Origin of the sequence: Rheinheimera riviphila, from assembly GCF_004005945.1 — a bacterium.
Lineage (GTDB): Bacteria > Pseudomonadota > Gammaproteobacteria > Enterobacterales > Alteromonadaceae > Pararheinheimera > Pararheinheimera riviphila.
On the sequence record NZ_SACS01000004.1, the window covers coordinates 1 to 115,343 of the forward strand.

Consider the following 115,343-nt stretch of genomic DNA (forward strand, 5'->3'; position numbering starts at 1 on the left):
ACAATAAATGAAACCTATACCAAGCGTAGGGCGCGACTCAGCCGCAGGCTAGTCCGCCATGAAGCCGACCCGGATCAAATCACCATCCGGCGTACTGCCGCTGCCGCGGCGAGTAGCGCCCTACGGTTTTTTTAAAACAATAAATTAAACCTATACCAAGCGTAGGGCGCGACTCAGCCGCAGGCTAGTCCGCCGTAAAGCCGACCCGTATCAAATCACCAGGTTCGTGATGGATCGATTAGAATCACATGGCGTAAGGGACGTAATGTTGATGAGTAAGAAGTTACTGTAATCGCTATGCGCAAAATTTTGCTTCTAAGCCAAATATAGGCTTTATCTGCCACGCCGTAGGGTGGATAAGCGAAGCGCCGCCAGCACAGGAGTTGTAATGCACCCAGACACCATTTTCTACAATGAGACTGTGCCGTTGCCTGAACAACGCATCTGTAACCTGCTGGCTCATGAGATAGACAAGGCGCTTCCAGAGGCACAAAACAAGATATGGCATGCGCATCCGGTGTGGTTCCTCGACGGAAATCCGGTAGTCGGGTATTCAAAGCTGAAGACCTGTGTGCGTTTGCTATTCTGGAGCGGACAGTCGTTTGACGAACCATCGCTTAATGCCGAAGGAAGTTTCAAGGCGGCCGAGTTTCGGATCACGGATCCCGGCCAAATCCACATCGAGGATCTTGCACGCTGGCTCAATAAGTCGCGAGATATACAATGGGATTACAAAAACATCGTCAAACGCAAAGGCAAGCTTGAACGCCTGAAATAAAGGCAGTTCAACTTCTGCTAACCAACGGCAATAACAGCGTTACCTGATAACTCTGACCGGCGTGAAAATCACGGATCATGAAGTCCGGTAGTAACGCCCTATCGAGCCATAATTGCGGTGCAGCAATACCTTCTTCACGACGGAACTGGATATCAAAGCGAGCGCCGCGAAACAACCTGACAATACTGGCTGCTGGCCATTGCGAAGGTAATTGTGGTTCGACACGTAGACCATCGGCACAACCTTTGACCCCAAACATGCCTTCGACCAAAGCGCGATAGACCCAAGCGACAGTGCCGGTATTAAATAGCTGACTGGAGCGACCAGCGGTGCCGGGTAGGGTTTGATAAGCGCCGCGATAATAATTCGGGATAAATACCGGTAATTGCCCACGTTGTTTTTGCTCAGCGACATCGTCAGAAGGCAACATTTGTTTTAACAGCGTGCAGGCTAAATCCGGCTCGCCAATCTGATACAGCGCATACAAATAAAACGCCACTGCATGGTTGTATACCGAACCATTTTCGGCCGAGCCTGGAAACTTTTGCGTTAGCCGGCCAATATCCTGCACCATCCGGGTATAGGCTGGTGCCAGCATTTGTACGCCATAAGGCGTTTGTAAGTGCTGCTGAATTGCATTGAGTAGCAACGGGATTTTACTGGCATCCGCTGCGCCCGACAACATGGCCCAACTTTGTGGATTGAGGTAGATCCGACCTTCGGTTTCAGCGCTCACGCCAAACACCCGGCCATCATCGGTGATACCACGGCCATACCAGTTGCCATCCCAAAGCTGGCTATTCACAGCCAGATTAAACTGCGCCGCTTGTTGCTGATAGTGTGTGGCCAGTTCTGGTAAATCTCGTTGCTGGCAGATCTCGGCAAAACAGTTCAGCGCATAGGCACTGGCGAGCGACAACCAGCCCGACACACCGCGGCCTTGAAAGCCAACCATATTCATCGGATCGCACCAGTCGCCTTGTTCGATATAATTTAAACCGCGCGGGTCTTTTTTCAGCACCAGCCAGGTCATCGCGCGTTTTAGATGCTCAAAAACCGTCTGTGTACTGGCTTCGTTAGAAAAGGGGAGCAGTTCATCGAGCAGCGCATAATCATCGGTTTCAGCCAGATAAGCGCTCAGACACACTGGCAACCAGACACATTGGTCGGTATGCGGCACCTGATTAATGTATTTCAGCGTGGCATCGTGGTGCAGCAAAATACCATCCGGCATTTCGCCGCTGGCATGTTGCTGCGACAAGGCTTTTCGCAGAGCCTCGCGAAAAGAAGCGGGCTTTAAATAACACATCCCCATATGATCCTGCAGATAATTGCGGGTCTGCGGATCGGTGGTAAAGCGGTTGCTGTCACCATGATAAAACTGCTGGCGTGGCAGCCAATGGTTGACGAAATTATTCAGCGTTTCATCAGGCGTATTGATTTGCAGGCAAGGATTCAGTTCGTTCAGACGAGCGGCGGCTTGTTGTTGCGCTGCAGTAAAACCGTCGGTATTCGAAGCTGCTTGAGCCGCAGAATCCCCAAAATAGCGTTGCCGCACCGCCGCAATCTCACACTTGTCATAAGCCGGACCAAACACAAAACGAAAGACCCGACTTTCACCAGGCGCTAAGATCAGCCTATATTGCATGGCGCAGACTGGCGTTTGGTAGTGTGCCGGTTGATTGGCTAAAGTCGCGCCCAGTAGCGCATCCGGTTTTTGCAAACCACCTTCACCTTCAAACAGGCTTTGATTAGCGCACCAGGCGATGGGCGGTTGTTCGGCCAGTAAAAAAGTCTGATCTTTAAAAAACTGTTGTTTATAAAAATCCGGATATTTCTGATAAGGGGTGACGCTTTGGCAAACCACCGCATTAAGCTCTGCGTCAAAGTCGCCGGATTGATTCATCCACGACATATAACCGACTGGAAAATAAGGGTAAATGCTGATCTCACGCAATTGTGCGCCGGTGTTCTGTACGGTCAGTTGCCACAGCTCATGCGGTGCATCCGGGCTCACCGAGACTTGCCAGTTCAACGCTAACCCAGCTTGCTGTACCTGCCATTGCACATCACTTTTACCCACCGAAAAGCAAAACTGTTCGGCTTGCTGCCGTGCTGGTTCGTAGGGCAGTGAAAAAATACTGCCGTTCTGCTCGTCCTTGAAATAAACAAAGCGTCCCGGATGATGGGCGAAATACGGCTGCTCCGGCTGCATAAAGGTTTTGGCTTCCAGCACTGGTGCATGCGCGTATTTGGCCGGTTCTGGCTGCATAAATTGCGCAGTGGCAAAACCACGACAATTCAGTTGCAGCAAAAGCTGTGGGTTCCATAAAAAGCTGCAGGCGGCTGGCATCGCCGTTGGACTAAATAGCTGATAACGCTGTCCATCCGCTGTTGGTTGCATGACTTGTTGTGTGACTTGTTGCATGAGAGGCGACTGCGCATTTTTTTCAAGCAAAGACATGTTCAGACCGCTCCAGCAGATGAGTGTGATGCTACGGCCGCCGCTTTTTGCGCCTGCAATTGTCGCTGGATTTCCGAAAGCCTTGTTTCGGTCAGCGGATAAAACCGCATTACCCAGGCCGCCAGTAACGCAATCACCCCAGGAATAATGGTCATCAGCCACAAAATCCCTTGTTGTGAGCCAGCGCTTTGTGCAGCGTTGGCAACATAACCAATGGCGGCCAGCAGCCAGCCAATCATCGCCGAAGCCAGTGCGCCACCAAGTTTTTGCGAAAAAGTCGCGGCAGCGAAGGTCATAGCGGTGGCGCGCCGACCGGTGCGAAATTCGTTATCGTCAGCCGTGTCGGCGTACATCGAAAATGCCAGCGGCGATTTTGGCCCCAGCAAAAAGCCAATCAATAAATTCAGGCCAAAAATCAGACTCACCGCATCAGGCGGCACAAAATACAGGCTGATTGATAACAAGCCGACCAAAGTCATCAGCAGCATTAATAGAGGTTTTTTATCCAGAAATTTAGTCATCAATGGTGTGCAAGCGGCACCGAGTGCCAGCGCCAGCATATAGGAGGATAAAAACTCGCCGACTAAATCCGGCCGCTGCAGATAATATTTCAGGTAATACACCGCGCTGCTGGCGCGCATGGTGATGGTCACCATAATGATCAGCGCCAGCGCAAATAACACCAACCAGGCTTTGTTGTGTAATAAGTCTTTCAGATCCTGTGACACCGCAGCTGGCTTGGCGGCAATGGGTTGTACCCGTTCACGACAATTGGCAAAGGTGATCAAAAACATCAAAGCGGCAGCGATACCAAAGCAGCCCATCGTCAGTTGCCAACCGAGCGCTTCGTTGCCTTGTCCAAGCCACACCACCAGTTTTGGCGTGAGATAAGTGACGACAATGCCGCCGCTAAAACCGCCGATAAACCGTAAGCTCACCAGCTGCGTGCGCTGCTGACTGTCGCCGGTCATCACGCCGGAGAGCGCCGAATAAGGAATATTAATCGCGGTGTAACAGAGCATCAACAGCGAATAAGTGCCATAGGCCCACAGCAGTTTGCCGTTTTCAGACAAATCCGGCGTCGAGTAAGTCAGCACGCCAGCGCCCGCCAGCGGTAACGCCATCCATAACAAATAAGGCCGGAATTTGCCAAACCGGCTGTGGGTGCGATCGGCAATTGCGCCCATCAGTGGATCGGTAATGGCATCAATGATTTTGGTGATCAGCATCATGGTGCCGGCTGCTGCGGCGGAAATGCCAAACACATCGGTGTAATAAATCAGCAAAAAGGCCGAGATATTGGCCCAATAGAAGTTAAAACCCATATCGCCCAGGCCATAACTGATTTTTTCGCGCCAGCGTAGCGGGGCAGTGGAAGATTCAATCACCTGTTCTGACATGTTCGTGCCCTTTGTTATGGTTTTAAGTCTGGATGGACTTGTTGGGTCATGGGTTGTCGCTGGGGAGGTCGGCGGCAAAGGTTAACCAGAGCAAAATTTGCTGGATTAATAACTTTACCGGTTGGTCAATTGAAAACGGTTGTACATCGGTTTCGCCGCTGCTGCTTTGCATACTGTCGAGCTGACTTTGCAGCAAGCTTGCCGGCATATAATGACCGCTGCGCTCTGCCAGTCGCATTGCCAGCACTTCAGCCGGACCTTGCAGATAAATAAAGCGGATGTGCTGACCAGCTTGGCGTAATTGCTGGCGTTGGCTGGCAATTAAACCGGAATAACTCAGCACACAAGGTTGGCCCTGCGCTGTCGTATCTGCCAGCATCGCCGCCAGCCGATCAACCCATTGTTGGCGCAAGGTGCTGGTCAGCGGTGTACCGGAAGCCATCAGGGCTTTGGCTTCAATGCTATGAAAATCATCACCCTCCACAAAAGGGTAACCCAGTTTAGTTGCCAGCAATTGGCCGACTGTGGATTTACCACTGCCGGCCACGCCCATGATGATCAGGGTTAGCCTTGCGGACATTGCAGTTTCACCGCATCCGCTGTGCCTTGTGGCAACAACTTCAGCTCGGCAAAGCTCAGCTGCAACTTGCTACTACTGCTGATGGCCAGCGGCACGGCAATTTGCGCTAAATCAACGCCTTTGCTGGTAAAGCAGCTGACGTCCACTTGCAGCTCAGTCCAGACACCTGCGGTGAATTGCTGCAGCTGTGGACTGACATCCAGGCTGGCACTGCATTGTTCGTTACAAAGCATCGACAGTTCCACCGGTGCGGTCACCGGAGAATCTACTTTCAGCATTAAACTCAGCACTGCTTCTTTATTGCCAAAGGCACGTAAATCGCGTGGGAAATTACTGCGAAGGGCAACAGAAGCTTTGGCCGAACCATCAAAGCTGATTAAGCGTGCATCTTCCTGTACTTTGCGATCAAAACTTTGCAGTTTCACCGAGCCCAACGTCTGCTGATTACTGCTGACGCTGGCGGATTGCTCTGCACTTTGCAGCACAAACTGCCACGGCGCTTTGATATCTCGCTCGAACAACGGCAATGCGCTGACGCTGGTATGGCTGGTGCTGGTTTCCGTCAAAGGCGCACGAAACAGGCTGGCCGCTTGCTCCGGTGCATCGGCGTACCTTAAACCATAACCGTAGGCAAACAGTGGTTGGTAGTCGGCATCGGCTTGATTTACTTTGGTTTGATCCGGACCATTCGGCCAGGAAAACGATAACTTACCGCGAAAATCCTGTTGTACCTTGCTGTCTTTATCGCTGAATAACACCGGCGCTATGGCATGGCCTTCGCTGCCTGGTAACCAGATGGCGACAAAAGCATTGGACGCATTTAGCTCGGCATTGACCCACAACGGTCGGCCGCTGATAAACAACGACACCACTTTAATACCATCGGCCTGCAGCTTTTTCAGCAGCGCCAAATCGGTTTTGTTGCCACGCTGATATTCGACGTTATCAATATCGCCGTTGCCTTCGGCGTAAGGTTGCTCGCCAAATACCACAATCGCCACATCAGGTTTTTGCTGGTAACTGCCGTCGTTGCTCAGTTGCACCTGGCCACCGGCGGTTTCGACCTGAGTTTTAATACCGGCATAAATTGAGCTGCCGCCAGGGAAGTCGGTATTATTATTGCCGGTGCCTTGCCAGGTGATGGTCCAGCCGCCACTTTGCATGCCGATATTGTCCGCCCCCTGGCCTGTCACCAGAATTTTTTGGGTTGGGTTTAGTGGCAATAAAGCCTGTTGGTTTTTCAGCAATACCAAGGATTGTTGCACCGCAGCAGCTGCCACAGCGCGATGTTCAGCTGAGCCAATAATGTCGGTTTTGCCGGATAATGGCCGCTGTGCCGGGCTTGGTTTTTCAAATAAACCAGCACGAACTTTCACCCGTAAAATCCGGGTCACCGCGTCGTCAATCCGGCTTTGTGGGATTTCACCGCTTTTCGCTTGCGCCACTAAGTTTTCATACAAAGGTTTCCAGGCCGGTGTCGGCACCATGTACACGTCTAAACCAGCGTTGGCGGCGGCGGCGCAGTTGTCGTTGCTGCAACCTTTAATTTGGCCATGACCATTCCAGTCACCGACCACCAATCCGTCAAAACCCATCCGGGTTTTCAGCACGTCAGTCAGTAAGTACTTGCTGCCATGAATTTTTTCGCCATGCCAGCTATTAAAGGATGCCATCACCGTCTGAGCGCCGGCCTGCAAACCGCCGACATAACCCTGGGCATGAATATCAAACAGTTGTTGTTCGGTCGAAATATTGTCGCCCTGATCAATCCCACCTTCAGTACCGCCATCGCCAAGGAAATGTTTCACGGTACTAATCACCCGTTCATTGCCTAAAAAGTCAGCATCGGGGGCGCCTTGTAAACCTTTGACAATAGAGGCTGCGTAATTACGGACGATTTCCGGATCTTCGGAATAACCTTCGTAAGTGCGACCCCAGCGATCGTCTCGTACTACGGCGACTGTGGGGGCAAACACCCAGTCAATGCCGGTGACCATCACTTCGCGGGCAGTGGCTTTGGCAATTTGTTCGATTAATTCAGGATTGTTAGCAGCACCAAGACCGATATTGTGCGGGAATAACGTCGCGCCAATCACATTGTTATGGCCGTGTACAGCGTCGGTGCCCCAGATGGTGGGAATGGTGGAACCGTCTTGCGAGGCATCAATCGAAGCTTGATACATAGCTTCGGCCAGTTTGATCCAATCCGCTGGCGTGGCGTGTTTATTCCCGGCCGGGAACGAACCACCGCCATTGAGATAAGAGCCAAAACCATATTTGCGCATATCTTCGACCGTGATATCGCGGATTTCCGGTTGCACCATCTGGGCAATTTTTTGCTCCAGCGTCATCGCTGCCAGTAGCTTAGCGACTTTGGCTTCTTCTTCGGCATTGCCCTGACGGGGGATCGCAAGTTTTGGCCAGATAGCCGCCGGATCTCTAGTAGCTGCAGCTTCTTTAGCAGCAGTTGCAGGTACTGCTATGGATGTGGTTTCCGGAGTAGCTGATTTTGGCTGGCAACCCGTCAGCGCCAGCAATAAAGCTGCGGCAACGGGAGTCAGGCCGCCAGCTAAAAAGCGGTGTGGTAAAGATGGCATCATTTAGTCAAGTCCTTGTTTCAGCGATTATTTTTAAAGGTAGCTTTGCAATACTCAACCTCATGCTGATGATGTGGTGTCGTGATCCAAAGCGGCAGAGCCAAGAGGAAACGACGCAAAATCAGCACAGATGCCACCTGATTGTTATGGAAGATGCTGCTGTAAGCGCTTTCATTTATATCATATTGGTTGCTGATGGCAACGTTTTTCTGCCGAATAAGCAACGGCGCGCTTGCAGTTGCCGGTGGGCTTTGTCATGCTGGCAATGGATGGCCGACTTTCGATGTAAATCAGCAGCAAAACCGCCGCAATGTTTTGTTTAAAGCCGAAAATTCAAGCAAGCTGGACGCATGAGAGTTATCTAATTCAAACCATTCGCTTCAAACCATTAGCGGAGACTGCCACTCAGGATGAAGTTGTTGTCGTATTTGTCATTGCCTGTCACGTGCCTGTTGCTGGGCACTTGTTTACTGTCTCCGTTGGCCGGTCAGGCTGTCGCCGCAGAACGTCAGGCGCGGCTGATTTTTACCGCCGAATTACCCCGTATTCTCGAAACTGAACAAGGCGATTACGCCGAGCTTGCCAGTATCGTCAAAACCCAACGTCAACAGCCAATTCCGACATTTTTTCTGTTTGGTGGCGATAGCTTAGGCCCCAGCACGCTGGCGTCCTTTGACCGTGGTTCACACATTATCGATATTCTGAATTTGCTGGAACCCGATGCAATGGGCGTGGCGAAACGTGAATTCAGCTTTTTTGAAGACGAATTGTCCTTGCGTAGCTATGAAGCGTCCTTTCCGGTGGTGGCCAGCAATCTGTTTGATCCTATTACCGGAGGTAATCTGGATGGCCTCGAATCGTCAGTGATTGTGCAACAAGCTGATGTTCGGTTAGGTGTTTTAGCGGTGTTTTCGCCGGCAGCGGCCGAGCAATACCCCCTTAATCGGGTGATGATTACATCGCCGGAAGAAGCTGTCCGTGAGCAATCGGTGTTATTGCGCCAAGCCGGTGCTGAGCTGATTGTGTTGTTATATTCCGCCAATTTTGACTTTGTCGACAGCCTGATCCAGCAGCGGGTGATCGACGTTGCACTGCGCAAAAACGAACTGTTCCGGCTGACCAAAACCGAATTACCCAAAACGCTGCCAGCCAATATTAATTTAAGTGCGCCAGGTGAAGTGGCGGTGGTCGATTTACGCTGGACCGCCGGTGCGCCGGAAACCTTGCAACTCGAACCAAGCTTTCAGCAGTTAAAAGCACAGCAGCCAGATCCTACGGTATTAAAAGTGGTGAAAAGCCATTCCGCCCGACTGGAACAATTATTAGGTGAAACCATTGGCACCACCACGGTCGAACTGGATACCAACCGCCGCCTGGTGCGCAGTCAGGAAAATGCGCTGGCCAATCTGGTGGTGGACGCGATGGTCTGGCATACCGGCGCGGACATCGCGCTGGTCAATGCCGGTAATATTCGCGGTGAAAAGCACTATCCGGCGGGCACCAGTTTAACCCGGCGTGATATTGCGATGGAGTTACCTTACCGCAATCAGGTGGTACTGGTGCAGGTGACTGGCAAACAACTGCTGGCGGCACTTGAAAACGGCTTAAGCGAGTTTGAATTATTGCGTGGGCGTTTTGCACATCTGAGTGGCATGAAAATGCAGTTTGATCCGAGCCAACCGGTTGGAAAAAGAGTGATTTCGGTACAGATCAATGGTCAGCCTTTAGTGCCGAAACAGCAGTATAAACTGGCGACTTTTGATTATCTGGCGGAAGGTGGTGATGGCTACAAAGCACTGGTCGATTTGCCGCAACTTAATTACAGCAATCAGATGAATAAGCTGATTGCTGAAGTGGTGGTGGATTACATCAAATTGCAGAAAAATATTGCGCCTGTACTGCAACAACGGCTGGTCAATACCGCGCGGAGTCAGCCATGAACAACTCCGGCTTCGACAAAACCAGCTTTGACAAAGCCAGTCAGGACAAAGCAAGTCACGGCAAAAGTAGCAGCCACAAGCCGCTAAAGCTGCCGGTGGCTGAATTGCGGGGCATGGTGCCGATTAAACGTCGTTATTCGATTACCACCATGCTGACGTTAACTTCGTTGCTGGTGCTACTGTTGTTGATCTGCATGGCCGCGATGATGCAAAGCCGGTTGTTGCGGTTGCAGGGTAACATCGGCGATATCGCCACCAACGCCATTCCATCCGTGGTGCATTCCAGTAAAGTATACAGTAAAATCAATCAGTTACTCTATCTGACTGAAGCGATGGGACAGGCGCCAAGCCAGGCGGTGCGGCACAATCTTTATCTGGATATCCAGCAAAATTTGCTAGGTTTAGAGCAACTGACCGCCGATCGGCAAAGTGTGTTGTATCAGGAAGCGCAATTGGTCGCGCTGACCGAAGAGCTGCACAGCCTGAACGAACTGACCAGCCAGCGGCTGGAGTTACAGCAGCAGGTGCAAACTCGGCTGACCCAGGTGTATCAGCTGTATGAACAATTACAGCGCGCCGCTAAAACAGAAACTACCGCCAGCGGCCAGCAAGCCGTTGGTTTGCTCGATGTCGCCGAAGTGGTCGCGCAATCCGGTAAAGCCTTGACCATCAATCGTTTGCTGATGCTGCGGCAATTACAGCAGCAGGTGAGCAAGCAACTTGCACAAGTTACGCCTGGCAAGCCGCAGGCTGTCGCCAGCAAAACTAATTTGTTGCAACAACAACTACAACAGTTGTTGCTGGCCGATGACGGTGTGTTTCCACTGCGGATTGAGCAATTAGTGGTGACCGGCCGCGCCAATGGCCGCAGTAATTTTGTGCGCAATTTGGTGCTGGATTATGCGAGGCTGGCGGAAAATAGCGCTTATGATGTCAGCGTCACCGTATTGGCCGATGCTGAGCTCAGTAATAAACAAATCCGTCAGTACAGTCAGCAAATATTAGTGGTATCGGCGCTGGCGCTGTTGTTTCTGGCAGCTGGTATTTACCTGGTGCATTTGCGGGTCGTGCGCCGGCTGGAGCAACTGAACACCAATGTGCTGAAACAGATGCAGGGCAAACCGGCCGCCCATCAAATTTCCGGTCATGATGAAATCGCCGCTATTGCGCGGTCGTTTCAGTTTTTTGCCGCGACCGTCAAACAGCAACAACAAGAGCTGGAACTGCTGTCCTATACCGACAGTCTGACCGGGCTGGCCAACCGCCGATCGCTGGAATTGCGGCTGGCCGAACAACTGGCGCAGGCACAGCGGCAACAGTGGCCGTTGTCGATACTGATGATTGATGTTGATTGTTTTAAAGCGTTTAACGACCACTACGGCCACCAGGCCGGTGATCGGACTTTGCAGCAAATTGCCGGGCTATTGCTGCAAGGTTTTAACCGCGCCACCGACAGTGTGGCGCGATATGGGGGGGAGGAATTTGTGGTGATCCTGCCTAACACCAACAAAACCGGTGCATTGGCCTTAGCCCATCAGTTACAGGAACTGGTGGGGCAGGCGGCCATTGCGCATGAACACAATCTGGCAGCACCTTATGTCACGGTCAGTATTGGGGTGTCGTCGTTGGAACGTGCCGGCCCATCTGACTATGACATGATTTTACGCCAGGCTGACAATGCGCTTTATCAAGCCAAAGATGCTGGCCGCAATACTGTGGCCTGAACAGGTGCAAATTTTAGTGGCGGCAGCCAACATCCCCGTATCTTCAAGGATGACGGGTATAAAACTTGTACGACACAAGCAGCAACTGCTAATGTGTATAAAAAAACCGCTCGGAGTGGCGATGAAATCTGTAGTAATTTCGGTTTTAACCTTGTTGCCATGGATGCCAGTGCCGGGGTTAGCCAAACCTGCTATTGACTGGTTGAGTATACACTGGCCACCGTCTCGGATCGCTGACGGTGTCGACAAAGGCCAGGGACACCTTGATCAAATGCAACAGTTGTTGATGGCAGAATTGGTGCAATACCGTCATCAAGTGCATTACAGCAATTTTGCCAGAGTCGAACAGACCCTGGCTGCTCCAACCGCCCAAACCTGTATGTTCGCGCTGATCTACAATGAAACCCGTGGCAAAACGATGTTTTTCAGCATTCCGGCGGTGACCTCGGTTAATGTGATGTTGCATATGCGCGCCGACCATCCGTTAGCGCGGCAATGGCGATCTGGTACAGGAGTTGCGTTATCGGAAGTCACGCTTGATCCGACGATGAATGGGCTGGTTGAGCGCAACCGGGGTTACCCGGCGGAGGTGAAAAAATATCTTGATATTGCAGGTCGTAATTTGACCGGTCAGTCGTTGCAAAGTGTGAATCCGGTGGATTTATTAACCGCCAGTCGTTTTGATTATCTGATTGAATTTCCTGATCGGGTTCGTTATTTCCAGTCGATCTCGCTCCAAAAAAGTCAATTGGTTGATATACCGATCCGCGGTTTAGATCCTTTGATATATTCGTATGTCGCTTGCCAGAATAGTGCCGAAGGAAAGTTACGGATCCGTGATATTAATCAGGCGTTGCAAAAATTACGGGGGAATAAAGCATATCTGGATGCGATGATGCGCTGGTTAAGTCCACATCGCCAACAGCAAGTGCAAAAAATACTGCCGCAGTTTGCCGACGATGTGAATTCTCCCTCTTTGTAGCTGAACGATGGTTTGAACGTTAGGCGCATATTCACTGATTTCAAACCGGCAACTGCTGCGGCAACAAATAACGGAGTCGCCGTCAACAGCAGGGTTAAGTAACAGGTTGAATAAAATTCATCCACCAAACGTCAACACGCTCTAAAGACAGCCTGGTATTTTTCTTAGTCGCAATCCTTTGCTGCTGAGCATGTCGGGTTATTTTACCCGCATATCATTTTTCACTGAAGTGACGCCTTTGACCTGACGCGCGACTTCAACGGCTTTGTCGATATCACCACGGGAATTTACAAACCCACTCAGTTGCACCACGCCTTTGAAGGTTTCGACGTTAATTTCGGCAACTTTTAACGATTCTTCGGCGAAGATTGCGGTTTTCACTTTGCTTGTGATGACGCTGTCATCAAAGTATTCGCCGGTGCTTTCTTTGTTGGCTGAAGCGCCGCAGCCAACAATCGAAACCAGTGCCAGGGTCAGAAAAAACGCGGTAATAATTTTGAAACTTTTCATATAAATCCTTCATTTCAGTTAGTTAGATAATGTTTGGCATTTGCGACAGTAAAATGGTGCTTATTCGGTCACTTCAGTGCTATCAAGCCTGATTATTTCAGTGATTCAGTCTAAAGCGCCGTGCAAGGGCCGTCCGTGCGCTGGCGCACCAAAATGTGAATTTAACTGTCAGGGTGCACATTTTATGGCTGTGGTATGTCGGAACCGGCAGGCGACAGATCTGTCGCCGACAGCGACCGTACCGGCGTTTGGTTGCCACTGTGAACTCGCGCAGGCACCAACCATGACCCCACGGCGGTCCTTACGGATTCAATCGAGTTGACGAAGAATGACCGTGATACCTATGGCATGTACAAAAATCCCGGAGCTTCCAGAGCTGCATTTAGAAAGCGAGCGCCGCACAGTACCGCAGCTTCCTTCGGACGGGGCTAAAAGCCCTTGATGCCGCGTTAGTGCTTGTCGCTTTGGAACAACCAAAGCTTCCAAATGCTGCCTTGCCTCAAGTTCTTTTATCTCCCGCTGAAACTCGCATTTTCAAGTTGTTTGGGTGTATACCCAAAATCATTGAAGATTCGGGTAGGCGGCAACTGAACGAATCCCCAGGAGCTTAGCAGTTCTAAGTGACTGGGGTGAGTGAAGGCGGCCAACAACCCCGAATCTTCAAGGATGACGGGTATATAACTTAACCGGCGAAGAACTCGGCGATATTAGGAAATTAAGCCGGACGTTAATATGGAGGATGTCGTTGATCGCTTTTTAATAGTTTTTGCCGAGCCACATCACGAAACAGTGTTGAATACCATACCTGCTCTGCCAGCCACCAGATGCCTTGTGTCAATAGAGGCAGGCTCAGTAGCTTGCTCCAGAACGATGCTGGTTCAGTGCACTGATGGGCAGCGATTTGTTCTGGCGTCAACCCGCTCGAAGTTGATGCCGTCGTTGCTCGGGTGGGAGCCTGGCTTGCTGGATCAACAGCGTTCCCTTGACGTCTGATTTGATTTAACAAGAGGCCCGTCGCTACTGCACCCAATAATACCGGCCAACTGGTCAGGCGTTCTATCAGCAGCTCCCGTACTTTAAGTCGTTGTTGTTGCTGTAAAACAAGGTCGTCTGCCATCTGCTGTTGCAGTTGCCGGATTTGTTGATTGAGTGAAGCAGACGGTTTGGACCTATTCATTTGAGTCATTTGAGTCATTGGAGTCATTTGAGGGTGATCCGCTATCAGGCACTTTGGGTTTTAATAACGCCATGCTGGCTGGATAACATAAATAACAGCTTTGGCGCCGGATCAGGTTCAGGCAAGTCAATAACGCCAACAAATTCAGTAGCAGCACACAACTCAGCGCTGCCAGCGTCGACAAACCTGCACTTTTGAGCAGCAGCACGCCGACACCGAGCAAACCAAGCCAGCAGCTAATCAACAGCAAGGCGGCAAATAACGCCAGGATCAACATATTGACCAGGCTTTGTGCCGCTCGCTGTGTTTCCAACATCAGCAGTTGTAGTTGTGAATGCAGCCGTTGCCGGGATCCCAGCCATAAGGTGACCACGGCACTGAGCAGACTACTGTCTTGCCCTGTGAGCGGAACAGCCGCAGCCGCCTTAGCCACGGCATCGGCAGGCGGCGCAGCGGTAAGATCAGCTGCTGCAACCATGTCTGGCGCAGCCTGATTATCGGTAACCTGGGTGCTGGTATGAACCATCGTAATAATTACTTACGTGATTTCAGTAACCAACTCAGCACAATACCTGAAGCGACTGCGACGCCAATGGTCGTCAACGGGCGCGCCTTAATTTGGCCACGAACTTTTTCGGTCAGACGCACGCGGGCGGCATTTAACTGTGCTGATTTTAATTCCATATTTTCAGCTGCATGGCCAGCAGCCCCCGCTAAACGATCCACAGTGTCATGGGCGGTATTGGTCATGCTATCGATTGCCGGGTGGATCGCTTCCGATACATAGTGAATTGCGCTGTTTACGCTGTGACGGACTTGTTCGATTTTTTGATCTTTAGAGTTTTGAATAGCTTCAATAGGACTCGTCATGTAAACCTCAGTGATAAACCTGATTCGCCAGTTGGCGAGTGAGCAGGGGACATATGCAATCAGTATGGCCGTTGTCGACCTGGTTGTCGGTGCGCTAGCGCACGCACGAAATGAGAATAAATTTTTTATTAAAAACCAATTAAATCAATTGAATATCAATTATCTGGGGGTCTGTTGTCATTGCTGTAAATACTAAAACAGCTGCCACCACGGCGTTTCGACTGGTACATGGCATCATCTGCCGCCTGGATTAAAGTCTGCGCCTCGGTACCGTGCGCCGGATAAAAAGCGATGCCAAGACTGGCTCGGATCTGCACGGGGTTATCGCCAAACTGGTGCGGGTCAGCTCGCCAACATGGCTTTTCACTTGTTCCAGTTCTTGTTCGGTTTGGATCGATGACAACACCAATTGCTGATTGGCAGCGATTAAATCGCCGTGATGGTTTTGGCTGAACTCCGCTTGCAACAAATCCAGACTTTGTCGCAGCCGCAGTAGTTCGATTTTGAACTGTGCGGCTTGTTGGTGGAGACTGTTTAACGTGACATGCGCGGCAGTAAATCCGGGGTGTACATAAGGTTCAGCCATGTTGATAACTGCTCTGCTCAGCCGCGACCTGATGCAGCAAACGGCGGCTTAACGACAATCCAAGCAGCTTGGTCAGCAGCTGGCAACCCCGAAACCATAAGGATTGTCGGGCGAAAGCAGCAGAATGCGGTAACTGCTGCAAGGTATTTTGCACCGTTGCCAGTTGTTCTGGCCAGCTAGGCGGTGGACTCAGAGTCTGCAGTGCCGGATATTGAACGCCAAGCTGACCGATGCTATGAAATAAAATCGCCGCACTGCCTTCATTGCCCACCAGCAGGCTCAATTGTATTAACAACAGGCGCCAACTTTCGATGGATCCGACCGCGTTGTGATCTTCAGTCGCGGTGTGAATTGCGATTAGCTTGCTTGCCACACCATCACGAGCGAGCAGTCGAACAGGCGATGCAGGTAATGAACCACCTAACCGCGAGCGGTCTGACCAAAAGCTACCGGGCAACGATCGGCCTCTACTGACCTGCGGCTGAGTTGGGGGCGGTAGTGATTGTTTTAACATGTCGTTGGTTCCTGTAATGCCCGCTGATGCGGGCTGATGTTCAGTTTGCTTGTTGTACAACTTGCTGTCTGTCTGCAATCGCACACAAGTGGTGATTTTTTGTCCATGAAAGGTGCTGGAAAGGGACTAAAACGGTGTTAAATAAGCGGTTCTGAAAGCCGGATCAGCACGTGTTGATGCTGAGTCCGGTCTATTTTGTGTGGTATTAAAGCCTTTGGTTGAGCATCCATGCCCAGTCCAGGGGATTAATTCGATGCGGTCACGGCATCGGTAATAATCACTTCGCCCCGGCGGTTTTGCTGGCGACCAGAAGCATTGTCGTTACCGGCAACCGGCAACGATTCGCCTTTACCAGCAGTCGTAATACGGCTGGCGGCAATGCCCTGACCAAGCAAGTAACCTTGCACACTGTCAGCACGGCGTTGTGACAAACCAAAGTTGTAATCTTCATCGCCGACACTGTCGGAGTGACCTTCGATAATCACACCGCGCTCAGGGTAAGACTTTAAAAATGCCGCTAAGTTAGCTAAATGGCTGCTGGAGCTGGCTTTGAGGTTCGATTGGGCGGTATCAAACAGCACATCCCCTAAAGTCACCACCAGACCACGTTCGGTTGTTTTGGCATTCAGCGCCGCGATTTGCGCCTGTAAAGCAGCCGCTTTGGCGTTTGCACTCTCTGCTTCCTGCTGCGAAAGTGCTGCTGCATTCCGCGCTTGCTCAGCAGCAAGACGGTCCTGCTCAGCGCCACTTCGGGCTTGTTCTGCTGCCATTCTTTCCTGCTCTGCCGCAGTTCTGGCCGCGACGGCTTCATCGCGGGCGCGCTCGGCATCATTGCGGGCCACACTGGCATCAGAACGGGCTAAATCGGCTTCGCGGGTTCGTGAATCAAGACGAGCAGCGTCGCGGGCATCGGTCAGTAATTTGCGTTGATCCTGCGCATGTTTGTCTTGCGCCTGAGCCCAGGCAATATTCACTTTGCGATCGGCAATAAACACCAGATGGTCGGATAAGGCTTGGTCTTTGGTTGGTTTTTCTGCTTCCTGCACTGCGGCGTCTGCCTGGCGGATTGCCACTGGCGCTAGTACCGCTAAATCAGCACTTGCCTGCAGTTTATTCAGTTGTTGCCGGGCGTTGATGACGCCTTCAGGCGTGGCCGGTTTGCTGGCACAAGCGCCCAGCAGCATCAGGCTCATCGCTGCGGCCACAGCCGTTGGAGCCGACCTTTTTAAATAGTTCATGGTTTGACTCCGGTTTGATTACGTAACATTTCCTGTTGCAGGATTTCGGTACTTTTTTTCATTTCGTCATTGACGGCCAACGCTTCAGCGGCACCCGCGCGGGCTAAAGCTAATTCAGCGTCTAGCTTGGATTGTTGTGCCAGACGGCTGGCTTGCAGCATGTCTTTTTGCACCACAGCTGCACGGGCATCTTGAAGTTTTTGCCGCGCCTGGGCCAGTTCGGATGCCGCATAGGTGTTCACCCGAGCCTGCTCGGCGGTTAGAATTGCCTGTTCGGCGGCGGCTAATTCAGCGACCGGTGCCGGTACCGAACTACAGGCCATCACACTAAGCAGCACCGTGGTCACGAGCAGCCAGTGGCTGGCGGCTGCCATCGTCCATTGCTCTGGTTGTAAAAAAGATTTCATAAATATTTTCCTTGAAGGACGGCGGAGATGGCCACCGTTTGCCAGTAAATCAGTCACAGCTAAAAGTTGTTGTGGTTGTTCAACATCAGAACGTCAGTGCTTTTGCGTTGGCGCTGTTCACATCACGGGCATTTTGCGCCAGCTCAATCGCTAAGGACTGCTCGGCGCCGCTGTCGACTTTACCGGTCAGTACCGCTTTGCCATTTTGCAGCACCACTTTTAAATCGTTGGCGCGCAGGTATGGGTTTAAGGCGTAAGTGGTCCAGATCTGGGTTTCCTACCGGGCGTATTAATTGGCGATAGTCTTTGTTCATTCTAATGCTCCATGATCGAAACAATCTTGCCATAAGGGTCTACAGCGGCGAGACCACAAAGTAAGTGCAAACGGCCACTGTGTCAGTGCGGCAGCGCGCATAGCCTGTTATTTATCGTACAAAGTCAAATAGCGGGAAATCAAAAGCTGTTGATTTCGGCTTATATGGGATCGCGCACAATCTGGCAGTGCTGCTCTGTGCATAATGTCGGATCAATTGAAGGGAGCCGGATCCGGAGAGAAACCATGTTCACTGTTATAAGGGGGCTATGTTCGAATCAGCTGATCTCACAATTCTCGCCGGTTTACTCAGCCGTTACCTGGTGGTACTGCAGGCGCAACAGGCGCTATTGAATAGCTGTACCCATTTTTACCAGTTGGAACCGCGACTGGCGCGTTGGCTATTGATGACGGCAGATCGCGCGTATAGTGCAGATTTGTATCTACCCCTCATTCTGTCTGTGCAACAACGAACATATAACACGGCAGATCTGTATATACTCAGATCACTGCAAGTCGCAGGATGCTCGGTTCACTGGCAAGCCGCTAATGATAAAAGAAAATTTTTTTGAGCAAAATCATTTGCTTCGTGAATTCCCACAGGATGTGCAGCAACGGTTATTTCCGTTACTGGAGCTGATCAGTTTACCGCTGGGCAAAGTGTTGTATGAAAGTGGTGACCCTTCAAATTTTGTCTATTTTCCAACGGATGCCATTGTGTCCTTGTTGTATGTGATGGAAAGCGGCGCTTCGGCACAAATCTCAATGGTGGGCAATGATGGGGTTGTTGGTGTGTCGTTGTTTATGGGGGGCGAAAGTACCACCAGCCGTGCAGTGGTGCAGTGCGCCGGCAGTGCCTATCGGTTAAATGGTCAGCGTTTAAAAGACGAATTTAATCGCCACGGTATGTTGTTGTTTCTGATGTTACGTTACACCCAGTCGCTGATTACCCAGATGGCGCAAACTGCGGTGTGTAACCGGCATCATAGTATTGACCAGCAACTATGTCGTTGGTTGTTGTTGTCCAATGACCGGATGCCCGGCAATGATCTGCATATTACGCAGGAGCTGATTGCCAATATGCTTGGGGTACGTCGTGAGGGGGTCACTGATGCTGCCGGTCGTTTACAGCGCGACGGTGTGATTGAGTATAGCCGTGGCAAGATCAGCATTCTGAACCGTCCACAACTTGAAGTGTTATGTTGTGAATGTTACGCCGTGGTCAGGACTGAAACTGAACGTTTGTTGCCTTGGGTCTTTCAAAAAGGCTGTACTGTCAAAACCACCGAAGCCAGCATGTCTGCAGCTAAGGCGGATTAGGTCTACAGGATGGCGGTGCCGGTTGTTGATCTGGCGAATGATCACGATCAAAGCTGGCTGCAGCAGATTACAGCCAGCTTTAAAATTTCAGAAGATTTCCAGCAGACGTTCAAACCACGAACGCTGTCCCAGCGGCGCTGACTTGGTCAGACTTTTTTCCTTGGCAAAATCCTGTCGCCTGGTATTACTGAAATGGCTCGATACCTGAAGAGTGCATTCAGGGACCGGGCTATTAAATCCTGCAGTGAGGATTTTACGTGGCCTGATAGTGCTTAAAGATTCTGGTTGCTGTGGAAGGGTGGACGCCATAACTACCTCGGTTGATGTTCAGTAAAAAAACAAAACAGCGCTGTTCAGTCAATGCGGTCGGCAGTTAAAGAATAGCCTGATTTGTAAATCTGCAGCAGCGACCGGCAGCTGCAGTTTTTGTTTTGGCAAATTCTTTAGTCGGCTGATTGTATCGGCGCTTTGTGTCAGCTTTGTGATCGCCAACCCGCGCCAATTCTGGGCGGCTGGAGTCCATGACGATTGCCACATCCAGTAGCTGTTCCTGTTTTTCGTAAAAAATTGTAAATAGTTGTGTACGTCAGTGCCGGGCTGCAGCGCGACTTTGCATTGTGGCAGGACAAAAAAAACGGCTGCATCCTTGAGTTCCTCTGCGCTGACGACGATAGCGTTTGAATTGGCTGCATCATCGCTACTTTGTGTTGGATCGTCAGTGCGCTGTAGCACTTATGCAGTATTTTTAGTCATCAACTGATTTCTGGCTTTTGACAGTGCTGCCGACAGGGCGCAAACTTGAAGCCAATAGGTTGTATTAGGAAGCTTTATGCGACTGTGCAGATTTGGCAGCATGCTGTTGTTGTTGCTAAAGATATACGGGGTCGAAGCGTTCGGGCTGACCGCCATCAGCAGCGAAAAAAGACCCTATAACTTTATGCTGGATGGCCAGGTCGTTGGCATGTCGGTCGATATTGTGCATGCAATTTTGCCGCAGCAGCCGCCCTTGCCGGTCGAACTAATGCCCTGGCCACGAGCCTTTGACACGGCCTTAAAAACCCCTGAAGTGCTGATATTTACCATGGGCAAAACCAAACAGCGCCAACAACAGGGATTTGTATTTATTGGGCCACTGTCGACCCGCAATCATGCGCTTTATGCTTTTGATCCCAAGTTAAAATCTCTGCAGAGCCTGGCCGATGTGCAGCGCCGCCGCTTAGTGGTGGTCGGGCTGCGTGGTGGCTGGCTGAGTGCCGAAATCCGCCGGCAGGGAGTTGATGTGCAGGAAGTTGGCGATTATCAACAGGCGTTACAGATGTTATTGCATGGTCGCGCTCATTTGTGGCTGAGCAACGATCTGGAAGTGGGCGTCCATTTAAAGCAGGCTGGCCACCAGCAGCCATTAACACTGGCGCTACCGCTGCGCTGTTCAGAGAACTTCCTGGCATTATCGCCGGGGACGGCGAAGACCACCGTGACGAAATTACAACAAGCTTACGTCAACTGGAGTCAGGGCAAAGCCCCGGCGAAACTGGCGCAGTATTGGCAGCAGCAACTGGCACTACCGATCAGGTTTTATCCGCAACATGGCTTTGTGGCCGGGGCGGCTCCGGCACAAAAGTGTCCTGATCAAGGGTAACGAAAGGGTACAGTGGGCAGTTGGAACCAAATTGGGGGCTGGGTTTGGCTCCTTCCGGCACTTGCTCAGTACTGCCGCCGTTACGTCAGATAAAACCGCTCCCGATAGGCCTTTGGTGTCAGGCTGGTGTATTGCTGAAATAGTTTTCGAAACGATGATAAATCTTCATACCCGACCACATTCAGCAGCTGCTCAATCGGCAACTGGCTGCTTTCCAGCAATTGTTTGGCTTTTTCAATCCGCTGTTTTTGTAAATAGGCCATCGGTGTATCGCCGGTGCTTTGTTTAAAGCGGCGGATCAAGGTGCGCTGGGTCATTGCAAAATGGTCGGCCACTTGGGCCAGTTCGATATTTTCCGCCAGATGGTCGTGTAAATACTGCTGAATTTGCAGGATTTTATCATCGCGCTGCGGCGCCATTTGCGACAAGGTTAAATACGGGGTTTGTGAACTGCAGTTAGGATCGGTCAGCATAATTTTTGCCATTTGCTGACTAAAGCGCACGCCCTGGTGCAGCTGAGTTAAGGCTAAACAAAGCTGAATATAAGCGTTGGTGGCGCCTGCGGTGTAGAGACCGGTTTGCTCCGACACTTTGTGATCCACCTGCAATTGTACTTGTGGAAAATAATATCGAAAAAATTCAGCTAAAAACCAACAGGTGGTGGCGATTTTACCGTCCAATAAACCGGTGGCGGCGAGCGCGAAACTGCCGTTACAACTGGCGGCAATCGGGATCTGGCGTTGATGGGCTTCGGTAAAGTGCTGCCGCGCCTCACTAAACTGCTTGATCACTGCCGTTAATTCCACATTGTTATGGGCGTAACTGCCCGGGATCACAATTAACTGGCTCTGTTGAAAATCCAGCGGCTGGCACTCGAATTTCATCATGCCAGCCTGATGTTGTGGCTGGTTGCCGATATCCATCAATTGCACCTGATACAGCGGCTCTTGTAAATCCGGCTGCTGAAACTGGGCTAAATCATTACAAAAGCGAAAATAATCGGCAATGCCACAGACCTGACCGCTGGCAACACCCGGATAAAGCACAATGCTGACCTGAATCATAATGTCAATTATCACCTTTTAAATGTCAATATTGACACTTTAGGTGAATTCTTGCGCGCTGTAAAGTGGCGGCAGATGTGAGAGAACAGTCAAAGCAGATATACAGGGGACGTAAAAATGAAACTATTCCATATCCAACTGATGGCGTTAGCGTTGCAATGGGGCTTAATCTTGTGGCTGAATCTGCGCATTGAAGCAGATCCGTTTATTCAGCTGGTGGTGACGCCATTATTGCTGCTGTTAAGCCTGGCGTTGTTACCAGGCAAAACGCAACCGCAGTCGATGCGCAGCTAGTCGTAGACATAAAAACAGGTCATTGCTCTTTATGCTTGAGCATCCCGTGCATGGTGAGCCAGCTTGTGAAAGCACGATACCAGCCGGTACTGGTGGTTTCCTTGGGGTACATGCCAAAGCCGTGGCCACCTTGTTCGTAAAAATGAAACTCGACTGGCTTTTTCGCGGCATGCCAACTCTCGATCAGACCAAATTTGCCATGGGCGAAAAACGGATCGTCGGCGGCAAGTGCGACAAACAGCGGTGGTGCATCGGCTGGAACGGCCACTGCATCCAAGGGGCCATAGATGTTGGCAATAAAGGCTGGTTTGGCGTCTTTGCCAACCAAAGTCGTCGCCATGGTCAGCATGGCACCGGCCGAAAAGCCAATCATGCCGATACGCTCCGGATCGATTTGCCATTCGCTCGCGCGGCTGCGCACCAGCGCAAAGGCGGCGTGCGAGTCTTCAAGCTGTGGCGCCAGCTGAACCAACATCTGCGCTGGATCCGGTCGTGGTGGCCGGCGCGAAAACATGTCCTGCATCGCGCGTTGAAAACCAGCCATGTCGGCCGGTGTTTGATTTAACCGGTATTTCAGCACAAAGGCGGCGATGCCCTGGTCGGCCAGCGCACGGGCGACATCCCAGCCTTCGTTGTCCATCGACAAGGTCCGAAAACCACCACCGGGCGCGACGATCACCGCGGCGCCGCTGGCTTTTTTTGGATCAGGCAGGAATGGGGTCAGTGTCGCAACCGTGACGTTCCGTACAAAGCGGCTGCCATACTGCGTATGCCATGATTCTGGCGCTATCGCGCCGGGCAGTGGCGGGGTACCAAGCACGATCGTTTGGGTCTGATCAGGGGGCGAGATCGGTGTCATTTGGTCGGCGGGTTGTGCAAATACCTGTGCCGTAAAGATGTAAAAGGCGGCCAGCAAACTCTGTTGCATCACTTGAAACCTCGTTGATTTGGGTGCGGTAGACCGAAGCCAATTTTTTCCTTTGTTGATGTCTTTCATCTCATCGGTATCCTTTTTGTGTCATCTGAGTAGCGCTGTAATTTGCTATTGCTTCGAGGTCCTGATTACTTTTTGAATGGTGCCATCCGGATTGAAATACACCCGGTCCAGACTGACGGCTCTGCGGTAATTGCCGCCTCCCTGCAAGTCGGCGCTGTGATAAGCGAGATAGGTATTGCCGTTAAAATCAAACATCGCCGGGTGGATGGTGGTGGTGTTCGGCAGTGGAGCCATGATGATGCCCTGATACTGCCAGGGGCCGGTGGCGGATTTGCTGGTGGCATACGCCAGACTTTCCGGAAATCCCGCTGCATACACCAAATAATAAATGCCGTTATGTTTTGAAACATAAGGGCCTTCTTCAAAATTCGGCAGGCTATCAACAGCATGGATTTTGACTTTGCTGCTATCGCGGTTTTGCATCCGGCCTTGTGCGTCCAGGCTGTAGCTTTCGCCTTTGAGATGGACTAAATCCGCTTCAAGCTCGACCCACCAAAGCTGCTTATTGCCCCAATACAGATAAGCCCGGCCGTCATCATCAATAAAGACGGCGGGGTCGATATTGCGCCAGCTGTGGTCTTTATCTTTGGCGGTATCTTCCAGCAAAATCAGCGGCATGCCGCGTGGATCAGTAAATGGCCCTTCTGGACTGTCCGATACCGCCACGCCAATCGAAAAGCCAAAGGCGTCGGCGGTTTGGCCGCCTTCGACTGCGGCGTAAAAATAATAACGAGACTTGCCGGACGCATCTTGGCGCTGGATGACATGATGGGCATAAGCGTTGCCGGTTTTTTCGTTGCCGCGAGCCCAGCCAAAGTTTGAGTATCGAAACACCGTGCCTTTATTTTGCCAATGAACCAGATCCTTGCTGCTCCAGAGCCGATAGTCGTACATGCGGTAATCTTTGCCGTCCAGTGCCTGTTCGTCGTGCGTCGAGTAGAGATACACAGTGTCATCGACCACCATGACGGCTGGATCTGCGGTGTAGATCAACGCGCCCACTTGGCGGGTCGGGTCTGTGGTGTCGTATTTAATGATAGGATTGTCAAAGATCGTGTGCGTGGTAGGGGCGGCGGTAATTTGGCTTTCAGAAGGTTGCTCTGGTTCAACACTGCAAGCGGCTAGTGTGAAAAGTGATAGTGTCAAAAATGATCGCCACCGAAATAACTTCGCCACCGGTTTTCTGATGTAGCTGATACTGTTTGCTGCTGGCATAAAAGCTGTCCCAAGACCACCAAAATTCATTGAGCCACAGTGTGTTGAAATTTGAGCGATAACGAAACGGCTAGCCCATTACGAATCCGTTTAACAGCCTTATCTTATTTGCGGGTTGCTGTTTAATGACCGGCGTTTTGATTGCTGCCGTTTATAGGGAGTTGTTGCCATGGGTGGGACATGAACGGCAATTCAGCAGGGAAGAAAAAAAGCCACTGTCAAACGACAGTGGCCGAGCAAACTGGCTCAATACAGGACAGATACAGGGGTAATTCACACACAACTACTTCACACAGAGCTACTTCACTTTACATACAACAACAGATCCGGTTAAAAGGTATAACTCACACCGATCCGGGCGTAACGGCCAGGTTCACTAAAACGTTCGATACCATTGCCGAGTACGCCACCTAACACCGCGCCAGGGCTTTGATTAATAAAACGAATACGCTCCCAGCGATAATATTGTTTATCCAGTAGATTAAACACGCCAGCGGTCAATTCCAGTTGTGGGCTGATGTCCCATTGCAGCGACAAATCCAGCACGGCCGCGCTGTTACTTAAGAAAGTGCTACCCGGAACCACAGCGCCACTCGCTTGCGTCACAGTCGCGTCTTCACGGCGTTTACCTTGTTGAAATCTGGAGTTCAGCTGCAGCGAAACGGCGTCCAACTGATGACTGACGCCCAGCACCGCTGACCAGGGGCTGATGCTTAAATACGGATCGCCATTGGCTTTTTCACCACTCTGATAAGCGCCCGACCAATGCAGTTGCCAGGCATTGGCGCTCTGCCAGTGTCCGGAAACTTCCGCACCTTGCACCTCAACTTCGCCGATATTTTGCATTTGGCTATACACTGTGCCCATCGATTCGGTGCAGGCGCCGCGGAAACAGCTCTGGTAGCGGGTGCCCGGGTTTTGCACTTGTTGCACCGATTCAATCAGGTCACTGTACTCGTCACGAAACAGCGCAAATTTATGCTGGCTTTGCGCCGTTTCCAGCTGATAGGCCAGTTCCAGATTCAGACTGCGCTCGCTTTTCAGCGCCGGGTTGGCGATAGCGCTGAGCACCGTCACCGTTTGTTTGCTAACTGCTTCCACTGCGGTGGTAGTTGCCGTTTGCAGATATAAATCTTCGACCGTCGGCGCGCGAAAGCCACGTCCGAGCTGCGCTGAAACCGTATGGCCAGGCATCAGTTCATAACGCAGTTGCGACTGCCAGCTCAGCGCCGCAAAGTCGACATCCTGCACCGTGCCGGTTTTGTCCTGGTAACGCGGGCCTGTGGTTGGTTGATAGTCGAGCTTGTCGTAACGCGCACCCAGTACCAATGTGGTTTGCTCATCGTTAAATTTAATCTGATCCCGCGCAAACAATGCATATTCATTGACTTGTGTCTCCGGCACCAACGCCGGATCTAACTCGATACTGGTCAGGGTGCGGCTTTGACCGAGATACCGCCGGTCGACAAAATCCGATGCGACATTTTTTTGCTGGGTGCTGACGCCATACAGCCATTGCTGATTAAATCCGCTGCCGGTCAGTTCTTTATCCAGCGACAGGCGCAATTGCTCGGCTTTTTGGCGGAAGCTGCGATCTTCAGCCCGCAAACAAGGCGTGACATTTTGCGCGCAAGGCGAAGTCACGAGCATGGTGCTGAGACCTTTATTCAGACTGTTCTGATGGTCGTAATTGAGCGTCAGCAAGTCATAAGCAGGGGTGGCACCGCTATGTTCATACTGCAGGCCATAACGGAAACGTTCACTTTGATCATCACCAAAGCGGGCTAAATAGGTCGCATCCTGCCGGGACAGATTCGACAACAAACTCTCCGATCGCTGCAAATCTGCAGTCAGGCCAAGCTGATGATCCGGCAGCAGTTGATACTGTAATTTCGCCAACAGATTATCGCTGCTGCTTGTAAATGGATCGGCGCTGGTGCGCGCCGGGCCGACGTTCTGATCGTTTTTGCGATAAGCTTGCTGCTGATGGCCATCGCGTTTGGTGAATACCAGCAAAGCTTCGAGGCCTTGCTCACGACCAGCGACGATCATACTTTGCATCCATTCCCGGTTGGAACCGCTGTATTGTGCGCTGAGCCTTGCATAAGCGCCATTGCCTTCCTGCGGCAAAAAGTCGGCGGCATCTTTAGTTTGAAATTGCACCGCGCCGCCTAAAGAACCGCTACCACTGCTGATCGCATCAGCACCTTTGAGCACAGTCACCTGCTTTAACGCCGCCGGATCCAGCCCACCACGACCGACCCGGAAAAAATCATAAGTGGCGAAACTGGCCGGATCCAGGCTTTCACCCAGCGCCATGCCATCGACGGTCATCGAAATTTGATCACTTTCCAAACCGCGGATATTGATACCTGAGGATCCAAAACGGCCAATATCGGTCACGGCGACACCAGGCACATAACGCAGCATATCGGTCAGATTCGTTGCTTGCTGAAGTTCCAGCTGTTTGCTGTTGATGCTGGTTTGATTGAGTACCGGGCTTGGTGACTGCTCAATGGCGGCAGCGGTTACTTCCACAGCGGCTAAAGTGCCGGTGTTAGCGGGTGACGCTGGAGCCGTTTTTTTACCGATGGTCGCAGCTTCGGTTGGGGCAGCGGCAGCTTGCGCAGCAGCGTTGCTCACATAGCTACAGCTGATGGCCAGGGCCAGGATCGACAGCGAAAATTTCATGATGGTTTACCTTTATTGGTGCAGTGGTTGATGCCGTTGTTGGTGCAGATCTTGACGAGTGCTCAGGGCTGCAGAATGGCGCACACTCTAGATCAAATGAGAATCATTCGCAACAATAAAAAATAAAATAAATCCAATTAAAACAATTAGATAGTTTTTTTAAGTACGAAAACCCCACCCAAGTTGGCTCGGGTAGGGGGCGGTGATCCAGATTGCAGTTTTACCCGGATGGGTTACTGCGATGGTGGCTTAGTTGGGTACCCTGTGTTGATTGGATCTGCCATTGAATGGCACCTAGCTCCAGGTGCCCTGTGGTGTTGCCTTTGTTACCGGCTTGAAACTGCAGCGGTAAACTTAGCTTTTCGTGCTCACCATGTTCACGCGCTATTTCCAGATGCAGTACATAGTCACCTGGCGGCACCGGCTTGCCCTGCTCGTCGCGGCCATCCCATGCCAACTGGTAAGAGCCGGCTTTGCGGGTCGCGCCTGCCAGACTATCAAGCGGTAACTGCGCTGGTTTGCCAATGCGCCGCCACCATTGACGCAGCTCCTGATACCAGCGGGCTTGTTGGCCTTGCAGGCTCAATTGCCTTACCAGCTGTTGATCCTTGGTGCTGACCCAAATCGCCAGATAAGGCCGTTTGGCGGCGGCAGCTTGCGGTCGGATCTGGTAATTCAGCTGCATGGCCGCCTGCGGTTGCCACTGCTGTTGATCGGTTAACCAGTTGTACCAATGCGCTGATGGTTGCAGCAGCGTGCTGGTGGTCGTGGTGATTTTCAATAAAGCGGCTGCTGGCGCCACCGATGAAGAATGGCCTGTTGTACCCGCCAGCAGCGGCGGATGTTGCTCCTTTGGCAACACCGCCAGACTTTGCGCCAGCAACCAGGCGTCGACTGCAGTGCTCGCCACCACCGCCACTTGCGGGCCATATTCAACCGGCCAGCCTTCGCTTGGGTGTAACAGCGGACTGTAGCTGCGGTAACTCAGCTGATAACCGCCTTGTTGTTTGCTATAAGCCAGTGCCGCTTGTTGCAAATGAAGATCCAGCAATGGCGCAGTTTGGCTGTTGTCGATTTGCCACGGCAAGGTCAAAGCGCCTGCGACACCATCGATGACCGTCACATCACCGAGCTGTAGTTTCAGTTGGGTACTTTGTGGAAACAACTGTCGACACCATAACCGTAGTTCGTCGACTAAAAATGCTTGCTCTAAGCCACTGAAATCCCATTGGATCTGCCGGTTTTGCAGTGTTTCAGCTTGCTTTGACTGCTGCAACTGTCTGGTTTGTTGGCGCAATGCCACCCGATCCGGCAATTGGTTTTGCAATTGCGCGCGCTGCCACTGCTGGCGGATACTGCCAAGGCGACAACTAAAACCGCTAGTTTGTAGATACCAGTGTTCGCAGCGGTGTAACAGTTGCAATAGTGCCGAATCTGCCGCTGGCATGATGCCTTGTTGATTCAGTTGTGATAGCGCCGAGCTATTGTTGTTGGAGTCTAACTGCTGCAGTAACATCAGCAGTTTTTGTTGCAGTTTGGGTTGCAGCGCTGCAAATTCAGTCGCGCTGATCCCCTGCAACTCTAGTTGCAAAGATCCACCAAGCGCCGGTTGTTGCCATTGCACTGCAGAAGCAGCGCTCACCGGGTGAGTGAGCGTCAGCAAACCAAACACGCCACTCCACAGCAGCGCAAGCTGCAGGTTAATTGGGTTTAACTGCAACATCTTGGCTGCTCTGGTCGCTAGTCACTGCTCTGCTTTTCGCGTTGTAAGCGTTGCCTGCTTTGTCTGTCGCTGCTGTTTTTTCTGCAGTTTGGGGCGCGGCTTCAGCCTTTGGCAATACTTCAGCCATCGTCACTGTTGCATCGCCGGACGTATCCCAACGTTTAAACATTCGCGCACCCGAGGCATCGTATTCAGCCTGACTCAGCCAGCTGTTTTCGTCTTTATCCAAAGCTTTAAACCTGACCAATGCTTGTTTTAGCTGGCTGGTGCGCACTGAAGCGACTTGCCGGTCTAACCGGTCGACAAATTCATTTAAATATTCATCTGCTGACAAAACGCCATCGCTATTGACATCGGTGCGGTTAAACGCGGTTTGCCGCTGTTCAAGATATTCTGCTTTGCTGACCAATCCATCCTGGTTTTGGTCGTACATTTCCAGCATGCCAGTCAGATTGTGGCTGGTGGGCATTTTTAACACACTGTTTGGCCTTACCGTCGTTCGAGCGGTGGCTTGTTCCGGCTTTGCTGATGTGGATTTCGCTGCGCTAGTATTTGCAGCAGCAGGGCGCTCAGTACGTTGTGTTGGCGCCGGATCTTGTTTATTGATCTGTAAGTCTTTATTGGTATCTAAAAAGGCAAAAGCCCGTTCACCGCTGGCCTGATATTCCGCCAGACTGATGGCGCCATCCTGGTCTTTATCCAGCGCTTTGACCCTGGTATGGGTTTGCTGGATCTGGCCATCACGTTCTTGCTTTAACTTGCGATCCAGGCGATCGGCATATTCAGTCTGATAATCGACGGCCGTCACTTGTTGGTTTTTGTGTTGATCCATTTGCTGATACCGTTGCTGGCGGATCAGGTTAAATTCGGCCTGACTGACGTTGTCATCACTATTCTGGTCAAACTCGGTGATAAAGCTGGCTTTGGCGGCCAAACTTGGCTGATGGCCGCTATTGGCAGGCTGCTTTTTCGCGACCGTGTCGGCGGTGGCCGTTTGTAAATACACACTGCTCAGCGCCAGAAATAACGCCACGGAGATTTTATGATTTTGCATCATGAGTCCTTATAAATTATTGATTAGTCGGTAATTTCAACCACGGCGCTATAGCTGTAACTGTACGTTGGCGCCTTCGCACCGGCTGGGGCAGCGGCGCGGTGTTTTGCTAGCAGTAAATAAGTGGCGGCATCTTTGACTTCAAAGCTGATTTCACCAGCAGCGTTACTGGCAACTTTACTGGTTACCGGCTCGGCATTACCCATAGCGCGGTGGATCTTCACCTCGCTGTTGGCCAGCGGTTTACCTTCAAACCACAACCGCGCTTTAACCGGCTGATTGATATACAAATCATTCGGATGCGAGATAAATTCCAGCTCAAGGCCTTTACCCCAGGGTTTCAGCGCAGCAGCTGTTGGTTTGCCTTTACTGACATAAGTTTCGGCCAGGGTGATCGACTGAAAATGCGCGGTCAACGGCACACCGGCGGGTGGTTGTTGCTTCGGATCGCGGCTGTTGATGGTTTTGCCGTCCTGTAACCAGCTTCGAAACACTGCACCTTCACGCACGCCGCTGCTAAAACGATAACTACCGTCGTTGGTCAGTTGATGTTCCAGCACAATCCGACTACGAACTGCTTGTTGTTCGGCTGGTTTTTCCAGCGCGCCTGACGGTGTGCGCACTTTAAATTCACTGTGATCAAATTTGGCTTCGGGCAGGAAAAACTTGTCGGCAAATGACGCTTCCAGACTGACCCAACCGCGGATCGGCTCAAAACTTTCCGGTGCCAGATAAGGCACGTGTGCCGTGGCGCCGCCGGCACTCAGCAAAGTGCCTGCGACCAGCAGGCTTTGCCATGAGCATATGTTGAGTAATAAAGATTTCCGGCGAACGGCAGGGTGACGGGGGGCAGTCATAACATCTCCAGTTGATAGTAATTCGCATTTGCATTGATGCGAACGATAACTGAAAATAACTCTATTTGCAAATGAGAATTGATATCATTTGGTCTGATCGTCAATGCAGATAATTCAGCGTGGCCGATGTCAGGCCAGAAGGATGTTTATTACCAGTAAAACCAAAGGTAGCGGTGTTGTTGGTTTCGCCGTGATGGCTAAATCGTTGTTCCGATAGCGCCAGTAATTGCCGTTGTTCCATCAGCTGACTGACCAACAGCAATTTACTTTGATGCATCAACACCGCCACGGTCGCCGGGTGTTCGCTGTCACAGCCGTCAAGCATTTGCGCAAACCAATACAAACCTTGTTTCAGCGTGCGACGACAACGCCGCCAGCGCTGTTGACTGGCATAACTTTCGGCCAAATTTAATAAAGTCACCGCCAGACAATGTGTTGGCAGCGCCGCTTCGTCGGTATTGAGTTCAACCGGGCATTCTACAAAGGCACAGTGATACCAAACCGGCCACACATCGGCCAGCGCTTGCTGATAATACTGCTGCGCCAGTTGCTGCTGATGCAGTGAAAATGCCTGATTGCCAAGGGTGATCCAATGCTGCCATTGTTGCATTGATAGACTCTCAATTGATAATAGTTATCATTTAATCTAGCGAAAGGCTGGCGTGCATACAAGAGCTGCGTTAAATTAAATGCGATTAATTCCTATTTACTGTGATGTTTGAGGGTGTCCATGAAAGAAATTGTGTTGCAGCAACTCCGTAAAAAGCGCTGGCCGTTGCTGATTGTTGGGGCGATGTCGGCTTTTTTGTATCTGCAACATCAGTGGCAATGGTTCAGCTAATTTGTGTAATACCCGAATCTTCAATGATTTTGGGTCCAGATCAATACCTACTTTTTACCGTTGATCCACGCCGCTCTAATGAACGTAATTTTATAAAATGTCGCTTCGGATTTAACTGTGATGTCGTTGTCAGATCCCTCAGTTCCCAAATACCACACCGCAAATTTCACCCCGGCCGAACTTTCCCGTATTATCGAAATGGCATGGGAAGATCGCACGCCTTTTGAAGCCATTCAGCGTATTTTTGGTTTAAATGAAAGTGCAGTGGTGCAGCTGATGCGCCGTGAACTCAAGAGTTCAAGCTTTCGAATGTGGCGCCAGCGGATGGCCGGTCGGGTTACTAAGCATCAACAATTGCGATCGCCGGAGATTAGCCGGGCTTATTGTCCCAGCCAATATAAGCGTTAATCGGTAAATGAGGAGTCTTTGGCATGCGGGATACGCTACTGATCACCGGCGCTGCACAGCGGGTTGGTCTTTTTTGTGCGCTGGCGCTGCAACAGCAGGGTTATCAGGTCATTATCAGCTACCGCACGCGCCACGCCGCAGTGGCTGAACTGGAGGCCGCTGGCGTTATGTGTCTGCAGGCTGATTTAACCGATCTGAGCAGCCTATCGTCCTTTATCGACGAAGTGAAGCGGCATTGTCTGAAGTTAAGAGCCATTATTCACAATGCATCTGCCTGGCAAAAAGACCTGCCGTTAATTGCCACAGACGGGCTGACGACGTTGGCACAGCTGCAGCAAGATGCGACGGTGTTTGACGCCATGTCGCATATTCATGCCCGGGCCGCGTATTTACTGAACCGGGCTTTGTTGCCGTTATTGCAGGCTTATGTCAGCGATCTTGATCAGTCACAACAAGACAGTGAAATGCCGTGTAAGATGGCCGATATCATCCATCTCACCGATTTTGTGGCGACTGTCGGCAGTGAAAAACACCAAGCCTATGCCGCTTCCAAAGCTGCTGTTGAGAATCTGACCTTTTCGCTGGCGCGCCAGTTAGCTCCAACGATAAAAGTGAATGCCATTGCACCGGCCTTATTGATGTTTAATCAAGGCGATGACGACAGTTACCGACAAAAAGCGCTGGCCAAGTCGTTGTTGGGCGTGGCGCCTGGTGCTGACGAAGTGTTGGCGACCATCAATTATCTGCTACAAAGCCGTTATATCACCGGCCGGGTCTTGCCGCTCGATGGTGGTCGACAGTTGCGGTTACCTTAATGATTATTGGTTTCGTGTGATGAAATTTACGTGATGAAAACCCCGCCAATCCAGCTTGATCTGCCACGGATCCAACGACCATATTTTCGAAACGGTCCCAATCATCGTGCCGGTGCCGACGTCAGTTTCGGCGATATCGTAAAAATCTTTGATTTTCAGCGAATTAAAATCGGCCGTTGGGTCAGTGCCAGCGAACAGCAAATTGCTGCCAATCTGTTTTTTGATGCGCTTTGTGATTTGCAGTTGCTATTGCAGGTACCGGCACAGGTGATTTCACTCAACGGCACTTTAGCGCTGAGTTTTGGCATTGGCGGCAGGCCGGGCAGTTGTGCTTTTTATCAACCGGCTGGTCGTTTATTGGCGCTGGCTAAAAATGCCGGAGGCGGCAGTCTGGCGCACGAGTGGTTTCATGCGTTTGATCATTATATTGCCGATAAAATGTTTGAAACTTCAGCGGCCAAGCATAGTTTTGCCAGTAAATTATGGTTACAACACAGTGCACTGCGGCCACATCCGCTGAATGCGTTATTACATCGGGCTTTTAGCCTGCTGTATTTAGATAGTAGCGCTTCGCAGCAAAGTGAGTTTTTTAAGATTTGTCGGGATTATGATCGCAAAGCCAGTCAGCTGTATTATGCGATGCCGGAAGAAATGGCCGCCAGGGCGTTTGAACATATGTTGCAGCAGCAACAGCTGCAAAATAGCTTTTTGGTTTCAGGGTGTTTAACTGGCCCAGCAGCGAAAGCCGGGTTGTATCCCACCGCTGAATTATCCGGACATTTGGCGCAGTGTTGGCTAGAATATTTTTTCGTGCTCGGTCAACTGTTGCAGCGCAAACAGTTGACCGAGCCTGACAACAACAATTAACCGACGATCCGCACGCGGATATTGCGGCCTTTAATGCCTTGGCTAAACATGCCAAGCGCCAGCTTGGTGATATCGCTGCGCACCGCCACATAAGCCCAATCATCAAATAAACTGATTTTACCAATATGGTCGCGGCCCAGTTGCTGATCGGCGGTCAAAGCGCCCAGCACATCACCGGCGCGCAGTTTTTGCCGTTTGCCAGCGTCAATTAACAAGCACGTCATCGGTGGTTGCAGCGGTGGCAAGCTCAGTACTGATAGATCCGGTAATGGCTCTGCTTCTATAGTGCCGTTCAGCGTATCTTCCAACAGGCCGATTTTATAGCCGTCTTGATCGTTAAATAAACTGCAGGCAATACCGCTGCTGCCAGCCCGACCAGTCCGGCCAATGCGGTGGGTATGGGTGTCGACATCATGGGCTAATTGGTAGTTGATCACCGCGTCCAGCGCATCAATATCCAGACCACGGGCAGCAACGTCAGTCGCGACCAACACTGACACCGACTTATTGGCAAAACGCACCAGGGTTTGGTCGCGATCGCGCTGCTCTAAATCACCGTGTAACGCCATCACGCTAAAGCCTAAATCGGCAAGAGAATCAGCAACTTCCTGAGTTTCTTTACGAGTGTTACAAAACACCACTGAGCTGACCGGGCGATGCTTTTGCAGCAATAACTGCACCGCTTGCAGGCGTTCGGTGTTCGAGCCAATTTTGAAAAAATGCTGACTGATACTTAAATTGTTGTGGCTGGATTCGACCTGGATCAATTCAGGGTTTTTCATCAGCCGCTCGGCCATCGCCTGAATTTGTTTTGGATAAGTGGCACTGAATAATAATGTCTGACGTTCAACTGGCGTATAGGCCATGATGGCATCTAAGGTCGGTTGAAAACCCATTTCCAGCATCCGGTCGGCTTCATCCAGCACCAGCGTCGTTAAGTCATCCAGCTTTAACGAACCTTTGGCCAAATGTTCTTCCACCCGACCCGGCGTACCGACAATAATATGGGCGCCATGTTCCAGACTGCCCAGCTGCGGACCAAAAGGTACACCACCACACAGCGTTAAAACTTTAATATTGTGAATACTGCGTCCCAGTTTACGGATTTCTTTGGCGACTTGATCAGCCAGTTCCCGAGTTGGGCATAACACTAAACTTTGGACCCGGAATCTTTTGACTTCTAATTTCGCCAGAATACCCAAACCAAAAGCGGCGGTTTTACCAGAGCCGGTTTTACCCTGACCAATCACATCAATGCCCTCCAATACTTTGGGTAAAGACGCCGCCTGAATGGGGGTCATTTCGGTATAACCTAAACCAGTTAAGTTTTCGACTAAAGCAGAAGGGAGTGCCAAACTGGCAAATGTTAAATTGCTCACAATTTAATCCTGTTAAGTTGCAGCCGCGGCTGCATAAATGAAAAGAGTACAGCCCCGGAACGTCCAGGATTTCTCTGAAAACAAAAAGGTCAGAAGCAATTATTAATCAACATTAACAATTGATTCTGACCTTATTGTGTTGGAACAATGTCATTCCGTGGACATCACCGCTGATTTTGCTCCCTGCAACAACGGACATAAAAAAGGGCAACATCCGAAGAGTTGCCCTGATTTAGTTTGGTAAGATTAACTTACCAAAGTCGGAGTTCTAATTACAGAACAACGATTTTCTCAGCCTGAGGACCTTTCTGGCCCTGAGTTACTGTGAAAGACACGCGTTGGCCTTCCTGCAGTGTTTTGAAGCCAGTGCTAGCGATTGCGCTGAAGTGAGCGAAAACGTCTGGACCTGAAGCTTGTTCAATGAAGCCAAAACCTTTAGTTTCGTTGAACCATTTTACTGTACCGGTAGTTGTATTAGACATGATATGTATCCTGTATATATTTGATAATTAAGCCTGGTATCAGGCGGTGGTGCTGGAAGTGGTGCTATGACTTATGAATACAGGACGTACTAATACAACAGTAACTGTTCGGTGTGCATAAATATGGTACTAACTTTCAAACTGTCGCCATTGTATAGTGTTTAAGCATTACGTCAAACTTTATTTCAAAAAAATTGCTGAAAGTCCCTCTGCTAAATCAATTGTTCAGATTAATATTGAGTTCTATCATTTACTTAGATAGTTTTTGCAACTGCGATAAATTTCCTGCCGATACCTATTCTTGGCGCTCAATGGCGGCAACCAGTAAGTTGAACAGCATATCATGCCCATGATCTTGATATTCGTTTGGTGGGCTTACACCATTCATCCGTTAATTTAACCAGATAAATACATCAATTTTACCTTTGGTCACCTTTTGATTTCGGCCGGTGGTTTATCATTTTACACTGCACTTGAAGTTAAAATTTTAAGTGAGGGAAGTTTGGTGAAAATCGGTCGTTCTCTATGCGGGGTTTTGACTCTCGTGACTGGATTGACAGGCTGCAGTGTGATGGGGCAAGCCACTAAAGGCTATTTGATTGCTGCGAACAAGACAGTCATGTTGCAGCCAAAAGCAGTACGTGATGCACAGCCGGTCTGGGTAAAGCGAGTCTATTTTAGTTCTGAGTTTTTAGTGTCCCCGATTGAACATTGGCGATTGCGGATCAACAGTCCACAGCCGTTGCCCGGGCACGGTGAGAACGGTAAGGTGCAGCTGGAATATAAGTATGATGAACAGCTTTATCAACAAGATGTACAACTGCATCTGGAAACCGCTGGTTATGATGAAAAACTAGCACAACACTGGTATGTCTATCGACTGGACGAAACAGCCACTCAGTTCTGGCAAGAGTATCAGGATGTACTTTTCAGGTTTGGTCGGCCAAAACTGAATTTTTTGTTGCAACCCGAATTTCCGGGGAAAGTTGATACCCGAATCGTTAAACTGGATTATCAATATGTGGCCAGTTTCGGTTTGTTGCCGCTTGGACAAATGCTCAGACTGAACATGGCATTTAAGGACGATGATTTTGAGCAGTTGTGTGAAAAGGATCTGTATCATTATGATAAAAGTTCGGCTTGTGGTTCAGTCGCTATTGTTGAATCTGAGTCGGTGTTACCGACAGTTGATCATTAAACTGCCGGGACTTACCGTCAGACGCGGGCTGGTCATGTTCCCTTTTGCAAATTTTGAGGCCAGAAAGTAACGATGACTCCCGTCAATTTTAATCAGCTGTTTTATTTTTACCTGGTCGCCAAAGAAGGCAGTATTGCCAGAGTGAGCGAACAATTGCATATCACGCCTCAGACCATCAGCGGCCAGATCAGTGCGCTGGAACACAGCACCGGCAGTGCGTTATTTAACCGGCAAAGCAAAAAGTGGTCGCTGACCGAAGTCGGGCGGGTTAGCTATCGTTATGCCGAAAGTATTTTTGAACTTGGTGATGAACTGCGGGCCGTGCTGAAACATCAGAATGTGCGGCATTGGCAAACATTTACTGTGGGTATTACCGATGTGCTGCCAAAAGCATTTATTTATGAAATGCTTAAACCGGTTTTTAGCATGCCGGAACAACTGCGGTTGATTTGTCGTGAAGGCGAACAGGCCAGTTTGTTGGCCGAGCTAGCGGTCAATAAAATAGATTTGGTACTCACCGATCAACCGTTATTACCCAGCAGTTCGATCAAAGCTTACAACCATCAAATCACTGAATCGACCACCAGCTTTTTTGCGGCGAAGAGTCTGGCCGCTACTTTGGCCTTGCAGAGCTTTCCGCAATGTCTGCACCAGCAACCCATCTTGTTACAGAGTAAACGTTCGTTGATCCGGCAGCGCCTTGACGCCTGGTTTGAGCAGCATGGCATTGCTCCGGCGGTGCGGGCGGAATTTGACGACAGTGCGCTGATGAATGCTTTTGGCCAGCAAGGGCTTGGCGTTTTTTCGGCACCTTCACAAATCGAGCAGCAAATTTGTCAGCAATATGAAGTGGTGGTAGTTGGGCGCACCGATGCGGTCAAAGAAGTGTTTTATGCAATTTCACCTGAACGTAAGTTAACGCACCCTGGTGTATTGCAGCTAGTAAATGCGCTGGCGCGATAGCGGGTAGCTGATGTTTAAATCGGCAGCACGCCGTTTTTAGGAATGTAACTGCACAAATAACAAAGCCGCAGGCGGTGCTGCGGCTTTTTGCTGGCGTCCGGTATTTTCAAGGATGACGATTAAAGCCGTTCTAACATCGCCGCCGTAAAATCGGTGGTGCCATGCACGCCGCCAAGGTCGCGGGTAGTGCGATCGCCAGAAGCGATCACATCGGTCAAAGCGGCACGGATTTTTTGTGCTTTGTCAGCCATGCCCAGATATTCCAGCATTTGAATTGACGCCAGGATCACTGAGCTAGGGTTGGCCAGGTTCTTACCGGCAATATCTGGTGCGCTGCCGTGCACGGCTTCAAATACGGCACAATCGTGGCCAATATTGGCGCCAGGTGCCATGCCTAAACCGCCGACCAAACCGGCACATAAATCGGACAGAATATCGCCGAATAAGTTGGTGGTCACAATCACATCAAATTGCTGTGGATTCATCACCAGCTGCATACAGGCGTTATCGACAATCATTTCAACAGCTTGAATATCCGGATAGCGGGTAGCCACTTCACGGGCAGTTTTCAAGAACAAACCTGACGTTGATTTCAGAATGTTGGCTTTATGCACAATGGTGACTTTTTTGCGGTTTTCGCGGCGTGCCAGTTCAAAAGCAAACTCTACAATCCGCTCAGAGCCTTCGCGGGTGACGATACTCATGGCTTCCGCCAGTTCGCCTTCGTTTTTAACCACCTGACCAGCACCTGAGTACATACCTTCGGTGTTTTCACGCACGGTAATAATATCGATATTTTCGTAACGGGCCTTGGTGCCTTTAAATGAAATCACCGGGCGGACATTGGAATACAAATTGAATTTTTTGCGCAAGGTCACGTTAATGGAGGTGAAACCTTCGCCAACCGGCGTGGTTAAAGGACCTTTTAAGGTGATTTTGTTGCGGGCAATGGCATCTAACGTTGCTGCAGGCAATAAGTCACCGGTTTTTTCCAACGCGGTCAGGCCTGCATCGACATATTCGTAATTGAACTGGCAACCGGCTTTATCCAGCACCGCAATGGCCGCTTCAACGATGCTTGGGCCAATGCCGTCGCCTTTAATCACAGTAATAGTTTGCGAACTCATAAAGTTCCTTAAATCTGATGTGCGGGAAGGAAGATGTCAGTGGGAAAATACTGGACCAGACTGAAAAATGTAGCCTTGGCCTGACATCAAAAACGGGAGAATGGTAGCATTTTTCGTTATTCGTTTCCAGTTCAGGCAGAACCTTGCCCCATACAGCAGATTGATACTGAAAATAACTGAATCTGATGAAAGAAAACTACATTTCTGGTTGCAAAGGATAATAACAACCTGCGCCTGCACTCAGTTGTTGCAACCATTCTTGCCAGGAGCGCAACGGTAGATCCAGCGCATGCCGGGCATTTTTGAAGGTATTTTCCGTGGTGGCCGGTTGTGCATTCACCCCATAAAATACCGCTTCGGCCATCATAAAGCCCAAAGCAATGAGTAAGCGGGCGCATTGCTGTTGTGTATAATTGTTTTGTATTTCAACCAGTTGTCGATAATAAAGTGCACCATCCTGCCAGATCATCGGCAGGCCAACGGCGGCGACACTTTGTGAAACCTGTCGTGGATAATCCGTTTGTTGCCAGCACATCTGGTAACTGAATTGCAGCAATGGCGACGGTTTGTCCGAAGTCGCTTGCAACGGTAAGTAACGGCAGCGTTCATCCTGTTGTAGCGGCAATACAAAACATCCGGCGAGCAATTCCGCATCTGCTGCCGAAAGTGCCAGCGATTTTGTATGCTCGGCCAGCATTTGCCAAGCGCTCGCCAGACACACCTCTAATTGGTTAAACCAGCGCTGATACGGCTGCCGACAGAGCTGACTTTGCTGTTGCAACCAGCCCTGACGTAAAATTTGTGGTAGCTGATCGGCACCAATTAATGCCACCGCATGCGACAAACTTTCGATCTGAAGCCCCTTGCGGGTGCGTTTTCCTGCCTGGCGTAATAAATGGCTGCTGAGCTGCGGATGTTGCTCCAGCCACGCCACTTGCTTTCGCACCGGGTGATTTGGATTCAGCTGTTGAATCTCTGCGATGGCGAGCGGCGGCAATACCGTCTGCTCGCGTACTGCGGTCACAAACAAATCCAGCCACTGACTACTCGGCAGCAGTCTTGGCGGTAACAATTTAAGACTGGATTCGGTTAGTTCAATCGGATGTGGTTGTAGTTTTTTACTGGTTAAATCAAAAATATGGCCAAGAAGTTTGGGTTCAGCGGTGATGATCAGTGCCACTTCACCAATAGTGTCACTGCAAAACCGGCCAGCGAGTAGCAAAGTCCGGCCTAACTTAGCAAGTTGTCGGGCGAAATGACGCTGCTCTGGATTTGCAGGCTTGTGCAGAAGCTGCTGGATCACCAGCTCCAGCCCTGGGACCGTTTTTGTCAGACCAGGGGTGATCTGCAGACTCAGGTCATTGCAGAACATTAACGCTGCGGCATAAGGCACACGTTGCGTGGTGGATTTAGGCTGCTTACTGAGACTGCTATCTGTCAGCAGTTGCCGCCACTGCCGGTGTTGAAAGCCGGCGCCGAATGCTTTGAGTGTATACAATCCGGCCTGCTGACTGAGCAGGAGCGCTTGCTCCTGCGAAGCCGGCGTGGTTTGACTCAGCTGTTGCACAATGCCGGTCAGCCGAAACAAATTGCCGGCCAGCAATTCTTCTAAAACCGTTAACGGCCAGTTACCTGCGGTGGCCAGTGCTGATAGCAGTACCGATTGTTTCATCGCTAACTGGCTGATGTACATGCTGTTAACCGGCGTTAATGCCAGTTGACTAAATGCCAGTGCTGGCTGTTGCTGGCATATTTTCGCCAGTTGCACCGCAATTTGTTCGGCAATCAGCGGCAGTTTTTCGCCATCCGGCGGCGATTTTACCTGCTGGTAAAATCGATCCAGATACTGGTAAAGCTGCAGCAATGCCGTCGATTCTTTAAGCATGTGGTTTGGTAACTTGCTGATACAAAGTAACTGCGTCGGTATCCAGTGCAATCAGTTGTTGGTTTTTAAACAATAAAGCCGTGCACTCGTGCGTAGTGGTAATTCCGTCCGAAACCGCGCGTTTGGTGCGGTAGTACATCAATTGATAAGTATCAGCACCAATTTTTTCTGCTTCGGTAATATCGGGACCACCCAATTTTTCGATGAGGTCGGTTTGCTTGACTGCGCTGATGTTGCTGATTTGAGAAATGAACTTGTGATTAAAAGCTTCGCGATCACTCCAGACCATTTGTGACGGATCATCCGGGTAGTAATTCAGCACCATCCAGGTAATGACTGGATAACACAACACCGCACCGATCAGTATCCACCAAATTCGCTTACTCATTTGTTTTGCTCCGACGCTGCTTGGCAGGTCGCCATTAATTAATATTGATACAAAATGGATACAAAAAGCTTGCCATATATTGTAACGCAGCCTGATGCTAACCAATCTTATGCTGTTTGTCAGGGCAGATCCGGCCAACAACAGCCCACAACGACCGTTGTCGTGAGCTGGTTTTTCAAGGCAGAACTCAGAGGGCGATTTTATAACAAGGAATATATTTGCTGCCAGGCAGTTTCATCCGGCCCTGTGCGACAAAGGCTTCTAATAGCTTGTCCATCAGCACCATTAACTTCGGCTCACCCGACAACACAAAAGGTCCGTGCTGGGCAATCGCTTTGATGCCTTCATCTTTGACATTGCCAGCGACAATACCGGAAAAAGCGCGCCGTAAATTAGCCGCGAGTTTGGCCTTGTCTTGCTCCAAATGTAAATCCAACGCTGCCATGTTCTGGTGAGTTGGCGCAAATGGATGCTGGAAATCGCTGTCAATTTGCAATGACCAGTTGAAATGATAAGCATCACCGACAGTTTTGCGGAATTGGCGAAGGTCAGCACAGCCTTGTTTTAGCTTCTGCGCGACTAATGCCGGATCATCAATAATTACTTCAAACAATTTTAATGCCGCTGGGCCAAGCGTTTGTTCGATAAACGACTGTAATTCCAGGAAATAAGCTTCGCTTTGTTTTGGCCCGGTCAAGATCACCGGTAACACCTGATCGGCATTGTCCTGGTGCAACATAATGCCGAGTAAATACAATAGCTCTTCAGCAGTGCCAGCACCGCCAGGGAAAATAATAATACCGTGCGCGGTGCGGACAAAGGCTTCCAGGCGTTTTTCAATATCCGGTAAAATCACCAGTTCATTGACGATTGGGTTCGGCGGTTCAGCGGCAATAATGCTCGGTTCGGTCAAGCCCAGATACCGACCGTGCCGGATGCGTTGTTTGCTGTGGCCGATGGTGGCGCCTTTCATCGGGCCTTTCATTGCACCCGGTCCACAACCGGTACAAATATTCAGGCCACGTAAGCCCAGTTGATAACCGACTTCTTTGGTGTATTTATATTCCACTTCATTAATCGAATGGCCGCCCCAACACACAATCATATTGGGTTCGGTGCTGGAATTGATCACCCGGGCATTGCGTAAAATATCAAACACGGTGTGGGTCAAATGGTCGCTGTTTTGCAGGTCAAAGCGGTTTTGATCAACCCCAAGCTGGGTGTGATAAAACAAAATATCGCGCAGCACAGCAAATAAATGCTCGTGGATCCCTTTAATGATCTGGCCATCGACAAAGGCATTGAGCGGCGGGTTAAATAACTCAATTTTGATACCGCGTTCACGGGCAATCAGGTTGACGCTAAAGTTCTCAAATTGCTGATAAATTTCCGCCGAACTATCGGTATGACTGCCAACATTTAACACGGCTAAACAGCAATTGCGGAACAACCGGAAAATTTCGCTGTTGGCATTTTGTTTCAGTTGATCAACTTCCAGCTGCGACAATAAATCCATCGCACCCAGTGGGTTCAGTTGTACGTGCATGATGACTCCTTGTGGGCTGACATCACCACGACAAGCTGATGTCAGGATCGAATGTGCAGGCGGATCCTGGTGATAGTTCTACGCTACTTTTTAAAAACCACCTTGTCCCGGCCATTACGTTTGGCTTCGTATAATGCTTCATCAGCGCGGTCAAACGCTTCGCGGTTCGTGTCGGCGCCGCGTAATTCGGTGGCGCCAAAAGAAATGGTGATCGGCACGTTAGTGTCTTTAAACTTAAACGGGATCCGCTTAATTTTTTCCCGGATCGCATTCAGCGGTACCGACAAATCTTCCATCGCCGTTTCCGGAAACAACAAAATAAATTCTTCACCACCATAACGGGCAATAAAATCGGTGTCCCGCAGGCTTTGTTTCAGGGCCTTGGCGATGACTTTTAAGGTTTTGTCGCCGGCACTGTGACCATAACTGTCGTTGATGTTTTTAAAATGATCGACATCGCCAAGTACAATGGCCAAAGGTTTGCCAGAGCGCTTAAAACGTTTGACTTCAAGTTCGTACCGTTCATCAAAAGCGGCGCGGTTTGGTAGTTCGGTTAACGAGTCCTGCAAGCTTCGGAATTTTTGTTCGGCCAGCCGCTTTTTAAACTGCGACGCTTCTTCTTCCAGCTCTTTTAACCTTGCATCCATTTGCTGTACTGCTTGCAGCAACAGCTGCCGTTCCTGACGTTCCAGTGCTTCTTTATCTTTTAACGAGGAAGTAATAGCCCCCAGCTTATCCGATACCATCAGTTGCAATTGTTCTAACGAGGTCGCGGATTTGGTTTCCTGGCCCAATAATTCAATTTGCCGCTCAATCTGTTGATTCAGCAGCTGCATTTTTTCTTTGATGTTATTGCTGGTATTAAGCGACGAAACCAACGATTGCTGTACGCTGGTTAGCGCTTCATTTAGCTTTAATAAAAAGTGCTGGGCGGACTGGCGTTCATCGTTGATGCTGGAAATAATAATTTCGATGGTGTGCAGACAAGCTTCCAGCAGCTTTTCGATCCCCAGTTCTGACAACAAGCTCAGCCGAATACTTTCGATTGATTTGGCGTATTGCCCTTCAAACGCTAGTTCGCTTAATAAATTGGTTAGTTCTACTGAGATTTGCCGACAAATCGCTTCATAACGTGTGGCATCACTGAGCTCTTCAATCGCCATATTTTGCTTGGCATTTAACGCCAGCTGGTACAGTTCAGTCAGGTGCGTCAGATGAGGTAAAAAGGCTTGCACGCTGGGTGTAGGCTCGTCGACTCTATTTAGTAAATCGCGTAAATCACGTCGAAGTTGGTCGGGCAATCCTCGTTGCTTCTGCAGCAATTTACCGGCAACAGTCAGGCTTTGTTGCGCTCGTTTAACATCCTGATGCTGTTTCGATTCGAGGACTTTCAGATGCTCAGTGGTACCGTCGACCAGCGGCAAAACTTTTTCAAGATCAACGCCTTTACCCAGCTCTACCCGCAATTTTGCCAGTTTATTGTCTAACTCGATATCAATCCCTTTGCAGACTAAAGACAAACGGGACACAAACTGAGTCAGAATTTTAAACTGACCTTCGTAGGTATCTTCGAGTTGTTTTCTAGCTTTTAATGCTGCTGAGAGTTGTTGCTTGAGATTGTTTTCAGTGTCCACTACAAACTTTTTCCTGGCGCTCACCGAGTTAACTTGCCGGTAAGTATATCGTTAATAACGGAAAAAGCGCAGTCGTTTTGGCTGATGCTGTAAAAAAAGCACGATGGATGCAAGGTGTCCTGCGACAGGTTACAAAACGATGGTGAGGCTCATAAAAAACGGCAAGCCGTAGCTTGCCGTTTTCTGGTCCGTAGTGGACTTTATTTTTATTTCCTGGTCAGGTAGTAGGGTAACCAGGATTGTTCTTCAGCAGAGGTCAGAATTGTCATCGAAACTGTCCTTCAATTATGGGTGGGTTGATGTGTCTGGCATCAACGTTGATAATTTAAACATATTTCGTTTCGAAAGTAAAAGTGATCTTGTAATGTTTCATAGTGGCCGACAAAATTGTTTTTTGGTAATTGAAAGGAAAAGTGTACAGCTTGAACGCATTTCGCTGGTAAAACTGCGGCAATTCCCCTAAGTTCCCGAATTAACAAAGGAGTCCTTATGTCTGTGTTCGTCCGTCGTTTTGTGCTGTTGTTGTTGATGTTTCAGGTCTGGTTGGTTCATGCTGAAACGCAATATCAGATTACGATTACCCAGCCAGAGCATCATCTGGCCGATATCGAAATGCGATTTGTAGCCGAGCGTGCAGGTCCGTTGCAGCTGAAACTGCCAGCCTGGCGCAGTGGTAAATATCAAATTATGGATTTAGCCAGCGGCGTGCGGCTATTCCGGGCGACAGATAGCAATAATCAACAGTTAACCTTTGATAAAATTGAAAAAAGCATCTGGGAGCTGCAAGTGCATACTCCAGGTGTTATCACCATCAAATACCAGATTTATGCCAATGAACTGGCGCAGCGCACCCGCCATATTGACGATAGCCATGCCTATATCAATGCTTCTGCTTACCTGATGTATACCGATCAAACACGCCACCAACCGGTATCAGTGCAATTAAAAGTGCCAACAGCGTGGCGCAGCACTTCCGGCATGCAGCGCGGCGAAAACCCGCATCAATTCCTGGCGGCTGATTACGATGTGTTAGCCGATTCGCCGATTGAAACCGGTATCCATCAGTTCTATAACTTCGAAGCCGATGGTCGTAGTTACGAAGTGGTGATTTGGGGGGAAGGAAATTACGATCCAAAACAAATGGTCACTGACTTACAGAAATTAGTCGCTCAGGCACCGACAATCTGGCAAGGCTACCCTTATCAGCATTATCTTTTTATTATTCATGCCACCCATGGCGCCAGAGGGGCGACTGAACACCTGAATTCGACGGTTATTCAGCGTGAACGCTTTAGTTTCGGTAGTCGCGAGCACTATTTACAGTTTTTGTCGACCGCAGCGCATGAGCTGATCCACACCTGGAACGTCAAAGCTTACCGGCCATCTGAGCTGGTGCCTTATGACTACTTACAGCCAAACTACAGTAAGTTGTTGTGGATCTCGGAAGGTTCCACCAGCTATTTCCAAAATCAGTTATTGCTACGTGCCGGGTTAATGACGCATGCCGAGTTTTATGCGGATTTGGCAAAACGGCTGGATAAATTTGACCGGTTACCCGGCGCCCATGTGCAATCCGTGGCGCAGAGCAGCTTTGATAACTGGATTAGCCTGAACGGTGATCATGCCGACAATTTTAGCGTGAACATTTACAGTGAAGGCTATCTGGTCAGCTGGTTGCTTGATCATTATTTGCTGAGTCATTCCGGGCTTAAAGCCAGCTATCGTGATATTCACCGGCAGCTTTACCAGCGTTTTGGTAAAACAACAGCTTTCACAGCGAAAGATGTGCAGAGCATTGCTCAGGAATTGACGGGTAAATCGTTGCTTCCGTGGTGGCAACAACAAGTCGATTCACCACCCAAGGTCGACAGCGACAAACGGCTAGCGGCCGCCGGACTAGAACGGGTTGTGGTGAAAGAGCAACAAGCCTGGTTGGGATTAACCGGCGAATTTAAAAACGGTAGCGACAAAATCAGCAAAGTTGAACGCAACTCGCCGGCCTGGAAGGGCGGGGTGACCATTGACGATGAAATTGTTGCGCTGAATCAGTTGCAACTAAAAGCTTCATTGCTTGATCGAATGAAAGATTTTAAGCCAGGACAAACCATCGAATTGAGTTTGTTCCGCGAAGGTCGTTTGCAACACAAAAAAGTGGTGTTGGGCGCATTACCGGCTAAACCGTCGCAGATCTCGCCGGTGGCGAAGCCAACCACAGCACAGCGTAAATTTCATCAGGCCTGGTTGGGTGTTGAACTGGAAAAGGCTAAATTTAGTCGTTGATTAGCTTATATGTTCTGAATTTCGCTGCGATAGGCAGACAGCAACTGATCGCTGTCTGCCAAGATGGACTTATTGCCGGGTTAAGCGGATGTTTGGTGGGCTGTAAGGGCCGCTGCTACGCAGTGGATTAATGTCCAATCCACCACGGCGGGTATAACAGGCATAAACTGCCAGGAATTCCGGTTGTGCTAACCGCATCAAATCCAGATAAATTCGCTCAACACATTGTTCATGAAATTCATTGTGATGGCGAAAGCTAATCAGGTAACGCAGCAAACTTTCGTGATCAATGGCTGGTCCGCGATAATGAATAAATACGCTGGCCCAATCTGGCTGTGAAGTGATCAGGCAATTTGATTTCAGTAAATGTGAGTGCAGTTTTTCTTCGATCACCGTTTCTGCACCTGTCAATTTTAATAAGCCGGCATCAAATTCATAGGTATCGACTTCGATATCCAGATCGTCGAGGCAACGACCCTGGATCCAGGTTGGCTGAAAGGCAATCAATTCATTGACATGGTGAATAGTCACCGACACTTTATCACCGGCGCAGCCTGATAAATCATGCACCAGCGTCTGATACAGCTGACTAATATCGCGAAACCGGGTCTGATTCAGACTGTTCAGATAAAGCTTAAAAGATTTTGATTCAATCAGGTTGGCAGAAGTGACGGGCACCACAAAAGTCGCTAACGCCACCATTGGTTTGCCTTTATGGTTAAGCCACGACAGCTCATAGGCATGCCAAATATCCTGGCCAAAAAACGGCAATGGCGCCGTGCTTGCCGCTAAACCAATGGCATCCCGACCCAGTTGACGCGGCACCGCTTGCAGCAACGTGGCATCGTATTGATCGGTATAGGCGGTTGCTTTGCCCAAATTCAGGTGGGCCAATAAAGATTCATCAGGTTTTGTCATGGCAGGCTCGAACCGGTTAGAATAGGGCAATTTTATCACAGGATCATCTGAGCGATATGTCTGAAGTGACACAAGTTTTCACCCAATTACTGCAAAATGCGCGAACTACAGCTGAATCTGCCGACAATAGCTGGTTTAGTTATGCCGATCCGGAATTAGCGTCACCTTGTCAGTACGGTAATGTTTCTGGTGATCAACAAGTACGTTGGTGGCCAGTTATGCGTAGTGAATGTCAGGATTTCAGCAATCTGGAGCACGGTCTGGAATTTAGCTTACATCCTGATCTACAAGCTTTTTATGGTCATTGTTATGGCGGTGGGCTCAAAGTTCAGCATCAACGCGGCAATGCTGAATTATTGATGGTATGGCATCAGGAAGACTTTAGTCGGTTACAGCAAAATATCATCGCGCATATTTTGATGAAAAGACGTTTAAAACAACGTGAAACGGTGTTTTTTGCCGTCACTGACGATGATGACATTATGTTGTCGGTGCTCAATGAAACAGGCGCTGTATATCTGGAACACGCAGGTTGTGAAGTGAAAGAGCAGTTAGCCGGTTCGCTGGCGGAGTTTTTGCAGCAACTGACGGTCGCTGCATAAATTGACAAGTGCGATCACTGGCACTGCCAGGCAATATTGCTGAGCAACAAGCAGTGCTGGCACTGAAAGTCGAACAGCTGATGTAATGGTTCTGCCAGGTGCCACGCCTGACCACATCCAGGGCAACATTTATCAGCTTCGGTATCGCAGTTGCGACTACTGCCGCTATACAACGCAAAATACACCGGGACTTGTTGTTGGCGGGCTATTTTCGCCGCAAATTGACGGCCTTGACGGTTGAGCGTGCTATTGAACTGTTGCAGGCTGTTTTCCGCAATTTTTGGCAGCACCCGTTGTTCCTGCATTTGAATTTCATCCAGCGCCTGAAATTGTAGCTGCCAGCGGATCAAATCCTGATGATCGGGCCCTGAAGTTGGTGAAAACCGGTACAGGGGCACCGGTGCAAAATGTTCGGCGCAGTACAACACAGAATTCATCAGACCAAAACGACTATACAAAATAAGCGCAGTCGGCGCTTCGCACGGATCGGTATGATTTGACATCAAATCTTCACCCAACAGCGTCAACTTTGGAAAAGCCAGACCAGCTTCGCCTAATGTCATGAGTGCTTGTTGGGCCGCTGCACTGTGATGGTGACTAGCCAACGCCGCCGTTTCCGGCAAAATAATCCGGCTGATAAAACAGTCTTGTTGTAAATAAGTTGGAAATTCTCGACCTAAAATCTGACCGTTAAAAATCAGTGTTTCCAGATAATGGCGAATGGCTTGCTCTGCTACCGGATAACTGGTGTCGGCGATAATATTAAACTGCAATTCAGCGACGTACATTGGCGGCCTCAGGTTGCAAACTCTGCTCTGTACCTAACTGGGCAGCTATCTGTTCAACGAACAGCGTCAGCCGGTCAACTTTGCCATGAAGCTGTGCCACTTCTTCACGTAATGATTTGATTTCATCGTCTTTTATGAGTTCAGCTGCGGTAAAGTCCGGCGCTGTTGTAGTGAGTGCAGCTTGCGGTGTTGCTGGGACAATTGCCGGCGGATTGCTGCGCCATTGTTGGTAAGCTGAAAACAAAGCGGCCGTTTCCAGTCCTTTTCCGGCATGGGCACGCACCAGCGCCAAACTTGGGGTTTTTCCTTCAGCCTGCAGTTTGGCGGCAGTTTGGCAAACCAAAGGATATAAATCGGTCATATCGCAGCACCCATATTTAAGCACTCACATCGAAGCACGTATATCTAAGTGCTATGGCTAAAAAGTGGTTTAATTTACCACTTTGTGGATAGCATAAGCGAGCGCTTATATTTTAAGTTATTGAAATTTATCTATTTTTAAAATGGCATTGCATTTGCTTATGCCTGATTGAACCAAAACCAGTAGCTGTCACCCATTTTAAAGTTACTGATCCAACACATCACAAGGAATTTCTATGCATACTTTAGCTAAATTATTCGCAGCAACTGCAGTTGTCGTCGGTTTATCAGGTTGTGTGGTTGCAGTTGGCAACGACAACGACGACGAAGAATGGGACAAAAGCCAAAAAATTCAGACCAACAATCAATCATTTATCAATCAACTGCAAACAGGCGCGACGCTGGCATCGGTTCGAAATAGCCTCGGGAACCCGAATTTCAGCGAGAACTTTCAGAAAAACGGCGAAACGACCGAAGTATTATTTTACCGCACCCACCGTACGCACGGCGATGGCATGACCACCAAAGACGAATGTACCGCACTGATTTTTAAACAAGGTTTATTGGTCGGCTGGGGTGACAAGGCCTACCAACAACTTTAAATCTATCTATGTAACGTGCCAGCAGACTGGAATTGCCCGGTCTGCCAGCCCAATCTCAATCCCAAACTACCGTCCACCGCCCACCACCTTTTCCAATCTATGTTCCGGTGGATCAACCACCGCATGATGTGGCACGTCAAACACAAATCTGTTGGAATTTTAACCATTCGGCGGTTTCCGTCCGCCGGTTTGCCTGCTATGTTGATGAAGCCACAACAACAATAAAAGGCCACCACGCATGCAACAGACCGACACTGCAACCGAACAAGCTTTGACCGTGGAAGTACTGAACGCTGAACAGCTCAAATTAGCGGCTTCAATTTTATATATGGCTTATCACGATGATCCGCTTTTGATGCAGATTTTCCGCGCTGAACAAACCGATTACGAAAAACGTTTGCGTTCGGCCATTCGCGAAGATTTGGCGGCTTTCTGGGATGCGGGTCAGCCATTGTTGGGATTAATGCAGGGCGAACAATTATTAGGGGTGGCCTGTATCACCACGCCGTCCAGCGCGCTTAGCGGCGACCGGTTCTGGCATTGGCGGCTGAAAATGTTACTGACGGCCGGTTTGTTGTCGACCCGGCAAATGTTGGAGAAAGAGCAAAAAATCCATGCGGCGATGCCGGCCGAACGTTATCACATGTTGGCATTTCTGGCGCGTAATCCGGCTTACCACCAACCTGCTGCGATGCGAACATTTCTGCAAGCTATTGATCATTGGGTGGATCTGGAACCTGAATCCGAGGGCATCGGTGTATTCGTTACCTTAGATAAATATTTGCCGTTATTTCATCAGGACGATTATCAAAAGGTCTGCACTCTTGAATTTCAGACGGTGAGTGGTACCTTATTGTTCAGATCAAAACAACCGGCAAGCTAACCTTAAATGACGTCATCACCTGTCACAGACAACCGGCAAAAGTTTACGACTTTTGCCGAATTTTACCCTTATTACTTATCTGAACATCAATTGCCGGCCTGTCGGTTATTGCATTACCTAGGTAGTTCGCTGGTACTTGCTTTGCTGGGATTTATGCTGTGGAGCGGGCAGTGGCAATGGTGGTGGACGTTATTAGTTGCGGGTTATGGTTGTGCCTGGATTGGCCACTTTTTTATCGAACATAACAGGCCAGCGACCTTTAAATACCCGTTTTTCAGCCTGGCAGCAGATTGGGTAATGTTTAAAGATATGCTGACCGGCCAGCTCGCGGCGAAACTCGCCAAAATTCCGGCAAGTTCGGCGCCATAACCGCGTTACATTTTAAATGCCGGTAACTCAAACGCCGCTAGTTTCTGACCTTTGAGCCAAAGTTCAGCCTGATAGCGGCTTTCACCATCGCCACTGAAATCAACCAGATACAAAGTCCGAAAGCCTTTTTTACCATTGACGGTGGTCCAGCGATGGCTGTCTCTGGCACAATCTAAAAACTGGATCTGCTGCTGCTGACACAGTTGTCTGGCAAGACCGGTCGCACGTTCGTCCTGGCGTCTTTGCAGTAAAAACAGATAAGCCACGAACATCAATAAAATCAGGATAAACACCGAGCCCATCTATTTTGGTTCCATCGTCAATAAGTTTGCAGAATATCGATCATGCGGTTCGCTGCAGCAAATTACAAGGCGTGATAGGATCGCTGGCATTATCTTTTGCGTCACGAAAATCAACGGGTCAGCAGGAAACCATGGACTATCAACAGACTGCGCTGTTATTGCAGCAAATTGAAGCCGAAATGAAGGCATTACAGTGGTGGAGCCAGCAAGTTCCCTCGTCAGAGGCTCTAGCCAGTACCGCACCTTTTGCTTGTGATCTGATGACGCTGGGGCAGTGGCTGCAGTTTATTTTTTTACCGCGGATGCAGACGCTGGTCGACGGCCGTTTACCATTACCGCGCAACTGCCATATTCAGCCGATGGCAGAACTGGCCTGGGCGCCACTGACGACTGCGCAACAACCATTGTTGGACGTGCTGAAGGCGCTTGATTCTTTGCTCAGTGACTCTATCCCAGCGGCCGGACGTCTTTAAGATGACCGTATCGCAACTGTCGCAAGTACATCAACAACCAAATGCAACTGTGGTAGCTGAGTCTTCAGACCTGGTTCCGGTATTAACCATTTTGTACCTGGATCAATACCTGGTCGCAATCGATAAGCCGGCGGGTATGTTGGTGCATCGCTCGTTTTTAGACAAACACGAAACCTTGTTTGTGATGCAAACCTTGCGCAATCAGCTCGGGCAACACGTGTTTCCGGTACACCGGCTGGACCGTCCAACCTCAGGCGTGTTGGTGTTTGCCTTGTCACCTGAAGTCGCGAGGTTACTGACTGAACAACATCAGCAGGAAAGCTGGCAGAAATTTTATCTGGCCGTAGTGCGCGGTTATGTCAAAGCGCCATTGCTGCTCGATTATCCGCTGTATGAGCAACTGGACAAAATCGCCGACAAACAGGCAAACCAGCATAAAGCGGCGCAAGATGCCCGCACCGCGCTGTGGCCTTTGGCACAGGTCGAACTGCCGGTTGCAGTTGGCCGATACGCCGCCGCGCGTTATAGCTTAGTGGCGCTGCAGCCGCTGACCGGACGCAAGCATCAGTTGCGCCGTCATTTAGCGCATCTACGCCATCCGATTGTTGGTGATACCAGCCATGGTGATGGTAAGCATAATCAGTTGTTTGCAAAACATTTATCGGCGCCGCGGCTGATGTTGGTGGCAAAACGACTGCAAATCCGGCATCCGATCACAGGCCAGCTGTTGCAATTTGATGCAGGTTTAGCAGAGCTGAAACCTCTATTTACGACATTTAGCTGGCCAACAGACGAGGATTATTATCAACAGCTATGGTCAACTTTGGATTTTCAACAATTGCCGGTACAAGCAGATCCGGCCAAACCAGGATTATAACCGATGGCGAAAATTGCAGTCATGGTGGGAACCGTCTACGGCGGCGCACAGTACGTAGCGGAGCAAGCGATTGAATTATTGGGAAAAATTGGCCACCAGGCACAATTGTTTCATCCGGCGCGACTGAATAATGTCCTTCAGGCTGACGCTGATCATTGGCTGGTGATTACCTCCACCACCGGCCAGGGCGATATTCCTGATGATTTAGTACCGTTTTATGTCGAAGTGCAGGACAAGTTTCCGCTTTTCGGAAACAAAAGTTGGGCGGTAATCACGCTCGGTGATAGCAGTTATGGCGATACTTATTGCGGCTCAGGCGAAAAAGTCAGGCAATTATTCAGCGAGTTACAGGGTACTGAGTTGACGCCAATGCTCAGGATTGACGCCGGTGAAACCTTACAGCCCGAAGATGTGGCGTTGCCGTGGATTGCTGAGCATTATCAGCTGTTGCCTGCTACCAGCTAAACTCCACAATATCAGTGCTGATCGTTTGTTTTTGATTAAATAAAATCTGCTCGGCACGGGCATCACTGATCCACAGATTGCGATCTTTTGGTAAAACGATCAGTTTCGGTTGTTGCAGTTGCAAATCAAGCTGCAATAAATCGCCACTTTTGGTGGTTGCCAGCAGGTTTTCACCGGCAATGGTAAAAGCGCTTAGCGTAAATTCCGGTACAACAGCTTTTGCAACTTGTTGATTTTTTGGAAGTTGATATAAATGAAAACTGGCATCACTAAACCACAAGGTATCGTGCTGGTCGAGCCTGGCATCATCAAAACTGCCATGCTGTAGCGCGGTAAGCTCGCCGGTTGTTGGTTGATAGAGCGCCAACATTTCCTGAAATTCATGTTGATATTCAAGCAATAACAGACCTTGTGCTGTCGCCTGATGCAGATATTTAATCCGCACCGGGGTTGGCAGTTGGCTCATCTGTCCATCGAGTGCAAACTGATAAAGCATGTCGTTGACAACGGCCAGCACCGAGCGACCATCAGCGGCCCACACCAAACCATTAATTTTCACCTGAGTATCAAAGGCGCTGAGTTGCCGCAGTGCAGAGCCTTCAGCCGGCCAGGAGCCTTCAGCCAGCCAGATTTGATTTTGGCCACTGCGATCCGACACAAACACCATCTGCTGCGCTTGACTGGATCCCTGTGGCGATAACTTTGCTTGCGACTCAAAAGCCGGTGAGCGCTGTAGCGTCTGCAAGTGCTCGCCCTGAAGATTACTGCTGATGATATCCAGATCAATACCGCCCATGGTGGCAACTGAGTTTTTGCCAGCAAAAGCAAACCGGCTTAACCGCAAGCCTGAAGGGGTAGGCAGCGGTTTGAGGTTGCCATCTTCCTGTAAAGTAAAGAGTTGACCATCAGACTCCAGCAGCATTTGTTTGGACTCTTTCAAATAGTGCAAAGCGATTTGATTAAAAGCTGAAGCATGCTGTTGATACTGGATCGGCAGCCGCGACAATATTTCACCTTGCAAGGTAACTTTCAGCATTTCACTCTGGCCACTGCCAACATGGGATATCACCAGCAACTGTTGATTGGGCAGCTGGGTGAACGTCAGAATATCGCCGTCGCTTAACGATTCACCAAATAATTCAGTGAACTGGCCATTGGCAACTGACAACTGCACCAGGCTGCGCCGGCCGGTATTTTTTGCCTGACGCAGCAGCAACAGTTGCTGATCCTGGGTCCAGACCAGATGGGTCAGCGGCTGGTGCTCACAGGAACCTGGCTTTTTCACAGCAGCTGGAGTTTTGTCCTGCAGTAGTGCATGAAGCTCAATCACTTCGACCTGCCAGCACGGCGCATGATTTGGTGCAGCACAGCGATTGCTGCTGATCATGGCCAATTGTGTTGAATCCGGGGACCAGGCAGATCCGCTAAATTGTTGTAGCCTGTGTGTCAGCTGTAACTCACTTTTATCGCTACGCTGTTGTAACCAGAAAGTACTGCTGCAAAAACTGCCAAATCGTTCAAAGGCGATAAAGCGCTGATCCGGCGAATAACTGGCATTGTCTTCATGTTGATCAGAAGCGGTGATTTGGCTTTGCAGCTGCAGCGCCTGTGGTGTTGGCTGGTTGAGGGCTGGCTGGTTGAGGATTGGCTGGTGTGGCATGAGAACAGCGCCAATCAACAGCGCAATCGCCGCGATGCCAATCAGCCAGCGGCTGGTTATGTTTGTCGTTGTTGCTGATTTCAGTGGCGATAAAACTGCAGGTCCGTCGCCGTCAGACGCAGCAGCTGACGACTTGAGGACGTCATCTTCGGTCATCACGGGAACAATTAGTGCATAACCACGTTTTGGGTAAGTTTTGATCACATTTTGGGTTTGACTGGTTTCACCAAAGGCTTTTCGCAGCTGGGCAATACAACGCTGCAATGTGTTGGGCGAAACCACCGTCTGGCCCCATACTTCCTGCATCAAGGTATCAATACTCACTAGCTGGCCCTGTTGTGCCATCAGGCAAGCCAGCACCTGTAGCACTTTGCCTTGCACCGGCAACACCACACCATCGCGACTGATGGTGTGCTCCTGAAAATCGACAATGCTGGTATGGATACGAACACGCTGCGACATCTGCTCTGCCTGTTGCTGAAGTGCACCCTGCCAGGGAAACAACCGAAATCCTAAAAGCCAGGGTAAAACGTCTTTGATTCTGCTCAATAAAAGCTCGGGATGAGCATACCGTATAAAACTACCATTCAGGGTTAAATCAGCAAAAAATCAGCATTTCCGCCAGTGTTTTTAAAGCAGCCTGCTAACGTGAGCAGGTGCTTGATTGTTTGAGGACAGGCCTAATTTTTCGCCGTAACTTTCTGGAGTAACTTAATGAAATTGAATCAAATTATTCTCATGTGTTTTGCAATAAGTGGTCTTGGTTTGTGCAGTTTGCAATTGATGGCCGCTGAACCAAAAACTGTAGCAGCTTCGCAAGCGCAGCCACAGCCCATGGCCGCGCCGGAAATATTAGCCTTAGTGCATCAAATCAATCAATTACAGAACAAAGCGATGTTGACCACGTCAGTAAAAGCGGATGTCGATGCGTTATTTGCTTTATACAGCGCTGATTTTGAATATGTGCACGAAAAATATGGCGGCAGCTACAGCCGCGATTTGCTGTATCGCAATACACTCAAAGCTGTTGAAACCAAAAGGTTTAAAGACTCAGTGCCGCGTTATCAGATTGAAGCGGTGTTGCCTGGTCTTAATGCGGCAGCGGTTAGGCGCTATCAACAAACCGGCACTCCGGCTTATCACCTGGCTGTCTTCGAATTTGCCGATGGCAAAGTACGGCGCATTGTGGAGTATTGGTAGCGGTGCGAGGGCATGTTAAACGCACATTAAAACATTGGTACTTCGTATATACCCAAAATCATTGAAGATTCGGGTAGGCGACGAGGAGCGAGACCCAGGAGCATAGTTGTCCTATGTGACTGGGGCGAGCGAGCGAAGGCAACAACCCCGAATCTTCAAGGGTGACGGGTAAAAAAGGATTATCCATGAAGTTGACATTATTTTTTTTCGCCCTGATCTACTCGGCAATCGGGTGGGCAAATACTTCGAACATTGCGGTAACCAAATTGTCCGAAGACGCATTTATTTTGAATGCTATCGGTTATGGCACAAATATCGGTTTGTTCAAAACGACCGACGGAATTGTCTTGGTAGACCCAATGCCGGGGGAAAAAAATTTAGACACTTTGCATGCGCTGATCGATAGCCTTGCTGGAGGATCTGCAAGATTTGTATTAAATACGCATGCGCATAGCGATCACTCGGGTGGAAATAGTTATTTTATTGGCCAAGGTGGTTTGCTGATGAACGATGCAGTTCATTTAACTGAGATTGAAGATTTTGCGGCTATATCTCATTCAGGTGTGGATAAAGTTTATTTTCACGCTAAGAGTAACAGTATCTTTGTGGGGGATATTTATGACACAAGCTGGCATCCAACATTTTATGCGGGTGGGGTGTCCGGGTTTAGCAAGGCCATTGAAGGCATTCTCAAGCTAGGTAATGACGAAAGTATCATTGTCCCTGGGCACGGTAAACCAACCGGCAAAACCGAACTTCAATTGTTTAAGAATAATACTTTAGCTTGGGTGGCCAGAGTAAAAAAGCTGAAGGGGGACGGTAAATCGGCCATCGAAATTAAGAATGATGCCCAAATAAAAATTATTTTGGGGAAGTTCAACGTGGAAAACAAAGCTGATTTTGTACCAGAAGAAGCATTTGTCCGTTTTATCGAAAGAACTTTAGCCGTCATTGAAAAGGGCGAGTAACAAAACGCTATTGCGGAAAATTCAGCCTGACCAAAACAACAGCCGCAAAAGCGGCTGTATTAGTTTCACCCTATCGTGATCGGCAACGCACGCTGCTACTCGATACTGCGTAATAACGCGTTAATACCGACTTTAGCGCGGGTTTGGGCGTCCACCCGTTTTACGATGATCGCTGCATATAAACTATGTGAACCATCTTTGCTTGGGATAGAGCCTGGCACCACAACGGCGCCAGCCGGGACGCGACCGTAGGTCACTTCGCCGGTTTCGCGGTCGTAGATGCGCGTTGACTGGCTGATATACACGCCCATCGACAGCACCGCGCCTTCTTCGATAATCACGCCTTCGACCACTTCTGAGCGCGCGCCGATAAAACAATTATCTTCGATGATGGTTGGGTTCGCTTGTAATGGCTCTAATACACCACCAATGCCAACGCCGCCGGATAAATGTACGTTTTTACCGATCTGAGCGCACGAGCCAACGGTGGCCCAGGTATCAACCATGGTGCCTTCGCCGACATAAGCGCCGATATTGACGTAACTAGGCATCAACACCACGTTTTTACCGATAAAACTGCCTTTACGCACCGCCGCTGGTGGCACCACGCGCATGCCTTCAGCGACAAAACGCTCGTGGGTATAATCAGCAAATTTCATCGGAACTTTGTCGAAGAAACGGTTTTCTGCGCCGTCCATCACTTGGTTGTCGTTAATGCGAAAGGACAACAATACGGCTTTTTTCAGCCATTGATGCGTCACCCATTCGCCGGCGATTTTTTCAGCAACCCGGGCCTGACCGCTGTCCAATAAGGCAATAGCGGCTTCCACCGCGCTTTTGACGTCGCTGGTGACCGTTGCCGGCGTGATATTCATGCGGTTTTCAAACGCGTCTTCGATAATGCTTTTTAAATCAGCCATGATGGTGCTTTAGCCCTCTGTTGCATGGGTAAGTTGTTCCACCAGGACGCGGCGTAGCTGGCTTTGTTCGTCAGCTGTCAGTGCTTCGTCCTGGCGGGTGGAAATCATAAAAAAGTCTTCTGCACGCTCGCCAATGGTGGTGATTTTGGCGGCGTGAATATTAATTTCGCATTGCGAAAACACCTGACCGATATCGGCCAGCAAGCCCGGTGTATCTAAGGCTGCAAGTTCCAGCATCGTGCGTTGTTTGTTTTTGCCCGGTAAAAACACCACTTTGGGTGGTACATGAAAAGCCCGTAATTGCTTATTAGGACGCGCTTTTTGCCGCTCAGTGGTCGGTGGGTTGGTGATATAAGTTTCCAGCGCTTTTTTAATGCTGGCGATGCGCGAAGTAGAGGTCACTGCGGCGCCGTTTTGTTCCAGCACCACAAAGGTATCCATCGCATAACCGTCTTTGTTGGTCATGATCTGCGCATCAAAAATACTGACTTTTTTGCTGTCGAGAGCTGCGACCATGCGGGCAAATAAGTTCGGTTGGTCGGCGGTGTAGACGAAAATCTGCGTACCACCGCGCATTGCGCTTGGGCTAATCAGCACCATTGGCTGGCTAAAGTCAGCATGTTGCAGCAGGTTTTCGCTATGCCAGGCAATCAACCGCGGATTATAACGAGCGAAATAATCGGCTTTAAATTTGCTCCACAGCGGATTGACCTGTGCTTCGCTAAAGCCTTTTTCGGCCAGCAAACGTAGTGCTTCGGTTTGGTGTTCGCGGATTTGGTCGCGCAAATCCATTGGTTTTTCCAAACCACGGCGAAAGGCTTTTTGGGTTCCCAAATACAGCTCACGTAATAATGAACCTTTCCAGTCATTCCACAGGTTGTCGTTGGTGGCGCGGATATCGGCCAGCGTTAAACAGTACAGGTAGTTTAAACGGGTTTCGTCGCGGACTTTTTCGGCAAATTCGGCGATAACGGCTGGATCGTGAATATCGCGGCGCTGCGCTGTCACCGACATCAATAAATGTTGTTCCACCAGCCAGACAATCAGCTTGGTATCAAATTCACTGAGCTTATGCAGCTTGCCAAATTCACGCGCATCCATCGCGCCTAAGTCCGAGTGATCGCCGCCGCGGCCTTTGGCAATATCGTGGAAAATGCCACCTAAATACAGCAGCTCCGGCTTCTCCAGCCTATTAACGATATCGGTGCACAGCGGAAACTCATTGGCAAATTCTGGCTCGCTGTAGCGATGTAAGTTTTTCAGTACCCGGTGGGTATGTTCGTCGACGGTATAAGCGTGGAATAAATCAAATTGCATCTGACCGACGATATTGCGCCACTGCGGCAAATAAGCCGCCAGAATACCGTGACGATGCATCAGGGTAATAGCGCGGTCCATACCGTGCGGATGGCGGATGATCGCCATAAACAGCTGGCGGCAGGCTTCATAATCCTGTAAATCGCCCATCAAACGACGGCGCACTTGCCGCAGCAAGCGAATGGTTTCGGAATGAATACCATGAATTTGCGGATGATTAGCGATATGCCAGAACAAGCGCAGGATATTTTCACGCCGCGCAAACACCGCTTTGTCGGTGGCGTGAATGAGATGGCCCTGAATTTCAAAAAAGTCATCCAGCGACTGGGTTTTATATTTGCTATGGCTTTTGAGAATACTGCCTTCAAAATGCTGTAATAGCATTTCGTTCAGTTCACTGACCCGCTGCACGGTGCGGAAAAACCGTTTCATCATCCGCTCAACTGAGGCTTTACCGTCATCACCAAAACCGAGACGATGCGCCACCGCGGGCTGATAATCAAACAAGATGCGGTTTTCGTTGCGACCCGCTTCAATATGCAGCGCAAAGCGCATCTGCCATAAATACGCTTCACACTCCATCAGCTCCTGATATTCATCTTCGGTCAGGTACTGATAGGCCACCAGCTCGCGCATGGTGCGGGTGCGAAAGTGTTTTTTTGCCACCCAGCCGATGGTTTGAATATCGCGCAGGCCACCAGGGTTAGCTTTTAAATTCGGTTCCAGGTTATAAGCGGTGCCGTGATACTGGGCGTGCCGACCTTGTTGTTCGTGGCGTTTCGCCTGGAAAAAATCTTTACTGGGCCAGAAGTTATCTTTACTAACTTCAGCCTGTAGGCTGTCAAACAGCTGCTGATTACCAGCGAGATAACGCATTTCCATTAAATTGGTGGCGATGGTGATGTCGTCTTTGCCAAGGCTCACGGATTCTTTAATGGTGCGCACGCTATGGCCGACTTCTAAGCGTAAGTCCCACAGCAAAGTAACAAAATGAGCGATTTGTTCCTGCAACGCCGGGCTTAAGCGGGCTTCGGTCAGGATCAATAAGTCGATATCAGAGTAAGGATGGAGTTCGCCACGGCCATAACCGCCAACGGCAATCAGTGTCAGTTGCTTTTGTTTATTCAGATCAAAGTGTTGCCATAACGATTGCAGCACGTCGTCCATAAAACGCGCCCGCGATTTCACCAAACTATTGACGGTCTGGGTTTGCGAGCTGACTTTCAGCCATTCCAGAAAATCGGCAAAATGTTTTTTGTAACTATCGAGGGTAAAGTGGCTTGGAATGGTCTTATCAAATGCAAGCGCCGTGCTCATGAAAAAATACCCTAAGTGGTTACTTTTTGTGGTCTGAACTGCCAGCGCCTTAAAATTACTTTTAAAATCAACCGGCAGTCAGGACTCGTTCGATGGTGTCATCCTGGCGTAATGTCAGAATTTCGCAGCCCGTTTCAGTGACCACAATAGTGTGTTCAAACTGAGCTGATAAACTACGATCTTTCGTTACGACCGTCCAGCCGTCTTTTAACAATTTGCTTTGACGTTCACCGGCATTCACCATTGGCTCAATCGTCAGACACATGCCGGTTTTTAAAATTTCGCCGGTACCAGGTCTGCCATAATGTAAGACCTGCGGATCTTCATGGAACACTTCGCCGATGCCGTGGCCGCAATATTCGCGCACAATTGAATAGTTGTGTTGTTCGGCATGCACCTGAATAGCATGGCCAATATCACCTAAACGACAGCCGTTTTTGACTTTTTTCAAGCCCAGATAAAGTGCTTCTTGGGTGACCCGGATCAGTCGTTCGGCCAGAATGCTCGGTTTACCAATCACAAACATTTTTGAGGTATCGCCGTGGAAACCGTCTTTGATCACCGTGATATCAATATTGATGATATCGCCGTCTTTCAGCGTTTTATCATCGGCCGGAATACCGTGACAGATCACATGATTAACTGAGGTACAAATAGATTTTGGAAAACCATGGTAGTTCAGAGGCGCGGGGATAGCCTGCTGCACATTGACAATATAGTCATGGCAGATGCGATCCAGTTCACCGGTGCTGACACCCGCCTTGACATGAGGCTCAATCATTTCAAGCACTTCGGCTGCCAGACGTCCAGCGACGCGCATTTTTTCGATCTGTTCCGGAGTCTTAATGTTTGCGGCCATGCCATTTCTCTCTGCTATACATCTGCTGTAAAACTACCCACTTTGCTGTAAATCTACGCAGCAGATTGTGTTTCAAGGGCGCCTATGGTATAAAGCGCGCCGCAATTTGGCAAATAGCTTGTGGCTTTTTTCACGAAATACCACAAATGATGTTGTCAGCTTAGCGAACCAAACTTAATTAAATAACACACATACACCGTCACATAAGCCGGGGTGCCAGTGAAAACTGGTCGGATTTATGGGGTGTATGGAGGCCTAACCCCCACTCAAAGGAAATAACTCTGATGGCAAAAGTTTCAATGCGCGATATGCTCCAGGCGGGCGTACATTTTGGTCACCAAACCCGTTACTGGAACCCAAAAATGAAGCCTTTCATTTTCGGCGCCCGTAACCGCGTTCATATCATCAACCTGGAAAAAACTGTTCCAATGATGAATGACGCACTGGCTTTCATCCAGTCAGTGGCTGCCAAAAAAGGCAAAATCCTGTTTGTTGGTACCAAGCGCGCTGCTTCAGAAGCAATCAAAGAAGCTGCTCAGCAATCTGATCAGTACTTCGTAAACCACCGCTGGTTAGGTGGCATGTTGACTAACTGGAAAACAGTTCGTCAATCTATCAAGCGCCTGAAAGACCTGGAATCACAAAGCCAGGACGGTACTTTTGACAAGCTGACCAAAAAAGAAGCTTTAGACCGTACCCGCGAGATGGAAAAGCTGGACAAGAGCTTAGGTGGTATTAAGGACATGGGCGGCCTGCCTGATGTTCTGTTCGTGATCGATGCCGACCATGAACACATCGCTATCAAAGAAGCAAACAACCTGGGTATTCCAGTAGTTTCTATCGTTGATACTAACTCTGATCCAGAAGGTGTTGACTTTGTCGTTCCAGGCAACGACGACGCTATCCGCGCTATCCAGTTATACCTGGCTGCCGTGAATCAGGCGATCGTTGAAGGACGTGACAAAAACATCGAAGTTCAGGCTGAAGCCGACAACTTCGTTGCTGCTGAGTAATTAGCAGTGTCTGGTGTTTCTGTCATCTGAAGCACCATTAACACGTTTAAATTGAACAGGGGCCGCGGCCCCTGTTTGTCTAACCTGAATGAATGCGAGGAATTCCCATGGCTGTTACTGCCGGTATGGTAAAAGAATTACGCGAGCGCACTGGCGCTGGCATGATGGATTGCAAAAAAGCTTTAGAAGAAACCAATGGTGACATCGAAGGCGCAATCGAATTAATGCGTAAAAACGGTCAGGCCAAAGCTGCTAAGAAAGCTGGCCGGATCGCTGCAGAAGGTACTGTTATTACTCGCGTTGGCAACGGTTATGCTGTTGCAATCGAATTTAACTGTGAAACTGACTTCGTAGGTCGTGACGCCAGCTTCCTGGCTTTCGCAAACTCAGTAGCAGACCTGGCGCACGCCAACAAACTGTTCACTATCGAAGAAATCAGTGCTGCCTCTTTAGGTGACACCACCGTTGAAGAAGCTCGCGCGACTTTAGTAACTAAAATCGGCGAAAACATCAACGTACGCCGCATTTCATTAGTCCAGGGCGACGTGATCGGCCAATACACTCACTCAGGCCGTATCGGCGTGTTGACTGTATTAGAAGGCGGTAACGAAGAAATCGCAAAAGACGTGGCAATGCACGTTGCTGCAAACAACCCATCTTTCCTGACACCAGACGCAGTTCCGGCTGAAGTTGTGGCAAAAGAGCAGGAAATCCAGGTTGAAATCGCTATCAACAGCGGCAAAACTAAAGAAATCGCAGAAAAAATGGTTGCTGGTCGCATGACTAAGTTCACCGGCGAAGTTTCTTTAACTGGCCAAATGTTCGTGAAAGACCCAAGCATCACTGTTGGCGAATTCCTGAAACAGAAAGGCGCCAAAGCTGTTAGCTTCATTCGCTTAGAAGTAGGCGAAGGCATCGAGAAACAGGAAACTGACTTCGCTGCTGAAGTTGCTGCACAAATCGCTGCTGCAAAAAAATAATGCAAGCTTTAGCTAATGGCTAAAACCCGCTAAAATAACCGCGACCCGGCCACGCCCGTCGCGGTTTTTTTTTAAATGAGGGAGTCGACGTCGTAGTGTTGGAATTCTGGTCAGCAGATCCGAACCCCGATGCGCTGTCCCTCAAAGCACAGCAGACCGAACATTTGATAAAATAGTTGGTCGAAGATGCGATCAAAAGAGTATGCACCGTGATTGCTTCCAATTCCGGTGATGTTGCAGCGCGGACTGCAATAGCAGCAGCCGATTCCCGGCTGAATGGCATGTAAGGAAACCGCAATAATGTTTACAGATGACACTTCAATCCGGCCTGATGGGGATCTCATGAGCACAAGTCCAAAACCAACCTATAGAAGAATTTTATTAAAACTAAGCGGTGAAGCCCTGATGGGTGACGAAGGTTTTGGGATCGATCCCAAAGTACTGGATCGGATGGCGCAGGAAATTAAAGAGCTGGTTGAGCTTGGCGTCCAGGTCGGTATTGTGATCGGTGGTGGTAATATTTTCCGTGGTGAAGGCCTGGCGAAAGCTGGTATGAACCGGGTGGTCGGCGATCATATGGGCATGTTGGCTACTGTGATGAACGGCTTGGCGATGCGTGATGCGCTGCATCGTGCTTTTGTCAACGCCCGCCTGATGAGTGCTTTTCCACTGAATGGTGTTTGCGACAATTACAGCTGGGCTGAAGCCATCAGTTTATTAAAATCTGGCCGCGTCGTTATTTTCTCCGCCGGTACCGGTAACCCATTTTTCACTACAGATTCAGCTGCTTGCCTGCGCGGTATTGAAATCGAAGCCGACTGCGTTTTAAAAGCCACCAAAGTCGATGGCGTTTATTCGGCAGATCCGGTGAAAGATCCAACGGCCACTTTGTACAGTCAGCTGACGTACAACGAAGTGCTGGATAAAGAATTGAAAGTGATGGATTTAGCGGCATTCACACTGGCGCGTGACCACAATATGCAAATCCGGGTGTTTAATATGAACAAACCTGGTGCATTAAAGCGGGTGATCATGGGCGAGACTGAAGGCACAGTGATCGACCACGCCGAAAATTTGCAGTAGACTAGCGCCCAGCGTTAACCAGCAGAGCCAGATTCTGGCTTATGCTTATACCCAAAATCATTGAAGATGCAGAATGGCCATGAAGTGGCAACAACCCTGCAACTTCAAGGATGACGGGTGTAATAACTCAAAGGAAATAATCAGGTGATTAACGATATTATCAAAGACAGCAAAACCCGGATGGAAAAAAGCGTTGATGCGCTGAAAAACCAGTTAACGAAAATTCGGACCGGCCGCGCCCATCCAAGTCTGCTCGACAGCATTCAGGTTTCTTACTACGGCTCTGACACGCCACTGCGTCAGGTGGCCAACGTGTCAGCCGAAGACTCCCGCACCCTGATGATCACGGTATTTGACCGTTCGATGATCCAGGCTGTTGAAAAAGCCATCATGCAATCAGATCTGGGTTTAAACCCAATCGGTGCCGGCACTTCCATTCGTGTGCCTTTGCCAGCGCTGACCGAAGAGCGTCGTAAAGATTTGGTCAAAGTGGTTCGTGGCGAAGCCGAAGGCGCCCGGGTTGCAGTACGCAACATCCGTCGTGATGCCAATGCTGATTTAAAAACGCTGCAAAAAGACAAAGCGATCAGTGAAGATGACGAGCGTCGTGGTTCTGAAGAAATTCAGAAAATCACCGATGCCTGGATCAAAAAAGTTGATGAAGTATTAGCAGACAAAGAAAAAGAACTGATGGCCGTATAGTCCATTAGCTGATTGCTTTGTATACAAAGCGCCGTGCAGTTACTACGCGGCGCTTTTTTGTTCGGATAAACGCTGCAGGTTTGTACCTGTGGCCGCTGCAGGCAGGCACTGATGACAGAAGAGACACAAGCGTTTAACCACGCTTTGCCGCAACATGTCGGAATTATTATGGATGGTAACGGCCGCTGGGCTGAACGCCAGGGTAAACCTCGGGTCTGGGGACACAAAAAAGGCGTGGACGCGGTGCGTCGCGCGGTCAGTTTTTGCCGCAAGCTCGGTATTCCTTCTTTGACCTTATTTGCGTTTAGCAGTGAAAACTGGCGCCGACCGGAAGACGAAGTCTCCAGTCTGATGCAGCTATTTTTATTTGTGCTGGAAAAAGAAGTCAAAGCGCTGCACAAAAACCAGGTGCGGCTAAATATTATCGGTGATTTGTCGCGATTTAGTGACAAGTTACAGGCCAATATCGAAAAGGCGCAACAGCTCACGGCCAACAATACCGGCTTGACGCTGAATGTCGCTGCCAATTATGGTGGGCGCTGGGATATTGCTAATGCGGCGCAGCAACTGGCCATCCAAGTCGCGGCAGGGCAGTTACAACCCACTGACATCAATGAACAGCTGCTGTCGCAACATATCCAGATGCATGAACAGCCCGAGCTGGATTTAATGATCCGCACCGGTGGTGATATTCGCATCAGTAACTTTTTATTGTGGCAGGCTGCTTACGCCGAACTTTGCTTTATCGACACTTTATGGCCGGATTTTGACGACCAGGTGTTTGCTGAGGCGATTGCCAGTTTTGTCAGCCGTGAGCGCCGTTATGGCTGCACCGGTGAACAAATCCGAGCCATGGCCGCCGGCTTCACAGAAGGATTATAGGATTGTTTAAACAACGTCTGCTCACGGCACTCGTGCTGGCGCCTTTGGCGCTTGGTGCCGTGTTTTACTTGCCGCCGATTGGCTTTGCCATCTTCCTTGGCTGCGCTTTTTTAATCGCGGCCTGGGAATGGGCCAGTTTTTGCGGCTGGCAGACACTGCCATCACGCTTAAGTTTTACCGTCGGTTCCGCATTTTGGTATTTACTCTGCTATCAGGCATTACCACAGCAACTGGCGTGGCCAGTGCAAACTAATCTGCTGGCAGAATCAGCATTATGGATTGGTGTCGGCTGGTGGTTGCTGGCGGTTTTGCTGGTGCTGAGTTTCAGTAAAACCAAAGCGCTGTGGCAGCAGCATAAATTGTTTAAAGCCATCATGGGCTGGCTGACGCTGGTGCCAAGTTTTGCCGCTTTATTACTGCTTCGCAATGTCAATTATGAGCAATCGACTTTTACCGGCGCCTGGCTAATTTGCATGTTGCTGGGGCTGGTGTGGGCCGCTGATATTGGCGGTTATGTGATTGGTAAACCATTTGGCAAACACAAGTTATTGCCAGAGGTCAGCCCGGGTAAAACACTGGAAGGCATGATTGGCGGCATGGTGTTTGTGATGGCACTGCTGACCGGCGTTGCAGCCTACTTGCAATGGCCAGAAGGCGTGGCGCTGTGGTATCTGGCAGCGTTTATCCTGACGTTGTTGTCGGTATTTGGCGATTTATCCGAAAGTATGTTCAAGCGGGTGGCGGGTCTGAAAGATAGCGGCAGTATTTTCCCTGGCCATGGTGGCATTATGGACCGCATTGACAGTCTGACCGCCACCGCACCGCTATTTGCGTTATTTGTTGCCATGTTAGGTGGCTTTTAATGCCCCGTCAGGTTGTCATTTTAGGCTCTACGGGTTCTATCGGTTGCAGTACGCTGGATGTCATCGCGCAGCATCCGGAGCGTTTTTCGGTGCTGGCGCTGACCGCCGGCCGCCAGGTTGAAAAACTGCTGCAACAATGTCTGGTATTTAACCCTCGTTTTGCTGCGTTGTTGCTGGAGTCTGATGCACGCTGGTTGCGTGAGCAACTGGCGATATCCGGCTGCAAAACGGAAGTTCTGGTTGGCGAAGCAACATTTGCTGAACTGGCAGGCCACACCGACGCTGATATTGTGATGGCGGCGATTGTCGGCGCGGCTGGTTTGTTACCAACCCTTGCGGCAGTAAAACAGGGTAAAACCGTGTTACTGGCCAACAAAGAAGCGTTGGTGATGAGCGGCGAGCTGTTTATCGACGCGGTGAAACAACATCAAGCCATACTGCTGCCAATTGACAGCGAGCACAACGCGATTTTCCAGTGCCTGCCACCCGCCTTACAGGCGCACAGCTATCAAGGTTCGTTGCCTCAAGCCGGGATCTCTAAAATTCTGCTGACTGGCAGTGGTGGGCCGTTCCGGCAAACCGATTTAGCCTTGTTTGATCAGATCACGCCCGAGCAAGCGGTGGCGCATCCGAATTGGACTATGGGGCGGAAAATCTCGGTCGATAGCGCCACCATGATGAATAAAGGCCTGGAATTTATTGAGGCCCGCTGGTTGTTTAATTGTCAGCCGCAGGACATCGAAGTGGTACTGCATCCACAAAGTATTATCCATTCAATGGTGCAATACAGTGACGGTTCGGTACTGGCGCAGCTGGGTAATCCGGATATGCGCACGCCAATTGCCCATGCGTTGGCATTTCCTGAGCGCATTGCCAGCAACGTCAAACCGTTGGATTTTTTCAGTTTAGGCAGCTTCACTTTTGCCAGGCCAGAGCCAGAGCGTTACCCTTGTCTTGGTCTGGCGATTGATGCCTGTCGTCATGGGCAGGGCGCGACTACAGCGCTGAATGCCGCCAATGAAGTGGCGGTGGAAGCCTTTTTACAGCAACAAATTTCCTTTACCGCTATTGCGAAGCTCAATGCACTTTGCCTGGCGCGTTTTGCCAGCCATCACGCTTCACAACTGGATGACATTCTGGCGCTTGATGCTGAAAGCCGGGCTTATGCTCAACAACAACTAAGGAATTTCGTCCAATGAGTGCCTTAATCTGGAACCTGTTGTCTTTTGTGGTGGCATTGGGATTGTTGGTCACTGTCCACGAATTTGGTCATTTTTGGGTGGCGCGTAAAAACGGCATTCTGGTGAAAAAGTTTTCGATTGGTTTTGGTAAAACCTTGTTCAGCTGGCGTGACCGCCAAGGCACTGAATTTATCATCGCCGCTATTCCGCTGGGTGGTTATGTGCGGATGCTGGATGAGCGGGTTGACCCGGTATTACCGCAATTTGCTGATTTAGCCTTTAATAACAAAACGGTACCGCAGCGGATGGCGGTGATTGCTGCTGGGCCTATCGCCAATTTTATTTTTGCCATTTTCATACTTGCCGTGATGTATCTGATAGGCGTCCCGACGTTAAAACCTGTAGTTGCCGATGTCACACCCAACTCGATTGCCGCAGCGGCGCAACTGCCCAACGAGCAAAAGATTGTGGCGGTGAATGGCGAAGCGGTTCGTGACTGGCAGGCGATTAGTTTACTGCTGGTCGGGCAGATTGGCAGTGACAATGTCAACTTCACGATGCAGGATCCTGAAACCCAGGCTGAAGCAACTTATCAGCTGGATTTACGCGATTGGCGCTTTGATCCGGACAAAGACTCTATTTTTGCTAGTTTGGGTCTTATTCCGAAACAAGCAATCGCGCTGTTAGAAGTCGCCAGCCTGGAAAAAGGTTCAGCTGCAGAAATTTCTGGCCTGCAAATGGGTGATAAATTTATTGCCGCCGCCGGGGTCAGTTTGCAGCGCTGGGATCAACTGGTGCAAATTATTCAGAACAATCCGGGCAAGCCAATTCCGATGCTGATTGAGCGCCACGGCGCTGAAGTCCGGCTCGATGTCACGCCGCAAAGCCGTACCATGCCGGATGGCTTTCACCAGGGCTTTTTAGGGGTAGCGCCTAAGGTGCAACCACTTGAAGATTCAATGTTTTTTCAGCAGCAATATGGTCCGGTTGACGCTGTTTGGCAAGGTACAGTACGAACCTGGCAACTGGTTCGCTTGAGTTTTTCGATGGTCGAAAAACTGTTGTTTGGTGATGTGTCAGTCAAGCATTTAAGTGGGCCAATTTCGATAGCTCAAGGCGCTGGAAATAGTGCAGATTTGGGGCTTATTGCCTTCTTATCCTTCCTGGCGTTGATAAGTGTCAACCTTGGGGTGGTAAATTTACTGCCGCTGCCTATTTTGGATGGCGGTCATTTAATGTATCTTGTGGTGGAACTTCTCACCGGCAGGCCGGTCTCTGAGAAAGCGCAGGAGACAGGTTTTAAAATTGGAGCCTTCGTTCTGCTGATGTTAATGGGAATTGCGCTGCTCAACGATATTTCTCGTTTGTAATAAACTAATCATAAGTAGTCCAAAATAATGACAATTAAACGATTAGTAGCCGCGATGTTGTTGGCCACTGCCAGCAACTCGGTGCTCGCTGAACAATCATTTACGGTGAAAGACATTCAGGTGGAAGGCTTGCAACGCGTTGCATTAGGCGCGGCCCTGAATAATCTGCCATTTAATATCGGCGATACAGTGACAGAATACACCCTGTCCAAAGGTATCAAATCTTTATATGCTGCTGGCCATTTTGATGAAATCGCGGTTTTTCGCGACGGCAATACCATCACTTTCCGGGTGAAAGAACGGCCAACCATCAACGCCATTGAGTTTGATGGCAACAAAGACATCAAAGAAGAACAGTTGTCAGAAAGTCTGACCAACCAGAAAATTATCATCGGTGAACAGCTGGATAAAACCATCATCCGTGAAATTGAAAATGGTTTAACTGAGTTCTATCACGGCGTTGGTAAATACAACGCTAAAGTTGCGATCAAACTGACTTACTTGCCACGCAACCGCGTTAATCTGAAACTGGAATTTGTCGAAGGTGATGCAGCTTCAGTCCGCCAGATCAATATCGTTGGTAACGAGCTGTTTGATGATGCACAAATTCTGAAAAATACCGAGTCGCTGGTTGATTTACCCTGGTGGCGTTTTATGTCATCGGACCGTTATCAGAAAGACACCTTAAAAGGCGATCTGGAAAAAGTCCGTAGTTTTTATCTCGACCGTGGTTATTTACGGTTTGAGATTGAAGCCAATACGGTTGCTGTCAGCCCGGACAAAACCTCGGTTTACGTCACACTACAGGTGAAAGAAGGCGAGCAATATACCGTCACGGGTGTCGATTTTGTCGGTGATTTAATTGGCCAGGATGAATTTATCAAAGCCATGTTGCCGCTCAAATCCGGTCAGCTGTATAACGGCGCGCTGGTCACCTACACCGAAGAAAGTATTGCTAAGTTTCTGGCAAGCTTCGGTTATGCCAATTCCAAAGTCCGCACCAGTACCAATATCAACGATGAAACCAAAGAAGTATCTTTGACCTTGTCAGTTGATCCGGGCAAACGGGTGTACGTGAACCGCATTCTGGTCAGTGGCAATGCCGCGACCAAAGACGAAGTTATTCGCCGCGAAATCCGTCAGATGGAAGGTGCCTGGTTGTCGAACGACACGCTGGAATCTTCTAAATTATGGGTGCAACGTCTGCCGTACATCGAAAAGGTTGAATTTGAAACTAAACCGGTACCGGGCACTGAAGACAAAGTTGATGTGGATTTTAAAATCAAAGAACGTTCGTCAGGTAGTTTTAATGCCGGCGTGTCCTTTGGTAGTTATCAGGGGTTGGCTTTCCAGTTTGGTATTGAACAACAAAGCTTTTTAGGCTCTGGTAACGCAGCTGGGATCAGTCTGAACACCAATAAATATCAGAAGTCGATTAACCTGTCTTATACCGATGCGTATTTCACCCTGGATGGGATCAGTCTTGGCGGTAACGTCTTTTACAGTGATTTTGACGGCAGCAAAGCAGGTGCAGAAGCTTATAACCAGACCAGCTACGGTACCGGTCTTAATTTTGGCTTCCCAATCAACGAATACAGCCGACTGAATTTTGGTACCGCCGTGACATTCAGCGAAATTGCTTATATTCAGGAGTTTGATCAGCTGCGTCATTTCCGCGCGGTGTTGGTTGATCCAAACCGTCCGGATCAAGCTTACAAATTTACCAACTATGATGTTTCGGTGGGGTGGATCCGCAGTACGTTAAACCGCGGTACTTTCCCGACTGACGGTTTACGCGTGTCGTTAACCGGTAAAATCACTACGCCAAATTCGGATTTAACCTACTTCAAAACCAATTTTGAAGCCGCGAATTACATTGCATTAAGTAATGACCACAGCTGGTCGTTCCTGAGCAAGCTGGAATTGGGTTACGGCAATGGTTATGGCTCGAACAACGGCTACGATCACACCTTGCCATTCAGTGATAACTTCTATGCCGGTGGTCAAAACTTCCGTGGTTTTGAAAACCGGGTCATTGGTCCACGTGCGATCTATCGTTACGTCAATTCAATACCAGGTCTGCCAGATCCAATAGGTTCAGGCGTGGGGTTGCCAACATTGCCAATGTCGCCTGAATTCGACAGTTATGATATTTCGACGCGATCTTTTGGTGGTAATGCGATGGCGATTGCCACGTTGGAGTTAATTACCCCAACGCCGCTATTAAAAGAAGATTATGCCAACTCAGTGCGGACCAGTTTGTTTGTCGATGCCGGTAACGTCTGGGACACCGAGTTCGACATCAACAGATTCGCCAATCTTACCCGTTATCAGAATTCCAATTCTCTGCAAAGCGAATTGCTGGATTATTCAGATGCAGGTATGATTCGGGTCTCTGCAGGGGTCACAGTACAGTGGATTTCACCGATGGGTCCATTAACTTTCAGCCTGGCCAAAATCATCAAAAAATATGATGGTGATGAGCAGGAGAACTTCAGCTTTAATATCGGCACAACTTTTTAAGAATTATTTTGAGGTCAAAGGACATTATGTTTAAGCCAAGCTTTACTAAAACAGCAGTGTTACTCGCCAGTGTTCTGATGGCTGGTTCTGTTACTGCAAAAGAAATGAAAATCGGTGTGGTGAATGTACGTGCTGTGTTCAGCCAAATCCCACAAACGGCGAAAATTCAGGAAGCTCTGAAAACTGAATTTGGTGCTAAGTTTGCTGAAATGCAAAAGCTGGAAAATGACCTGAAGTTTAATATTGAAAAATTTAAACGTGACGGTTCGACGATGAGCGAAGCGCAGAAAAAAGAACTGCAAACCTCTATCGAAAAACAGCAGCAACAATATGAGCCAATGGCCCGTAGCTTAGAAGAAAGTTACCGTCAGCGTCAGGGCGAAGAGAACAACAAAATTGGTGCTTTAATCAAAACTGCGATTGAAGGCATTGCGGCGAAAGACCAGTATGATGTGATCCTGAACGCTGAAGCTGCTGTGTTTGCCAAGCCAGAGTTTGATATTTCATCAGCTGTGGTGACTCAGGTCAGCAAAGCAAAATAATGTCGGTTTATACATTACAGACATTGGCTGAGCACTTAGGTGCTCAGCTCCATGGAGACGGTGCTGTTGAAGTCAGCGCCGTTGCCACGCTTGAGGACGCACAGTCCGGGCAGATTACCTTTCTGTCAAACGCCAAATACCGCAAATTTCTGCAACAGACCAAAGCCTCAGCGGTGTTGATTAAAGCCGAAGAGCTGGAGTTTTGCCCTGTTGCTGCATTGATTGTTAAAGATCCCTATGTCGCTTTTGCCAAAGTAGCGCAGTTGCTCGATACCACGCCCGCTGCGGCAGATGGTATCCATCCCACGGCTATCGTCGACAGTTCTGCACAGATAGACCCCACCGCTCAGCTTGGACCTTATGTGGTTGTCAGCAAAGATGTGGTGATTGGTGCAGGCGTACAAATTGGTGCTGGTAGTTTTATTGGCGAAGGGGCATCAATTGCTGCCGATTGCAAAATCTGGCCGAAAGTTTCGATTTATCATCGGGTTCGGCTTGGTCAGCGCTGTATCGTCCATAGCGGTGCAGTGCTGGGGGCTGACGGTTTTGGTTTTGCCAACGAGCGCGGCCAGTGGCTAAAAATTCCTCAGGTCGGCACTGTGATTGTCGGCGATGATTGTGAAATTGGTGCCAATACCACCATCGATCGGGGCGCAATCGGCGACACCTTGATTGGCAACAATGTCATTCTGGATAACCAGGTGCAAATTGCCCATAACGTGCAGATCGGTGACCACAGCTGCATCGCTGGCTGTACAGTCGTTGCCGGTAGTACTAAAATTGGCAAATATTGTGTGATTGGCGGCGCTTGCGCTATTACCGGCCATATCGAAATTTGTGATGCCGTGCAAATTACCGGCATGTCAATGATCACCAAAGCCATCACGGAAAAAGGCATTTACTCGTCCGGGATGCCAGCAACGACCAACCTGGAATGGCGAAAAAATAACGCCCGTTATCGTCAGCTGGAACAAATATATCAGCGGTTGCGTGATGTCGAGCAGGAACTGGCTCAATCGCGTAACGTCACCGGCGAATAACCACATCACTTTGTTGCGGTTGTTTGTTCTGGTCTAATCAGTCAGAGGGTTCATTTTGACGAATTCATTAAATATCATCGAAATTCAGGAAATCATGGCGTTGTTACCACATCGCTACCCGTTTTTATTAATCGACCGGGTGCTGGATTACACGCCAGGCGAATCACTCACTGCCATTAAAAATGTCACCATTAATGAGCCGATTTTCACCGGCCATTTCCCGGGCATGCCCATTTTCCCTGGCGTGTTAATTCTGGAAGCGATGGCGCAAGCCACTGGTATTCTTGGGTTTAAAACAGTCACCGAACGCTCAGAAAACGAATTGTATCTGTTTGCTGCCATCGACGAAGCGCGTTTTAAAAAGCCGGTAGTGCCTGGCGATCAGCTGGTGATCGAAGTGAAGTTTTTAAAAGAACGCCGTAATCTGTGGAAATTCGCCTGTGAAGCCAAAGTGGACGGACAAATTGTCTGTACTGCTGAATTGATGTGTGCCAGAAGAGAACTTTAATATGATCCATCCTTCAGCAGTGATCGAACCCGGTGCAGTGATTGGCAATAATGTGCGGATTGGCCCTTTTAGCTACATCGGCGCAGGTGTGACATTAGGCGATGATTGTATTGTCGAATCGCACGTGGTGATTAAAGGTCCGTCGACCATTGGCCGTGGCAATCATTTTTTCCAGTTCGCCAGTATCGGTGAAGCTTGCCAGGATAAAAAATACAAAAATGAGCCGACTGAATTACATATCGGCGATTTTAATATTTTCCGTGAAGGCTGTACTGTGCATCGTGGCACCATTCAGGACAAAGGACTGACCTCGATTGGTAGTCATAATTTGTTTATGAATTACACCCATGTCGCGCATGACTGTGTGATTGGCAGCAACGTCATTTTTGCCAATGGCGCTTCGACCGCCGGGCATTGTCATGTTGGGGACTGGGTGATTATCGGCGGCATGAGTGGCGTGCACCAATTCTGTCAGATTGGTTCGCACAGCTTTATTGGCGGCGGTTCTATTGTGGTGAAAGACGTGCCACCATTTGTGATGGCGCATGGTTCACACGCAGTGCCAAATGGCATTAACTCAGAAGGCTTAAAGCGTCGTGGTTTTAGTGCCGAGGCCATTCTGGAAATTCGCCGTGCTTACAAAGTCCTGTACCGCCAGGGCTTGACGGTGAATGAAGCGCTGACCGAGCTCGCTGACAAAACTGAACAGTGGCCGGAAATTAAGTTATTTACTGATTTTATTCAGAATTCAGCGCGTGGTATTGTTCGCTAAACGCGCTGGAATTCGAGAGTTGAAGCGCCGTTGTCGGGTAAGATAACGGCGTTTTTATTTGTGCCTGACAGTCGTTTGGCTCACTCAAATACCGCCCTGACCATTCCAAGGATCGAACAATAACGTGATGACAAGCACTCAAAGACCCTTAAAAATTGCCCTAATTGCCGGTGAGCATTCCGGTGATATCCTTGGCGCCGATTTAATCCGGGCATTAAAGCTAGCACAGCCCAATGCCGAGTTTTATGGCATTGGCGGCGACCGGATGCGCGCTGAAGGTTTTAAAACCGTGTTTGATATGGAAGAACTGGCGGTGATGGGCATAGTTGAAGTGCTGGGGCGGTTGCCACGGTTACTGAAAGTCCGCCGCGACATTCTGGCGCATTTTACCGCACACAAACCTGACTTATTTATTGGCATTGACGCACCGGATTTTAACTTGCCGGTGGAGTTGAAGCTCAAACAAGCCGGCATTAAAACCGTGCATTACGTCAGCCCGTCCGTTTGGGCCTGGCGCCAAAAGCGGATTTTTAAGATTGCGGCTGCGACCAACATGGTTTTGGCGTTGTTGCCATTTGAAAAAGCTTTTTATGATGTACATCAGGTGCCTTGTACCTTTGTTGGCCATACACTGGCCGATCAGATGCCGTTACAGCCGGATAAAACTGCTGCCAAAGTGGCACTAGGTTTTAGCGCTGAGGCACCTTTATTAGCATTGATGCCGGGCAGTCGCACCAATGAGATCAAATTGTTAGCGCCGGAATTCTTGCAGGCGGCCGCGCAGTTGCAACAGCAAAACCCCGGTTTACAGCTGGTGTGTAATATGGTGACGCCGGTGAAAGCCGAACTATTTACTCAAATCTGGCGCCAGGTCGCGCCGGATCTGAAGTTAACTTTGTTGATTGGCCAGGCCAGGCAAACGTTGACTGCCGCCGATGCTGTGTTAATTGCCTCCGGCACTGCCACATTAGAAGCCATGCTGGCAAAAACGCCGATGGTGGTGGCATACAAAACCAACTGGCTCACCTATCAAATTGCCAGCCGACTGGTGAAAGTCGATTTTTTCAGTTTGCCGAATTTACTGGCGAAAAAAGCGCTGGTACCGGAATTTTTGCAGGACGAGGTAACAGTTTCTGCGCTGGTTAATGCCATGCAGCCGTTATTGGCGCAATCCGGTACTGAGACCCAAGCGGCTTTTACCGACATTCATCAACACATTCGCTGCGATGCCAGCGCCCAAGCCGCCAAAGCGGTGCTTGAGTTATTGCATGACTGATCTGCAAAAAACGGATTACCAAAGGCCAGATTTTGCGCTGATCGCTGGCGTCGACGAAGTAGGGCGCGGCCCGCTGGTTGGTGCAGTCGTCACCGCTGCGGTGATCCTCGACCCAAATAAGCCAATTAGCGGTTTAAATGACTCAAAAAAACTCAGCGAAAAAAAACGCTTACTGCTGGCCGAAGAAATTCGCAGTAAAGCGCTGAGCTGGAGTTTAGGCCGGGCCGAAGTGGAAGAAATTGATGAGCTGAATATTCTACACGCCACCATGCTGGCGATGCAGCGCGCCGTCGCCGGTTTACATATTCAGCCGGAATGGGTGCTGGTCGACGGTAATAGAGTACCTGATGGCTTAAAACACTGCGGTAGCGCAGTGGTGAAAGGCGATAGTTTAGTGCCGGAAATCAGCGCCGCTTCGATTATTGCGAAGGTGGCGCGGGACGCGGAAATGACCGAGTTACATCAGCAATATCCGGAATATAATTTTGCTGGTCATAAAGGCTATCCGACCGCCGAGCATCTGGCGGCTATTGCAAAACACGGTATTCTGGCGGAACATCGTCGCAGCTATAAGCCAGTGCGGGACGCGATTGAACGTGGTCCAGGCGCAGGCGATGACAGCGTTTAACCAGATCTAATTCACAGCATTAGCAAGGACAAGCATGGAACCGGGTTTTGTTCACCTGCGGGTACACAGCGATTTTTCGATGATCGACGGCGTCAGTAAAATTAAGCCGATTGTCAGTGCTGCCAAAAAGTTAGGCATGCCGGCATTGGCGCTGACCGATCAGATGAATATGTGTGGCCTGGTGCGGTTTTACAGCACCGCGCATGATGCCGGTATCAAGCCGATCGTTGGCGCCGATGTTTGGGCGCAGCATCCGTTGTTTCCGGGTGAAGCCTGCCGGATGCTGATCCTGGCGGCCGACAACGAAGGGTATCAGAACCTGACGATGCTGCTATCCAAAGCCTATTTGCGTGGCCATGTGGCGGATAAACCACAAATTGACCACGATTGGCTGATTGAACACAACGCCGGGCTGATTGTGCTTTCTGGCGCTAAAGACGGCCCGCTCGGTAAAGCCTTAATTAAAGGCAATAAAGGCAGCAGCGATCAACTGGTGGCCTTTTATCAGCAACATTTCCCCAACCGCTTTTTCCTCGAAGTGACCCGCACCGGTCGGGTTGATGAAGAAATTTATCTGCAACAAGCCGTCACGCTGGCTGAAGAGACAGGTTTGCCGCTGGTCGCCACCAATGAAGTGGTGATTTTAACCGCCGATGATTTTTCCGCGCATGAAATCCGCGTTGCTATCCACGATGGTTATACGCTGGAAGATAAGCGCCGACCGAAACATTACAGCGAGCAGCAATATTTACGCAGCAGCGAAGAAATGCAGGCGCTGTTTCATGATTTACCGGAAGCGCTGGCCAACTCGGTCGAAATCGCCAAACGTTGTAATGTCACGATTCGACTCGGCGAATATTTCTTGCCAGCTTTTCCAACCGGCGGCATGACCGACGGCGACTTTTTGGTTTTAAAATCACGCGAAGGCCTGGAAGATCGTTTATTGATCCTGTTTCCGGATGCAGCAGTGCGGGTTGAAAAACGTATTCCTTATGATGAACGGCTGCAAATTGAACTCGACGTCATCAACCAGATGGGTTTCCCCGGTTACTTCCTGGTGGTGATGGAGTTTATTCAGTGGTCGAAAGATAACGACATTCCGGTTGGGCCGGGTCGTGGTTCGGGTGCCGGTTCTTTGGTGGCTTATGCGCTGAAAATCACTGACTTAGATCCGCTGGAATTCGACTTACTGTTCGAACGGTTTTTGAATCCGGAGCGGGTGTCGATGCCCGACTTCGACGTCGATTTTTGTATGGATCGCCGCGACGAAGTGATTGAACACGTCTCCGACATGTATGGTCGGGAAGCGGTGTCGCAAATTATTACCTTCGGTACCATGGCGGCAAAAGCGGTTATTCGCGATGTTGGCCGGGTGCTGGGCCATCCTTATGGCTTTGTCGACCGCATTTCCAAGCTCATTCCGCCAACGCCAGGCATGACACTGGAACAAGCATTTATTGAAGAGCCGCGTCTGCCGGAGCTCTATGCCGCCGATCAGGAAGTCAAAGATCTGATTGATATGGCGCGTCGTTTAGAAGGTGTGACCCGGAACGCCGGTAAACATGCCGGTGGCGTGGTGATCGCACCGACTAAAATTACCGATTTTGCCCCGGTGTATTGTGACAGTGAAGGCAATAACCCGGTCACCCAGTTTGATAAAAACGACGTTGAATATGCCGGCTTGGTGAAATTCGACTTCTTAGGTTTGCGCACCCTGACCATTTTGCAATGGGCAGTCAATATGGTGAACGAGCGGCACCTCAAAGAAGGCAAGCCGCCGGTTGATATCACGCAAATTCCGCTGGTCGATAAAAAAAGCTACGACATGCTGATGAAAGCGGAAACCACCGCGGTGTTCCAGCTGGAATCGCGTGGCATGAAAGATTTGATCCGCCGACTGCAGCCCGACTGCTTCGAAGATATGATTGCACTGGTAGCGCTGTTCCGGCCGGGTCCGCTGCAATCGGGCATGGTAGATAACTTTATCGACCGTAAACGCGGCCGCGAAGCGATTTCGTATCCGGATGCTACCTGGCAACACGAATCGCTGAAACCCATTCTGGAACCAACCTACGGCATTATCCTGTATCAAGAGCAGGTGATGCAGATTGCCCAGGTGTTGTCGGGTTATTCATTAGGCGGCGCCGACTTATTGCGCCGGGCTATGGGTAAGAAAAAACCGGAAGAAATGGCCAAACAGCGTGATACCTTCCAAAATGGCGCTGCTGATAACGGCGTTGACCCCGAACTGGCGATGAAAATCTTTGACCTGGTGGAGAAATTCGCCGGTTACGGCTTTAACAAATCGCACTCCGCCGCCTACGCGCTGGTGTCGTATCAGACGCTGTGGATGAAAGCGCATTTCCCAGCCGAATTTATGGCCGCAGTAATGTCAGCGGATATGGACAACACCGACAAAATCGTTACTTTGGTCGATGAATGTGAGCAGATGAAGCTCAAGCTGATCCCGCCTGACGTCAATTCCGGTTTATATAAATTCACCGTCAATGAGCTGGGCCATATCGTTTATGGCATTGGCGCGATTAAAGGCGTGGGTGAAGGCCCAATCGAAGCCATTATTGAAGCGCGCACTCAAAAAGGCGCTTTTGTCGATTTATTCGATTTCTGCGCCAAAGTGGATTTAAAAAAGCTTAACCGGCGTGTCATCGAAAAGCTGATATTATCGGGTGCAATGGATAGATTAGGGCCACACCGGGCATCACTCATGGCAACGCTGGAAGAAGCGATGAAAGCTGCTGAGCAGCATGCCAAAGCCGAGGCCGTTGGCCAAAGTGATTTATTTGGTTTGTTGTCACCGGAACCTGAAATGTCGGCCAAAGCCTTTAAACAGGTGCCGATCTGGCCGGACGAAGTCTGGCTGGAAGGCGAGCGGGAAACGCTGGGTTTGTACCTGACCGGCCATCCGATCAACCGGTATTTAGCTGAACTGCATCATTACAGCAGTTGTCGGTTAGTTGAAATGCAGCCGGGCAGACGCGACCAAACCGTGCATGCCTGCGGTTTGGTGGTGTCGGTGCGGGTGCTGATTAATAAAAAAGGTCGGCGCTGGGCTTTAGTGCAGCTGGATGACAAATCGGCGCGCTTAGATGTACGTTTTTTCCCCGAACAATTCGAGAACTTCGAGCATCTGCTGCAAAAAGACCGGGTTTTGGTGGTTTCTGGACAGGTCAGCTTTGATGATTTCAGTGGCGGCCTTACAATGACCGGCCGCGAAGTGGTCGAAATCACCCAAGCGAGGGAAAAATGTCTTAAATCCCTGTTGGTTATGGTAGATTCAGCGCAGGTCGGCGCCGATTATTTACCGCGGCTGCAGCGGGTACTAACCGAATTTAAAGCGGGCACTGTACCGGTACAGGTCCGCTATCAACGCCAGGAAGGCGCTGTAACGATGGCTTTGGGAACTGAATGGTGGGTAACGCCCACAGACGCTTTGTTGCATCAGTTAAAACAATTAGCAACAATACATCTTGAATTTAACTAGGTAGGTAGTGACAGTCGATGATGCTGAATTATTTAGAGTTTGAGCAACCGATTGCGGAACTTGAAGCAAAAATAGAAGAACTGCGCAAAGTCAGCCGCAATGGCGAGTTCGATCTCGGCTTGGAAGAAGAAGTGAACAAGCTCAAAGAGAAGAGCCTGACACTGACCAAAAAAATCTTTGCTGAGTTGGGTGCCTGGCAAGTTGCGCAATTAGCGCGGCACCCGATGCGTCCTTACACGCTGGATTACATTAAACACATTTTCACTGATTTTGACGAACTAGCGGGCGATCGTACTTTTGCCAATGATGCCGCTATTGTTTGTGGTACTGCGCGGTTAGGCGAGCGCACTGTGATGATCATCGGCCACCAAAAAGGCCGTGATACCCACGAAAAAATTAAACGTAACTTTGGTATGCCACGGCCGGAAGGTTATCGTAAAGCGCTGCGGATGTTCGAAATGGCCGAGCGTTTTAACATGCCGATCATTACCTTTATCGACACGCCTGGTGCTTATCCGGGCATTGGCGCTGAAGAACGTGGTCAGAGTGAAGCCATTGCCCGCAACTTAAAAGTGATGGCAGGTTTAAAAGTACCGGTGCTGTGTACCGTCATTGGTGAAGGCGGTTCTGGTGGCGCCTTAGCCATTGGTGTTGGCGATCAGGTCAACATGCTGCAATACAGTACTTATTCGGTGATTTCACCTGAGGGTTGTGCGTCTATTCTGTGGAAAAGCGCCGAAAAAGCGCCGTTAGCTGCAGATGCGATGGGCATTACCGCACCACGCTTAAAAGAGCTAAACCTGATTGACGAAATCATTCCGGAACCATTAGGCGGGGCGCATCGTGCCCACGAGCAAATGGCGGCCAGTCTGAAACAAGCCTTACTGCGTGATTTAGCCAAATTGGATAAATTATCAGTTGCTGAACTCTTGGATCGCCGTTATAAACGGTTGATGTCCTTCGGTTACTGCTAAACAGGAAGCCGCCTCGTGCGGCTTTTTTTATGCCTGATCTAACAAAAGAACCCATCAGCCCGTTGCTGCGTGAACTTGACGCGGCCATTGCACTGCAGCTGCAAAGTTATGCCATTAACAACGTGGTGTTGGGGCTCAGTGGCGGGCTGGATTCGATGCTGCTGTTACAGCTGTTAGTGCGCTGGCAGGCCGCTGCGCCGAACCGGCAATTGCAGGCAGTGCATGTCCATCACGGGTTAAGCCCAAACGCCGACGCTTGGGCAGAATTTTGTCAGCAACAATGCGACAAACTTGGCGTACCGCTGCAAGTTCAGCATATTCGACTTGCCACCACCGCCAACATCGAAGCACAGGCGCGGACGTTACGTTATCAAGTATTGACTGAGCAACTCGCCGGTGCTTCCCACTGCGCTGTACTAACCGCACACCACGCCGATGACCAGCTGGAAACCTTGTTGCTGGCATTGAAGCGCGGCAGCGGACCGGCCGGACTTGCCGGTATTGCCAGTGCTAAGCCGGTGGCCGATGGTTGGATCTTACGCCCGTTATTAAATTTTCCCCGTGCACAGCTGGTTGCCGCTGCGACTACATTGCAGCTGCAGTGGATTGAAGATGAAAGTAATCTGGATCCCCGGTTTGAGCGCAATTTCCTGCGCCTTGAAGTACTGCCACTGCTCACCCAGCGCTGGGGGTCATTTGCTTCGACCACCAGTCGCAGCATGCAACAGCTGGGGCAGGTGCAACAACTCAACGATCAATTACTGCAGCGGCAGTTGGCGGAAATTTCCAGCGCCGACCGGTTATCACTGCAAGGCTTAGCGCAGCATGATGATTTGACCCAAAGCATGCTGCTGCGGTTATGGCTAAAACAATTTGGGTTAAACCCCGGCAGCGACCGGCTGCTACGGGTCAAACAGGAATTAATCCAGGCGAAAGCCGATGCCGAACCACAAATTATGTTGGACGGTCATAGTCTGCGCCGCTTTGCTGGTGAGCTGTATTTGTTAAACCCGGCACAGCAACAATTTGCTATGGCAACAGCACCCAGTCTGCAGCCCTTGTTGCCGGGGGAGAGTGTGACGCTATCGGATGGTAGAACGATGTTATGGCAAACGCAGCAAGCAGATTTTGGGGTTGATGCCAATTATTGGCCGTTGGCGGTGGCGACCAATACATCATTAGAATTAGGCTTTGGCTGGCTTAATTACCGTTTCAAACCAGCAGGTTATCCGCACCATAAACCGCTCAAACAATGGTGTAAGCTTTGGAAGGTGCCGCCCTGGCAACGTGGCTCCGTGCCGTCAATCATTGCCGGGCAGCAAATTTTACTGGTGGTCGATTTCGAAGCCGCTTGCACCACGACCGAAGCGCAAAGTTGGTTGTCGGTCAGTGCAAGGCCCCGTTTAGATTAAGCTTTGGCGAGTTCTGCCACGGTTGCGGTGGTTTTTGCAGATTGCCGTACCAGGTTTTTACCGGCTTGTTTTGCCTGATATAACGCGCTATCCGCACGATTAAACAGACTTTTGCAATCTTCCAGTTCAACCAATTGTGCCAATCCGGCACTGGCAGAAACGCCAAATTTGTCACAGGTATGATGCTGAGATATCGCTTTGACCAACCGGTGCGCCACGAGCTCGGCACTGGCTGCGTCTTCCGAAGTCAGCAATACTGCAAATTCATCACCACCAAAACGGAATAAATTGTCGCTGACCCTTAAGGTATTGCGCATGGCATCGGCCACCGCCAACAACACTTCATCACCGGCATGGTGTCCGTGGTGATCATTCACCGCTTTGAAGTTATCTAAATCCAGTAGGATCAACGCACAAGGCTGCTGTTTTCGTTCAGAAAATTGCACCGCTTTTGCAAAGGAATCATCAAAAAAGCGTCGATTGCCAAGGCCGGTCAACGTGTCTTTTAATGCCAGCTGCTGTAAACGGGTGACCACCAACGCATTACGCAGCGGAAACAACCATTGGGTTTCCAGCTCGAGTAACCGGCGCTGCTGTAGCGGGCTGATTTGCACTTCACTTTGGTACACCAATTCAGCCAGACATTGATCGTTCAGTAACAGCATGCTGCGATATTCATGCTCAGCTGGATACGAACCTGCCGCGCTGAACACGCCAACCGCGGTATGCATTTCAATTGCCGTCAGCGGCAAAACTTTGCCAGCGGCCATCGAGAAAATTTGCAGCTGCTGCGCCAAATCAAGGCTGGTTTGCAGTTGTTCAACCAAACCAGGGCCAACAGTATTGGTCAAATGTGACCAATTTGGTTTTGATGTGACGCTGGCGTAACTTGGTACGTGATCCAGAGACATTTCGCTAAAGCTGAACAATTCCATCAGCCTGCTCCTGTAATAGAGTGATATTCGTACAGAGCAGGATCTATGCCACTAATTAATAGTGATGAAATACATATGGTTACAATTGTAGATTTGTTGCCGTCGCGTGGATGTCAGTGATTTGACGGCAATATAGTGCCTGTTTAGGTTTGCGGTGCTGTGGTCTCGTCTGGGTTTGGCGCCAAAAATGCCATAATCTCGTCTATTTGCTGCATTGCGTCGTCATACCCTAATTCAATCAACCGCTTGGTAAATGACTTCTCAAATAACAGGTAACTGGCGAGGCTGGAGTCCGAGTGCTGTTTAATACCGATACAGCGTAATAACGAGCGCACGGCCATGGGTAACGCCAGATAATTTTCGCTGGCCAACTGATTAAAGTTGGTGCTGGGGTTAATCAGTAAACTTTGCACCGGTTTCAGTTCGGTTTTGATTTGATGCTGCTGTAAGGTCTGAATGGTTTTATTCACCCGCAACATCCGCTCCAAATCAGCGGTTAAAGTATCTGAGAAAATACTGTCCAGCAGGTGACCAGCGATGGTGGATACATTGGGGTGATGCGGCATTTGCTGTAAATGTTCGCGGCGTCTTGGTTGCTCCAGCCCAATAATTAAAATTTTGTCGGCGCCAAGATGAATCGGGGCACTCAGTGGCGCCAATTGATTGACGCTACCGTCGCCATAATAATGTTGGTTAATCCGCACTGATGGCATCACCAATGGAATAGCAGCGGACGCCATCAAATGGTGAATTCCTAATAAAGTGCGTTGACCACAACGCCGGGAGCGCTGCCACTCAGGCGCGTCTTTAGATTGGAAAAACGTAATAGAATCGCCGCTGTTATAACAGCTTGCCGTTACAGAAACGCTATCGAGATAACCGCCCATAATATTCCGGTCCAGTCGCTTTAAATCCAGCAGTTCGTTCAGTAGCAGTTTCAGCGGTTTATTATCAAGCAACGACACCGGTTTATGATTGGCATAATCCGCCTGAAATGCGCTGAAAAACCCCCGCAGCAGATGATAAGAGGCGCGGAAATAATCGGAATAGTAGACATGATGGGTATGAAAATTTTTCCAGATCCACTCCAGCTTTCGCACCCCTAAGTGAAAACAACTGGCGTAACAGGCGACCGCAGTGCCGTTAATAGCACCGGCCGAGGTGCCACAAATAATCTGAAACGGCGATTTACTGTTGCGCGGATATTGCTGTGCAATCGCTTTGAGCACACCAACCTGATAAGCGGCTCTGGCACCGCCACCGGTCAGCAATAACGCGATTTTTGGGTTTTGCTTTAAATCAGTCATACAACACGACAAACAGCCTGCGGCTTTAACTTTACTTTGCTAACTATTGCCGACTTTACCAGACAATGCAACGCTCTGATCTACAGAAAGAATCTGCTATCTATATCAAGATGCAACTGCCGGTGGAACGCTACCGGCGCTTCGGGTACAGTAGCAGGCTGTTGTTATTCGTTTTCTAGGAGGGATCTATGTCAGAGCGCACGCCAACTCATCAAACTCAAGCCAAAGGCTCAGGGCAACGCTGGATCGGTCCGGCAGCGGCCGTCATCATTTTAGCCGCAGGCGGTTGGTACCTGTTAAAACCAGCTCCGGTGCCGGTCGTCGTGGCAGAAACACCAGCAACCACACCCGCAACAACAACCCCCATTTCCGAGCCGGCGGATGTGTTATCAACAGCACAAGAGCCAGACGATGAAATCAGTGCTCAGGCTGCGGATGCTGGCATTGACGGCACCGCATTACCCGCCGAGCAAGAGGTAACTGCCACTGAGCCGCTGCCGGCACTGGACGAGTCTGATATGGTGGTCAAACAAAAACTGCTGGCACTGCCATGGAAAGCAGGCTTGTCATCGTTGTTTGTCAGCGAAGAAATGGTCCGGCGGTTTGTGGTACAGATTGACAATATTGCGCAAGGTCGGCTGGTACCGGAACAAGCAATATTTAAAGGTTTAACTCAGGATTTCAAAGCGACGCAAAACGGCCAGCAGTATCAGCTGGATATCGCCAATTATCAGCGTTATCAGCGTTATTTGGACCTACTGGAAAGTGCGCCAAAAGCGGAGGTAGTGGCGCTGTTTAATCAGCTGTATCCGCTGCTGCAACAGGCTTATCTGGAGCTTGGTTATCCGGAAGCGCAATTCCGTGATCGGGTACAACAAGCAATTCAGCAGCTGTTAGCGGCGCCGGAAATTGCTGATGGCCCGATGTTGGCGCTGGATTCGGTGCAATACACTTTTGCCGATGGTGAAATCGAACAACTGTCGATGGCGCACAAACAAATGGTGCGGTTAGGCCTGAAAAATCAGCAACGGCTAAAATTGCTGCTGGTGGCTTATCAGCCGTTGCTGGCAAAAAAATAGCAATGTAAATAAGCGAAATATTGGCAGAAGAAGGTTGTCGTCAATGAAACACTGGCCAGAGTTACCGCTACAATCGCCACGGCACCAGAGTCCGGCGGCGCAAAAATTTGGTCGTTGGTTATTAGACAAACTCGGTTGGCAAATCGAAGGTAATTTGCCGCCGTTGTCAAAACTGGTGATAGCGGTGGCGCCGCATACTTCGAACTGGGATTTTGTGATTGCGATGGCGGCGAGTCTGGCGCTGGGGGTGAAAATCTCATTTTTAGGCAAACACAGTATTTTTATCTGGCCACTGCGCAATTGGTTACTGCGCTGGGGTGGCATCCCGATACGCCGCACCGAGCGACATGGCGTAGTGGAACAAATCGCCCGCCAGTTTGCCGAGCAGCCGCAGTTGATCCTTGGCGTGTCGCCGGAAGGCACCCGCAAAAAAGTCGCGGTGTGGCGCTCAGGTTTCTGGAATATCGCCAGAACCGCCGGTGTTCCGATCCAATTGCTTGGCCTGGACTATGCGCAGAAGAAGTTGGTATTCGGACCGTTGCAGCAGACCGGTGATAATTTCGAGCAGGACTGTCAGCAGATGCGGTTGTTTTTTCAGCAAATGACTGCGAAAAAACCAGAATTTGCATGATGTGTTGCGAAGTATGGGTTGCGATGCCGGGCAGATTTGCGCATAATGCGCCCGCATCGAAGGTAAGCCTCGACTTATCACCAAGCATTTTTACACAATGGTGGCCTTATCGGTCCTCTCGCAATACTAGTACGTGAACCCGGTCAGGTCTGGAAGGAAGCAGCCGAAGCGTATGACGTGTGTGCCGGGATGTGGCTGGTAAGGCTACCACCCAAATTCCTCAGCGCTCCCAGTGTTTAATCTTGTCTCGTTGCCGTTTGTTGTTCTACCAACAAAGCCCTTTGAAAATCCTGTTGTACTATCTCCAGCGCCGCCAGAATGACTGCCGGTGGCAATTGTTGTTGTTCCAATAACATAATTAAATCAACGGCTAACTGAATTTCGACGGCTGCCTGCGCCAGCGGCACAGGCGTATCTGCCGTCGATACTGTATGCGGTGTGAGATTGGGCTCAGGCGTCAATCGCAGTAGCACCGGGAGCGGTTTGATCATCAGCTTTCAGATTGTCCGGACTGTCTAAAAAGGCGCGGCCTTTGGCGACGGCGTCTTTCACCCGGGTCACCATTTCAAAACGTTCGGTTTGTGGCAGGTAAAAGGCTAAATCCACCTCATAACGAATATATTTACAGGGCAGCTGGTTCAGGACGATGCAGGATAAATCGGCCAGATATTCAGGATCCTGATCCGTTAATCCCAGTTCCAGCAGGTGATCAAGCATCAGTTTTTCATAATAGTTGTGGATATCGTCATGTAGTTTCATCAACTGCTCCATCGTCGGTAGCGGTCAAACCGGTTGACCTGACTGGTTTTTTTGTTCGGCTAAGCATAAACCCTCACCGGCAAAAATGCCACAGCTGGTCAGACTGACATTGTGCCCGATGCACTGCTACAATGCGCGGTCGCAATTAAGGCCATCGGCCGGAACTCATCATCATGCAAAAAAATACCACGCCTTGTTATTACGGCGATTACCTGCAACTGGATAAAATTCTGACGGCACAAGCGCCGGAAAGCGCCAAGTATGGCAATGAAGCCCACGATGAAACCCTGTTTATTGTGGTGCACCAGGTGTACGAACTGTGGTTTAAGCAAGTGTTACACGAGTTAAAATCAGTGTTGTCAGTCTTCGCCGCCACCGAAGTGAAGGATGAACAACTGACTGGCGTGGTACATAAATTAAAACGGGTGATCACCATCCAGCAGCTGATGAACCAGCAAATTGGCGTGATGGAAACAATGACGCCGCAGGATTTTATGTCATTTCGCGACTATCTGGTGCCGGCTTCCGGCTTTCAGAGTGTGCAGTTTAAAATGTTAGAAATTGGTCTGGGTCTGAAAAGTGGCTATCGGATTGATTATGATAAAAATTCTTTTTACAGCCGCCTGAATGAACAGGACCGTTTATTCCTGCAAAGTCTGGAGCAACAACCGAGTTTATTTGAGCAGGTCGAAAAATGGCTGGAACGGATGCCGTTTTTAGAATTTGGTGATTTTAGTTTCTGGCAGATGTACCAAAACGCTACCACCCAAATGCTGGATGAAGACGAACAAACGGTGCGCAGTATTATTCAGATTGCCGAGCACGAACGTGAGTTGCAGCTGGGCGAAATTGACAAAACCCGCGCTAAATTTGCCGCTTTACTGGATAACGATAAATATCAGCAGTTACAACAGGATGGCAGTTTCCGGCTTAGTCAACGTGCGATGCTGGCGGCGCTGTTTATCAGTTTATATCAGGAAGAGCCGGTGTTTAATCTGCCATTTCAGGTGCTGACTTGCCTGACCGAAATCGACGAGAACCTGACCATTTGGCGTTATAAACACGCGATGATGGTGCAGCGGATGTTGGGGACCAAAATTGGCACCGGTGGCTCATCTGGCCATGATTATCTAAAGCGCACCACGGAGAAAAATCGGATCTTCACTGATTTATTCCATATGGCGACTTTTTTACTGCCAAAAGCCAGCTTGCCGCAACTGCCGCAGACCCTAAAACGTCAGCTTGGGTTTTACTTTGCGGGGGCTGGGCAGCCGTAAATTGGGCTGATGCCCACTGCGGTAAACAGACGTTGCTGTTAAGTCGGAATATCGACAGGTAACTGAAGACTCACAAAAGCCGCTTTAAATAGCTGCAAATGGACGGCAGTTAATGCCGTCAAATCCCGCTGATAACCACCACCAATCACGGCGGCCAGCGGGATTTTTAAATCGCGACAACGATGAATAACAAGTTGGTCGCGCGCCAGAATGCCTTGGGTGCTTACCGACAGCAAGCCCAAATCATCCTGCTGATGAATGTCGACGCCGGCGTCATACAACACCAGATCCGGCTGATGCAGCGCTAGTAAATAATCCAGACTTTGTTGCACCGCTTCCAGATAAGGCGCATCGGTGCAGCCGTTAGGCAGTGCCAGATCCCAGTCCGATTGCTGTTTTCGTGCCGGAAAGTTTTTCTCACCATGCAAAGATGCGGTAATGATCTGTGGATCATCGGCAAAAATCAGCGCGCTGCCATCGCCCTGATGCACATCACAATCAAAAATCAGAATTTTATCGACGCCTTGTTGTTGCAGCACCCGCGCAGCAACGGCCAAATCGTTAAATAGACAAAAGCCGCTACCTTCACTGGCAAATGCATGGTGATAACCGCCACTTAAATGCAGTGCTAAGCCATGTTGCAGCGCAAGTTGCGCGGTTTGAATGGTGCCGCCGACCGAACGCAGGCTGCGGTTAATCAGAAACTCTGACCAGGGAAAACCAATCCGCCGCATCGCTTTGGTGTCAAGCTGCCCTGAGCACAATGCTTCTATATAAAGAGGGTCATGGACCAACGCCAGTTCCGTGCGGGTTGCCGAAGTCGGTTCAACAAAACAATCGAGGGGCACGCCAGCCGCTAACAATGCCTGATATAACGCACGGTATTTGCCGATCGGGTAGCGGTGCCGGTCGGGCAATTGTAAGGCGCTGTAGCAGGCGTCATAAATAAGGGGTGGCCAGTGCATCAGAACTCGCGTTTTTGTTCCAGCCACTGAATTTCTGCTTCCAGCTGGCCGATGGCTTTACGACAGCGGCCAAGACGGGCATGCAACGCCAGTTGCCGTGCCGGGTCTTGTTGTTCACGAGCCGCTTCGTTGATTAAATCCAGCAACCGCCGCTCAAACTCATGGGTCTCACTAAGTTTTTGATAAAGTGCCTGATGTGAACCACCGAGCTCGGCTAATAATTGCCCGGCACGTTGCCGTTGTGGTGTCGTTGGTGCTTGCGCTGCGGTTTTCGCCGGGCGCCATTTAGTTTTTTCACGCTGACGTACATCAAGACAAGCAAAAGCCCGCCCCAGCGCCTGCATTTGTGCCGATAATTTTTCAGCTAGACGCTGTTGGTTTTGTTGTTGAATGATCAACAATTCGCCTGTACCACGAACAGGTTGTTGCAGCCGTTGCAGTAGCTGCATTGCTTCTTGCACATAATCAAGCAGCTGCGGTGAGTGGCATTGAAATAACTCAGAATCAAACCAGTCGCGACGCTGCCAGGCCGGTGCTTGCTGATCAATTCTACTGGCCTGACTGGCGAGCTTTAACAACTGTTGTTCCAGCTGGTCGGTGAGTAGCTGCCACTTATATAGAGAAGTGCTGCTGGTCATGCGGAAAACCAGGTTTGCCAAATCAGCCGCAGGGCAATCGCCATCACCATCACAATAAACAGTGGTTTGATCAACTTACTACCAAAACGAATGGCGGTGTGTGCGCCGAAGTAAGATCCCACCATCAGACATAACCCCATCGCCAGCCCCAGTTGATAATGGATATGGCCCAGCAGTGCAAAGGTCACCAAAGCAAAGCCGTTACTGACAAAATTCATCGAACGCGCGACACCGCTGGTCAGCAGCAGATTGATTTTATAAAGCGCCATCGTCGACACCATCCAGAATGAACCGGTACCAGGCCCTGCGATGCCATCATAAAAGCCAAGCGTTAACCCCTGCAGCCGCTGTGTCCAACGATTTTTGCGGTTTTCGACCGGCAGCATCAGCTGATCATCAGGCTGGACTTTGGCGAATAAACTGTAAATTGCGGCGATTAAAATCAACACCGGCAGTACTTTCTCTAAGGTTTGTTTGCTGATTTGATCCACCACCAACACCCCAAGGCAGGCGCCGATAGCGGTCGCCAGCAAGGCGTGACGCCAATATTTGGGGTCAAACAATTTTTTGCGGTAGTAGGTCACTGAAGCGGTCAGCGAGCCAAAAGTCGCCGCCAGTTTGTTAGTGCCAAGCACCAGATGCGGTGGTAAGCCAGCAGTCAGCAGGGCGGGGACCGTTAATAAACCGCCACCACCAGCAATAGCATCGATAAATCCCGCGATAAAAGCGACCCCACACAGCACCAGCCATAAACTGGGTTCAAGCGCAAATTCCATGATTATCCGTCAATTTGTTGCCGAAACGGCGGGAGTGCTTTTAGCATGGCGCTGCCATACGATTTGGTGACTAAACGTCGGTCCAGAATCACAATTTTGCCTTGATCCTGTTCCTGCCGCAGCAGTCTACCACAGGCTTGCACTAGTTTCCTCGCCGCAGCGGGTACCGTTAATTGTAAAAATGGGTTGCCGCCACGTTTGGTGACAGCTTCTGCCATCGCTTCTTCAAATGGCGAAGTCGGCACCGCAAAAGGCAGTTTGGTGATGATGAGGTTCGTTAACAAGGCGCCTGGTAAATCGAGACCTTCGGAGAAACTTTGAGTGCCAAATAAAATACTGCCGTTGCCGCCGGTAATTTTCATTTTATGCAAATCAAGCAGCGATTGCCGGCCGGCTTCGCCCTGGACTAATAAGGTAAATCCTTGTTCTCGTAACGCTTTCGCCACCTGTTCCATCTGCCAGTAACTGGCAAACAGCACCAGATTACCCACCTCTTTATCCAGATATTGCGGCAATACGGTGATGAGTTCCGCAGTAAATAAATCGGAACTTGGTTCAGTGTTGAGTTTAGGAATATGGATTAAACCCCGTTCGGCATAGGCAAAAGGCGAGCTGACCTGCAACGTTTGTAAACCCGGATGGTCGGTGAGACCCAATTCACGTTTGATGTAATCAAATGAATTTAAAGAGGTTAAGGTGGCAGAGCACAACAGCACCGCATGCGCTTGCGAGAACAACAATTCATCCAGCTGGAAACTCACCGACAAAGGGCAGGCATGGCCACGAATTTGTTGGTCGCGTTGACTGAGCCAGCGCGCCTGATTGACATAGCTTGTTTGTGGCATCGACCACAGCTGCCACAGCTGATGTTGCCCGGAAAACTTTTGCTCCAGTACTGACAGTTCATGTTGCAGCGGTAGCAGTACTTTATTGCGTACCTTGCCTTCGCTGGCGAGCTCCAGTAATTGCTGAAACAATTTTTCGATACAAGACATCAACTTGCCGCTGTGTTCAGCCAAAGTGTCGGCCTGGCGCGAAAACAGCTCAGGCAATACCGCATCGACAAAACGGTGATGCGGCGAGTTGGCAAACCACTGGCTTTGTTTGCTGATCGCCTGTTGCATCGGTTTCAGCAGATTAAAAAAGTCCTGCGACAATTCGACCAATTTTAACGTTTCACGAATGGCACCATGGTGTGTCAGATTGCTCTGTAAATTCTGATACAGCTTGTCGATTTGTTGCTGCCAATAACTGCAATCGATATTGAGTTGGGTATCTGCGGAAAATAAATCGCGACCACAATCGGCCAAATGATGCGCTTCATCAATCACATAAATGCATTCTTCGGGTTTTGGCAAAATACTGTTGCCTGAGGCTAAATCGGCCAACAGCAACGCATGATTCACCACCAGCACCTGACTATTATCGATTTCCGCCCGCGCCAGATGAAAAGGGCAATTTTTATGAGCCGGATGTTGTTTATGGCAATGATAAGCATCGGCCTGAATGCCAGCCCAGGCTTGATCGGTGAGTTGTACCGGTAATGAGTCACGATCGCCCAACCAGCTGCGGTCGTCCCAGGCTGCTTGTAGCTTGGCTAGCTGCGCCGGATCACTGGCTTGCCACTGTGGCAGTAAGTCGGGCTGTAATAATTGATCACGCAATCGCTGCACACAAGCGTAGCGCTGGCGGCCTTTAATCAGGGTAAATTCAAAGGGAAGTTTGCTGTGACTTTGGAAAAATGGCAGATCTTTAAATACCAGCTGTTCTTGCAATGCCACTGTTGCCGTTGCTACCACCAAAGTTTTTTTCTTATTGAGCGCCAGTGGAATGGCGGCCAATAAATACGCCAGCGATTTACCGGTACCAGTACCGGCTTCGATTAAACCAATCCGATCGTGGCTATGATAAGAGCCGGCAATGATATTGGCCATTTCAGCGACCAGTTTGTTTTGAGAAGGGCGTGGCTGATAGCCCGGTAACCCGGTTTTGATCAGTTGATGGATGGATTTGATTTCAGCTTTCAGTCCGGCGCTCAGCATAAAACTACTTGTATAAATTTACAGGTATATCATTGTAAACAGTCGGTGGATGACGTGCAAACGCAGATGAACGTCAAAAAAACGGCGACGAGACGCAAGTATTCGTTAGCAAAAGCCTGACCCTTTATTAACCAAACAACATTTGAATTTACTGGACGGAACTATTTACAGTGATTGTCGTGACGTGACAACGAATTAAAGGTTTTGTTCCATCAAAATTGTTGACCTTTGAAAAAAAATACGTTTATTATCGAAGTCGGTTCACGGAAACGTTCCGTAACAGTTCGCCTGAAAGTAGATGATTCAGGCTAAAAAAATAGAATCACTGATAACAGTGGTCCAGGGAGAATAAAACATGTTTGCTGCGAATAAACTATCAAAGTCGGTAAAAATCGCGCTGGTCTTAGGGGTTGCCTCACCTCTGTTCTTTTCTCAGGGCGTTGTAGCCCAGGAAGAACCAGCTGCGGATCAAACAGTAGAAAAAATTCAGGTAACCGGTAGCCGGATCCGTAGTGCCAACGCCATGTCGACCAGTCCTATCGCGACCATCGGCGAAATCGAAATCAAACAACAACAGCAACCTGAAGTTGAACGTATTATTCGTAACCTGCCATCTGCGCTGCCAGGTGACGGTTCAAACGTAAACAATGGTTCTGGTGGTGCTGCGACAATCAACTTACGTGGCCTGGGCCGTAACCGTAACTTGGTTCTGATGAATGGTAAGCGGATGGTTCCGTTTAACACTGCAGGTCATGTTGATACTTCTTCTATCCCAACAGCACTGATCGACCGTATCGATCTGGTGACTGGTGGTGCATCAGCCGTATACGGTTCTGATGCAATTTCAGGTGCGATGAACGTCGTTCTGAAAAACGATTTCGAAGGCGTTGAATTCGAAACAGGTCATTCTCGTTCAGCTGAAGCTGATGCGTTCTCTCAAAATGCCAGCCTGACATTAGGTGGTAATTTTGATGATGACAAAGGTAACGCCGTTCTGTCTCTTGGCTGGTTAGACCGTGATTCTCTGTTGTTAGGTCAGCGTCCTCTGGGTAACCTAGGTATTGTTACTGCCAACGGCGCGAACTATCAAAATTACCTCGATGGTATTGCTCCAACTCCACCAGCTGATCCAGCGTGTGGTGGTCCAGGTGCAGTAGCAGCAGGTGGTTCAGGTACTACGGTGCCAACGCGTATTGGTCTGTTTGGTGTGCCATCCGTTGCCGGTCAGTTCCGTGACGGTGGTAACATTGGTGCAAACTGTTCGGTGTTTAACTTCAACCCGTTTAACTACTACCAGACTCCAGCTAAGCGTTACAGCGCTACAGCATTGGCACGTTACAATCTGAACGACGAACATACTGTATACACAAACGTAAACTACGTAACGACTTCAGTCGACACGCAAATTGCGCCATCAGGTATTTTCGGTACTGCCTTCTGGATCCCAATGGCAAACCCGTTCTTCAATACTCAAGCACGTAATTTCATCCTGAACGGTGCAAATGCTGCGAAGGGTAGCATGAATGCGACTAACTGGCGTGATACCAACAACAACGGCGTTGTTGACCAGGCCGACTCATTACGTCTGAATATTTTCCGTCGTACTGTTGAGTTAGGGGCTCGTTCTACTGGTTATGATTCTGACCAATTCCAGTTCGTTACTGGTCTGGAAGGTTTCCTGACTGATACCTGGGCCTATGAAGTTTCTGCTCAACACGGTCAGACTAAACGTCTGGACGTGAGCGCTGGCTACACTAACGTTGCAAACATTGCAAACCAGCTAGATGCAGTGAACGAAACGACTTGTCGTAATGGCGATTCAAGCTGTGTGCCAATCAACTTATTCGGTGGTTTCGGTTCTATCACTGAAGAAATGGCGGCTTATGCCCGTGCAACTGCTTTCGTTGCAACTGAATATCAACAACGTGTGGTTTCAGGTTCTATCAACGGTCCATTCGACGCTATCGTTTCTCCTTGGGCTGATTCACCACTGTCAATGAGCTTCGGTTATGAGTGGCGTGAAGAGCAAGCATACTCTAACCCAGACGAATGTTGGAAATTAGCACCTGCCAGCTGTTTAGGTGGCGCTGGTGGTAACCAACTGCCAGTAGGCGGTCTGTTTAAAGTGAACGAACTGTTCACTGAAGGTAAAATGTCGCTGGTTGAAGACGGCTTCATGACTGATGTTCTGGAACTGGAATTCGGTTACCGTCATGGTAACTACAACACAGTTGGTGACAACGGTTCATGGAAACTGGGTCTGGCATGGCGTGTAAACGATGAATTGTTAATCCGTGCGATGAACAATGCCGCGACACGTGCACCGAACGTAGGTGAATTATTCGCGCCACTGACTTCAGGTCTGGATAACGCGACTATGGATCCATGTTCTAAAGCCAACGCTGCCAATTTAGCTACTAACGCAACTTTACGTGCCCGTTGTTTAGCAACTGGTATGACTGCTGCTCAAGTAGGCGCAATTGATGACATCATCTCTGGTCAAATCAACGTGTTCTCTGGTTCTAACCCAACCACACCACCAGATGCTGAAGATGCAAAAACCACCACAATCGGTTTTGTATGGACACCTGAGTTTGATGGCGTTGAACGTGTAAACTTGTCTATCGACTACTACGACATCAACGTTGATGGTTATATCGGTACCAACACACCACAAGAAGTATTGGATGGCTGTTATGTACTGGGCAACCAGGCACAGTGTGATCTGATCACTCGTGACGGTGGTACGCTGATTTCTGATATCTCTGGTATCGAGCAGTACATCACCAACCTGTCTTACCTGAAAACGACTGGTTATGAAGTTCAATATACTTTTGGCTTCAACTTAGCGTCTATGGGTACACTTGATTTCTCTGGTCAGTTAAACCATTACTTAGAAAGTGAATCTTTAAGTTCACCTACTTCTGAAGTACTGGACTGCAACGGTTACTTCGGTACCAGCTGTGCACCACAGCACGAAACTCGTGCTAACCAGCGTGTGACCTGGAACTACGAAGATTACTCTTTAGGCCTGTTGTGGCGTTGGATGAGCGATCTTGACCGTGCACCAGAAGAAGCTGCAAGCAGTTTCGCTGCGTTCCGTCATATTGGCTCTTACAGCTACTTAGACATGTACGGCAGCTACCAGATCAGCGAAGCAGTTAAAGTGAACTTTGGTGTGGATAACCTGTTAGACCGTGAAGCTCCAGTTGTTGGTGGTGAAGCTGCTTCTACTTCGTGGAACAGCGGTAACACCTTCCCATCACATTACGACATGGTTGGCCGTACTTACCGCATGACTCTGAACGTTAAGTTCTAATCTGCGTAGTACTGGTGATAGTACTGGTGATAGCGCTGTAAGGTGCTGACACTGAAAAGTACGCTACGAACCGCCTGAACATCCAAAGTGTTCAGGCAGCGTGTAGGAAGAATAAAAAAACCGCCTTCACCGGCGGTTTTTTATATTTGATGGGGCGCAGAGGTGCTGGTCATGCCGAGCAATGCTGACAGCGTTGCCGCGCTGGATCGTGCAATAAAAGTGCTTTTTCGATACGGTGCTCGCAATCGCAGCATAAACCGTACAAACCCATATCGATTAAACTAATGGCGGCTAGCAATGCTTCCAGTCGCATTGCTTTATGTTTTAACTGTGGTGTCAACCAAGGCTGTAACAATTCTGGCCAGTGACTAAGCGGATCCTGTTTAAGCTTTAATGACAGAGTGCCAAATTCAGCCGGATGATCTTGCTGAATATACTGGACTATTTGCAGTCGCAATTGCTGGATCTCTTCAAGCATTTGCACTCTGAGCATCCTGGTCATCGCCTTTGGCATCTCAAACCTCAAATTACGTTGCTGGGACTTGCCTGATTGTGGTTAGTTTTGGCATTCAATGATCTGATACAGATCAAAGCGAAAGACATTAGCAAGCGCAGTGCCGATACTTTATGCTTAACATGCAAAGTGCATATTTTTAGATAACACCCAAAATATGTCGGTCATTTTTTTGCACGCTGAAATTTTATCGCGTCGATGCAGGTCTACTTAATGCAGTCGGGACACAACCCGGCCAACCTCAACCACAGCAAAGGATTAAGATCATGACAACAATCAATCGAAAAGTTACCGCAGCGGTAGGTGTTTTTGTTTTAGGTTCGCTGAGCAGCATAGGTTCGGCGCAAGCGCTTGATTTTACTGCGACTGAGTTAAGTGGTGGTTATCAGCTGGCAGCGACGGAAGCTTCTTGTGGCGCTGATAAAACCAAAACCGATGATAAAGCCAAAGAAGCAAAATGTGGTGCCGACAAAGCAAAAGCCACTGTCGATAAAGCCAAAGAAGGTAAATGTGGGGAAGGCAAGTGCGGCGAAGGCAAATGTGGTGCCGACAAAGCTAAAGCTGCAGCCACCGATAAAGCCAAAGACACCGCTGAAAAAGCCAAAGAAGGCAAATGTGGCGAAGGGAAATGTGGTGAAGGCAAATGCGGTGGCATGAACTAACATGACTGCGTTTGGCGGGGTAGGGCTTGGGCTGCGACGGGAGCTATTGGATCCGGTGTTGCAGCATAAACCAGACATCATTGATTTTTTTGAAGTCGCCCCGGAAAACTGGCTGCCGTTTGGTGGCAAGCTCGGTCAGAAGTTTCGCGCTTTGACCGAGCAACATCGCTTTATTTGTCACGGCTTGTCGTTATCGCTGGGCAGCCCGGATCCGCTGGATCTGGAGTTTCTGGCCGCGGTGAAAACCTTTCTCAAAACCCATCAAATCAAGCTTTATAGCGAACATTTAAGTTATTGCTCGGCTGGCGGACATTTATACGATTTAATGCCCATTCCTTTTACCAGTGCAGCAGCGCGTTATGTGGCAGGGCGCATTCGTCAGGTGCAGGACGTGCTGGAGCAGCAGCTGGTGATTGAAAATGTGTCCTATTATGCTGCGCCAGGTCAGGAAATGTCGGAGCTGGATTTTACGCTGGAAGTACTGCAACAAGCCGATTGTGGCTTGCTGCTGGACGTCAACAATGTCTATGTCAATTCGGTGAATCACAGCTATGACGCCCGGGCATTTATCGCCGCGATGCCGACACAACGACTGGTATACGGCCATATCGCTGGTCATTATCGGGCGTCAGATACTTTGCTGATCGACACCCATGGCGCTGCGGTGGTAGACCCGGTGTGGCAGCTGTTAGAGTTTGCCTATCAGCGGCATGGCGAATTTCCAACTTTGCTTGAGCGCGATTTTAATCTGCCGGAGTTAACTGTGTTGGAGCAGGAATTATTGCAAATCAAAAGCTTGCAGCAACAAGCTTCAGTCGCACAAACCTCAACACAACAAACCTCGCTAAAATCAATAACGGCAGTTGGATAACATGAGCGACTTTCAGCAGATCCAAAGCCAATTTGCCGCTGCCATTCGCGATCCGGCACAGCCACTGTTACCCGGTGTTTCACCAGAACGGATGGCTGTGTATCAGGAACTGTTTTTTAACAATGTCCTTAATTTTGTCAGCAGTGCTTTTCCAGTGCTCAGCACTTTATATAGGGAACCGCAGTGGCACGCTAAAACCAGGTTGTTTTTTCAAAGCAGCAATTTGCACAGCCCATATTTTCTGGATATCGCTGAGAGTTTTTTAAACTGGCTCCAGCAACAACAGCTTGCGCCTGAAGACCCCCCTTTTTTACTGGAATTAGCACATTACGAGTGGATCGAGCTTTATCTGGCAACCGCGCATCGGCAGTGTCACCAGCCGCTGCTTATGCAGACAGAAGCGCAGCTAGCAACCAGCCAACTGGCCATGGATGAACTCGCGTTGTTGTTGTGTTATCAATATCCGGTCAGTCAAATCAGCGCAACATTCAGACCTGAACGGCCAGCGGCACCAAGTTTATTGCTGGTGTATCGAGATTTGGAAAACGAGATTAAATTTATGGCGTTAAATCAATTAAGTGCCAGTTTGTTGCAGCTGCTGATCAATACGCCTGGCGCCCGTTTGGCGGAATTAACTACCAGCTTGCAGACGTTAGCCCCACAATTAACCAACCAGCAGATTGGCGAAGGTGCGCTACAATTGCTGCAGGATTTGGCGAAGAAAGGCGTGATCCGAGCTTTTCAAGCTGCGTAAAATTCATTACCATGTCCGACCTTAATTTCAACTCTGATGAACAACGGGAATTCCCTGATGGCAGATGCAAATTTCAAAGAATCTTTTGGCGTGGTGCAGTTTTTGTTATTCCTGGTGGTGTTCACAGGTTTATTGTGTCTGGTGCCGATTTTGCGCTGGTTACAAATTCTGGGTTAAGCCACTTTTTGATCAGAAGAACCGCCGGTTGGCGGTTTTTTTGTCACTAGCCGCAGCACACCGTCTGCCATTGATGTTTTATATCTTTTTAGAGTGACCACGATTATGAGTCAAGCAACAGCGTTCACCACGATGCTCGAACAGGTAATTAAATCAGTACCGGACTATCCAAAACCGGGCATTTTATTTCGCGATGTGACCAGTCTGATGCAGGATCCGGTGGCTTTTGCCGCGGTGATCGACAACTTCAAACAGCGTTATGCCAATCAGGGTTTTACCAAAATTGTCGGTACTGAATCCCGTGGTTTTATCTTTGGTGCGCCACTGGCGTATGCCTTAGGTGTTGCTTTTGTGCCAGTGCGTAAACCGGGCAAGTTACCGCGTGAGCGCATCGCCGAAAGTTATCAGCTGGAATATGGTCAAGACACGCTGGAAATTCACCTGGATGCGATAGTGCCTGGTGATAAAGTATTGTTAGTTGACGACTTATTGGCGACTGGTGGTACTATTGATGCCACCACCAAATTAGTGCGCCGTTTAGGTGGCAACGTCAGTGATGCTGCTTTTGTGGTGAATCTGCCGGATTTAGGTGGTGATCAACGTCTCGCGGCGTTACAGTTAAATGTCTATAGCCTGATTGATTTTGCTGGCCACTAAGCACTGAATTTGCTGCTGGGCCTTTCAGGCCCGGTTGTTGGTAATCAAGGAAAGCAGATGAGTTATCAGGTGTTAGCGCGAAAATGGCGGCCACAAAACTTTGGCCAGCTGGTAGGGCAGGACCATGTCAAAGCGGCCCTGACCAATGCGCTGACCCAGAACCGTCTGCATCATGCCTATTTATTCACCGGCACCCGTGGTGTCGGTAAAACCACCATCGCGCGGATCTTTGCCAAAAGTCTGAACTGTGAACAAGGGGTCACCGCGACACCTTGTGGTGTCTGCAGTGCCTGCGTTGAAATCGACAAAGGCTACTTCGTTGATTTACTTGAAATTGATGCCGCTTCGCGCACCAAAGTTGAAGATACCCGCGATTTACTCGACAACGTGCAATACGCACCTAGCCGTGGTCGTTACAAGGTTTACCTGATCGATGAAGTGCATATGCTGTCCAAACACAGTTTTAATGCGCTGCTCAAAACGCTGGAAGAACCACCGCCACACGTAAAGTTTCTGCTGGCGACCACCGATCCGCAAAAATTACCCATTACTGTCTTATCGCGTTGCCTGCAGTTCAGTTTAAAAGCGCTGAGCCAAAGCCAAATTAAACAGCATCTGGCTTATATTCTGAGCGAAGAAAAAATTGCCGCCGAAGATGAAGCGCTGGCGTTATTAGCGCGCGCCGCCAAAGGCAGTTTGCGGGATTCACTGAGTTTAACCGATCAGGCAATTGCCCAAACCAACGGCCATATTGAACTGGGGCCAGTGCGCGAAATGCTGGGGTTTTTGGAACAATCCTGGGCTGAATTATTACTGCAAGATGTGCTGAACCGCGACTTGCCGTTGATGCAACACCATTTGATGCAGCTGATGACGCAGCATAGCCAGGTGCATTCGGTGCTGGACGATATGCTGTCGCTGTTGCATCTTGCTGCGTTGTGCCAGTTCCAGCTCAGTGCAGCTGAACTTGCTTTGACCGAGTCGGCGTTTGTACGAGCCGTGGCAAAATCGCAAAGTGCTGAAGCTATTCAGCTGTATTACCAGCTGTTGTTGTCTGGCAAAAAAGATTTACCCTATGCCCCGGATGCTCGTACCGGCATTGAAATGGCGTTATTGCGCGCAATTGCCTTTGTCCCGGCGACGCCTGGCCAGGATATCACCGAAAACACCACGCAGAGCGGCCGTGCTGCGGCACTTTCTGCTGCAGGCTTACCGACGATGACAGCTCCGGTTGCAAGTTCGACGACAAGCCCTGTTGCAGTGCCGGTTCAGGCTGCTGTTGTTGCCGATCTACCTGTTGCCGAACCACAAACAGCGCCTGTGGATACCGTTGCGGATCCAGCGACACCACAAATTGACCCGATCACGGCCAGTATTATTGCTCGTCGTGCACTGGCGGCTACTGCCGGAGCTGTTGACGAAAAAAAGTCTGAGCGCCAACCGGCGCCTCAGCTTGCGAAACCAGTTGCACCGCAGATTACAGTTACGGCTGTATCTGCAGCACCGCTGACAATTCCAACGCCAACTCCAGCACCGGCGCCAGTTACTGCTGAAGAGCAAGACGATGAATGGCAGCCAATCACGACCATGGCAGTCATCAATACATCCGTCGACAATCATGATCCCGATGAAGAGCCAGATCCGGTGGCTGATAGCGCCGGTGGTGATTGGGCCTGGCAGCAATATCAGGCGGATGAACCAAGCTCTGATCCCGACAAAGATAAAGCGTCAGCGAGTGACGAGGCGCAACCAATCCGCCATGCACTGCTCGATAGTTTGCAGGTACTGGACCAGGACAATACCGATTTCTCTGCTGAATCCGTGCAGCATGTGGCGGTCGCCGACATCAGCAGCCAGCCGCTGTATTTTCATGGCAGCATCGACGCCGGTAATTTTGCCGTTAAATATGCCAGTCAAATAGACCCATGGGCAGCGCGGATTGATCAGCTGGCTATTGGCGGCCTGATGCGGCTGTTTCTGTTACATGCCAGCGCTGAGCTGCACGGCTCGCAGCTAAAACTGCAGGTGATGGCCAGTCAACGCCATTTGGATAACGAGAAGAACCAACAGACGCTGCAAACGGTGTTGTCTGGTTCTTATCAACAACCGCTGACACTCGACATCGAATTTTGTGAACAAGTACCAGATTGCCCGATCGCTATTCAGCAGCGGATTGACGAAGCACGCCGGATATATGTCGCTGCAGTACTGGCGGCAGATCCGTTGGTGCAGGCGCTGCAACAACATTTTGCCGCCGAATTAGTGGCAGATAGCTTGTTGGTTAATTAGCCGACCATTGCGCGCAAAAGGCGGGATCCCTTGTATTTTGACTGTGATCTGATTATCGTGTCGCCCAGAACAAAGTGTAGCAGCGCACAGCTTGTCACTGCTGCAGTGAAGCGTCATACCGCCATTTGACCCGACGTTTCCGGTAACTATCTGACCATCGCCAGCGGGTTGCAGCAGATCCGAATTGCCGCGATGATCCAAGCCTAACGCAAAGAGAGAGCACAATTATGTTTAAAGGTGGCATGGGTAATATCATGAAACAGGCGCAGCAGATGCAGGAAAAAATGCAGCGTGCGCAAGAAGAAATCGCCAAATTAGAAGTGACTGGCGAATCAGGTGCCGGCATGGTGAAAGTGACAATGCTGGGTAACCACAACGTGCGTCGCGTCAGTATTGATGACAGCCTGATGCAAGATGACAAAGAAATGCTGGAAGATTTAATTGCTGCAGCCATCAACGACGCAGTACGTCGGGTTGAAGAAACCAGCAAAGCAAAAATGTCGGGTGTTGCCGGTGGCATGCAGTTGCCGCCTGGTTTTAAAATGCCGTTTTAATGCGGCCTTCAATGACAGTAAACAGCTTCAGGATGAGATGGCATGGGTAAGCATACACCGCTGGTACAGCAGTTAATTGATGCTTTGCGATTGTTACCTTCAGTGGGGCCAAAGTCGGCGCAGCGCATGGCATATCAGCTGTTGGAGCGTAATCGCGAAGGTGGTATGCAATTGGCGCAAGTGCTGCAGCAGGCGATGCAAAAAGTCGGACATTGCCAGCAATGCCGTACTTTTTGCGAAGGCCAGTTGTGTCAGATCTGTACCCATCCGGTCCGTGGTCATAGTGCGGTCATGTGTATTGTGGCCAGCGCCGCCGATTTATATGCGATTGAACAAACAGGCTTGTTCGCCGGCCGTTATTTTGTATTACGTGGTCAGCTGTCACCGCTCGATGGCATTGGCCCGGCTGAGCTTGGCCTGGATCAACTTGCCAAACAACTGGCGCAAGGCCAGGTACAGGAAGTGATCCTGGCGACCAACCCCACGATTGAAGGTGATGCCACCGCTTTTTATATTGCGGAACTGTGCAAGAAACATCAGATCCAGGTATCGCGGCTGGCGCAGGGCATGCCGGTTGGTGGTGAGTTGGAATATGTTGATGGCAGTACGCTGTCGTATGCCTTTAGTGGCCGTAAGCCGTTTTAACCGACCAACAATTTTATCCAGATGATTCACCAGAGCCTGACGTTTCAGGCTCTTTTGACGCAACAACCAACTAATTTCCCCCCTTGAAACTTATGCCTTACTCCCCCATATAGCTGTCAGTTCAAAACCAAATTGGTTTTAAATTTTCGGGTACATCCCCTGCAACGCCTGCGGCACTCATGGGGTACCAGGGTGGCGTGGCTGGCGGTAATATTGATCACAGGAGCGGTAAATGACTGAAACAACTCAAAAACAAACGCATGGCTTTCAGGCCGAAGTAAAACAACTGCTGCAGTTAATGATCCATTCTTTGTATTCAAACAAAGAAATCTTTTTGCGCGAACTGGTTTCCAACGCTTCGGATGCGGCTGACAAACTGCGCTTTTTAGCCTTATCTGACAGTAGCTTATACGACAACGACGGCGATTTACGCGTGCGGATCAGCCTCGATGAAGCCGCCAAAACCATTATCATCAGCGACAACGGTATTGGGATGACCCGCGATGAAGTGATTAGTCACTTAGGCACTATCGCTAAATCCGGCACCAAAGAATTTTTCTCGCAATTATCCGGCGAAGCCAGCAAAGACTCACAGCTGATTGGCCAGTTTGGGGTTGGTTTTTACTCAGCATTTATTGTCGCCGACAAAGTCACAGTCCGTACCCGCAAAGCCGGTGCCGCTGCCGACAGCGCTGTGGAATGGGAATCATCAGGTGAAGGTGAATACACTTTAACGCCAATCAGCAAATCAAGCCGTGGTACCGATATTATCCTGCACCTGCGCGACGCCGAAACGGAATTCCTCGGTAAATGGAAAGTCGAAGGCATCGTTACTAAATATTCTGATCACATCTCTATTCCGGTACAAATGTGGGAAGAGGGCAGCGCTGAAACTGAAGGCGAAGACGGCGAAAAAGTTGCGGCAACTGAAGGTCACTGGAAAGTGGTCAACAAAGCCACTGCCCTTTGGATGCGTGACAAATCTGAAGTGTCAGAGACCGAATATCAGGAATTCTACAAGCACATTTCGCATGACTGGACCGAGCCATTAAGCTGGAGTCACAACAAAGTTGAAGGCAACAGCAACTATACCAGCCTGCTCTATGTGCCGAAAAAAGCGCCGTTTGATTTATGGAACCGCGAAGCCCGTCATGGTCTGAAACTCTATGTGCAGCGCGTGTTTATCATGGATGACGCTGAACAGTTTATGCCAAGTTACCTGCGCTTTATCAAAGGTGTACTGGACTCCAGCGATTTACCGCTGAACGTGTCGCGCGAAATTCTGCAAGATACCAAAGTGACGCAAAGCCTGCGCAAAGGCTGTACGTCACGCGTACTGAAAATGCTGGAAAAAATGGCCAAGGCTGAAGATCAAGCTGAATACCAGACCTTCTGGAATGAGTTTGGTCAGGTGATCAAAGAAGGCCCGGCTGAAGATTTCGCCAACAAAGATCAAATTGCTAAATTGCTACGTTTCGCCTCAACAAACAACGACAGCGATATTCAAAACGTTGGTTTAGAAGCCTATGTCAGCCGGATGAAAGAGTCGCAAAGCGACATTTATTACCTGGTCGGCGACAGCTATGAAGCGGTCAAACACAGCCCACATTTGGAAGTGCTGCGCAAAAAAGGCATCGAAGTATTGTTGTTATCTGATCGCATCGACGAATGGCTGATGCAACATCTGACCGATTTTGACGGTAAAAAACTGCGGTCGGTGGCCAAAGGTGGTTTGGATCTGAGTAAGTTGGATGACCAAGCGACCAAACAAGCACAGCAAGAAACTGAACAACAGTTTGCTGCGGTGGCGGCACGCTTTAAAGTTGCGCTGGGTGACCAGGTCAAAGACGTCAAAGTCAGTCATCGTTTAACCGACAGCCCGGCTTGTATTGTCACTGACGAGTTCGATATGAGCACGCAGATGATGAAGCTGATGGAATCGGTTGGCCAGAAAGTGCCTGAAGTAAAACCAATTTTTGAGTTAAACCCTGATCATCAGTTGGTGAAGCATATTGCCGACGTCCAGGACGAAAGCCGCTTTAAACAATGGGCCGAGGTTATTTTTGAACAGGCGCTACTGGCAGAACGTGGCAGTCTGAAAAATCCGGCTAGCTTTGTCACCCGCTTAAACAGCTTGTTGCTGGATCTGGCGAAGTAACAAAACTGCTGTTCCCGAATCGTTGTAAACGGACAAATCCGCGAGGCTTTGTCCGTTTTTTATTTGCAACAACCAGAACGGCACATTTTACTGCGACATTGCTTAGCTGCTTCGGATGATGGTTATTCATATCTGCATGATAAATAATCATAAATGATAAAATTAACCCCGCGTAAAAGCTGGTGCAAATTTCAGCAGTACAGCAAATTTATAGTTTGCCGGATCAAAACTCATCTGTCCGCTAAGGCTTATCACTGCTAGCACTTTGGTCGAATACAACTGGCTGTAACCTAAAGAAAACTATCAAAAAACCGCTGTTAAATAGCAAAGTTCAGGCAATCTGCTGATTTGCCATATTACGACCAAAGTAGCCTTGACTAATCTGATGAGCAGACATATGGCGACAAATTTCTTGTCTGATGACAGACATTGTGTAAAGATCCGTCCCTTACAACGATTGGATCAATCCCCAGCTACTCGAGGTTTTGTATGCGTATTATTTTGTTGGGTGCCCCAGGTGCCGGAAAAGGAACTCAGGCGCAGTTTCTGATGAGTAAGTTTGGCATCCCGCAAATTTCCACCGGTGACATGCTGCGTGCTGCAATTAAAGAGGGCACACCGCTTGGCGTCGCGGCAAAACAGGTGATGGACGCTGGTCAGCTGGTGTCAGATGATCTGATTATCGGTCTGGTGAAAGAGCGGATCGCAAAAGAAGATTGTGCCAATGGCTTCTTGTTAGACGGTTTCCCACGCACTATTCCGCAAGCCGATGCGATGAAAGACAACGGCGTGGTGGTTGATTTTGTGATTGAATTTGATGTGCCGGACGATGTGATCGTCGAGCGGATGAGCGGCCGTCGTGTCCATCCAGCTTCAGGCCGGGTTTACCACATCAGCTACAATCCACCAAAAGTGGCCGGTATTGATGATCTGACCGGTGAAGAACTGGTGATCCGTGAAGATGATAAAGAACAAACCGTGCGTAAACGGTTAGGTGTTTATCACGAGCAAACTGAACTGCTGGTCGGTTATTACCGTAACCAAGCCGAACAGGGGCTGACCAAGTACCATCATTTAGATGGCACCCAGCCGGTTGATTCAGTGAGTGCGCAGTTGTTGGCTTTATTGAGCTAAGTACTGGCTTAACAGCTTTGTTCCAGCTGCCTATTGAGAAAACCCACCACCTGGTGGGTTTTTTTACGCCTGGTTGCTGCCACTATCTGCATGGGCTTGGTGAAAAGTCGATGATCCACATCGCTTTATTTCGACATGCTGGTTCAAAACAACATGCTAAACTTCGCCACAGTTTGCTTTTAGAGAAGGTTTTTTATGACCCCCACTTTAACCTTACCATTGCAGCGATATGCGGTGGTGCTGGTCAATCTTGGCACACCGGACGAGCCGACTGTTCCAGCCATTCAACGTTATTTGCAGCAATTTTTGTCTGATCAACGGGTGGTCGATTATCCGGCGATTTTATGGCAGTGTATTTTGCGCGGGATTATCCTGCCATTTCGCGGCCGACGTGTTGCCAAACTCTATCAGTCGATTTGGTGGGATGAAGGCTCACCGCTGCGGGTGATCACGCAGCGGCAAACCAAAGCGCTGGGGAACGCCATGTTGATGGGCGGCTTACCGGTGCAGGTGCGTTACGCCATGACCTACGGTAACCCTTCAATAGCTTCGGTGCTGGACGAGCTGCGCGCCCAAGGCGTTGAACGTTTTTTGGTGCTGCCGCTGTATCCGCAATATTCCGCCACCACCACCGCCGCCATCTCCGATCAAATCAGCAGTTATCTGCAGCAACAACGGGATTTGCCGGAAATCCGCATGCAGAAGCATTATCATCATTTACCGGCATATCGCAGCGCGCTGGCCGGTTCAGTGCGCGCGCACTGGGCAAAACAGGGGCAGGCCGATGCGCTGCTGTTATCCTTTCATGGGATCCCGGAGCGTTTTGTCAGACTTGGTGACCCTTATGAGCGGCATTGCCGGGAGACGGCGGCCAATCTGGCGACTGATTTAGGTTTAACCGCAGAGCAAGTGCTGGTGAGTTTCCAATCTCGCGTCGGTAAAGAGCAGTGGTTACAACCATATACCGATCAGCTGCTGGAAAAGTTACCGGGGCAAGGTATTAAAAAGCTCCAGGTGTTGTGCCCGGCATTTTCGGCCGATTGTCTGGAAACGCTGGAGGAAATCGCGGTAGAAAACTGTGAAGTATTCCTGCATGCTGGTGGTGAAGACTATCAATACATCAAGGCGCTGAATGATTCGCCTTGCCATATTCAATTATTCCGGCAGCTGGTGCTGCAACAATTACAGGGGTGGTAACCATGACTTTAACCGTACTTCCATATTACGCTGCAGCCTTAGCGGTGATGTATGTGGTGTTAGCCGGGCTTGTGGTCAGGCAGCGTGTGAAGAGCAGAGTTGGCTTGGGCGATGGCCAACAACCGGCATTAGTCAAAGCAGTGCGGATCCATGGCAATTTCGCTGAGTATGTACCCTTATTGTTGATTTTATTGCTGGTTCTGGAAATTCAGGGCGCAGCATTGTGGCAGTTACATCTGGTTGGCGGTCTGACTGTATTCGGCAGAGTAAGCCACGCCATTGGTCTGACTAAAACCAGCGGAACTTCATTACCGCGGATGATTGGTATGATCAGCACTTTTATCGCTTTGTTAAGCAGTGCTGCATTTTTAGTGTTGGGCCAGGCTTAATTCGATGAAAATTGTCGGCCAAGGTCAGCCGGTATTGTTGTTACACAGCTCGCTGAGTAGCCACAAACAATGGTTACCGCTGGCGGCACAGCTTGGTGAGCAGTATCAGCTACTGCTGCCGGATTTGTTGGGTTATGGCAGCCAGCCGGTCGCTGAATTTCAGGCAGCCCCCAAACATCAGCTAGCTGTCGAAGCTGATGCGGTACTTGCGCAGATCCCGGCGGCAATACGCCAACAACCGATGCTGCTGATTGGCCATTCGTTTGGCGGCGCTGTGGTCTTACATCTGGCGCGTACCGGTAAAATTAAGCTCAAAGCGTTAATTCTGTATGAGCCAGTGGCGTTTCATTTGCTGGCGCATTCAGCAGATGCCGAGGCTATTAGGCTCACCGCTGAAGTGGTAGCGTTATCGCAGCAGATGCCCGATCTGCCAGCCTGGGACGCCGCACGGTTGTTTGTCGATTATTGGCAGCAACAGGATTATTTTCAGCATCTGCCAGCGCGAATGCAGCAACAGATGGCCGCACAGGTGTGGAAAGTACCGCAGGATTTCGCAGCGTTGATTGGCGAACCCGCCACGCTTATGGATTATCAGCAGATTAACTGCCCGATATTGCTGCTACGTGGGTCAGAAAGCCGGCGTTCAGCGTTATTCATTTCTGAGTTATTACAAGGGGTTTGGCCAGAGGCCAGCGTGAAGACGCTGCCAGCCGGTCATATGGGGCCGGTGGCAGCAGCAGAGTTAGTCAACGCCCAGATCCTTGAATTTATCCGGGCGCTTGATTAGGAGAAGTTAGCCGTTACTTGCGACTGTTAATGCCGCTGTTTCGCTATTGGCGGCGTTTTGCTGCGTCAATAAAGTTGACGGCTGGCCCTGACCAATATTAATCCGGCGTGGTTTTAACGCTTCCGGAACTTCGCGCACCAGTTCAATATGCAACAAACCGCTGTGCACATTGGCGCCTGTCACTTTGATATAGTCGGACAGCTGGAACTTGCGTTCAAAATTGCGCTCAGCGATGCCCTGATGTAAAAAGCGTCGATCTTCGGTTTTATCGGCTTTTTGCCCTTTGACCACCAACTTGTTGTGTTCGGTTTCAATCGATAATTCGTGTTGATCAAAACCTGCAACCGCCATGGTGATCCGATACTGATCTTCGCCGGTTACTTCGATGTTGTAAGGTGGATAAGCCGGTTGTTTTTCATTACGGGCAGCGGCGTCCATCAGGCCAGCCAGATGATCAAAACCAATAAAAGAACGGTAAAATGGAGTGAAGTCTAAAGTTGTCATCGCCAATTCCTCAATAAGTAAGCAAATTAGTTAACTCTGTAGTTAAACATGTAGTTAAACCTTTGATTAAAAAGGACTCTCCAATGTTGGACCAGTCCGTTTCAGGATCCTGTTCAGGCATCCTGCTTCATAAAATAAGGTCGGCGATGACAGTTTCAAGGGGAAAATTTAAGATTTTTTTGCAGTCACTGTTTTCAACGCAGTCAGTGCAGCAGCATAGTCAGGTTCTTGCCCTAAGCTGGGTACCAGCTGCTGATAGACCAGTTTGCCGCTGGGATCAATAATTAATACCGCACGGCTCAAAATACCCATGTCCTTAATTCTTAACCCATAACTGCTGCCAAAATCGCCCCAGACCGCGTCCGACAACACCAGTAATTTGTCGACTTTTTCCTGCACACAAAAGCGTTTTTGGGCAAAGGGTAAATCGGTAGAAATGGTCATCACCACCACATCAGCAGGCAATGCCGCCACTTCCTGATTGAATTTTTTGGTCTGAATCGAACAGACGCCCGTATCAAGACTGGGAACAACACTGAGTAGCACCGTTTTGCCACTAAAATCGCTCAGTTTGACCGCTTTGAATGCTTGATCAGCCACTTTAAAATCCGGAGCCTGTTGTTGCAGCACCGCCGCAGTGCCTAGCAATTCAATTTGCCGCTCACCCGCTTTAATGTCAGAAAGGCGGCTGGGTAAGCTTGCTGTCAAATCAACTGCCGTGGCACTGAAACTCAGCAGTAACAAGCCAATCGTAGCGGCACAGCATGACATTTTTTTCATTCGAGTTCTCCTTAGGAAACAACACAAGTGGCTTGGGAATTTAATCAGTAATTCAATCTGTTAAGCACTTAACGGCTGGTGCTGCGCAGGGATGTTTTTTATTCGCACTATCAAGATTTCAGCGCTACACTGAAAACTAACAATACGTGAATCAGGTGTCTAATGGTAGCTGCGGTTTTGATATGTGATGACTCAAATCTGGCGCGTAAGCAGATGGCACGTAGCCTGCCTGCCGAATGGCAAGAAAAAATTTCCTTTGCCGGGCACGGCCAAGAGGCGCTTGAAGTATTAAAGCGCCAGCCAATTGATTTGTTATTCCTCGATTTAAATATGCCAATCCTTGATGGGTACGAGGTACTCCAGGCCATTTCCCAACAAAAAATACCAGTCAAAGTGGTGGTGGTCTCTGGCGATATTCAACCGGAAGCCCGCGAGCGGGTGCTTGGTTATGGCGCACTGGATTTTATCCGAAAGCCGGTGGCGGCAGAAAAACTGACCGAAGTATTGCAGCAGTTTGTCTCAGCCCATAGTGCGGCCGACAGTAAACAAGTGATTGATCGCGCCATGAATGCCAATCAGCTGGCCGGCGATTTTGCGCTGGATCCCATTCTGCGTGATGTCTTTCAGGAACTCACCAACGTCGCGATGGGGCAGGCTGGTGATTTGCTGGCGCGGTTGCTCAAAGTATTTGTCAAACTCCCGATCCCGAACGTCAATGTGATAGAAGTTAGCGAATTGCATATGGCGATTGCTTCGGTGGAGCAAAAGCAAACCACTTCAGCGGTCTGCCAGGGCTTTATTGGTGGTGGTATTTCAGGTGAAGCCTTACTCATTCTGAATGATTCGAGTTTTGCCGATATTGCCAAACTGCTGAATTACACTGGCAAACTCACCAATAAAACCGAGCTTGAGCTGTTAATGGATATCGGCAATATTCTGATCGGTGCGGTGTTAAAAGGGCTGGCGGAACAAATTGATATGACCTTCAGCCAGGGCCATCCGGTGGTGCTTGGGCAACATGCGCCGATCAGTGAAATGATCAAAGCCAATGCCAAACGCTGGAAGCGCACGCTGGCAATTGAAATAAGTTATGGCATTGAAAACTATAATATTAATTGTGATTTATTACTGCTTTTTACTGAAGACAGTATTAAAACCATGAATTATAAAGTCGCATTCTTGTTAGAAGAGTAGTTATGTCACATATAAACTCAGATGTTTCCGAAGTACACTGGTTACTGGACATGTTCCAGACGGTAGATGTGGGTCTGGTGGTGTTAACCATCGACTACAAAATACAGGTCTGGAATGGTTTTATGGAAAACCATAGCGGTCTGACACCAAGGCAGGTGCGCGATCGGCATTTATTTGATTTATTTTCCGAAATTGATGAAGAGTGGCTAAGGCGTAAATGTGATCCGGTGATCCTTTTGAAAAATAAAGCTTTTACCATTTGGGAGCAACGGCCTTATATCTTCAAATTCCGCAATTACCGGCCTATCACCGGCTCTGCTGATTACATGTACCAAAACAGCACCATTTTTCCAATCACCGATGTGCGTGGTGTGGTGACGCATTTATGCATGATTATTTATGATGTGACCGATGTTGCCACCAGCCGACTGGAGTTGGAGTCGATGAACGGCCAGTTGCGGCAGTTATCAAAAACCGACTTTTTGACCGCGCTGAATAATCGTGGTCATTGGGAAGATGCGTTGACAACGGAGTTCAAGCGGCTTAAACGCAGCGGTCATCGCAGCGCCTTGTTGATGTGTGATATCGACCATTTCAAGCGCGTCAACGATACCTTTGGCCATGCGGCGGGTGATGCGGTGATTAAAGAAGTGGCGCAGGCAGTGAAGAAAAACCTGCGTGAAACGGATGTCGCTGGTCGTTATGGCGGCGAAGAATTTGCGGTGCTATTAGTTGATACCACTGAAGATCAGGCGATGTTTTTCGCTGAACGTCTGCGAAAAACCGTAGAGAATCTGGCCATCGAGTACAATCAGCAATTACTTCGGGTCACGGTGAGTGTCGGTATTGCTGAGTACCACAGCAGCATGTCGGAACACCGGAACTGGATTGAAGCGGCCGACAAAGCGCTTTACACCTCTAAAGCCAATGGCCGCAATCAGGTCACTTTGTGTCAGAGTGCAGAGCAATTGTCGGCTGGCTGATATTGATGGTCGAGTCGACAACTTTAGTCGTTAGCGAGTACCAGTCACTTCGGCGACTGGTATTTTTTTCGGTACGTGAATAGATAAGTTCTTAGAATTCGAGGAGGTGAGGAAGCAGAGTTAAGCAGACCTTCTGCGGCATGGACGCCGCAGATGAGCCCCCAAGGACGGGTTTACGGCGAGTCTGCGTAGTCTGCTTCTTCATCTCCTGTATTTTCGTTTACATCTGCAGATTTTACAGATACCTGACTAATTCGGCACCATCAACAACTGCCGTACCGTATTGTCCTCGTTCAGTTGCTCCAGCCTGACGGTAAAACCCCAGAGCCGGTGCAAGTGTTTCAGTACCTGGTGATAACTATCAGCCAAAGGCACCCGTTTATTTGGTACAAAGCGCAGTGTTAACGAGCGATCGCCACTGACGTCGACATTCCATACCTGAATATTGGGTTCAATATTGCTCAGGTTATACTGGGCAGACAGCATTGAACGAATGTGTTGATAGCCTTCGTTATTGTGAATAGCCGCCACCTCCAGCGAATTTTCTTTATCGTCATCGACGATGGCAAACAGGTGAAAATCGCGGATGATTTTCGGTGACAGGTACTGGCTGATAAAACTCTCATCTTTAAAGTTTTGCATCGCAAAATGCATGGTTTCCACCCAGTTGCTGCCGGCAATATCAGGAAACCAGAGTTTATCTTCGGTTGTCGGCTGTTCACAAATGCGCCTGATATCACAAAACATCGCAAAACCAAGGGCATAGGGGTTAATGCCGGAGTAATACTTCGAATTGTACGGCGGCTGGAACACCACATTGGTATGGTTATGCAGTACTTCCAGCATAAATTTGTCGGTGACGAAACCTTCACCATATAAATGCTGCAAAATGGTGTAATGCCAGAATGTGGCCCAGCCTTCGTTCATCACCTGGGTTTGTTTTTGCGGGTAAAAATATTGCGAAATTTTACGCACGATCCGCACAATTTCCCGCTGCCACGGTTTTAATAAAGGTGCATTTTTTTCAATAAAATACAGAATGTTTTCCTGCGGCTCTGCCGGGAAATGCCGTTCTTCGGCTATTGCTTGTTGGCCTTTATTCGGAATGGTTTTCCACAGCTGATTAACTTGCGATTGCAGATAACTTTCCCGATCCTTTTGCCGGCGCTGCTCTTCGTCCATCGAAATTTTTTGTGGTCTTTTGTAGCGATCCACGCCGTAGTTCATCAGCGCATGACATGAATCGAGAATATCTTCCACTTCGCTGAGGCCGTATTTTTCTTCACAATCACTGATGTATTTTTTCGCAAATACCAGGTAATCAATAATCGATGAAGCGTCGGTCCATGTTTTAAATAAGTAATTGTTTTTAAAAAAAGAATTATGACCATAACAAGCATGCGCCATCACCAGCGCCTGCATGGTAATGGTGTTTTCTTCCATCAGATAGGCAATACAAGGGTTGGAATTAATCACAATTTCATAGGCCAGCCCCATAAAACCACGTTTGTAGTTCTGCTCGGTCTGGATGAATTTTTTGCCATAAGACCAGTGGTTGTAACCCAGCGGCATGCCCACGCTGGAGTACGCGTCCATCATTTGTTCGGCAGTGATAATTTCAATTTGATTCGGGTAATAATCGAGTTGATAAAATTTGGCCACCCGTTCAATTTCGGCCTGATATTGGGTTAACAGGTCAAAGGTCCAGTCCGGACCATCTGACAGTGGCGTCACGCTTGGTGCAGCCGTTGATGCTAATGCGGTTTTCGGCTTGGCGGTCATCCTGCACTCCTTGATGATGTTAAGCAGCTTGTTTTTTAAACAAGGTTCGAAACACCGGATAGATGTCACTGACCTGACGAATTGGCTGGATCGCAAAGTTATCAAAGCCAGCTAACAGCTTTTCGTATTCCTGCCACAGACTTTGATGTGGCCGTTGGGTGATTTCGATATAGGCGTAATAACGCACAAACGGCAGTAGCTGTTCGGTCAGCAAAGAGGCACATTGTGGGCTGTCATCGGCCCAATTATCACCATCCGACGCCTGCGCCGCATAGATATTCCATTGCGTCGGGTCGTAGCGGTCTTTGACAATCTCGGCCATCAATTTGAGCGCACTGGAAACAATAGTGCCGCCGGTTTCCTGCGAATAGAAAAACTCCTGCTCGTCGACTTCTTTGGCCTGAGTATGATGGCGGATATACACCACATCGACGTTTTTATAGCTGCGGCTTAAGAACATATACAGCAATATATAAAAGCGTTTTGCCATATCTTTGGTCGCCTGATCCATTGAGCCGGATACGTCCATCAGACAAAACATCACCGCTTTACTGGTCGGCTCCGGTCTTTTGGCGAAGTTTCGAAACCTTAAATCAAAACTATCAATAAAGGGCACTGCGCCAATGCGCCGTTTCAGTTCCAACACTTCGGTGCGCAGCAACTGCAGTTGATGCTGGTCGGGTACTGCATCCTGCTCCAGCAGGGC

At 49.5% G+C, this 115,343-nt stretch carries 110 protein-coding genes and 1 other RNA gene (1 of these 111 running past the window's edge); 61 read left to right on the forward strand and 50 right to left on the reverse strand.

What is annotated here, in order from left to right; genetic code table 11:
- Positions 1-388 precede the first annotated feature (388 nt).
- Positions 389-778: a DUF1801 domain-containing protein gene (locus EOE67_RS05065; RefSeq protein ID WP_127697968.1), complete on the forward strand. Its 390-nt coding sequence runs from the start codon at positions 389-391 to the stop codon at positions 776-778.
- A gap of 7 nt (positions 779-785) precedes the next feature.
- On the opposite strand, the gene EOE67_RS05070 is transcribed toward EOE67_RS05065, so the two are convergent.
- From EOE67_RS05070 to EOE67_RS05085, 4 genes are read right to left on the reverse strand one after another with little or no spacing between them, the layout of a single operon-like run.
- The gene (locus EOE67_RS05070) at positions 786-3,242 is read right to left on the reverse strand and encodes a GH36-type glycosyl hydrolase domain-containing protein (protein ID WP_240652720.1); all 2,457 of its coding nucleotides are present in this window, start codon (positions 3,240-3,242) and stop codon (positions 786-788) included.
- A 2-nt stretch (positions 3,243-3,244) separates the two neighbouring features.
- Complete coding sequence (locus EOE67_RS05075; protein ID WP_127697969.1) at positions 3,245-4,642, reverse strand: MFS transporter; 1,398 nt, start codon at positions 4,640-4,642, stop codon at positions 3,245-3,247.
- Between the two features lie 46 nt (positions 4,643-4,688).
- A complete protein-coding gene (locus EOE67_RS05080) occupies positions 4,689-5,222 on the reverse strand; it encodes a gluconokinase (RefSeq protein WP_127697970.1) in 534 nt (177 codons plus the stop codon).
- A complete protein-coding gene (locus EOE67_RS05085; protein ID WP_127697971.1) occupies positions 5,207-7,822 on the reverse strand; it encodes a glycoside hydrolase family 3 protein in 2,616 nt (871 codons plus the stop codon). The genes EOE67_RS05080 and EOE67_RS05085 overlap by 16 nt, the downstream gene beginning before the upstream one ends.
- On the opposite strand from EOE67_RS05085, the gene EOE67_RS05090 reads away from it, so the two are divergent.
- The 4 genes from EOE67_RS05090 (at position 7,813) to EOE67_RS05105 (ending at position 12,465) form a co-directional block, all read left to right on the forward strand.
- Positions 7,813-8,142 carry a hypothetical protein gene (locus tag EOE67_RS05090; RefSeq protein WP_127697972.1) on the forward strand — a complete coding sequence of 110 codons (330 nt, stop codon included), beginning with the start codon at positions 7,813-7,815 and terminating at the stop codon, positions 8,140-8,142. The genes EOE67_RS05085 and EOE67_RS05090 overlap by 10 nt on opposite strands.
- Positions 8,143-8,238: 96 nt before the next feature.
- The gene (locus EOE67_RS05095) at positions 8,239-9,759 is read left to right on the forward strand and encodes a bifunctional metallophosphatase/5'-nucleotidase (protein ID WP_164852225.1); all 1,521 of its coding nucleotides are present in this window, start codon (positions 8,239-8,241) and stop codon (positions 9,757-9,759) included.
- Positions 9,756-11,483, forward strand: a complete 1,728-nt coding sequence (locus EOE67_RS05100) for a GGDEF domain-containing protein (protein WP_127697974.1) — start codon at positions 9,756-9,758, stop codon at positions 11,481-11,483. Before EOE67_RS05095 ends, EOE67_RS05100 begins: the two co-directional genes overlap by 4 nt.
- Before the next feature lie 121 nt (positions 11,484-11,604).
- Positions 11,605-12,465: a hypothetical protein gene (locus tag EOE67_RS05105; protein ID WP_127697975.1), complete on the forward strand. Its 861-nt coding sequence runs from the start codon at positions 11,605-11,607 to the stop codon at positions 12,463-12,465.
- A 198-nt stretch (positions 12,466-12,663) separates the two neighbouring features.
- On the opposite strand, the gene EOE67_RS05110 is transcribed toward EOE67_RS05105, so the two are convergent.
- The 10 genes from EOE67_RS05110 to EOE67_RS20670 all read right to left on the reverse strand — a co-directional run bounded on the left by EOE67_RS05110 (position 12,664) and on the right by EOE67_RS20670 (position 18,035).
- Entirely contained in the window at positions 12,664-12,975 is a 312-nt protein-coding gene (locus EOE67_RS05110) for a BON domain-containing protein (protein WP_127697976.1), read from the reverse strand.
- A 727-nt stretch (positions 12,976-13,702) separates the two neighbouring features.
- Positions 13,703-14,152 carry a hypothetical protein gene (locus tag EOE67_RS05115; RefSeq protein WP_127697977.1) on the reverse strand — a complete coding sequence of 150 codons (450 nt, stop codon included), beginning with the start codon at positions 14,150-14,152 and terminating at the stop codon, positions 13,703-13,705.
- Positions 14,145-14,678 carry a hypothetical protein gene (locus tag EOE67_RS05120; protein ID WP_127697978.1) on the reverse strand — a complete coding sequence of 178 codons (534 nt, stop codon included), beginning with the start codon at positions 14,676-14,678 and terminating at the stop codon, positions 14,145-14,147. The genes EOE67_RS05115 and EOE67_RS05120 overlap by 8 nt, the downstream gene beginning before the upstream one ends.
- 8 nt (positions 14,679-14,686) lie before the next feature.
- Positions 14,687-15,022 carry a hypothetical protein gene (locus EOE67_RS05125; RefSeq protein ID WP_127697979.1) on the reverse strand — a complete coding sequence of 112 codons (336 nt, stop codon included), beginning with the start codon at positions 15,020-15,022 and terminating at the stop codon, positions 14,687-14,689.
- 155 nt (positions 15,023-15,177) lie between these two features.
- Positions 15,178-15,339 (reverse strand): diguanylate cyclase domain-containing protein, encoded by a 162-nt coding sequence (locus tag EOE67_RS21065; protein WP_206099446.1) that lies wholly within the window; start codon positions 15,337-15,339, stop codon positions 15,178-15,180.
- On the reverse strand, positions 15,273-15,608 hold the full coding sequence (locus EOE67_RS05130; RefSeq protein WP_206099489.1) for a hypothetical protein: 336 nt from the start codon (positions 15,606-15,608) through the stop codon (positions 15,273-15,275). The genes EOE67_RS21065 and EOE67_RS05130 overlap by 67 nt, the downstream gene beginning before the upstream one ends.
- Positions 15,601-16,122: a hypothetical protein gene (locus EOE67_RS05135; protein ID WP_127697980.1), complete on the reverse strand. Its 522-nt coding sequence runs from the start codon at positions 16,120-16,122 to the stop codon at positions 15,601-15,603. Before EOE67_RS05135 ends, EOE67_RS05130 begins: the two co-directional genes overlap by 8 nt.
- Before the next feature lie 245 nt (positions 16,123-16,367).
- Complete coding sequence (locus EOE67_RS05140) at positions 16,368-17,360, reverse strand: OmpA family protein (protein WP_127697981.1); 993 nt, start codon at positions 17,358-17,360, stop codon at positions 16,368-16,370.
- On the reverse strand, positions 17,357-17,767 hold the full coding sequence (locus EOE67_RS05145; RefSeq protein WP_127697982.1) for a DUF4398 domain-containing protein: 411 nt from the start codon (positions 17,765-17,767) through the stop codon (positions 17,357-17,359). The genes EOE67_RS05140 and EOE67_RS05145 overlap by 4 nt, the downstream gene beginning before the upstream one ends.
- 85 nt (positions 17,768-17,852) lie before the next feature.
- Entirely contained in the window at positions 17,853-18,035 is a 183-nt protein-coding gene (locus EOE67_RS20670; RefSeq protein ID WP_206099471.1) for a BON domain-containing protein, read from the reverse strand.
- Between the two features lie 594 nt (positions 18,036-18,629).
- Between EOE67_RS20670 and EOE67_RS05155 the strand changes: the two genes are divergently transcribed.
- From EOE67_RS05155 to EOE67_RS05160, 3 genes are all read left to right on the forward strand, one after another.
- Positions 18,630-19,400, forward strand: a complete 771-nt coding sequence (locus EOE67_RS05155) for a Crp/Fnr family transcriptional regulator (protein ID WP_127697983.1) — start codon at positions 18,630-18,632, stop codon at positions 19,398-19,400.
- 9 nt (positions 19,401-19,409) lie between these two features.
- Positions 19,410-19,541, forward strand: coding sequence for a hypothetical protein (locus EOE67_RS20955; RefSeq protein WP_276317435.1), 132 nt, complete (start codon positions 19,410-19,412; stop codon positions 19,539-19,541).
- A 688-nt stretch (positions 19,542-20,229) separates the two neighbouring features.
- Positions 20,230-21,039 (forward strand): substrate-binding periplasmic protein, encoded by an 810-nt coding sequence (locus EOE67_RS05160; protein WP_127697984.1) that lies wholly within the window; start codon positions 20,230-20,232, stop codon positions 21,037-21,039.
- A gap of 80 nt (positions 21,040-21,119) precedes the next feature.
- Here the strand turns inward: EOE67_RS05160 and EOE67_RS05165 are convergent, their stop codons facing one another.
- Positions 21,120-22,103, reverse strand: a complete 984-nt coding sequence (locus EOE67_RS05165; RefSeq protein ID WP_127697985.1) for a GlxA family transcriptional regulator — start codon at positions 22,101-22,103, stop codon at positions 21,120-21,122.
- Between the two features lie 117 nt (positions 22,104-22,220).
- Between EOE67_RS05165 and EOE67_RS20505 the strand changes: the two genes are divergently transcribed.
- Positions 22,221-22,397: a hypothetical protein gene (locus EOE67_RS20505; protein WP_164852226.1), complete on the forward strand. Its 177-nt coding sequence runs from the start codon at positions 22,221-22,223 to the stop codon at positions 22,395-22,397.
- A 19-nt stretch (positions 22,398-22,416) separates the two neighbouring features.
- Here the strand turns inward: EOE67_RS20505 and EOE67_RS05170 are convergent, their stop codons facing one another.
- From EOE67_RS05170 to EOE67_RS05200, 7 genes are all read right to left on the reverse strand, one after another.
- On the reverse strand, positions 22,417-23,325 hold the full coding sequence (locus tag EOE67_RS05170) for an alpha/beta hydrolase (RefSeq protein ID WP_127697986.1): 909 nt from the start codon (positions 23,323-23,325) through the stop codon (positions 22,417-22,419).
- 114 nt (positions 23,326-23,439) lie between these two features.
- Positions 23,440-24,540, reverse strand: coding sequence for a glycoside hydrolase family 43 protein (locus tag EOE67_RS05175; RefSeq protein WP_164852227.1), 1,101 nt, complete (start codon positions 24,538-24,540; stop codon positions 23,440-23,442).
- Between the two features lie 399 nt (positions 24,541-24,939).
- On the reverse strand, positions 24,940-27,300 hold the full coding sequence (locus EOE67_RS05180) for a TonB-dependent hemoglobin/transferrin/lactoferrin family receptor (RefSeq protein WP_127697988.1): 2,361 nt from the start codon (positions 27,298-27,300) through the stop codon (positions 24,940-24,942).
- A gap of 220 nt (positions 27,301-27,520) precedes the next feature.
- Positions 27,521-29,023, reverse strand: coding sequence for a DUF2271 domain-containing protein (locus EOE67_RS05185; protein WP_127697989.1), 1,503 nt, complete (start codon positions 29,021-29,023; stop codon positions 27,521-27,523).
- The gene (locus tag EOE67_RS05190) at positions 29,001-30,077 is read right to left on the reverse strand and encodes a CREC-EF hand family protein (protein ID WP_164852228.1); all 1,077 of its coding nucleotides are present in this window, start codon (positions 30,075-30,077) and stop codon (positions 29,001-29,003) included. The genes EOE67_RS05185 and EOE67_RS05190 overlap by 23 nt, the downstream gene beginning before the upstream one ends.
- 23 nt (positions 30,078-30,100) lie before the next feature.
- Positions 30,101-30,934: a DUF4198 domain-containing protein gene (locus EOE67_RS05195; RefSeq protein ID WP_127697991.1), complete on the reverse strand. Its 834-nt coding sequence runs from the start codon at positions 30,932-30,934 to the stop codon at positions 30,101-30,103.
- A gap of 100 nt (positions 30,935-31,034) precedes the next feature.
- Complete coding sequence (locus tag EOE67_RS05200; protein ID WP_127697992.1) at positions 31,035-31,544, reverse strand: hypothetical protein; 510 nt, start codon at positions 31,542-31,544, stop codon at positions 31,035-31,037.
- 351 nt (positions 31,545-31,895) lie between these two features.
- Here EOE67_RS05200 and EOE67_RS05205 point away from each other — a divergent pair, with 351 nt between their 5' ends.
- Genes EOE67_RS05205 through EOE67_RS05215 form a run of 3 tightly spaced genes read left to right on the forward strand, consistent with a single transcriptional unit; the run spans position 31,896 to position 33,865 of the window.
- Positions 31,896-32,183: a TIGR03643 family protein gene (locus tag EOE67_RS05205; RefSeq protein ID WP_127697993.1), complete on the forward strand. Its 288-nt coding sequence runs from the start codon at positions 31,896-31,898 to the stop codon at positions 32,181-32,183.
- A 23-nt stretch (positions 32,184-32,206) separates the two neighbouring features.
- A complete protein-coding gene (gene folM / locus EOE67_RS05210) occupies positions 32,207-32,998 on the forward strand; it encodes a dihydromonapterin reductase (protein WP_127697994.1) in 792 nt (263 codons plus the stop codon).
- A gap of 33 nt (positions 32,999-33,031) precedes the next feature.
- Complete coding sequence (locus tag EOE67_RS05215) at positions 33,032-33,865, forward strand: CLCA_X family protein (RefSeq protein ID WP_127697995.1); 834 nt, start codon at positions 33,032-33,034, stop codon at positions 33,863-33,865.
- Here the strand turns inward: EOE67_RS05215 and dbpA are convergent.
- Together dbpA and EOE67_RS05225 are read right to left on the reverse strand one after the other, a co-directional pair.
- The gene (gene dbpA, locus EOE67_RS05220; protein WP_127697996.1) at positions 33,862-35,244 is read right to left on the reverse strand and encodes an ATP-dependent RNA helicase DbpA; all 1,383 of its coding nucleotides are present in this window, start codon (positions 35,242-35,244) and stop codon (positions 33,862-33,864) included. The two genes, EOE67_RS05215 and dbpA, sit on opposite strands and share 4 nt — an antisense overlap.
- Positions 35,245-35,516: 272 nt before the next feature.
- Positions 35,517-35,726, reverse strand: a complete 210-nt coding sequence (locus EOE67_RS05225; RefSeq protein ID WP_068064442.1) for a cold-shock protein — start codon at positions 35,724-35,726, stop codon at positions 35,517-35,519.
- Between the two features lie 619 nt (positions 35,727-36,345).
- Between EOE67_RS05225 and EOE67_RS05230 the strand changes: the two genes are divergently transcribed.
- Positions 36,346-36,924: a hypothetical protein gene (locus EOE67_RS05230; protein ID WP_127697997.1), complete on the forward strand. Its 579-nt coding sequence runs from the start codon at positions 36,346-36,348 to the stop codon at positions 36,922-36,924.
- A 72-nt stretch (positions 36,925-36,996) separates the two neighbouring features.
- A complete protein-coding gene (gene nhaR / locus EOE67_RS05235; RefSeq protein WP_127697998.1) occupies positions 36,997-37,887 on the forward strand; it encodes a transcriptional activator NhaR in 891 nt (296 codons plus the stop codon).
- 119 nt (positions 37,888-38,006) lie between these two features.
- Here nhaR and EOE67_RS05240 read toward each other — a convergent pair whose 3' ends face one another.
- The 5 genes from EOE67_RS05240 to EOE67_RS05260 form a co-directional block, all read right to left on the reverse strand.
- Positions 38,007-39,014 carry an isocitrate dehydrogenase gene (locus EOE67_RS05240; RefSeq protein WP_127697999.1) on the reverse strand — a complete coding sequence of 336 codons (1,008 nt, stop codon included), beginning with the start codon at positions 39,012-39,014 and terminating at the stop codon, positions 38,007-38,009.
- 196 nt (positions 39,015-39,210) lie between these two features.
- On the reverse strand, positions 39,211-40,899 hold the full coding sequence (locus EOE67_RS05245; RefSeq protein ID WP_127698000.1) for a hypothetical protein: 1,689 nt from the start codon (positions 40,897-40,899) through the stop codon (positions 39,211-39,213).
- Entirely contained in the window at positions 40,892-41,287 is a 396-nt protein-coding gene (locus tag EOE67_RS05250; RefSeq protein WP_127698001.1) for a DUF3192 domain-containing protein, read from the reverse strand. The genes EOE67_RS05245 and EOE67_RS05250 overlap by 8 nt, the downstream gene beginning before the upstream one ends.
- Positions 41,288-41,474: 187 nt before the next feature.
- Complete coding sequence (gene ppnN, locus EOE67_RS05255) at positions 41,475-42,833, reverse strand: nucleotide 5'-monophosphate nucleosidase PpnN (RefSeq protein ID WP_127698002.1); 1,359 nt, start codon at positions 42,831-42,833, stop codon at positions 41,475-41,477.
- 83 nt (positions 42,834-42,916) lie between these two features.
- Positions 42,917-44,467 (reverse strand): sensor domain-containing diguanylate cyclase, encoded by a 1,551-nt coding sequence (locus EOE67_RS05260; protein ID WP_127698003.1) that lies wholly within the window; start codon positions 44,465-44,467, stop codon positions 42,917-42,919.
- A 489-nt stretch (positions 44,468-44,956) separates the two neighbouring features.
- Here EOE67_RS05260 and EOE67_RS05265 point away from each other — a divergent pair, with 489 nt between their 5' ends.
- A complete protein-coding gene (locus EOE67_RS05265; protein WP_240652722.1) occupies positions 44,957-46,747 on the forward strand; it encodes a M61 family metallopeptidase in 1,791 nt (596 codons plus the stop codon).
- Positions 46,748-46,816: 69 nt separating this feature from the next.
- Here EOE67_RS05265 and queF read toward each other — a convergent pair whose 3' ends face one another.
- Entirely contained in the window at positions 46,817-47,665 is an 849-nt protein-coding gene (gene queF, locus EOE67_RS05270) for an NADPH-dependent 7-cyano-7-deazaguanine reductase QueF (protein WP_127698004.1), read from the reverse strand.
- Between the two features lie 56 nt (positions 47,666-47,721).
- Between queF and syd the strand changes: the two genes are divergently transcribed.
- The gene (gene syd, locus EOE67_RS05275; protein WP_127698005.1) at positions 47,722-48,267 is read left to right on the forward strand and encodes a SecY-interacting protein; all 546 of its coding nucleotides are present in this window, start codon (positions 47,722-47,724) and stop codon (positions 48,265-48,267) included.
- Positions 48,268-48,281: 14 nt separating this feature from the next.
- On the opposite strand, the gene EOE67_RS05280 is transcribed toward syd, so the two are convergent.
- Together EOE67_RS05280 and EOE67_RS05285 are read right to left on the reverse strand one after the other, a co-directional pair.
- Positions 48,282-49,055, reverse strand: a complete 774-nt coding sequence (locus tag EOE67_RS05280) for a DUF2310 family Zn-ribbon-containing protein (RefSeq protein ID WP_127698006.1) — start codon at positions 49,053-49,055, stop codon at positions 48,282-48,284.
- Complete coding sequence (locus tag EOE67_RS05285) at positions 49,042-49,416, reverse strand: hypothetical protein (protein ID WP_127698007.1); 375 nt, start codon at positions 49,414-49,416, stop codon at positions 49,042-49,044. The genes EOE67_RS05280 and EOE67_RS05285 overlap by 14 nt, the downstream gene beginning before the upstream one ends.
- A gap of 235 nt (positions 49,417-49,651) precedes the next feature.
- Between EOE67_RS05285 and EOE67_RS05290 the strand changes: the two genes are divergently transcribed.
- From EOE67_RS05290 to EOE67_RS05300, 3 genes are all read left to right on the forward strand, one after another.
- Positions 49,652-50,017, forward strand: a complete 366-nt coding sequence (locus EOE67_RS05290) for a DUF3192 domain-containing protein (protein WP_127698008.1) — start codon at positions 49,652-49,654, stop codon at positions 50,015-50,017.
- Between the two features lie 238 nt (positions 50,018-50,255).
- Entirely contained in the window at positions 50,256-50,900 is a 645-nt protein-coding gene (locus EOE67_RS05295) for a GNAT family N-acetyltransferase (RefSeq protein WP_127698009.1), read from the forward strand.
- A gap of 6 nt (positions 50,901-50,906) precedes the next feature.
- Complete coding sequence (locus EOE67_RS05300) at positions 50,907-51,269, forward strand: Mpo1-like protein (protein ID WP_127698010.1); 363 nt, start codon at positions 50,907-50,909, stop codon at positions 51,267-51,269.
- A gap of 5 nt (positions 51,270-51,274) precedes the next feature.
- Here the strand turns inward: EOE67_RS05300 and EOE67_RS05305 are convergent, their stop codons facing one another.
- Positions 51,275-51,571 carry a DUF3301 domain-containing protein gene (locus EOE67_RS05305; RefSeq protein ID WP_127698011.1) on the reverse strand — a complete coding sequence of 99 codons (297 nt, stop codon included), beginning with the start codon at positions 51,569-51,571 and terminating at the stop codon, positions 51,275-51,277.
- Between the two features lie 131 nt (positions 51,572-51,702).
- On the opposite strand from EOE67_RS05305, the gene EOE67_RS05310 reads away from it, so the two are divergent.
- The 3 genes from EOE67_RS05310 to EOE67_RS05320 are packed head-to-tail and all read left to right on the forward strand — an operon-like array spanning position 51,703 to position 53,386.
- The gene (locus EOE67_RS05310) at positions 51,703-52,044 is read left to right on the forward strand and encodes a YqcC family protein (RefSeq protein ID WP_127698012.1); all 342 of its coding nucleotides are present in this window, start codon (positions 51,703-51,705) and stop codon (positions 52,042-52,044) included.
- A 1-nt stretch (position 52,045) separates the two neighbouring features.
- Positions 52,046-52,921, forward strand: coding sequence for a tRNA pseudouridine(65) synthase TruC (truC, locus tag EOE67_RS05315; RefSeq protein WP_127698013.1), 876 nt, complete (start codon positions 52,046-52,048; stop codon positions 52,919-52,921).
- A gap of 3 nt (positions 52,922-52,924) precedes the next feature.
- The gene (locus EOE67_RS05320) at positions 52,925-53,386 is read left to right on the forward strand and encodes a flavodoxin (protein ID WP_127698014.1); all 462 of its coding nucleotides are present in this window, start codon (positions 52,925-52,927) and stop codon (positions 53,384-53,386) included.
- Here EOE67_RS05320 and EOE67_RS05325 read toward each other — a convergent pair.
- Complete coding sequence (locus tag EOE67_RS05325) at positions 53,376-55,508, reverse strand: winged helix-turn-helix domain-containing protein (protein ID WP_127698015.1); 2,133 nt, start codon at positions 55,506-55,508, stop codon at positions 53,376-53,378. The two genes, EOE67_RS05320 and EOE67_RS05325, sit on opposite strands and share 11 nt — an antisense overlap.
- A 252-nt stretch (positions 55,509-55,760) precedes the next feature.
- On the opposite strand from EOE67_RS05325, the gene EOE67_RS05330 reads away from it, so the two are divergent.
- On the forward strand, positions 55,761-56,246 hold the full coding sequence (locus tag EOE67_RS05330; RefSeq protein ID WP_127698016.1) for a nuclear transport factor 2-like protein: 486 nt from the start codon (positions 55,761-55,763) through the stop codon (positions 56,244-56,246).
- Between the two features lie 185 nt (positions 56,247-56,431).
- Positions 56,432-57,214 (forward strand): MBL fold metallo-hydrolase, encoded by a 783-nt coding sequence (locus EOE67_RS05335; protein ID WP_127698017.1) that lies wholly within the window; start codon positions 56,432-56,434, stop codon positions 57,212-57,214.
- Positions 57,215-57,309: 95 nt separating this feature from the next.
- Here the strand turns inward: EOE67_RS05335 and dapD are convergent, their stop codons facing one another.
- The 3 genes from dapD to map all read right to left on the reverse strand — a co-directional run bounded on the left by dapD (position 57,310) and on the right by map (position 61,627).
- Positions 57,310-58,134 (reverse strand): 2,3,4,5-tetrahydropyridine-2,6-dicarboxylate N-succinyltransferase, encoded by an 825-nt coding sequence (dapD, locus tag EOE67_RS05340; protein WP_127698018.1) that lies wholly within the window; start codon positions 58,132-58,134, stop codon positions 57,310-57,312.
- A 9-nt stretch (positions 58,135-58,143) separates the two neighbouring features.
- A complete protein-coding gene (glnD, locus tag EOE67_RS05345) occupies positions 58,144-60,768 on the reverse strand; it encodes a [protein-PII] uridylyltransferase (RefSeq protein WP_127698019.1) in 2,625 nt (874 codons plus the stop codon).
- Between the two features lie 67 nt (positions 60,769-60,835).
- Entirely contained in the window at positions 60,836-61,627 is a 792-nt protein-coding gene (gene map / locus EOE67_RS05350; protein ID WP_127698020.1) for a type I methionyl aminopeptidase, read from the reverse strand.
- Positions 61,628-61,911: 284 nt separating this feature from the next.
- Here map and rpsB point away from each other — a divergent pair, with 284 nt between their 5' ends.
- The 18 genes from rpsB to tilS all read left to right on the forward strand — a co-directional run bounded on the left by rpsB (position 61,912) and on the right by tilS (position 82,878).
- A complete protein-coding gene (rpsB, locus tag EOE67_RS05355; protein ID WP_068064399.1) occupies positions 61,912-62,640 on the forward strand; it encodes a 30S ribosomal protein S2 in 729 nt (242 codons plus the stop codon).
- 107 nt (positions 62,641-62,747) lie between these two features.
- Positions 62,748-63,620: a translation elongation factor Ts gene (gene tsf / locus EOE67_RS05360; RefSeq protein ID WP_127698021.1), complete on the forward strand. Its 873-nt coding sequence runs from the start codon at positions 62,748-62,750 to the stop codon at positions 63,618-63,620.
- 342 nt (positions 63,621-63,962) lie between these two features.
- Positions 63,963-64,703 (forward strand): UMP kinase, encoded by a 741-nt coding sequence (gene pyrH, locus EOE67_RS05365; RefSeq protein ID WP_127698022.1) that lies wholly within the window; start codon positions 63,963-63,965, stop codon positions 64,701-64,703.
- Positions 64,704-64,847: 144 nt separating this feature from the next.
- Complete coding sequence (frr, locus tag EOE67_RS05370) at positions 64,848-65,405, forward strand: ribosome recycling factor (protein ID WP_127698023.1); 558 nt, start codon at positions 64,848-64,850, stop codon at positions 65,403-65,405.
- A 111-nt stretch (positions 65,406-65,516) separates the two neighbouring features.
- Positions 65,517-66,287, forward strand: a complete 771-nt coding sequence (uppS, locus tag EOE67_RS05375) for a polyprenyl diphosphate synthase (protein WP_127698024.1) — start codon at positions 65,517-65,519, stop codon at positions 66,285-66,287.
- A gap of 2 nt (positions 66,288-66,289) precedes the next feature.
- Entirely contained in the window at positions 66,290-67,150 is an 861-nt protein-coding gene (locus EOE67_RS05380; protein WP_127698025.1) for a phosphatidate cytidylyltransferase, read from the forward strand.
- Entirely contained in the window at positions 67,150-68,349 is a 1,200-nt protein-coding gene (ispC, locus tag EOE67_RS05385) for a 1-deoxy-D-xylulose-5-phosphate reductoisomerase (RefSeq protein WP_127698026.1), read from the forward strand. The genes EOE67_RS05380 and ispC overlap by 1 nt, the downstream gene beginning before the upstream one ends.
- A complete protein-coding gene (rseP, locus tag EOE67_RS05390; protein WP_127698027.1) occupies positions 68,346-69,701 on the forward strand; it encodes a sigma E protease regulator RseP in 1,356 nt (451 codons plus the stop codon). Before ispC ends, rseP begins: the two co-directional genes overlap by 4 nt.
- A 27-nt stretch (positions 69,702-69,728) precedes the next feature.
- Positions 69,729-72,224: an outer membrane protein assembly factor BamA gene (gene bamA, locus EOE67_RS05395; protein ID WP_127698028.1), complete on the forward strand. Its 2,496-nt coding sequence runs from the start codon at positions 69,729-69,731 to the stop codon at positions 72,222-72,224.
- 77 nt (positions 72,225-72,301) lie between these two features.
- The gene (locus tag EOE67_RS05400; RefSeq protein ID WP_240652723.1) at positions 72,302-72,766 is read left to right on the forward strand and encodes an OmpH/Skp family outer membrane protein; all 465 of its coding nucleotides are present in this window, start codon (positions 72,302-72,304) and stop codon (positions 72,764-72,766) included.
- Positions 72,766-73,806 carry a UDP-3-O-(3-hydroxymyristoyl)glucosamine N-acyltransferase gene (gene lpxD / locus EOE67_RS05405; RefSeq protein WP_127698029.1) on the forward strand — a complete coding sequence of 347 codons (1,041 nt, stop codon included), beginning with the start codon at positions 72,766-72,768 and terminating at the stop codon, positions 73,804-73,806. The genes EOE67_RS05400 and lpxD overlap by 1 nt, the downstream gene beginning before the upstream one ends.
- A 55-nt stretch (positions 73,807-73,861) precedes the next feature.
- The gene (gene fabZ, locus EOE67_RS05410; RefSeq protein ID WP_127698030.1) at positions 73,862-74,314 is read left to right on the forward strand and encodes a 3-hydroxyacyl-ACP dehydratase FabZ; all 453 of its coding nucleotides are present in this window, start codon (positions 73,862-73,864) and stop codon (positions 74,312-74,314) included.
- A gap of 1 nt (position 74,315) precedes the next feature.
- On the forward strand, positions 74,316-75,086 hold the full coding sequence (lpxA, locus tag EOE67_RS05415; protein WP_127698031.1) for an acyl-ACP--UDP-N-acetylglucosamine O-acyltransferase: 771 nt from the start codon (positions 74,316-74,318) through the stop codon (positions 75,084-75,086).
- A 127-nt stretch (positions 75,087-75,213) separates the two neighbouring features.
- The gene (lpxB, locus tag EOE67_RS05420; protein WP_127698032.1) at positions 75,214-76,362 is read left to right on the forward strand and encodes a lipid-A-disaccharide synthase; all 1,149 of its coding nucleotides are present in this window, start codon (positions 75,214-75,216) and stop codon (positions 76,360-76,362) included.
- Positions 76,355-76,990, forward strand: a complete 636-nt coding sequence (rnhB, locus tag EOE67_RS05425; RefSeq protein ID WP_127698033.1) for a ribonuclease HII — start codon at positions 76,355-76,357, stop codon at positions 76,988-76,990. The genes lpxB and rnhB overlap by 8 nt, the downstream gene beginning before the upstream one ends.
- Positions 76,991-77,024: 34 nt before the next feature.
- Positions 77,025-80,492: a DNA polymerase III subunit alpha gene (gene dnaE, locus EOE67_RS05430; RefSeq protein WP_127698034.1), complete on the forward strand. Its 3,468-nt coding sequence runs from the start codon at positions 77,025-77,027 to the stop codon at positions 80,490-80,492.
- Positions 80,493-80,509: 17 nt separating this feature from the next.
- Positions 80,510-81,466: an acetyl-CoA carboxylase carboxyl transferase subunit alpha gene (accA, locus tag EOE67_RS05435; RefSeq protein ID WP_068064372.1), complete on the forward strand. Its 957-nt coding sequence runs from the start codon at positions 80,510-80,512 to the stop codon at positions 81,464-81,466.
- Positions 81,467-81,495: 29 nt separating this feature from the next.
- Positions 81,496-82,878, forward strand: a complete 1,383-nt coding sequence (gene tilS, locus EOE67_RS05440; protein ID WP_127698035.1) for a tRNA lysidine(34) synthetase TilS — start codon at positions 81,496-81,498, stop codon at positions 82,876-82,878.
- Here tilS and EOE67_RS05445 read toward each other — a convergent pair.
- Positions 82,875-83,813: a GGDEF domain-containing protein gene (locus EOE67_RS05445; protein WP_127698036.1), complete on the reverse strand. Its 939-nt coding sequence runs from the start codon at positions 83,811-83,813 to the stop codon at positions 82,875-82,877. The two genes, tilS and EOE67_RS05445, sit on opposite strands and share 4 nt — an antisense overlap.
- A gap of 143 nt (positions 83,814-83,956) precedes the next feature.
- Positions 83,957-85,120: a patatin-like phospholipase family protein gene (locus EOE67_RS05450; RefSeq protein WP_127698037.1), complete on the reverse strand. Its 1,164-nt coding sequence runs from the start codon at positions 85,118-85,120 to the stop codon at positions 83,957-83,959.
- Positions 85,121-85,308: 188 nt separating this feature from the next.
- Between EOE67_RS05450 and EOE67_RS05455 the strand changes: the two genes are divergently transcribed.
- From EOE67_RS05455 to ffs, 3 genes are all read left to right on the forward strand, one after another.
- A complete protein-coding gene (locus tag EOE67_RS05455) occupies positions 85,309-86,199 on the forward strand; it encodes a DUF3014 domain-containing protein (RefSeq protein WP_127698038.1) in 891 nt (296 codons plus the stop codon).
- Positions 86,200-86,242: 43 nt separating this feature from the next.
- Positions 86,243-86,830 carry a 1-acyl-sn-glycerol-3-phosphate acyltransferase gene (locus tag EOE67_RS05460; protein WP_127698039.1) on the forward strand — a complete coding sequence of 196 codons (588 nt, stop codon included), beginning with the start codon at positions 86,243-86,245 and terminating at the stop codon, positions 86,828-86,830.
- 107 nt (positions 86,831-86,937) lie between these two features.
- An RNA gene (gene ffs, locus EOE67_RS05465) (signal recognition particle sRNA small type) lies at positions 86,938-87,034 on the forward strand.
- Between the two features lie 32 nt (positions 87,035-87,066).
- Here the strand turns inward: ffs and EOE67_RS05470 are convergent.
- The gene (locus tag EOE67_RS05470; protein ID WP_127698040.1) at positions 87,067-87,321 is read right to left on the reverse strand and encodes a DUF2496 domain-containing protein; all 255 of its coding nucleotides are present in this window, start codon (positions 87,319-87,321) and stop codon (positions 87,067-87,069) included.
- Positions 87,281-87,589 carry a late competence development ComFB family protein gene (locus tag EOE67_RS05475; protein WP_127698041.1) on the reverse strand — a complete coding sequence of 103 codons (309 nt, stop codon included), beginning with the start codon at positions 87,587-87,589 and terminating at the stop codon, positions 87,281-87,283. Before EOE67_RS05475 ends, EOE67_RS05470 begins: the two co-directional genes overlap by 41 nt.
- A gap of 173 nt (positions 87,590-87,762) precedes the next feature.
- Here EOE67_RS05475 and EOE67_RS05480 point away from each other — a divergent pair, with 173 nt between their 5' ends.
- Positions 87,763-88,866 (forward strand): tryptophan 2,3-dioxygenase family protein, encoded by a 1,104-nt coding sequence (locus EOE67_RS05480; protein WP_127698042.1) that lies wholly within the window; start codon positions 87,763-87,765, stop codon positions 88,864-88,866.
- A 38-nt stretch (positions 88,867-88,904) separates the two neighbouring features.
- Here EOE67_RS05480 and EOE67_RS05485 read toward each other — a convergent pair whose 3' ends face one another.
- The 4 genes from EOE67_RS05485 to dinG are packed head-to-tail and all read right to left on the reverse strand — an operon-like array spanning position 88,905 to position 93,287.
- Complete coding sequence (locus EOE67_RS05485; RefSeq protein WP_127698043.1) at positions 88,905-89,831, reverse strand: histone deacetylase family protein; 927 nt, start codon at positions 89,829-89,831, stop codon at positions 88,905-88,907.
- Positions 89,831-90,469: a primosomal replication protein PriC gene (priC, locus tag EOE67_RS05490; RefSeq protein WP_127698044.1), complete on the reverse strand. Its 639-nt coding sequence runs from the start codon at positions 90,467-90,469 to the stop codon at positions 89,831-89,833. Before priC ends, EOE67_RS05485 begins: the two co-directional genes overlap by 1 nt.
- Positions 90,466-91,245 carry a sulfite exporter TauE/SafE family protein gene (locus EOE67_RS05495; RefSeq protein WP_206099455.1) on the reverse strand — a complete coding sequence of 260 codons (780 nt, stop codon included), beginning with the start codon at positions 91,243-91,245 and terminating at the stop codon, positions 90,466-90,468. Before EOE67_RS05495 ends, priC begins: the two co-directional genes overlap by 4 nt.
- Positions 91,246-91,247: 2 nt before the next feature.
- Positions 91,248-93,287 carry an ATP-dependent DNA helicase DinG gene (gene dinG, locus EOE67_RS05500; protein ID WP_127698046.1) on the reverse strand — a complete coding sequence of 680 codons (2,040 nt, stop codon included), beginning with the start codon at positions 93,285-93,287 and terminating at the stop codon, positions 91,248-91,250.
- 355 nt (positions 93,288-93,642) lie between these two features.
- On the opposite strand from dinG, the gene EOE67_RS05505 reads away from it, so the two are divergent.
- Positions 93,643-96,606, forward strand: coding sequence for a TonB-dependent receptor domain-containing protein (locus tag EOE67_RS05505; protein ID WP_127698047.1), 2,964 nt, complete (start codon positions 93,643-93,645; stop codon positions 96,604-96,606).
- 169 nt (positions 96,607-96,775) lie between these two features.
- Here the strand turns inward: EOE67_RS05505 and EOE67_RS05510 are convergent, their stop codons facing one another.
- A complete protein-coding gene (locus tag EOE67_RS05510) occupies positions 96,776-97,090 on the reverse strand; it encodes a hypothetical protein (protein WP_127698048.1) in 315 nt (104 codons plus the stop codon).
- 296 nt (positions 97,091-97,386) lie between these two features.
- Between EOE67_RS05510 and EOE67_RS05515 the strand changes: the two genes are divergently transcribed.
- From EOE67_RS05515 to EOE67_RS05570, 12 genes are all read left to right on the forward strand, one after another.
- Positions 97,387-97,782: an HvfA family oxazolone/thioamide-modified RiPP metallophore gene (locus tag EOE67_RS05515; RefSeq protein WP_127698049.1), complete on the forward strand. Its 396-nt coding sequence runs from the start codon at positions 97,387-97,389 to the stop codon at positions 97,780-97,782.
- Between the two features lies 1 nt (position 97,783).
- Positions 97,784-98,653, forward strand: coding sequence for an HvfB family MNIO-type RiPP peptide maturase (locus tag EOE67_RS05520; protein ID WP_127698050.1), 870 nt, complete (start codon positions 97,784-97,786; stop codon positions 98,651-98,653).
- Between the two features lies 1 nt (position 98,654).
- Positions 98,655-99,407, forward strand: coding sequence for an HvfC family RiPP maturation protein (locus EOE67_RS05525; protein WP_127698051.1), 753 nt, complete (start codon positions 98,655-98,657; stop codon positions 99,405-99,407).
- A 282-nt stretch (positions 99,408-99,689) separates the two neighbouring features.
- Complete coding sequence (apt, locus tag EOE67_RS05530; RefSeq protein ID WP_127698052.1) at positions 99,690-100,241, forward strand: adenine phosphoribosyltransferase; 552 nt, start codon at positions 99,690-99,692, stop codon at positions 100,239-100,241.
- A gap of 57 nt (positions 100,242-100,298) precedes the next feature.
- Positions 100,299-102,530 carry a DNA polymerase III subunit gamma/tau gene (gene dnaX, locus EOE67_RS05535; protein ID WP_127698053.1) on the forward strand — a complete coding sequence of 744 codons (2,232 nt, stop codon included), beginning with the start codon at positions 100,299-100,301 and terminating at the stop codon, positions 102,528-102,530.
- 227 nt (positions 102,531-102,757) lie between these two features.
- Positions 102,758-103,084: a YbaB/EbfC family nucleoid-associated protein gene (locus tag EOE67_RS05540; RefSeq protein WP_127698054.1), complete on the forward strand. Its 327-nt coding sequence runs from the start codon at positions 102,758-102,760 to the stop codon at positions 103,082-103,084.
- Positions 103,085-103,126: 42 nt separating this feature from the next.
- Positions 103,127-103,729, forward strand: a complete 603-nt coding sequence (gene recR, locus EOE67_RS05545; RefSeq protein ID WP_127698055.1) for a recombination mediator RecR — start codon at positions 103,127-103,129, stop codon at positions 103,727-103,729.
- Positions 103,730-103,961: 232 nt separating this feature from the next.
- Complete coding sequence (gene htpG / locus EOE67_RS05550; protein WP_127698056.1) at positions 103,962-105,887, forward strand: molecular chaperone HtpG; 1,926 nt, start codon at positions 103,962-103,964, stop codon at positions 105,885-105,887.
- A gap of 489 nt (positions 105,888-106,376) precedes the next feature.
- Positions 106,377-107,021, forward strand: a complete 645-nt coding sequence (gene adk / locus EOE67_RS05555) for an adenylate kinase (RefSeq protein WP_127698057.1) — start codon at positions 106,377-106,379, stop codon at positions 107,019-107,021.
- 195 nt (positions 107,022-107,216) lie between these two features.
- The gene (gene hemH, locus EOE67_RS05560; RefSeq protein WP_127698058.1) at positions 107,217-108,218 is read left to right on the forward strand and encodes a ferrochelatase; all 1,002 of its coding nucleotides are present in this window, start codon (positions 107,217-107,219) and stop codon (positions 108,216-108,218) included.
- A 2-nt stretch (positions 108,219-108,220) separates the two neighbouring features.
- Complete coding sequence (locus EOE67_RS05565) at positions 108,221-108,607, forward strand: MAPEG family protein (protein WP_127698059.1); 387 nt, start codon at positions 108,221-108,223, stop codon at positions 108,605-108,607.
- A 4-nt stretch (positions 108,608-108,611) separates the two neighbouring features.
- A complete protein-coding gene (locus EOE67_RS05570) occupies positions 108,612-109,394 on the forward strand; it encodes an alpha/beta fold hydrolase (protein WP_127698060.1) in 783 nt (260 codons plus the stop codon).
- Between the two features lie 6 nt (positions 109,395-109,400).
- On the opposite strand, the gene EOE67_RS05575 is transcribed toward EOE67_RS05570, so the two are convergent.
- Positions 109,401-109,898, reverse strand: coding sequence for an Hsp20 family protein (locus EOE67_RS05575; protein ID WP_127698061.1), 498 nt, complete (start codon positions 109,896-109,898; stop codon positions 109,401-109,403).
- A gap of 168 nt (positions 109,899-110,066) precedes the next feature.
- The gene (gene tpx, locus EOE67_RS05580; protein WP_127698062.1) at positions 110,067-110,678 is read right to left on the reverse strand and encodes a thiol peroxidase; all 612 of its coding nucleotides are present in this window, start codon (positions 110,676-110,678) and stop codon (positions 110,067-110,069) included.
- A 213-nt stretch (positions 110,679-110,891) separates the two neighbouring features.
- On the opposite strand from tpx, the gene EOE67_RS05585 reads away from it, so the two are divergent.
- Positions 110,892-111,872: a response regulator gene (locus tag EOE67_RS05585; protein ID WP_240652724.1), complete on the forward strand. Its 981-nt coding sequence runs from the start codon at positions 110,892-110,894 to the stop codon at positions 111,870-111,872.
- Between the two features lie 2 nt (positions 111,873-111,874).
- Positions 111,875-112,855: a sensor domain-containing diguanylate cyclase gene (locus tag EOE67_RS05590; protein WP_127698064.1), complete on the forward strand. Its 981-nt coding sequence runs from the start codon at positions 111,875-111,877 to the stop codon at positions 112,853-112,855.
- 249 nt (positions 112,856-113,104) lie between these two features.
- Here EOE67_RS05590 and EOE67_RS05595 read toward each other — a convergent pair whose 3' ends face one another.
- Positions 113,105-114,637 carry a SpoVR family protein gene (locus EOE67_RS05595; protein WP_127698065.1) on the reverse strand — a complete coding sequence of 511 codons (1,533 nt, stop codon included), beginning with the start codon at positions 114,635-114,637 and terminating at the stop codon, positions 113,105-113,107.
- A gap of 19 nt (positions 114,638-114,656) precedes the next feature.
- Positions 114,657-115,343, reverse strand: the 3' portion of a protein-coding gene (locus EOE67_RS05600; RefSeq protein WP_127698066.1) for a YeaH/YhbH family protein. It continues 582 nt past the right edge of the window; only the last 687 of its 1,269 coding nucleotides appear in the window; the start codon falls outside the window, past its right edge; its stop codon occupies positions 114,657-114,659.

What these genes read in the sequence shown, in the direction of transcription:
- EOE67_RS05065 (WP_127697968.1), top strand. Translation starts at nt 389, where the DNA reads ATGCACCCAGACACCATTTTCTACAATGAGACTGTGCCGTTGCCTGAA.
- EOE67_RS05070 (WP_240652720.1), bottom strand. Translation starts at nt 3,242, where the DNA reads ATGTCTTTGCTTGAAAAAAATGCGCAGTCGCCTCTCATGCAACAAGTC.
- EOE67_RS05075 (WP_127697969.1), bottom strand. Translation starts at nt 4,642, where the DNA reads ATGTCAGAACAGGTGATTGAATCTTCCACTGCCCCGCTACGCTGGCGC.
- EOE67_RS05080 (WP_127697970.1), bottom strand. Translation starts at nt 5,222, where the DNA reads ATGTCCGCAAGGCTAACCCTGATCATCATGGGCGTGGCCGGCAGTGGT.
- EOE67_RS05090 (WP_127697972.1), top strand. Translation starts at nt 7,813, where the DNA reads ATGGCATCATTTAGTCAAGTCCTTGTTTCAGCGATTATTTTTAAAGGT.
- EOE67_RS05085 (WP_127697971.1), bottom strand. Translation starts at nt 7,822, where the DNA reads ATGATGCCATCTTTACCACACCGCTTTTTAGCTGGCGGCCTGACTCCC.
- EOE67_RS05100 (WP_127697974.1), top strand. Translation starts at nt 9,756, where the DNA reads ATGAACAACTCCGGCTTCGACAAAACCAGCTTTGACAAAGCCAGTCAG.
- EOE67_RS05105 (WP_127697975.1), top strand. Translation starts at nt 11,605, where the DNA reads ATGAAATCTGTAGTAATTTCGGTTTTAACCTTGTTGCCATGGATGCCA.
- EOE67_RS05110 (WP_127697976.1), bottom strand. Translation starts at nt 12,975, where the DNA reads ATGAAAAGTTTCAAAATTATTACCGCGTTTTTTCTGACCCTGGCACTG.
- EOE67_RS05115 (WP_127697977.1), bottom strand. Translation starts at nt 14,152, where the DNA reads ATGAATAGGTCCAAACCGTCTGCTTCACTCAATCAACAAATCCGGCAA.
- EOE67_RS05120 (WP_127697978.1), bottom strand. Translation starts at nt 14,678, where the DNA reads ATGGTTCATACCAGCACCCAGGTTACCGATAATCAGGCTGCGCCAGAC.
- EOE67_RS05125 (WP_127697979.1), bottom strand. Translation starts at nt 15,022, where the DNA reads ATGACGAGTCCTATTGAAGCTATTCAAAACTCTAAAGATCAAAAAATC.
- EOE67_RS05130 (WP_206099489.1), bottom strand. Translation starts at nt 15,608, where the DNA reads ATGGCTGAACCTTATGTACACCCCGGATTTACTGCCGCGCATGTCACG.
- EOE67_RS05135 (WP_127697980.1), bottom strand. Translation starts at nt 16,122, where the DNA reads ATGTTAAAACAATCACTACCGCCCCCAACTCAGCCGCAGGTCAGTAGA.
- EOE67_RS05140 (WP_127697981.1), bottom strand. Translation starts at nt 17,360, where the DNA reads ATGAACTATTTAAAAAGGTCGGCTCCAACGGCTGTGGCCGCAGCGATG.
- EOE67_RS05145 (WP_127697982.1), bottom strand. Translation starts at nt 17,767, where the DNA reads ATGAAATCTTTTTTACAACCAGAGCAATGGACGATGGCAGCCGCCAGC.
- EOE67_RS05155 (WP_127697983.1), top strand. Translation starts at nt 18,630, where the DNA reads ATGATAAAAGAAAATTTTTTTGAGCAAAATCATTTGCTTCGTGAATTC.
- EOE67_RS20955 (WP_276317435.1), top strand. Translation starts at nt 19,410, where the DNA reads ATGGCGGTGCCGGTTGTTGATCTGGCGAATGATCACGATCAAAGCTGG.
- EOE67_RS05160 (WP_127697984.1), top strand. Translation starts at nt 20,230, where the DNA reads ATGCGACTGTGCAGATTTGGCAGCATGCTGTTGTTGTTGCTAAAGATA.
- EOE67_RS05165 (WP_127697985.1), bottom strand. Translation starts at nt 22,103, where the DNA reads ATGATTCAGGTCAGCATTGTGCTTTATCCGGGTGTTGCCAGCGGTCAG.
- EOE67_RS20505 (WP_164852226.1), top strand. Translation starts at nt 22,221, where the DNA reads ATGAAACTATTCCATATCCAACTGATGGCGTTAGCGTTGCAATGGGGC.
- EOE67_RS05170 (WP_127697986.1), bottom strand. Translation starts at nt 23,325, where the DNA reads ATGCAACAGAGTTTGCTGGCCGCCTTTTACATCTTTACGGCACAGGTA.
- EOE67_RS05180 (WP_127697988.1), bottom strand. Translation starts at nt 27,300, where the DNA reads ATGAAATTTTCGCTGTCGATCCTGGCCCTGGCCATCAGCTGTAGCTAT.
- EOE67_RS05185 (WP_127697989.1), bottom strand. Translation starts at nt 29,023, where the DNA reads ATGTTGCAGTTAAACCCAATTAACCTGCAGCTTGCGCTGCTGTGGAGT.
- EOE67_RS05190 (WP_164852228.1), bottom strand. Translation starts at nt 30,077, where the DNA reads ATGCAAAATCATAAAATCTCCGTGGCGTTATTTCTGGCGCTGAGCAGT.
- EOE67_RS05195 (WP_127697991.1), bottom strand. Translation starts at nt 30,934, where the DNA reads ATGACTGCCCCCCGTCACCCTGCCGTTCGCCGGAAATCTTTATTACTC.
- EOE67_RS05200 (WP_127697992.1), bottom strand. Translation starts at nt 31,544, where the DNA reads ATGCAACAATGGCAGCATTGGATCACCCTTGGCAATCAGGCATTTTCA.
- EOE67_RS05205 (WP_127697993.1), top strand. Translation starts at nt 31,896, where the DNA reads ATGTCGTTGTCAGATCCCTCAGTTCCCAAATACCACACCGCAAATTTC.
- folM (WP_127697994.1), top strand. Translation starts at nt 32,207, where the DNA reads ATGCGGGATACGCTACTGATCACCGGCGCTGCACAGCGGGTTGGTCTT.
- EOE67_RS05215 (WP_127697995.1), top strand. Translation starts at nt 33,032, where the DNA reads ATGAAAACCCCGCCAATCCAGCTTGATCTGCCACGGATCCAACGACCA.
- EOE67_RS05225 (WP_068064442.1), bottom strand. Translation starts at nt 35,726, where the DNA reads ATGTCTAATACAACTACCGGTACAGTAAAATGGTTCAACGAAACTAAA.
- EOE67_RS05230 (WP_127697997.1), top strand. Translation starts at nt 36,346, where the DNA reads ATGTTGCAGCCAAAAGCAGTACGTGATGCACAGCCGGTCTGGGTAAAG.
- nhaR (WP_127697998.1), top strand. Translation starts at nt 36,997, where the DNA reads ATGACTCCCGTCAATTTTAATCAGCTGTTTTATTTTTACCTGGTCGCC.
- EOE67_RS05240 (WP_127697999.1), bottom strand. Translation starts at nt 39,014, where the DNA reads ATGAGTTCGCAAACTATTACTGTGATTAAAGGCGACGGCATTGGCCCA.
- EOE67_RS05245 (WP_127698000.1), bottom strand. Translation starts at nt 40,899, where the DNA reads ATGCTTAAAGAATCGACGGCATTGCTGCAGCTTTACCAGTATCTGGAT.
- EOE67_RS05250 (WP_127698001.1), bottom strand. Translation starts at nt 41,287, where the DNA reads ATGAGTAAGCGAATTTGGTGGATACTGATCGGTGCGGTGTTGTGTTAT.
- ppnN (WP_127698002.1), bottom strand. Translation starts at nt 42,833, where the DNA reads ATGCACGTACAACTGAACCCACTGGGTGCGATGGATTTATTGTCGCAG.
- EOE67_RS05265 (WP_240652722.1), top strand. Translation starts at nt 44,957, where the DNA reads ATGTCTGTGTTCGTCCGTCGTTTTGTGCTGTTGTTGTTGATGTTTCAG.
- queF (WP_127698004.1), bottom strand. Translation starts at nt 47,665, where the DNA reads ATGACAAAACCTGATGAATCTTTATTGGCCCACCTGAATTTGGGCAAA.
- syd (WP_127698005.1), top strand. Translation starts at nt 47,722, where the DNA reads ATGTCTGAAGTGACACAAGTTTTCACCCAATTACTGCAAAATGCGCGA.
- EOE67_RS05280 (WP_127698006.1), bottom strand. Translation starts at nt 49,055, where the DNA reads ATGTACGTCGCTGAATTGCAGTTTAATATTATCGCCGACACCAGTTAT.
- EOE67_RS05285 (WP_127698007.1), bottom strand. Translation starts at nt 49,416, where the DNA reads ATGACCGATTTATATCCTTTGGTTTGCCAAACTGCCGCCAAACTGCAG.
- EOE67_RS05290 (WP_127698008.1), top strand. Translation starts at nt 49,652, where the DNA reads ATGCATACTTTAGCTAAATTATTCGCAGCAACTGCAGTTGTCGTCGGT.
- EOE67_RS05295 (WP_127698009.1), top strand. Translation starts at nt 50,256, where the DNA reads ATGCAACAGACCGACACTGCAACCGAACAAGCTTTGACCGTGGAAGTA.
- EOE67_RS05300 (WP_127698010.1), top strand. Translation starts at nt 50,907, where the DNA reads ATGACGTCATCACCTGTCACAGACAACCGGCAAAAGTTTACGACTTTT.
- EOE67_RS05305 (WP_127698011.1), bottom strand. Translation starts at nt 51,571, where the DNA reads ATGGGCTCGGTGTTTATCCTGATTTTATTGATGTTCGTGGCTTATCTG.
- EOE67_RS05310 (WP_127698012.1), top strand. Translation starts at nt 51,703, where the DNA reads ATGGACTATCAACAGACTGCGCTGTTATTGCAGCAAATTGAAGCCGAA.
- truC (WP_127698013.1), top strand. Translation starts at nt 52,046, where the DNA reads ATGACCGTATCGCAACTGTCGCAAGTACATCAACAACCAAATGCAACT.
- EOE67_RS05320 (WP_127698014.1), top strand. Translation starts at nt 52,925, where the DNA reads ATGGCGAAAATTGCAGTCATGGTGGGAACCGTCTACGGCGGCGCACAG.
- EOE67_RS05325 (WP_127698015.1), bottom strand. Translation starts at nt 55,508, where the DNA reads ATGTCGCAGCGTGTTCGTATCCATACCAGCATTGTCGATTTTCAGGAG.
- EOE67_RS05330 (WP_127698016.1), top strand. Translation starts at nt 55,761, where the DNA reads ATGAAATTGAATCAAATTATTCTCATGTGTTTTGCAATAAGTGGTCTT.
- EOE67_RS05335 (WP_127698017.1), top strand. Translation starts at nt 56,432, where the DNA reads ATGAAGTTGACATTATTTTTTTTCGCCCTGATCTACTCGGCAATCGGG.
- dapD (WP_127698018.1), bottom strand. Translation starts at nt 58,134, where the DNA reads ATGGCTGATTTAAAAAGCATTATCGAAGACGCGTTTGAAAACCGCATG.
- glnD (WP_127698019.1), bottom strand. Translation starts at nt 60,768, where the DNA reads ATGAGCACGGCGCTTGCATTTGATAAGACCATTCCAAGCCACTTTACC.
- map (WP_127698020.1), bottom strand. Translation starts at nt 61,627, where the DNA reads ATGGCCGCAAACATTAAGACTCCGGAACAGATCGAAAAAATGCGCGTC.
- rpsB (WP_068064399.1), top strand. Translation starts at nt 61,912, where the DNA reads ATGGCAAAAGTTTCAATGCGCGATATGCTCCAGGCGGGCGTACATTTT.
- tsf (WP_127698021.1), top strand. Translation starts at nt 62,748, where the DNA reads ATGGCTGTTACTGCCGGTATGGTAAAAGAATTACGCGAGCGCACTGGC.
- pyrH (WP_127698022.1), top strand. Translation starts at nt 63,963, where the DNA reads ATGAGCACAAGTCCAAAACCAACCTATAGAAGAATTTTATTAAAACTA.
- uppS (WP_127698024.1), top strand. Translation starts at nt 65,517, where the DNA reads ATGACAGAAGAGACACAAGCGTTTAACCACGCTTTGCCGCAACATGTC.
- ispC (WP_127698026.1), top strand. Translation starts at nt 67,150, where the DNA reads ATGCCCCGTCAGGTTGTCATTTTAGGCTCTACGGGTTCTATCGGTTGC.
- rseP (WP_127698027.1), top strand. Translation starts at nt 68,346, where the DNA reads ATGAGTGCCTTAATCTGGAACCTGTTGTCTTTTGTGGTGGCATTGGGA.
- bamA (WP_127698028.1), top strand. Translation starts at nt 69,729, where the DNA reads ATGACAATTAAACGATTAGTAGCCGCGATGTTGTTGGCCACTGCCAGC.
- EOE67_RS05400 (WP_240652723.1), top strand. Translation starts at nt 72,302, where the DNA reads ATGGCTGGTTCTGTTACTGCAAAAGAAATGAAAATCGGTGTGGTGAAT.
- lpxD (WP_127698029.1), top strand. Translation starts at nt 72,766, where the DNA reads ATGTCGGTTTATACATTACAGACATTGGCTGAGCACTTAGGTGCTCAG.
- lpxA (WP_127698031.1), top strand. Translation starts at nt 74,316, where the DNA reads ATGATCCATCCTTCAGCAGTGATCGAACCCGGTGCAGTGATTGGCAAT.
- lpxB (WP_127698032.1), top strand. Translation starts at nt 75,214, where the DNA reads ATGACAAGCACTCAAAGACCCTTAAAAATTGCCCTAATTGCCGGTGAG.
- rnhB (WP_127698033.1), top strand. Translation starts at nt 76,355, where the DNA reads ATGACTGATCTGCAAAAAACGGATTACCAAAGGCCAGATTTTGCGCTG.
- dnaE (WP_127698034.1), top strand. Translation starts at nt 77,025, where the DNA reads ATGGAACCGGGTTTTGTTCACCTGCGGGTACACAGCGATTTTTCGATG.
- accA (WP_068064372.1), top strand. Translation starts at nt 80,510, where the DNA reads ATGATGCTGAATTATTTAGAGTTTGAGCAACCGATTGCGGAACTTGAA.
- tilS (WP_127698035.1), top strand. Translation starts at nt 81,496, where the DNA reads ATGCCTGATCTAACAAAAGAACCCATCAGCCCGTTGCTGCGTGAACTT.
- EOE67_RS05445 (WP_127698036.1), bottom strand. Translation starts at nt 83,813, where the DNA reads ATGGAATTGTTCAGCTTTAGCGAAATGTCTCTGGATCACGTACCAAGT.
- EOE67_RS05450 (WP_127698037.1), bottom strand. Translation starts at nt 85,120, where the DNA reads ATGACTGATTTAAAGCAAAACCCAAAAATCGCGTTATTGCTGACCGGT.
- EOE67_RS05455 (WP_127698038.1), top strand. Translation starts at nt 85,309, where the DNA reads ATGTCAGAGCGCACGCCAACTCATCAAACTCAAGCCAAAGGCTCAGGG.
- EOE67_RS05460 (WP_127698039.1), top strand. Translation starts at nt 86,243, where the DNA reads ATGAAACACTGGCCAGAGTTACCGCTACAATCGCCACGGCACCAGAGT.
- EOE67_RS05470 (WP_127698040.1), bottom strand. Translation starts at nt 87,321, where the DNA reads ATGATCAAACCGCTCCCGGTGCTACTGCGATTGACGCCTGAGCCCAAT.
- EOE67_RS05475 (WP_127698041.1), bottom strand. Translation starts at nt 87,589, where the DNA reads ATGAAACTACATGACGATATCCACAACTATTATGAAAAACTGATGCTT.
- EOE67_RS05480 (WP_127698042.1), top strand. Translation starts at nt 87,763, where the DNA reads ATGCAAAAAAATACCACGCCTTGTTATTACGGCGATTACCTGCAACTG.
- EOE67_RS05485 (WP_127698043.1), bottom strand. Translation starts at nt 89,831, where the DNA reads ATGCACTGGCCACCCCTTATTTATGACGCCTGCTACAGCGCCTTACAA.
- priC (WP_127698044.1), bottom strand. Translation starts at nt 90,469, where the DNA reads ATGACCAGCAGCACTTCTCTATATAAGTGGCAGCTACTCACCGACCAG.
- EOE67_RS05495 (WP_206099455.1), bottom strand. Translation starts at nt 91,245, where the DNA reads ATGGAATTTGCGCTTGAACCCAGTTTATGGCTGGTGCTGTGTGGGGTC.
- dinG (WP_127698046.1), bottom strand. Translation starts at nt 93,287, where the DNA reads ATGCTGAGCGCCGGACTGAAAGCTGAAATCAAATCCATCCATCAACTG.
- EOE67_RS05505 (WP_127698047.1), top strand. Translation starts at nt 93,643, where the DNA reads ATGTTTGCTGCGAATAAACTATCAAAGTCGGTAAAAATCGCGCTGGTC.
- EOE67_RS05515 (WP_127698049.1), top strand. Translation starts at nt 97,387, where the DNA reads ATGACAACAATCAATCGAAAAGTTACCGCAGCGGTAGGTGTTTTTGTT.
- EOE67_RS05520 (WP_127698050.1), top strand. Translation starts at nt 97,784, where the DNA reads ATGACTGCGTTTGGCGGGGTAGGGCTTGGGCTGCGACGGGAGCTATTG.
- EOE67_RS05525 (WP_127698051.1), top strand. Translation starts at nt 98,655, where the DNA reads ATGAGCGACTTTCAGCAGATCCAAAGCCAATTTGCCGCTGCCATTCGC.
- apt (WP_127698052.1), top strand. Translation starts at nt 99,690, where the DNA reads ATGAGTCAAGCAACAGCGTTCACCACGATGCTCGAACAGGTAATTAAA.
- dnaX (WP_127698053.1), top strand. Translation starts at nt 100,299, where the DNA reads ATGAGTTATCAGGTGTTAGCGCGAAAATGGCGGCCACAAAACTTTGGC.
- EOE67_RS05540 (WP_127698054.1), top strand. Translation starts at nt 102,758, where the DNA reads ATGTTTAAAGGTGGCATGGGTAATATCATGAAACAGGCGCAGCAGATG.
- recR (WP_127698055.1), top strand. Translation starts at nt 103,127, where the DNA reads ATGGGTAAGCATACACCGCTGGTACAGCAGTTAATTGATGCTTTGCGA.
- htpG (WP_127698056.1), top strand. Translation starts at nt 103,962, where the DNA reads ATGACTGAAACAACTCAAAAACAAACGCATGGCTTTCAGGCCGAAGTA.
- adk (WP_127698057.1), top strand. Translation starts at nt 106,377, where the DNA reads ATGCGTATTATTTTGTTGGGTGCCCCAGGTGCCGGAAAAGGAACTCAG.
- hemH (WP_127698058.1), top strand. Translation starts at nt 107,217, where the DNA reads ATGACCCCCACTTTAACCTTACCATTGCAGCGATATGCGGTGGTGCTG.
- EOE67_RS05565 (WP_127698059.1), top strand. Translation starts at nt 108,221, where the DNA reads ATGACTTTAACCGTACTTCCATATTACGCTGCAGCCTTAGCGGTGATG.
- EOE67_RS05570 (WP_127698060.1), top strand. Translation starts at nt 108,612, where the DNA reads ATGAAAATTGTCGGCCAAGGTCAGCCGGTATTGTTGTTACACAGCTCG.
- EOE67_RS05575 (WP_127698061.1), bottom strand. Translation starts at nt 109,898, where the DNA reads ATGACAACTTTAGACTTCACTCCATTTTACCGTTCTTTTATTGGTTTT.
- tpx (WP_127698062.1), bottom strand. Translation starts at nt 110,678, where the DNA reads ATGAAAAAAATGTCATGCTGTGCCGCTACGATTGGCTTGTTACTGCTG.
- EOE67_RS05585 (WP_240652724.1), top strand. Translation starts at nt 110,892, where the DNA reads ATGGCACGTAGCCTGCCTGCCGAATGGCAAGAAAAAATTTCCTTTGCC.
- EOE67_RS05590 (WP_127698064.1), top strand. Translation starts at nt 111,875, where the DNA reads ATGTCACATATAAACTCAGATGTTTCCGAAGTACACTGGTTACTGGAC.
- EOE67_RS05595 (WP_127698065.1), bottom strand. Translation starts at nt 114,637, where the DNA reads ATGACCGCCAAGCCGAAAACCGCATTAGCATCAACGGCTGCACCAAGC.